This window comes from Arthrobacter sp. J156 (assembly GCF_056172865.1).
Genome location: NZ_CM149650.1, coordinates 279632 through 394974 on the forward strand (window position 1 = coordinate 279632; position 115343 = coordinate 394974).

Genomic DNA, 115343 nt, shown 5'->3' on the forward strand with positions numbered 1-115343 from the left:
CCCGCGCGAGCGAACCCGTGCCCGGGGCCGGGACAGGCGACCGGCCGAGGGACGCGCAGACCGTTGCGACGCCGCCCGGGAGGATCGACGCCGAACGGGACGACGCGGTGCTGGACCGCGCCGCCAGGCGTGGGCCCGCGCCTGAGCCCGTGACCGAGGCGACCTCCGTCCAGCCGGCCGCCACCGCAGACCAGCGGCACGCGGCTGCTGAGGAGGCACCCCACCCGGCGTCGACCGCCGTTCAGCCGGCGGTCCCGGTGGCCGCGGCCCCGGCGGCCGGTTCCCCCGGGGCGGGTCGGGCGGCGGCCGCTGCCGCGGCCAAGCGCAAGGATCCGCTGCCCGCCGAGCTGGCGGCCCTGCGGGACCCGGACGCCCGCCGTCGCCAGGCCGCGCGCGACGCCGCGCTGACCGCCAAGCCCCGCCTGCCGCGCGTGCTCCAAGTGGTCCTGGCCTTGGCCTTCCCGCTCCTGCTGCTCATCGGGGCGGTCCGCGCCGTCGCCACGCCGTGGTTCCTCTGGCTCGCCTACAACCGCCCCGGATTCCCGGCCGATGCCTACGGGTTCACCGGCGCCGAACGGCTGAACTACGGCTCCTACGGCGTCGACTACCTGACCAACGCCGCGGGGTCCGACTACCTCGGCGGCCTCGTCGACGGGCGGGGCGACCCGCTGTTCCTCGCCACCGAGGTGGCGCACATGGCCGACGTGAAGATGGTCCTCGGCACGGCGTTCTGGGGCGGGCTCGGGCTCGCCGTCCTGGCGCTGGGCATCATGTGGTACCTCGCCGTGCGCTACGCGGGGGGGATCCGCCGCGGGTTGTTCGCCGGGGCGCTCGTCTCGCTCGGACTCATCGCGGGCCTCGCCGCCGCGGCGATCGTGGGCTGGCAGTCGTTCTTCACCGCCGTGCACCAGGTCTTCTTCGCCGACGGGACCTGGACGTTCCGCCTCGACGACACCCTGATCCGGCTCTACCCGCCGCAGTTCTGGGTCGACGCGGGGATCGCCGTCGGGGCCCTGGCCCTGCTCGGCATCGTCGTCGTGCTCATCGCCACGTGGCCCACCGCCAAGCGGCGCGAGCGTTCCCGCCTGCGCCAGGAGGCCCGGGACTTCGGCCTGGTGCGCCAGCCGTAGGCGGCCGGCCCCGGAGCCGCGGTGCGCGGCCGCCGGGGGGAACGGCGAAGGCCCGGGGGAGCACCCCCGGGCCTTCGCCGTCCGCGGCCGGGTCAGCCCGCGTAGAGCTTCTCGATGGCCCCGGCGCTGGACTCCATGACGGCGAGCCGCTTGAGCTTGAGCGACGGCGTCAGGTGGCCGGACTCCTCCGTGAACTCCTCGTCCAGGACCACGAAGCGGCGGATGCCCTCGGCGCGCGAGACCGTGGCGTTGGCCTCGTCGACGGCCGCCTGGATCTCCGCGAGGACCTCCGGATGCCGGACGGCCTCGGAGGGGTCGAGGGCGCCGAGTCCCTTCCCGGCCGCCCAGGGGCCGAGCTCGTCCCGGTCCAGGGTGACCAGCGCGCCGATGAAGGGGCGGTTCTCGCCCACGAGGACCACCTGCCCCACGATCCGGCAGGCGCGGACGATCTCTTCGAGCGGCCCCGGTGCCACGTTCTTGCCGCCGGCCGTGACCAGGAGGTCCTTCTTGCGCCCCGTGATGGTGAGGAAGCCGCCGTCGTCCAGGGTCCCGAGGTCTCCCGTGCGGAAGAATCCGTCCGCGTCGAACGCCTCCGCCGAGGCCTCCGGGTTGTCGTGGTAGCCGGCGAAGACGCCGATGCCCTTGATGAGGACCTCGCCGTCGTCCGCGATCCGGACCGTGGTGCCCGGGATCGGCCGGCCGACGCTGCCCACCCGCGTGTCGCCCGCCATGTTCACGGTGGCCGGGGCGGTGGTCTCCGTGAGGCCGTAGCCCTCGAGGAGGCCGATCCCGGCGCCGCGGAAGAAGTGGGCGAGCCCCGTGTTGAGCTCGCTGGCCCCGGAGATCGCGTACTCCGCCTGGCCTCCGAGGACGGCGCGCAGCTTCGGGTACAGGGCCTTGTCGAAAAAGAGGTGGCGCGCCCGCGTCGCGAGCGGCAGCCGGGCGGCCCCGCCGCGGGCCTTCGCGTCGCGCCACCGGGAGACGTCGACGGCCGCCTCCTCGGCCTGCAGGAAGAGTCCGGCCTTCCCGCCGGCCTCCGCCTTGGCGAGGGCCCCCGAGCGGATCTTCTCGAAGATCCGGGGGACGGCGAGCAGGAACGTGGGCCTGAAGGTCTTGAGGTCCTCCATGAGGTCCGCTGCGCCGGGCGTGTGGGCCACGGTGGTTCCTGCGTGGAGGCAGCATTGCTGGACGGCCCGGGCCAGCACGTGGGCGAGCGGGAGGAACATGAGGGTGCGCGAGCCCTCGGAGACGACCTCGCGCATGTGCGGGACGAGGTTCACGGCGATGGCCGCGAAGTTCCCGTGGGTCATCATGCAGCCCTTGGGGCGGCCCGTGGTGCCGGAGGTGTAGACCAGGGTCGCGACGTCGTCGTACCCGCGCGAGGTGCGCGCCGCCTCCAGCTCCGCCTCGGACACCGGGCTGGTGCGGCCGGCGCCGATCAGGCGGGCGAGGTCGCTCCCCGTCCCGATGCCGGTGGGGGCGGTGCCGGGGCCCGGCTGGTGGGCCGTTCCTCCGGTGACGGGTGGCGGCGTCGCGACGCCCGAAGCCGCCGGGGCGGACGCCTCGTCCGTGCCGGGGGCCGATCCCGTGAAGCACCAGAGCGTGACGGCTTCGCCGAGGGACTCGGCGGCCGCGGCGATCACCGCGGCGCGCTGCGGATCCTCGGCGAACGCGTGCCGGGCGCCGGAATCCCGCAGGATCCACTCGACCTGGAACGGCGAGCTGGTCTCGTAGACCGGGACGGAGACGCCTCCCGCGAACCAGACGGCCTGTTCCGCGACGGCCCACTCGTAGCGGGTGCGGGACATGATGGCCACGGCGTCGCCCGGACGGACCCCGGCTTCGACCAGCGAACGCCCCGCTGACCGGACGACCGCGACGAACTCCGCCGTCGGGATGCCGTGCCACGCGCCGTCGACCTTGACGGCATAGGCGTCGGCGCCCCCGCCGCGGGCCAGCCGGTCGATGAGCAGCTGGCTGGCACCGTAGCCGGCCGGCAGCTCGTGGAGCAAGGGGGTGGTGGCTTCGCGCATCGGCCTCTCCTGGGTGGATTGCATGGTCCGGGTCACAGTCTAAGTTACTTGCTGGTAATAAAGGGTCAGGCCCAGCTCGGCATCCAGATCCGCAGCCGCCATTGCTCGTAGGGGATCGTCTCACCGGTCCAGACGGGCCAGAAGAAGGCCGAGAGCGCCACCACGGTGAACAGGAAGACCGCGACGGCCACGACGCCGGCCCGGCGCCGCTCGGGCGGGGCGTCCCGCCGGCCCAGGACGAGGCCCAGCGCGTAGGTGAGGGCCAGGACCATAAAGGGGTGGAACGAGATCGTGTAGAAGAAGAACATCGTGCGTTCCGGGTAGAGGAACCACGGAACGAATCCGGCCAGCAGCCCGGAGAGGATGGCCCCCGCCCGCCAATCGCGGCGGCCGGCCCAGAAGAGCAGCACCACGCACGCGCTCAGGGAGGCCGCCCACCAGAGGACGGGATTGGGCAGGTCCGTAATGACCGCGCTGCAGCTTGCCGCCGCGCACCCCGGCTCCCCGGACTCGACGCCCTCGTAGTAGAAGAGCACGGGCCGGCCGGCGAAGAGCCAGGTCCACGGCCCCGACTCCCACGAGTGGTCCGAGGACAGCCCCTGGTGGAAGGAATAGGCGCTGCGGTGGTAGTCGATGAGGGACCGCAGGGGCCCGGGAACGAGCGGCCACGCCTGCTCGGGGTGCTGCGACGCCCAGTCGCGGTGATAGCCGCCGGAGGTGGCGAGCCACCCGGACCACGTCGCCACGTAGACCGCCACGGCGGCGGGGATCATCGTCAGGAAGGCGGGCACGCCGTCGCGCAGGATGCCCGCGGTGAACCAGCGGCGGATGCCGGCGGCGCGCCGGGCCGAGACGTCCCAGAGGACGGTCATGAGCCCGAAGACGGCGATGAAGGACAGCGAGGACCACTTCACGCCGGCAGCGGCGCCGAGGAGGATCCCGGCCGCGAGCCGCCACGGGCGCCACGCGAGCCACGGCCCGTAGAGGAGGGCGTCGCGGGTCCGCGGGGCATCGGGTGCGCCGCCCCCGACGGCGGCCGCGAGCCGTTGCGCGAGCCTGCGCCGTCCGTCGTCGCGGTCCACGAGCAGCAGGTAGAACGCGGCCAGGAGGAAGAACATCTGGAAGATGTCCAGCAAGGCGGTGCGGGACATGACCAGATGGTGGCCGTCGACGGCCGAGAGGAGCCCGGCGAGACCGCCGAGGACGGGGGATCGGAACAGCCGCTGGGCCGCAAGCGCCAGGAGGAGCACGGACAAGGTGCCGGCCAGGGCGCCGGCCGATCGCCACCCGAGCCCGTTGTCCCAGCCGAAGACCAGCATGCCGAGCCCGATCAGCCACTTGCCCAGCGGGGGGTGCACCACGTAGGCCGCGTCGTCGTTCGGCGCCGGGCTGCCCGCGATGAAGGCGTCGTTCGCCTCGTCCGGCCAGCTGCGCTCGTAGCCGGACTCCAGGAGCGTGTAGGCGTCCTTGATGTAGTAGGTCTCGTCGAAGGTGAACGCGTGGGGGTGGGAGAGGTTCCAGAAGCGCAGCAGCGCGGCGAGCGCGGTGACGGCGAGCGGGACGATCCAGGCCAGGCGCGTAGCCGCTACCGCGGGTCCGAGCAGGCGGCCGCGGAGCGACGTTTCACCTAACGCATCGGCGGGGTCGCGGACCCAGCGCGGGCTGGTGGTTCCGGTCGATGCGCTCACCCGGCCCACTCTACCGGCGGAGTCCGGCACGGCGCCGGAGGCGGACGCGTGGACGGTAGGCTGGCGGGGTGAACACGACCCCCGGCCCCGGACGGATCGTCCTGGCGGCCACGCCGATCGGAAACCTGGGTGATGCCTCGCCCCGCCTCGTCGAGTGGCTGACGACGGCCCCGCTCGTCGCCGCGGAGGACACGCGTCGGCTCCTCCACCTGGCCAATGCGCTCGGCCTCCGGGTCGCCGGCCGACTCATCAGCTTCCACGAGCACAACGAGGGCGCGCGGATCGAGGAGCTGCTCGGGCTCGTCCGCGACGGCAACGACCTCCTCGTGGTCAGCGACGCCGGAATGCCCGCCGTCTCCGACCCAGGCTTCCGGCTCGTCGAGGCGGCCGTCGCGGCCGGGCTCGACGTCACCGCGGTCCCCGGCCCCTCCGCCGTGCCCACGGCGCTCGCGCTGTCCGGCCTGCCGACGGACCGCTTCACGTTCGAGGGCTTCCTGCCCCGCAAGCCGGGCGACCGTGCCGGCCGCCTCGCCGAACTCGCCGACGAGCGGCGCACGATGGTGTTCTTCGAGGCGCCGCACCGGCTCGAACCCATGCTGCGCGCGCTCGCCGAGGCGTTCGGTCCCCTGCGCCGGGCCGCCGTCGCCCGCGAGCTCACGAAGCTCCACGAGGAAGTGCGGCGCGGCACCCTCGACGAACTGGCCACGTGGTCGTCCGACGGGGTGAAGGGGGAGATCGCCGTCGTCGTCGCCGGGGCCGGGGAGGCGGCGCCGGCCGAGGCGGCCGACCACGTCGCGGCCGTGCAGGCCCTCGTCGACGGGGGGCTGCGGCTCAAGGACGCCGTCGGCGCCGTGGCCGAGCGCGAGCGCGTCTCCAAGCGGGAGCTCTACGCGGCCGTCCTCGACGCGCGGGCCTGAGCTCCGCGGAGGCCGGGGTCCGGCACGGGGACAAGTGCACAACGGGGAGCCCGCGTCATGGTGCAGGGCGGCATTTACACCGGGGAAGCCACGTCGATACGGTGGCAGGGACACACCAGCCCACCACTTGCGGGAGATCACTCAATGACGACCATCACCCCGGAGCGCGAAGCCGAACTGCTCGCCTCCGTCCCCACCGGCCTGCTCATCGACGGCGAGTGGCGGGACGCGTCGGACGGCGGGACCTTCGACGTGCACGATCCCTCCACGGGCCGCGTCCTGGCCACCCTCGCCTCGGCCACGAGCGAGGACGCCGTGGCCGCCCTCGACGCCGCCGACGCGGCGCAGGCCGCCTGGGCCCGGACGGCCCCGCGCGAGCGGGCCGAGATCCTGCGGCGCGCCTTTGACCTGGTCACGGCGCGGTCCGAGGACTTCGCACTCCTGATGACCCTCGAAATGGGCAAGCCGCTCGCCGAGGCCCGTGGCGAAGTCGTCTACGGCGCCGAGTTCCTGCGCTGGTTCTCCGAGGAGGCCGTCCGCGACTACGGGCGCTACGTGACGACGCCCGAGGGCAAGAACAAGATCCTCGTCCAGCGCAAGCCGCTCGGCCCGTGCCTGCTCATCACCCCCTGGAACTTCCCGCTCGCGATGGCCACCCGCAAGGTCGGCCCCGCCGTGGCGGCCGGCTGCACCATGGTGCTCAAGCCGGCCAAGCTGACGCCCCTGACGAGCCAGCTCTTCGCGGCCGTCCTGCTGGAGGCCGGCCTGCCCGCCGGCGTCCTGAACGTCGTCTCCTCGAAGTCCGCCTCCGGCATCTCCGGCCCGCTCATGCAGGACCCGCGTCTGCGCAAGGTCTCCTTCACCGGCTCCACCCCGGTGGGCCGGCAGCTGCTCAAGGACGCGGCGGACAACGTCCTGCGGACCTCGATGGAGCTCGGCGGCAACGCCCCGTTCATCGTCTTCGAGGACGCCGACCTCGACCGGGCCGTCGAGGGCGCCATGGCCGCGAAGATGCGCAACATGGGCGAGGCCTGCACGGCGGCGAACCGCTTCCTCGTCCAGACGTCGGTGGCGGAGGAGTTCACGCGCCGCTTCGCCGAGGCCATGGAGCGACTGGTGCCGGGCCGCGGTACCGAGGCGTCCACGACCGTGGGCCCGCTCATCGACGGCGGCGCGCGAGACGATGTCCACGCCCTCGTCACGGCGGCCGTCGAGGCCGGTGCCGAGGCGGTCACGGGCGGTGCGCCGATCGACGGCGACGGCTTCTTCTACCAGCCCACCGTGCTCGCGGGCGTGCCGAACGACGCCGAGATCCTGCGTCAGGAGATCTTCGGCCCCGTGGCTCCCGTGACGACGTTCGAGACGGAGGAGGAAGCCGTCAAGCTCGCCAACGCGAGCGAGTACGGTCTCGCGTCCTATCTCTACACCGCGGACTACAACCGCATGTTCCGCGTCGCCGAGCAGATCGAGTTCGGCATGGTGGGCTTCAACGCGGGCGTGATCTCCAACGCCGCCGCGCCGTTCGGCGGCGTCAAGCAGTCCGGCCTGGGCCGCGAGGGCGGCGCCGAGGGCATCGCGGAGTACACGACGACCCAGTACATCGGCATCGCCGACCCCTACGCGGTCTGACGGGCCGCGGTGCGCCGGGGTCAGCGGACGAACAACGACGGCGGCAGGCCGCGGGCCCGGGCCTGCGCGGCGGCGCCGGCCGCGGCCGAGAGCTCCAGCTCCACCTCGCGCAGCGCGGCGGCGAGCTCGGCGCCGCCGGGCGGTGCCGTCGGCACCGGACGGACGCCGGCGAGGCGCGTGGCGAGCGATCCTCCGTCGGGCCGGGGTTCGGGCACGTGCCGGTGGGTCCCCTCGGGGATCCGTCCGTGTCCCGGCGGGGCGTAGCGCACGCGTTCGAACGCCTCCCGGAGGACGGCCAGGGAGCCGGCCGCGTCCGGGAGGGTGCCCGTCAGCCGGTTGGCGTAGTCGGTCGCCGTTTCCGCGGCGCGCATGCGGTGCCCGTAGTCCAGGCCCAGGGCCACGAGCTCGTCCCACGCGGCGGCGGGGCCGTCACTCCGGGCCTCGGGGCCGGCTCCGGGGGCGTCCATCGCCCGCACGCGGCGGAGGCGGCGGGCGCCGGCGAGGCGCCGCAACAAGTGGGGCGAGGCGAGCAGGAGCAGCAGGAGCACGGCTCCGCCGATGGTCGGCGCCGTGCCGGGCCCGTCGCCGCTGCCCCTGCCGCCGCCGGGCGTGGCGGCCGGGCTGCTGGCCTCGCTCGTCGGCTCGGCGCCGGGGTCGGCCGTGTTCTGCCCGGGCGCCGGGAGCAGCGGGTCCTCGACGGGGCCCTCCGCGGGGCCCGGGGCGTCGGGTGCGTAGCCGGGCGTGGTGCCGCGGCCCGGCGTCGGCTCGAACGGGACCCAGCCGATCCCCTCGAAGTACAGTTCCGGCCAGGCATGGGCGTTGCGGGAGGTGATCGAGTACCCCTGCAGCTGTGTTCCGTCCGGGCCGTCGACCGTGCCGCCGGCCTCGCGTCCCGGCGCGTAGCCGATCGCGATGCGGCTCGGGATCCCGAGCGAGCGGGCCATGAGCGCCATGGCCGAGGAGTAGTGGATGCAGTAGCCGCTCCTGACCTCGAGGAAGGCCTCGACGACGGCCAGGCCATTGCCGTCGTAGCCCTGTTCCAGGGGGGTCTCCTCCGAGTAGCGGTAGTCGACCCCGCGCAAGTGGTTCTGCAGGGCCAGGGCGCGTTCGTAGTCGTTGCCGGCCGAGGCCTCCGCGACCACGCGCTCCGCGGTCTCGACGACGATCCCGGGCAGCTCGTCCGGCACGGAGGAGTAGACCTCCGGCACGGGAGGGCCGCCCTCGGCGGGCCGGCCGGAGCCGGCGAGCAGCTCGGCGGTGATGACCGGGCGGCGGGAGACCACGCGGTAGTCCTGGTCCGGGCTCGCTGCGCCGGCCCCGGCCAACGCCGTGGCGGTCTCCGGGAACCAGCCCCACGTGCCGCGCAGCCCGTCGACGGCGCCCGCGCCGGTCGGCAGGGGCAGCCACGGGCTCGCGTAGTTGCCCGTCGCGATGCGCGTGTTCACGATCGTCGTCTCGCCCTCGAACGCCGCCCAGGGCCCCTGGTCGAGCGAGCCGTCCATGGGCTGCCGGGACACGTCGGCGTCCCCAGGGGCCCAGCGAGCCGCATCGAGGTCGCCCACGACGGCGGTCCGCAGGTAGAGGGGCTCCTCGGAATCGGTCCAGTACCGCACCGTCGTGAGCCCGACGGGGGAGCGGAGGTTGTTGCCGAGGTTCAGGACGGGATTGATGCCCGTCGGCTGGCCCCACAGGTAGAGCTTGCGCCCCTCGGGGAGCAGCCCCGTGGTGAATCCGGGCAGGGCGAGCGGGACGACGAGCATCGCGATCACGGCGCCGGCGGCGATGAGCACGGATTGCCGCAGCAGGCCGCTGTGGACCGCGGCGGCGGGATCGATCGTCGAGTCGGCGAGCCGGGCGGCACCGAGGATCAGGAGGAATCCGACGGCGGTCGCGGCCACGTGCCCGAGCCCCGCCCCCTGCGGCTTGATGAGCGAGGCGGCGGCGAGGACGATGCCGAGGGGCACCGCGGCGAAGGCGGGGAAGCGCAGGCCGAAGGCGATGAGGTCCGTCGTCGCGGCGACGAGCCCGACGGCGAGGCAGGTCAGGAACACGAGCGGCGCGCCGGGCAGCACGGGCGGGGCCTCGGAGAGGATCGCCTGGTTCGCGGCCGGGAAGACCTCGAGGAGACGCCGCACCGTCTCGGGGCCGGGGAGGAAGCCCAGGAACGCGGACTCGGAGAAGAACTGCAGGGTCAGTGTGCAGACGAGGGCCGTGAGCGCGGCGAGCGTGGGCCACGGGCTCCGCGCCCCGAGGGCGCGCACGCCGGCCGCGGCCGCGCAGACGGCGACGACGGTGACGGTCGCGTGCTCGAGCCAGCGCCAGCCCTCGAAGACCCCGTTGAGGCTCCCGGAGGCCATGAGGACGGCGGCGGCGACGGCGGCTCCCGAGAGCCAGGCGGCCCCGGCCCGGCGCCCCGGGGCACGCTGCCGGCCGCCGTCCGGGCGCTCGTCGGCGGTGCCGGCGGCCCGAGTTCCGGGAGTGTCGAGGAGGGTCATCGCGATCTCCTGGTGCCGTCGATCCGCTCGACGGTGCCGAGCCGGGTCCAGGCGGCGGCGACCGGTTGGTCCGGTGTGGCGCCGATGGGGTGCCAGCCGGCCTGGCGGAAGACGGAGGCGGCCCCGAGCGAGGCCGACGGGGTGCTCGTGGCGAGGAAGACCGCGGTGTTCCGGCCGCTGCCGACGGCCTCGACCCATTCCGTCGCCTCGGCTTCGGTGAGCCGGCCCGTCAGCAGAACGAGTGGATTGCGCGCGTTGCGGATGACGGCCGAGAGCCGGCGGACCACGCCGTTGTCCCCGGGGCCGCCGGGCGGGGAGGCCTGGCGGAGTCCGTCGGGATCGTGTCCCGACCGGCGGCGCGGCGCCGCGGGGTCCTCGAGTCCGACGCCGGCCAGGGCGAGCTGCAGGTCCGTCGCGGCATCGGGGCCGGAGAACAGATCGCGGTGCCCGTCCGGCGCCGAGGTCGAGTGCCCGGCGAGGGGCCGGCCGTCCTGGTCGAGCAGGTCGACGGCGTAGCCGAGCTCGGCGAGGTGGGCGGCGATCCCGAGGGCCGCGGAGAGGACCCAGTCGAAGCAGGGGGTCGTGGTGCCCGGGGAGCCGGTGAAGTTCGCGACCTCGAGCGGCTCGTCGAAGCCGAGGTAGCTGCCGTTGTAGGGCTCGCGGCGGCGGTCGACGAGGAGGGTCGCGCGCGGCGTGGACCGGTACTCCTCCTGCCTCACCATGAGCGAGCCGTGCCGCGCCGTCGCAGGCCAGTGCACACGCCGCATCGGGTCGCCGTCGCGGTACTCGCGCGTCATGACGTCGTCGCTGTCCGGGGTGGCCTGCCGGTTGGCGCGGGCCTCGCCGTGGCTGCCCGCATCGCCGAGGACCCCGTTCGGCTCGAGGCGGGGGACGGGCTGCACGACCGTCAGCGGGGCCGGGCGGTCGACGGCGCCGGGCCGCGAGGCGAGGCCGAAGGGGTCGGTGAAGAGCGCGGTCAGCGGGCCGATCGAGTAGACGCCGCGGCGGGCCGGCTTCAGCCGGTAGCGGTAGCGGCCGCCGGAGCGCGGGTCGTCGAAGCGCGGGGAGGCGCCGAAGCGCGGCGGCAGGGCCTCGGTCAGCGAGACGGACCCGGGCAGCTGTCCGCGGTGGCTGACCTCGAGACGTACGTGGGCGGTCTCGCCCGCGATGACGGGGTCGGGGTCGAAGCCGCGGCGGACGTGCAGGCGGCTGCCGCCGATCCGGACGACGGCGGCGGACAGGAGCGGGACGACGGCGAGGAAGACGGCGATGTTGACGAGCTCGCGGCGGCCCATGAGCCAGGCGAGCACGAGCGTCGCCGCCCCGGCCAAGAACAGGCCCCAGCCCCTCGGAGTCAGGAACGCCAGGCGCAGGCGCTCCTGCAGGGACCGCTTGCGGTCGGGGTCCGGGCGCCCGGGTGCGGCCCCGTCGTCGTACCCCGTTGGCCCGGCCATGGCGCCCGGAATCAGCCGCGCGCCCCGGCGCGGACCGGGACCCGGGCCAGCAGGGCGTCGACGACGTCGGCCGCGGTGGTCCCGGCCACCTCGGCCCGCCGCTGCAGCATGAGCCGGTGGGACAGCACCGCGGAGGCGACCGCGGCGACGTCGTCGGGCAGGACGAAGTCGCGCGCGTTGAGCGCGGCCTCCGCCTTCGCCGCACGCAGCAACTGGAGGAGGGACCGCGGGCTCGCGCCGAGGCGCACGTCGGGGTGCTCGCGCGTGGCCTGGCCGAGCGCGACGACGTACTCCTTCACGGGATCCGAGGCGTAGACGTCCTTGACCGTGGTGATCAGCCCCACGAGTCCCGCGGTGTCGACGACGGGCCGGACGGCGTCGAGCGGGGACCTGGACTGGTGCGTCTCGAGCATCGCGAGCTCAGCGGCCGTGTCGGGGTAGCCCATCGAGACGCGGGCCATAAAGCGGTCCCGCTGGGCCTCGGGCAGGGGGAACGTCCCCTCGAGCTCGATCGGGTTCTGGGTCGCGACCACCATGAAGGGCTCCGCGAGCGGGTACGTGCCGCCGTCGACCGTGACCTGGTGTTCCTCCATGCACTCGAGCAGCGCCGACTGCGTCTTGGCCGAGGCGCGGTTGATCTCGTCGCCGATGACGATGTTCGCGAAGACCGGGCCGCGGCGGAACTCGAACGCGTGCGTGTCCTGGTTGTAGATCGACACGCCCGTGACGTCCGAGGGCAGCAGGTCCGGCGTGAACTGGATGCGGTTCACCGTGCAGTCGACCGTCTTCGCGAGCGTCTTGGCGAGCATCGTCTTGCCGACGCCCGGCACGTCCTCGAGCAGGAGGTGGCCCTGGGCCAGGAGGACCGTGAGCGCCGTGCGCGCGACGGACTCCTTGCCGTCGATGACGGTCCCGATGGCCTCGAGGATGCGTGAACAGCCGCGGCCGAACTCCTCCGAGGACAACACCTCCGGCTGCGTGGCTGGCTCCATGGGATCTCCCTGTCATGACGGCCGGGCCGGACCGTCCCCGGTGGGGAGGCGGGCGGCATTGACAACTCGTCCACCCAGCCTACTCAGGATTCGTGTGTCGCGGGACACACCGGAGTCCGGGCGTTCGACGGCGCTAGGCTGGAGCGTGCGGCCGCTCCGGGCCGCCGGGGGAACGAGGCATGGAAGGCGGTCCGGATGGGCGGCAACCAGACGGCAGGGGGCTCGGTCGCGGCGGGGGTCGCGGTCGTGCCGGGATCGACTCCGCACGCCTACGTGCGTCCGCCCGGCTCCGGCGCCGGCGGGGAGGACTTGGAGCCGGGCGGCGCGGCGCGGCGGGACCGCGACGACTCCGGACGCAGGCGCCGGCTCGAGTACCCGGCCGCCCCCGAACCGCTCCCGTACCCGGTCCCGGACAACCACACCCACCTCGACTTCCGCGACGGGCTCGTCGCGGTCTCCGTCGCCGACGCCCTCGACGCCGCCAACGCGGTCGGCGTCCCCGGCGTCGTCCAGGTGGGCTGCGACGTCGAGTCCTCCCGTTTCGCCGTCAAGGCCGCCGCAGCCGATCCGCGCGTCCTGGCCGCCGTCGCCATCCACCCCAACGACGCGCCGCGCTACGCCGCCCGGGGCGCCCTCGAGGACGCGCTCGCCGAGATCGACCGGCTCGCGGCACACCCCCGCGTCCGCGCGGTGGGGGAGACGGGGCTCGACTACTTCCGCACCGGCGAGGAGGGCCGGCCCGTGCAGCGCGAGTCGTTCCGCCGCCACATCGACATCGCCGTCCGCCGGGGCAGGGCCCTGCAGATCCACGACCGCGACGCCCACGCCGACATCGTCGAGGTGCTGCGCTCCGAGAGGCTCCCCGAAAAGGTCGTCTTCCACTGCTTTTCCGGCGACGCGGAGCTCGCCCGGATCTGCAACGAGCACGGCTGGTACCTGTCCTTCTCGGGCACCGTCACGTTCAAGAACGCCACCTCGCTGCGGGAGGCGCTCGAGGTCGCGGACCCCGAGCTCGTCCTCGTGGAGACGGATGCGCCGTTCCTCACGCCGGAGCCGTTCCGGGGCCGTCCCAACGCGAGCTACCTCATCCCGCACACGGTCCGTTCGATGGCCGCGCATCTGGGGCGTGACGTGGAGGAATGGTGCCGCCAACTGGCCGCCAATACCGAGGCGGTCTACGGAACGTTCTGAGCCGGCGGGCCCGGGGACCACGATGCGAAGGGACTCCTTGGTTGTCAATTGATAACGGAACGGTTACGGTTAAGCCTCAGTAGCCGGGATCGGGGAAGGTTTCCGGGTATCAAGCCGCCTGCGGCACACGCTGGGACGTTCCGTTCGTACGCCCCATCGCCTGCCGCGCTACAGGCCTGTGCCAGCAGTGACGCCAGCACGGGAGGAACCCGCGTGAGACTCGACGGGGCCCCTCCTCCCTTGCCGATTCCCCGTGCCCGGACGACACCGACGTTTGGAATTCCGTGCAGCACGCCCTGAAAAACCGCTGGGTCCAGGTCGGCGCCCAGGCCGCAGTCCTCTCCGCCCTGATCCTCGGTCTGGTCTCCTTCGTGGGGGCCAACAAGACCGTCGCCCTCGTCGTCGACGGCGAGACGCAGAGCGTCTCCACCTTCGGCACCACCGTCGCCGACGTCCTCGAGGCCTCCGAGATCGAGCTCGCGGCCCGCGACGAGGTCTCCCCGGCGCTCGACGCCGCGATCGAGAACGGCGCGACGATCGAGGTCAACCGCTCCAAGGCCATCGACGTCTCCATCGACGGCGTCGACCGCGTCGTCCACACCACCGGCCTCACGGTCGCCGACGTCCTGGACCAGCTCAAGGTCGCCGACAGCTCGGACATCTCCGCCGGCATCGAGCTCGAGCTCGCCTCGCTCAGCACCCCGATCGAGATCACGACCCCCAAGGCCGTCGCCCTGGCCGTCGACGGCAAGACCGTGGACCTGAGCACGACGGCCGCCACGGTCGCCGACGTCCTGGCCGAGGCCGACGTGACGCTCGGCAAGGACGACGAGCTGACGCCGGCAGCCGGCACCGAGGTCGCCGACGGGCTCGACGTCAAGGTCGTCCGCGTCGCCACCGAGCAGCGCACCTCCACCGAGGCCGTCGCCCACGGCACTGCCCGGGTCAAGGACGGCACCCTCGAGGAGGGCAAGACCAAGGTCGTCGCCGCCGGCAAGGACGGCGTCCGGACCCTCGTCCACGAGGTCGTGCTCAAGGACGGCAAGGAGGCCTCGAGCGAACTCGTCTCCTCCACGGTCACCACCGCCGCGGTCGACGAAAAGATCGCCGTCGGGACCAAGAAGAAGCCGGCCCCGAAGCCCGCCCAGGCCTCGTCGTCGTCCTCCGCGGGCGCCTCCTCCGGAGGCACGACCGCCTCCGCGGCCGGCGTGTCCTCGACCTGGGCCGCCCTGGCCAAGTGCGAGTCCGGCGGCAACTGGTCCATCAACACGGGCAACGGCTACTACGGCGGACTCCAGTTCAACCTCCGCAGCTGGCAGGGCGCGGGCGGCACTCAGTACGCCGCCTACCCGCACCAGGCCACTCCCGCCCAGCAGATCGCGACCGCCGAGCGCCTGCGCGCGAACGGCGGCTGGGGCCACTGGCCCTCCTGCGCCCGGAAGCTCGGCCTCCTCTAGGAACGCCGGCACCGCGGCCCGCGGCCGCTGCACGCACGCGCCAGGGCCCCGCCTCGACGGTTCACCGAACCGGTTCCGAGGCGGGGCCCTGCGCGTGTTCCATGCCCGCACGAGGGGCCGGAGGGCGCGGATCGACGAACTAGGATGGAACCCGTGACTGACGATCCCGCGACCCAGCCCCCGACCGCCGGCGGGCGGCCCCTGCTCGGGGCGGCCGACATCCGCCGCCTCGCCGCTGAGCTGGACGTGCGTCCCACCAAGACGCTCGGCCAGAACTTCGTGATCGACGGCAACACGATCCGCCGGATCGTCGCGGCCGCCAAGCTCGACCCGCAGGACACGGTCCTCGAGGTCGGCCCGGGCCTGGGCTCGCTCACGCTGGGACTCCTGGACGCGGCCCGCCACGTCGTGGCCGTCGAGATCGATCCCGTCCTCGCCGGACGGCTTCCCCGCACCATCGAGGAATTCCGGCCGGGGCACGGCGGCCGGCTCGACGTCGTGCTCTCCGACGCGCTCAAGGTGACCTCGCTCCCGGCGGAGCCCACCGCCCTCGTGGCCAACCTTCCCTACAACGTCGCCGTGCCCGTCGTCCTGCACCTGCTCGAGAACTTCCCGAGCCTGCGGACCGGGCTCGTCATGGTCCAGGACGAGGTCGCGGACCGCCTCGCCGCCGGGCCGGGCTCGAAGACGTACGGCGTCCCGAGCGTCAAGGCCGCCTGGTACGGGCAGCTGCGCAAGGCCGGGGTGATCGGCATGAACGTGTTCTGGCCGGCCCCGAAGATCCACTCCGGCCTCGTCGGATTCGAGCGGCGCGAGCCGCCGGCGACGACGGCGAAGCGCGAGGACGTCTTCGCCGTCGTCGACGCGGCCTTCGCGCAGCGCCGCAAGACCCTGCGGGCCGCCCTCGCCGGATGGGCCGGCGGCGCCGCACGTGCGGAGGAGGCGCTCCGGGCCGCCGGGATCGACCCGCAGGCGCGCGGCGAGAAGCTCGCGATCGAGGACTTCGCCCGGATCGCCGAGGCGGGGCGGGGAGCCGCATGACGCGGACCATCACCGCCCGGGCGCCGGGCAAGATCAACGTGCACTTCCGCGTCGGTCCTCCGCGCGAGGACGGATACCACGACGTCGCGAGCCTGTACCTGGCGATCTCCCTGTTCGAGGACGTCGTCGCCACCGCGCGGATCGACGGCGAGCACTCCCTCTCCCTCGGGGCCGGATCGACGGCCGTGACGGACCCGGAGGACTTCCCCCTCGGCCCCTCGAACCTGGCACTGCGCGCCGCCCGCGCCCTGGCCGACGCCACGGGCCACGCCGGCGGAGTGCACCTCGAGGTCGTCAAGCGCGTGCCCATCGCCGGCGGCATGGGCGGCGGCTCGGCCGACGCCGCGGCGGCGCTCGTGGCGTGCAACGCGCTCTGGGGGACCGGACTGACGCGCGAGGAGCTCGGGAGGATCGGCGCCGGGCTCGGCGCCGACGTGCCGTTCGCGCTCTCCGGCGGCGCCGCCGTCGGACTCGGGATCGGGGACGAGCTCTCGCCCCTGCTCCTGCGCAGCCGCACCGACTGGGTGATCCTGCCGGCGAGCTACGGGCTGTCCACGCCGGCGGTCTACGCGCGCCTCGACGAGCTGCGCGCGGGGCGGGACGTCGAAACGCCTCGCGAGGTCGACCCGGGCGTCGTCCAGGCCCTCGTCGCCGGCGACCACGCCCTCTTGCAGGGGCTCGTCTTCAACGACCTCACCCCGGCCGCTATGGACCTGGCCCCGGAGCTCGCGGCCGTCCTGGAGATGGGCGACGCCGCGGGCGCGCTGGCCTCGCTCGTCTCCGGTTCCGGGCCCACGGTCGCCCTGCTGGCCGCCGGCCCGCGCCACGCCGCCGAGATCGCCAACCAGCTCGAGGACGAGTCGGGCCTGGCGGCCCGTGCCGTGCACGGGCCCGTGCACGGCGCCTCGATCGTCTGACGGTGCCCCGCACGGCCGCACCGAACCACCATCACCAAGCGTAAGGACAACCGCACCGTGGCACATCTGCTGGGAGCCGAGAACGTCTCCGTCACCTTCGTGACCCGTACCGTCCTGGACGGCGTCACGCTGGGCCTCGAGGACGGGGACCGGATCGGGATGGTGGGCCGCAACGGCGACGGCAAGTCCACGCTCATGCGGCTGCTCGCGCAGCGCCAGCGGGCCGATTCGGGGCGCGTGACCAAGCGCGGAGACGTCCGTGTGGGCTTCCTGGACCAGCAGGACGTCCTCGACGGCGACCTCGAGGTCGGGCACGCGATCGTCGGCGACGCCGCGGACCACGAGTGGGCGTCCAATCCTCGGGTCCGCGAGGTCATGGGCGGGCTCGTCGGCGAGGTCGACTGGCACGCCAAGGTCTCCTCCCTCTCCGGCGGGCAGAAGCGCCGTGTCGCGCTCGCCAAGCTCCTGATCGGGGACCACGAGGTGGTCATGCTCGACGAGCCGACCAACCACCTCGACGTCGAGGGCGTCGCGTGGCTCGCGCGGCACCTCAAGCAGCGGTGGAGGGCCAATGCCGGCGCGCTCCTCGTCGTGACCCACGACCGCTGGTTCCTCGACGAGGTCTGCACGCGGACGTGGGAGGTGCACGACGGCATCGTCGACCATTTCGACGGCGGCTACGCGGCCTACGTCCTGGCCCGCGCAGAGCGGGACCGGATGGCGGCCGTTGTGGAGAACAAGCGCCAGCAGCTCGTGAAGAAGGAGCTCGCCTGGCTCCGCCGCGGAGCGCCCGCGCGCACGTCCAAGCCCAAGTTCCGCATCGAGGCGGCGAATGAGCTGATCTCCGACGTCCCGGCCCCGCGGGACTCGGTCGCGCTGTCGAAGATGGCCACGGCGCGGCTCGGCAAGGACGTCCTGGACCTGGAGGACGTCTCCCTGGCGTACGACGGCGGGGCCCCCTTGTTCGACAAGGTCACCCTGCGTCTGGCCCCGGGGGAGAGGATCGGCGTCGTCGGCGTCAACGGGGCCGGGAAGTCGACCCTGCTCAAGCTCCTCAACGGGGAGGTCGAGCCCACCGGTGGCCGGCTCAAGCGCGGCAAGACGGTCAAGACGGCGATCCTGACGCAGGAGGTGCGCGAGCTCGACGCCGTCGCCGAGGAGCGCGTCATCGAGGTCGTGCAGGCCGAGCGCAACGTCTTCCAGGTCGGGGGCCGCGAGCTCTCCGCGGGGCAACTCGTCGAGCAGCTGGGCTTCGGGACGGAGAAGCAGTGGACTCCGGTCAAGGAGCTCTCCGGCGGAGAGCGCCGGCGGCTGCAGCTGCTCCGCCTGCTCGTGGGCGAGCCGAACGTGCTGATGCTCGACGAGCCGACCAACGACCTCGACACGGACACGCTCGCCGCGGTCGAGGACCTGCTCGACGGCTGGCCCGGCACCCTCGTCGTCGTCAGCCACGACCGCTACTTGCTTGAGCGCGTGACCGACCACCAGATCGCGCTCCTGGGCGACGGGAAGATCCGCGGCCTGCCCGGGGGAGTGGAGCAGTACCTGCAACTGCGCGCCGAGGCCACGGCCCCGGCGTCGTCCTCGTCCCCTGCCGCTCCGGGTGGAGGGGGAGCCGCGGCCGAAGCCGGTCCCAGCGAGGCCGAGAAGCGCGAGGCGCGCAAGGAGGTGAACCGGATCGACCGGCAGCTCGGCAAGATCGCGGAACAGGTGGCGAAGCTCGAGGCGACGATGGCCGCGGCCGCCGAGGCGCAGGAGTTCGACGAGCTCAAGGACCTCACGGCCCGTCTGCAGACGCTCCAGGCGGAACAGGAGGGCCTCGAATCGGCGTGGCTCGAAGCCGCGGAGGTCGTCGGCGGCTAACCGTGCCGCCACGCCCGTCCCAGTGCGGCCCGGCTCGCCTGAAGCCCCGCGGAGTCCTGCGACCCGGGCGCTGTTTTCCGTTCCCCGGTCATCCGGTTCATGGCACGGCGGGGATTCGTGGCAGAATACCTAACCGTGCCGGACCGCCGCGCGGCGGCACGTTCCGCCCTGGTGTAATGGCAGCACGCCGGCCTTTGGAGCCGTGCAGTCTAGGTTCGAATCCTAGGGGCGGAACCAGCGCAGGGACGGTCCGCGGCAAGCGGTAGACTGGGCTGGCCCGGGCTGGCCCGGGCCCGTGAACGCCAACACCGCAGGGAGTGCACAACTTGAGCGTGGAAGCCACCGCACCGGCCGCCGTCATCGTCCTCGCAGCCGGAGCCGGCACCCGGATGAAATCGTCCAAACCCAAGATCCTCCACGAAATCGGCGGCCGCTCCATGGTCGGGCACGCCTTGGCCGCGGCCAAGGGGCTCGACCCGAAGCAGCTTGTCGCCGTCGTCCGGCACGAGCGCGACCTCGTCGTCGGACACCTCCTCGAGATCGAGCCCGGCATCACCATCGCCGACCAGGACGGGATCCCCGGCACCGGCCGCGCCGTCCAGCTCGGACTGGCCGCGCTGCCCCCGCACCTCGACGGCACCATCGTCGTCACCTATGGCGACGTGCCGCTGCTCACCACCGGACTCCTGCAGGAGCTCGTCGCTGCCCACGACGCCGCCGGCAACGCCGCGACCGTCCTGACCGCCGTGCTGGACGACGCCACGGGCTACGGCCGGATCCTGCGCGGCACCGACGGGACCGTCACCGGGATCGTCGAGCACAAGGACGCGAGCGACGAGCAGCGCGCCATCCGCGAGGTCAACTCCGGCATCTACGCGTTCGACGCGGCCGTCCTGCGCGACGCGCTCGGCCAGGTCACGACGGACAACACGCAAGGCGAGATGTACCTCACGGACGTCCTGGCCATCGCCCGCGAGGCCGGCGGCCGCGTCGCCGCCGTCGTCACCGACGACCCCTGGCAGGTCGAGGGCGCCAACGACCGCGTCCAGCTCGCCGCGCTCGGCAAGGAGCTGAACCGCCGGATCGTCGAGGGCTGGATGCGCGCCGGCGTGACCGTCGTCGACCCCGCCACCACGTGGATCGACTCCAGCGTCGCCCTCTCCCCGGACGTGACCATCAAGCCCGGCACGCAGCTCCACGGCGCCACGGCCATCGGCACGGGCGCCGTGATCGGCCCCGACACGACCCTGACCGACACCCAGGTGGGTATCAACGCGGTCGTCAAGCGCAGCGACGTCACCGCCTCCGCAATCGGCGCCGGCGCCACGGTGGGCCCGTTCGCCTACCTGCGCCCCCAGACCGAGCTCGGCGAGGCCGGCAAGATCGGCGCGTTCTACGAGACCAAGAACGTCACCGTGGGCCGCGGCTCGAAGCTCTCCCACCTGGGCTACGCGGGCGACGCCGAGATCGGCGAGTACACCAACATCGGCTGCGGCAACATCACGGCCAACTACGACGGCGTCAACAAGCACCGCACCGTCATCGGCTCCCACGTCCGCACGAGCTCGAACACCGTGTTCGTCGCCCCCGTGACCATCGGCGACGGCGCCTACACCGGCGCCGGCGCCGTGGTGCGCAAGGACGTCCCCGCCGGCGCCCTCGCGCTCTCGGTCGCCCCGCAGCGCAACACCGAGGGATGGACGGCAGCCAAGCGCCCCGGCACCCCCTCCGCCGAGGCGGCCGGCCAGTCCGGCCCCGCGTCCTGAACCCCTCTCCACCGATCCCCATCAGGCACCAGAAAGTGAACCCATGAGCGAACTGAGCCACAACGTCGACAAGAAGCTGGTGCTCGCCAGCGGCCGCGCGCACCCCGAGCTCGCCGAGGAGATCGCCTCCGTGCTCGAGACCGAACTGCTGCCGATGTCGGCCTACGACTTCGCCAACGGGGAGATCTACGTCCGTTCGGGCGAGAGCGTGCGCGGCAAGGACGTCTTCATCATCCAGGCGCACCCGGCGCCGCTGAACAACTGGCTCATGGAACAGCTCATCATGATCGACTCGATGAAGCGCGCCTCGGCCCGCCGCATCACCGTCGTCTCGCCCTTCTACCCCTACGCACGCCAGGACAAGAAGGGCCGCGGCCGCGAGCCCATCTCCGCCCGCCTCGTCGCCGACCTCTACAAGACGGCGGGCGCCGACCGCATCATGAGCGTGGACCTGCACACCGCGCAGATCCAGGGCTTCTTCGACGGACCCGTGGACCACCTCTTCGCGATCCCGCTGCTCGCCGACTACATCCGCACGCGCGTCGAGGCCGACAACGTCACGGTCGTCTCCCCGGACACCGGCCGCGTCCGCGTGGCCGAGCAGTGGGCCGACCGGCTCGGCGGCGCCCCGCTCGCGTTCGTGCACAAGTCCCGCGACCTCACCGTGCCGAACCAGGCCGTGTCCAAGACCGTCGTCGGCCAGATCGAGGGCCGCACGTGCGTGCTCATCGACGACATGATCGACACCGGCGGCACGATCTCCGGGGCCGTCCGCGTGCTCAAGGACGCCGGCGCCAAGGACGTCATCATCGCCGCCACGCACGCCGTGTTCTCCGACCCGGCCGCCCAGCGCCTCTCCGAATCGGGCGCCCGCGAAGTCGTCGTGACCAACACCCTGCCGATCCCCTCCTCGAAGCGCTTCAAGCAGCTGACCGTCCTCTCGATCGCGCCGCTCATCGCGCGCGCCGTCAAGGAGGTCTTCGAGGACGGCTCCGTGACGAGTCTCTTCGACGGCAACGCCTGATCTCTCTCCGCGCCACCGCACGACGGCCCCGGCACCCGCCGGGGCCGTCGTGCGTTTCCTGGTTCTGCTGGTAGACTGGCCGGCAGTGCCCAGGCGAGGGAGGGCGTCCACCGAAGGACGCGGCTCCGTGATCGACGAGGCTGGACCCGGAAGGAACGCGGCGATGCCGCGGACCGGTGACGGTGTCCAGGTTCATCCGATGCCTGGGCAGACCGAAACACCGACGAGTACGGGAGAATCCCATGACCGACCAGACCAAGATCGCCGCCGAGCTCCGCACCGACTTCGGCAAGGGCGCAGCCCGCCAGGCCCGCCGCGCCCACCAGGTCCCCGCCGTGATCTACGGCCACGGTGCAGAGCCGATCCACATCCTGCTCCCGCAGCAGCAGACCACCCTGGCCGTCCGCCACTCCAACGCCCTCCTGGTCCTGGACATCGACGGCGAAGAGCACCTGGCCCTCGTCAAGGACATCCAGCGCCACGCCCTGCGCCAGACCGTTGACCACCTGGACCTCCTCACCGTCAAGAAGGGCGAGAAGGTCACCGTGGACGTCAACGTGCACCTCGAGGGCGAGGTCGCCGCGGGCGCCGTCGTCGACCTGGAGCTCTTCACTGTCTCCGTCGAGGCCGAGGCCACCCACCTGCCCGAGACCGTCACCGTGAGCGTCGAGGGCCGCCAGGCCGGCGACAACGTGCTCGCCTCCGAGCTCGTGCTCCCGAAGGGCACCTCGCTGCTGACCGACCCGGAGAGCGTCGTCGCGACCATCTACGTCCCGGCCGCCGCCGACCTGGGCGAGGACGCGGCGTCCGCCGAGGGCGCCTCCGAGGAGGCCCCGGCCGCCGAGTCCGCCGAGTAGCGGACCGCCCCGCCTCATATGGCAAGCGATACCTGGCTCGTAGCCGGGCTCGGAAACCCCGGGCCCGGCTACGCCCATCATCGGCACAATGTCGGGCAGATGGTCCTCGACGAGCTCGCCGGCCGCGTGGGCGGCTCCTTCAAGGCCCACAAGTCCCGGGCGCAGCTCCTCGAGGGCCGTCTTGGCCTGGGCGGTCCCCGGGTCGTCCTGGCCAAACCCTCGACCTACATGAACCTCAGCGGCGGGCCCGTGTCCTCACTCGCGGCGTTCTTCTCGATCCCGGCGGACCACGTCATCGCCGTCCACGACGAGATCGACATCGACTTCGCCACCGTCCGGCTCAAGCTCGGCGGTGGCGAGGGCGGGCACAACGGCCTGCGGGACATCACCAAGGCGCTTGGCACACGGGACTACCACCGGGTCCGGGTCGGCGTGGGCAGGCCGCCGGGACGCATGGATACCGCCGACTTCGTCCTGCGCGACTTCGGCACGGCGGAGAAGAAGGAGCTGCCCTTCCTGATCGACGATGCGGCGGACGCCGTCGAGGTGTTGATCCGCGAGGGACTCACGACCGCACAGCAGCGCTTCCACGGCTCCTGAAGTCGACCGGAGGGAACCGGGGCCACTTGCTTGGCATGCCGGCCTCAAGATGACGAAATGTGACGCAGGATGACATTTGACAAACTTTTCACATATGCTGGTGCGCAGCCTTGATGGCTCCCTGAACGGGGGCCGGCAGCGGGCGGCCTCTGAGACTGGGCCACCCCCATCCCGCTGCCGGCCCCTTTTTCATGCCTTCGTCCCCTGTGGCCGACCCGTGGGTCCCGGATCCCGGTCCCCGACGACGCCGTGGTCCGCGCGGGGAACGGTTAGGTTCGGCTCACGTGTGCTCCGGGCGCATGGGTGGGAAGATTAGGGCATCATTCCGTAGCGGAATCCGCGCGCAGGCCGCCTCGACGGCCGGCGCGGGAGCAGACCACCCGGCAGAAGGGCTTACCACCGTGCAACCAGGCACCGTCGAGGCGACCGCGCAACTGTCGCTGGACCCGGCCGAGGTCAGCCGCCTCCGCAACGACTTCCCGCTCTTGGAACGCGAGGTCAACGGCCACGGGCTCGTCTACCTCGACTCCGGTGCCACCTCGCAGAACCCCCATTGCGTCATGGACGCCGAGCAGCACTTCTACGAGCGGTTCAACGCAGCCGTCCACCGCGGCGCGCACACCTTGGCCGTCGAGGCCACCGAGCTCTATGAGGACGCCCGTGCGGCCGTCGCTTCCTTCATCGGGGCACGGACCGACGAACTCGTCTGGACCTCCAACGCCACCGAGGCGCTGAACCTGCTGTGCTATGCCTTGTCCAACGCCTCGGTCGGCCGCGGAGGCGAGGCGGCCGGGCGCTTCCGGCTGGGACCGGGCGACGAGATCGTGGTGACCGAGCAGGAGCACCATGCCAACCTCATCCCCTGGCAGGAGCTGGCCTTCCGGACGGGCGCGAGCCTCGCCTACGTCCCAGTCGGCCCCGACGGCGCACTGCTCCTGGACCGCGCCGCCGACGTGATCGGCCCGCGCACCCGCATCGTGGCCTTCACCCACGTCTCCAACGTCCTCGGCACCGTCACGGATGTCGCCGCGTTCGTTGCGCTCGCGCGCGCCCACGGCGCGCTCACCGTCCTGGACGGATGCCAGTCCGTCCCGCACCTACCCGTCGACGTCAAGGCGCTCGACGTGGACTTCATGGCGTTCTCCGGCCACAAGATGCTCGGGCCGACGGGCATCGGCGCCCTCTACGGCCGCTCCGAGCTGCTCAACGCCCTGCCGCCATTCCTCACGGGCGGCTCGATGATCACCACGGTGACGATGGAGCGCGCCGAGTTCCTGCCCGCGCCGAACCGCTTCGAGGCAGGCACCCAGCGGATCTCACAGGCGCTGGGCCTGGCCACCGCGGCGCGCTACCTCGAGGAGGTCGGCATGGACCGCATCGCCGGTTGGGAGGCCCGGATCGGATCCCTCATGGCCGAGGGCCTCGCCGCCCTTCCGGGCGTCCGCCTGCTCGGTCCAGAGGGCGGCGAGCGGATCGGCACGGCCGTCTTCGAGGTCGAGGGCGTGCACCCGCACGACGTCGGCCAGTACCTCGACAGCCGCGGCGTCGCCGTGCGCGTGGGACACCACTGTGCCCAGCCGCTGCACCGGGCGCTCGGAGTCGCCGCGACGACCCGGGCCAGCAGCTACCTCTACACGACCGAGGACGACGTCGCCGCGCTCGTCGACGCCGTCGCCGGGGTCCGTGGCTTCTTTGGGGCGGCCTCGTGAGCGGCCTCGAGCAGCTGTACCAGCAGATCATCCTCGACCACGCCAAGCGCCGCGTCGGCGACGGCCTGCTCGAGCCCGAGGCCGGCCACCCGTGGGGCGAGTCCCACCAGCACAACCCCGTCTGCGGCGACCAGATCCGCCTGCGCGTGGAGTTCGCCGGCGACGCGGTCGAGCGCGTGAGCTGGGAAGGCAGCGGTTGCTCGATCTCCATGGCGTCCGCTTCCGTCCTCGCCGAGGCCGCTCCCGGCCTTCCCGCGGGCGAGCTGGCGGAGCTCATCGAGGAGTTCCGGCTCGTCATGCGCTCGCGCGGCACAAGGGAGGCCGACGAAGAGGTGCTCGGAGACGCCGCGGCCTTCGCCGGCGTCTCGCGCTTCCCCGCGCGCGTCAAGTGCGCAATGCTCGCCTGGGTTGCCGCCGAGCAGTCCCTGCCGGCTGCCAGCCCCGCCTAGCGCCCCCCGGGGCTTCTTCCTGTATCGGGGCGCGGTGCGGGTCACTGGAAGACGTCGGGTATGCCGTCGTCGTCCGCGTCGAGGCGTTCCTTCTCCGCGAGCTCGCGGTAGCGCTTGTCCCTCGGGCGCAGCCAGGCGGCGCCGAGGAGGGCGGCGAGCAGCGAACCACAGAGGATCGCGACCTTGGCGTGCTCGTAGTGCGGCGAGTCCAGGCCGAAGCTGAGCTCGGAGACGAGCAGCGAGACCGTGAAGCCGATGCCGCCGAGGAGCGTGACGCCGAACAGATCGCTCCACCGCGTGTCCGGATCCAGGCTGGCATGCCGCGTCTTGGTCACGAGCCACGTGGCCCCCATGATGCCGATGGGCTTGCCGGCCACGAGCCCCACGACGATGCCCCAGACCACCGGATCGCCCAGGGCCGCGGAGATCCCGTCGGCGCCGCCGATCGCCACGCCGGCGGAGAAGAACGCGAACAAGGGCACGCATACGCCCGTGGAAAGCGGCCGGAAGCGGTGCTCGAAGACCTCGGCGAGCCCGGGTGGGGCGTCCGCGCCGTCGGGAACCGCTCCCGGGGCGTTGGCGCGGTCCCGGCGCAGCACGGGCACGCAGAAGCCGAGGACGACGCCGGCGATCGTCGCGTGGATGCCGGACTCGTGCACGAGCGCCCAGGTGAGGATGCCGAGCGGCAGGAGGACGGCCCACGCCGCCCACGGGCGCGTGCCGAAGAAGCGCCGCTGCCGCTGCGCCAGGAAGGTGTAGAGCAGGACCGGAAGGACGGCGAGGCCCAGGTAGAGCGGCTTGAGCTCCGAGGTGTAGACGAACGCGATGATCACGATCGCGATGAGGTCGTCGACGACGGCGAGCGTCAGCAGGAAGATCCGCAGGGCGGACGGGAGGTGGGAACCGATGACGGCCAGGACCGCGACGGCGAACGCGATGTCCGTGGCGGTCGGGATGGCCCAGCCGCGCAGCGTCTCCCCGCCCGTGGAGAGGTTGAAGGCCACGAAGATCAACGCCGGGACCAGCACGCCGCCGAAAGCCGCCGTCACGGGGACCACGGCGCGGCCGAAGTTGTTCAGGTCGCCGACGACGAACTCCTTCTTCAGCTCGAGGCCGACGAGGAAGAAGAAGACCGCCAGCAGGCCGTCGGAGGCCCAGTGCCCCAGACTCAGGTCGAGGTCCAGGAAGGGAGCCGGGACGGCGACGTGGAAGTCGCGGAGGGCGAAGTACGCCGGGGCGGCGGGGGAGTTCGCCCAGATGATCGCGGCCGCGGCCGCGACGATCAGGACGAGACCGCCGATGGTCTCCTTGCGCAGGATCTCGGTGATGCGCAGGAACTCCGGGTAGCTCGAGCGGCCGAGGACCGTTCGCGGAGACGGCGGGCGCGCCGGCGTGTCGTTCATGTCCCTCCCAGGAATCGGCGCCGTGCGGCCCGAGCGGCGGGACCGCTGCGGGCCGCCGTCGGAGATCGGGCGGACGCCTGGGCGGACGCCGCCTCCGGGCCGGCGGTCGGCACCACTCTAGCCCGCGTCGCGGCGCCCGGCCGAGCCGATGACGTCGTCATCGCCGCAGCGTTGTCCCTGCCGCGCGATCAGGGCACGGCGCCGCCCGCGGCGATCTCCCCGTGGACTTCGGCCGGGCCGGAACGATTAGGAGCGGGCCTGCAGCCAGGCGGAGGCCTCGTTCGACTGCAGCTTGAGGGCCTTGCCCACGAACGGCTCCGCGGCCGAGGCGATCTTGTTCCCCAGGAACGGAATACCGGAGCTGACCGTCCCCTCGAGCTCGACGGTCGTGTGCCCATCCTGCGCGAGCAGCCGCTGGACGGCCTTGACCTCGACCGGGACGCCGGCAACGTCGACGCGGATGTCGACAGTGCGCGATCCATCGGCCCCCGGGGCGGACCACGACTCGTGCTGAGTGACCTTCAGGGATGCGCCGACGAACTTCCGGATCGCGTCCGGTAGGCGGTCGGTCGGGATCGAACGCTCGATGACGGAGGTGAAGGCGCCCGTCGTCGGACCGCTCACGTCCAGGCCGGTCAGGGTGCCGCCGGCACGGGAGCTGACGTGTTCCAGGAAGGCGCGGTCGGCGAACAGCGCCGTGAGTTCCTGGGCGGAGTGGTTCAGGGTGGTGCTGGCGGTCAAGGCCACGGGTGCTCCTCGGGGACGATGAGATGGAGGCTGGCCCCTGACGGGGTGCGTCTCCATCGTATGCCGGGAACGCCGTCGGTGCGGCGCGGGCAGCGCCGCGGTAGGCTGGGCCTGCAACCCGGCGTCCGCGTGGATCCCGGGTGTTTGTGCTGTCCGCCGCCCCCGAGCGCGGGCAGTGCGCACCGAGTTCCGCCCGCACCCGAGACGTAAGGACCCCATGGGACTGACCGGCCTCCGCTCCGCCCTCTCCGCCGATCCGAGCTACGCCCGACTCAGGGGCTCGGCGGCGCGCCCGTTCGGCGACCGCAGCGAGGCGCTCGAGGTCGCGGCGCCCGCCGGGCTGCGCGCTCCGCTCGTCGCCGAGGCCGTCGACGGGTTGACGGCGGGAGGAGGCCCGGGCGTCGTCCTGGCCGTGACCGCCACCGGACGCGAGGCCGAGGACCTCGCCGCGTCTCTGCGCGCCTACCTGCCGACCGACGCCGTCGCGGAGTTCCCCAGCTGGGAGACCCTGCCGCACGAGCGGCTCTCGCCGCGCTCGGACACCGTGGGCCGGCGCCTGACCGTCTTGCGCCGCCTAGCGCAGGACGACGCGACCCTCCGGGTCGTCGTGGCGCCCATCCGGGCCGTCGTCCAGCCGCTCGTCGAAGGGCTCGGGGCGCTGGAGCCCGTGGGCCTGGCCGTGGGGGAGGACCGCCCGTTCGGCGATGTCGTCCGGGCGCTGGCCGACGCCGCCTACGCCCGCGTGGACATGGTCACCCACCGCGGGGAGTTCGCCGTCCGCGGCGGCATCCTCGACGTCTTCCCGCCCACCGAGGACCATCCCGTGCGGATCGAGTTCTTCGGCGACGAGGTGGAGCAGTTGCGCTACTTCTCCGTCGCCGACCAGCGTTCCCTGACCGGCGAGGGATCCTCTCTCGAGGCGCTCTACGCCCCGCCGTGCCGCGAGCTGCTCATCACTCCGGCGGTGATGTCCCGTGCGGCCCGGCTCAAGGAATCGATGCCCGCCGCGGCCGACCTGCTCGAGAAGATCGCCGGGGGGATCGCGGTCGAGGGCATGGAGTCGCTTGCGCCCCTCCTCGTGGACCGGATGGTCCCGTTCACCTCCCAGCTGCCGTCCGGCTCCATCGCCCTCGTCATGGAGCCCGAGCGGGTCAGGGCACGCGCCCACGACCTGGCAGCCACGAACGAGGAGTTCCTCGCCGCGGCCTGGTCCACGGCCTCCGACGGCGGGGCCGCCCCCGTCGACCTCCTGCAGGCCGGCGAGGCGGCCGCCCTCGATGCGGGCAGCTTCGCCTCCCTCGCCGACACCCGGGCGGACGCGATCGCGCGGGGCGTCAGCTGGTGGTCCCTGACCTCCCTCGCGCGGGACGAGGAGCTGCTGCCCGACGCCGATTCCCTCACCGTCGCGGCCCGCGAGCCCCGCGGCTACCAGGGTGACGTCGCCGAGATGATGGAGTTCATCGGCTCCCGCGTGCGCGACGACTGGCGCGTCGTCGTCGTCACCGACGGCCCGGGCCCCGCCCAGCGTCTCGCCGAGCTCTTCCACGACGCCGGGATCCCGTGCCACCGCGTGGAGTCGCTCGACGCCGAGCCGCAGGAAGGGCTGATCGAGATCACGACCGCCGTCGCGGGGCGTGGATTCGTGTTCGACGGGCTCAAGCTCGGGCTGCTGACGGAAGCCGACCTGTTGGGCCGATCGAGCGCCTACGCCGCCAAGTCCGGCCGCCGGCTCGCCGCGAAACGGCGCAACGCCGTCGATCCGCTGCAGCTCGCCGAGGGCGACTACGTGGTCCATGAACAGCACGGGATCGCCCGCTTCGTCGAGCTCATGCAGCGCAGGGTCGGTGCCGGGGCCGACGCGCCGATGCGGGAGTACATGGTGCTCGAGTACGCCCCGGCCAAGCGAGGCGCGCCGGGAGACCGGCTCTTCGTCCCGACGGACCAGTTGGACCAGGTCACCCGCTACGTCGGCGGCGAGACCCCCGCGCTGTCCAAGATGGGCGGGGCCGATTGGTCCAACACCAAGTCCAAGGCGCGCCGCGCGGTCAAGGAGATCGCCGGCGAACTGATCCGCCTCTACTCGGCGCGCATGGCCTCCCGTGGCCACGCCTTCGCCCGGGACACGCCGTGGCAGAACGAGCTCGAGGAGGCCTTCCCGTTCACCGAGACCCCCGATCAGCTCACGACCATCAACGAGGTCAAGGCGGACATGGAGCGCGAGGTGCCCATGGACCGGCTCGTCTCGGGCGACGTCGGCTTCGGCAAGACGGAGATCGCCGTGCGTGCCGCCTTCAAGGCAGTGCAGGACGGGAAGCAGGTCGCCGTGCTCGTACCCACCACGCTCCTGGCGCGGCAGCACCACGAGACGTTCTCCGAGCGCTTCTCCGGGTTCCCGGTCCGCGTGAAGTCCCTGTCCCGCTTCCAGACGGCCAAGGAGGCGAAGGAGGTCATCGAGGGGCTCAAGAACGGCTCGGTCGACGTCGTCGTCGGAACGCACCGGTTGCTCTCGGCCGAGGTGGGCTTCAAGGACCTGGGGCTCGTGGTCGTCGACGAAGAGCAGCGCTTCGGCGTCGAGCACAAGGAGGCGCTCAAGAAGATGCGCACCAACGTCGACGTCCTCGCGATGTCCGCCACCCCGATTCCGCGCACCCTCGAGATGAGCCTGACCGGAATCCGCGAGACCTCCACCCTGGCGACGCCGCCCGAAGAGCGCCACCCCGTCCTGACCTACGTCGGCGCCTACACCGACAAGCAGGTCACGGCCGCCGTCCGACGCGAGCTCATGCGCGAGGGCCAGGTGTTCTTCGTCCACAACCGCGTCTCCTCGATCGACTCGGTCGCCGCCAAGCTGCGCGAGCTCGTGCCGGAGGCCCGCGTCGAGGTCGCGCACGGCAAGATGAGCGAGGCCCGGCTGGAGCAGATCATCGTGGACTTCTGGGAACGCAAGTTCGATGTCCTCGTCTCCACGACGATCATCGAGACCGGCCTGGACATCTCCAACGCGAACACGCTCATCGTCGACCGGGCCGACGCCTACGGGCTGTCCCAGCTGCACCAGTTGCGCGGCCGTGTGGGCCGCGGTCGCGAGCGGGCCTACGCCTACTTCCTGTGGAACGCGGAGAAGCCCCTCGGCGAGGTGGCGCTCGAGCGGCTCAAGGCCGTCGCCGCGCACAACGAGCTCGGATCCGGATTCCAGCTGGCCATGAAGGACCTCGAGATCCGCGGCGCCGGCAACCTCCTCGGCGGCGAGCAGTCGGGCCACATCGCGGGCGTCGGATTCGACCTCTACATCCGGCTCGTCGGGGAGGCGGTCGCCGATTTCAAGGGGGAGGCCGAGGACAAGGTCGCCGACATGAAGATCGAGCTGCCCGTCAACGCGCACTTGCCGCACGACTACGTGCCGGGGGAGCGCCTGCGGCTCGAGGCCTACCGGAAGCTGGCGGCCGCCGCCGACCACGAGGGCATCGACGAGGTGATCGAGGAGCTCGTGGACCGCTACGGCGAGCTGCCCCCGCCCGTGGCGAACCTCGTCTCCGTGGCCCGGTTCCGCGTCCGGGCCCGGGCCGCCGGCCTCACGGACGTCGCACTGCAGGGGAACTTCATCAAGTTCGCCCCCGCCGCGAAGCTGCCCGAGTCGCGGCAGCTCCGGCTCGCGCGCATGTACAAGGGGGCCCAGTTCAAGCCGGCCCTCAATGCCGTGCTGATCCCCAAGCCCAAGACCTCGCCCGTCGGCGGCCGGGACCTCGCGGACGCCGCCGTGCTCGAATGGGCCGAAGGCGTCGTCGGCGCCATCTTCGAAGAGGCCCCGGCGGCCGCGGCGCGGTAGGCCGGACCGGCCCTGGCTGCGGCGGACCGCAACGGGCCGCTTCATTCCCGAACGGACTGCGACACGTCGACGGACCGCCGTCCAAGGGACGACGATCCGTCGACGTGTCGCGGTTTCGGCTGGTGGGGCGGATCCCAGGGCGGACCGGCCGGTCGATCCGCCCGTTGCCTGCTAGTGGCCGGTCGCCGGGCCGGACGGGGTGGCCCCGCCCTCGGCGGCCCAGTCGCTGCCCACGGAATCGTCGCGGGCCGGATCCGAGACGTGGTCCGGCGCGTGCTCCGGAGCAGCCGAGCCGGTGGCCTGCGCGGCCGTTTCCTTGACCTTGGAAGCCACGGTGCTCGCGGCCGCCCCGACCGCGGCCCCGACCTCCGGCGCCTTCTCCTTGATGACCGAACCCACTTCGCCGATCTTCTCCTGGGTCCGTGGGTCCTCCCACAGCTCCAGGGCCTTGGCCTTCATCTTCTCGTAGGACTCACGGCCCGACCGCGTCCCCAGGATGTATCCCGCCGCGGCTCCGGCGAGGAACGTCAGAATGCGCATGCTGTCCTCCTTGGTCTTGAAGCGGGCACCGGAATGTGCCCCGGCCACTACAGTAACCACACCCCCGTGCCGGCCGCCACGTGGGGCATTCGCCGGGGATGCAGACAGGGAGCCCCCGACGGGGGCTCCCTGTCTTGCGATCCGATGGCCGGTGGAGTCCGGCGGCGCGGCTAGTGGTGCTCGACGGCCTTCTGCGCCTCGGCCGCGCGGTGGTGGCTGTCCGAGCGGCCCAGGACGTGCTGCGGCACGGCGAACGCGAGGCCGGCGAGGCCGAGGCAGACCAGGCCCGGCCACCATGCGGTCTCCAGCGTCCAGAAGGAGAGGACGAACAACGCGCCGATGAAGACGAGGAACATCGCGAGGAAGGCGATGAAGTTCCCGACGAAGTTGCCCTGGCCCGAATAGGCCTTGTTCTTGCCGTCTGAATACACAGCGAATCTCCTTGGTTCATGCATTGCCGGACGGCAACGGGTGGCCGGGCCGGCGAAGCTGTGGCTCAGTAGCCTTCCGCGCCCTGTTCTCCCTCAACAATAGCAACTCCGGAGCTGGCTCCCAGCCGTGTGGCGCCCGCGTCGATCATGGCCCGCGCGTCCGCGAGCGAGCGGACTCCGCCCGAGGCCTTGACGCCGAGGACGGGGCCCACGGTGGCCCGCATCAGGGCCACGTCCTCCACGGTCGCGCCGCCACCGGCGAAGCCCGTCGAGGTCTTGACGAAGTCCGCCCCGGCCTCCACGGATGCCTCGCAGGCCAGGACCTTCTGGGCGTCGTCCAGGAGGGAGGTCTCGATGATGACCTTCAGGATCGCGCCGCCCGCGTGGGCCGCCTCGGCCACTTCGCGGATGTCCGCGACGAGGGCCTCCCGGTCGCCGCGGCGGGCCGCCGCGATGTCGATGACCATGTCGATCTCCGCGGCGCCGTCGGCGACGGCCCGCGTGGTCTCGAAGGCCTTGGCCGCACTCGTGGTCGCGCCGAACGGGAAGCCGACGACGGAGCAGGTCAGCACGCCCGTCCCCTCGAGGGCGCCGGCGACGGTCGAGACCCACAACGGGTTCACGCAGACGGACTTGAAGCGGTAGCGGGCCGCCTCCTCGGCGATCCGCAGGACGTCATCGCGCGAGGCGTCCGGCTTGAGCAGGGTGTGGTCGATGTAGCTCGCGATGTCGGTGGTCATGGGTCCTCCTGGAAACGGGTGTGGTGGGGTCGTGCGCGCTACAGGCCGAGCGCTTCGTTGACGTCGGCCAGCACGGCGTCGAGCCGGGCCCTGGCCGTGGCCCGTGCGTCCTCCAGGGAATCGGCGGCGTAGACCGGCGCGACGACCTCCAGGTAGCACTTGAGCTTGGGTTCGGTGCCGCTGGGCCGGATGATGACGCGCGTGTCGTCGGCGGTCAGGTAGAGCAGGCCGTCGGTGGGCGGAAGCATGGTCCCCTCGGCCAGGTCCAGGGCCTCGACCACGTCCGAACCGCCGAAGGACTCCGGCGGCTGGGCCCGCAGCCGGCCCATCATGGCCCCGAGCAGGTCGAGCGAATGGACGCGCACCGAGAGCTGGTCCGTCGCGAAGAGCCCGTGCACGAGGGCCAGCTGGTCGAGCGCGTCGGGGATGCCGCGGCCCTCGGCCTTGAGGTTCGCCGCGAGGTCGGCGAGCAGGAGCGCGGCGGAGATGCCGTCCTTGTCCCGCACGAGCTCCGGCGCGACGCAGTAGCCCAGGGCCTCTTCGTAGCCGTAGACGAGGTCCGGGACCCGGGCGATCCACTTGAAACCCGTCAAGGTCGTGGTGTGCTCGATCCCGTGGGAGGCGGCGATCCGCGAGAGCAGGCGCGAGGACACCACCGAGTTGGCGAACACGGGCCGCGGACCCTGCTCCGGCGTCGTACCCCCTCCGTCCCCGGCGGCGGGAGCGAACCGCGCCGCCAGATACGCGCCGAGCAGGGCGCCCGTCTCGTCGCCGCGCAGCATCCGCGGCCCGTCCGCGAACTCCACCGCCAGCGCGCAGCGGTCGGCATCCGGGTCGTTGGCGACCACGAGGTCGGCGTCGAGCTCGCCCGCGCGCGCCAGGGCGAGGTCCAGGGCTCCGGCCTCCTCCGGGTTGGGGAACGAGACCGTCGGGAAATCCGGATCCGGGGCGGCCTGCTGCTCGACGAGGTGGACCTGGGTGAAGCCCGCGCGCTCGAACACGCGGACCATCGTGTCCCCGCCGACCCCGTGCAGCGGGGTCAGCACGATCCGCAGCCCGGCGCGGGCCCTGGCGGTCTCGGCGTCGGGGGCGGGCAGGAGGGCGGAGACGGCCTCGATGTAGCGGGCCTGGACATCGCCGTCCGCCCCGGCCCCCGGCAGCACGGTCCAGCCGGAGTCCGCGAGGGCGATGTCCTCGAGCGGGCCGTCGTAGGAGATGTGCGAGGCGATCTCCGCGTCCAGGGGAGCGACGATCTGCGCGCCCTGGCCCGATCCGCCGACGGCCCGGCCGCCGAGGTAGACCTTGTACCCGTTGTCCTGGGGCGGGTTGTGGCTGGCGGTCACCATGACGCCGGCCTCGCAGCCGTGCTCGCGCACGGCCCAGGCGAGCACCGGGGTCGGCAGCGGCCCGGGCATCAGGAAGGCCTCGATGCCGGCGGCCGTGAGCACGGCGGCGGTGTCGAGGGCGAACACGTCGGAGTTGTGCCGGGCATCGAATCCGACGACGACGCTCGGCACGTACGCGCCGGCCGCGGTCTCCAGGAGGAACCGGGCCAGTCCGGCGGCCGTGCGGCGGACGACGACGCGGTTCATCCGGTTCGGTCCCGCGCCGAGGGCGGCGCGCAGGCCGGCCGTGCCGAACTCCAGCGTTCCGGCGAAACGGTCGGAGAGCTCGGCGCGGGCGATCTCCCCGGCCTCGCCGTCGAGGTCCTGCTCCGCGGCGAGGGCACGCAGCTCCGCGGCGGTCGCGGGATCGGGATCGGTGGCCGCCCAGGCCTCGGCGACCGCGGCGAGGCGGCCTGGCTCGGGCGGGAAGGGGGACGCGGACTGCTTGCTGTTCATGGGGCTCTTCTGGAGTCGGGGACCGGAACTGTCCGGGCGTGGGGCGGCGGACAATGCCGGGGGGCTAGATGCGGTCGACGATGTCGGCGAGCAGCCGGGAGATGCGCGGGCCGGCGGCCTGTCCCGCCTCGATGACCTCTTCGTGGCTGAGCGGGACGGGGCTGATGCCGGCGGCCAGGTTGGTCACGAGGGAGATGCCGAAGACCTCGAGGCCCGCATGCCGCGCCGCGATGGCCTCGAGCGCGGTGGACATGCCCACGAGGTCGGCTCCGATCCGGCGGGCATACTGCACCTCCGCGGGCGTCTCGTAGTGGGGCCCCGTGAACTGCGCGTAGACGCCTTCGTCGAGCGTCGGGTCCACCTCGCGGGCGATCCCGCGCAGGCGGGAGGAATAGAGGTCCGTCAGGTCGACGAAGGTCGCGCCCTCGAGCGGCGACGTGGCCGTGAGATTGATGTGGTCGCTGATCAGCACGGGCGTTCCGGGCGTCCAGTCCGGATTCAATCCGCCGCAGCCGTTGGTCAGCACGAGGGTTGAGCACCCGGCGGCCGCCGCCGTGCGCACGCCGTGGACGACGGCGCGCACGCCGCGGCCCTCGTAGTAGTGGGTGCGGGCGCCCACGACGAGGATCCGGCGGCCCGACGGGGTCAGGATGGAGCGGATGGTCCCCGTGTGGCCCACGACGGCGGGGGCGTGGAATCCGGGCAGCTCGGCGGCGGGCAGGGCGTGGGTCGTCTCGCCCAGGAGCCCGGCGGCCTCGCCCCAGCCGGAGCCGAGGACCAGCGCGGTGTCGTGGCGTTCCACCCCCGTCTGCTCGGCGATGGCGGCGGCGGCCTGCGCGGCCAGGGCAAACGGATCGTTCAGTTCATCGGTCACGCCACTAAGCTACCGGTTCGCGGCGCCGTTTGGCAGGAGCGGTGCGCCGGTGGTGGTGTGCATGTTTCCGCCCGGTAGGGAACAATGGGGGCTTGTGACGTCACCACATGATTTGAGCTCCCACCGCCTCGTCGTCCTCGGGGGAGGCCCCGGCGGATACGAGGCGGCGATGGTCGGCGCGTCGCTCGGCGCGCAGGTCACGATCGTCGAGCGGCAGGGGATGGGCGGGTCCGCGGTGCTGACCGACGTCGTCCCGTCCAAGACGCTCATCGCGACGGCGGACGCGATGCGCCGCGTGGCGGGGGCCCGCAAGTTCGGCGTCGAGACCGGGACGGAGGACGCGGCCGCCGACCTCGGCGTCGTCAACCAGCGACTCCTGGCCCTCGCCCGGGACCAGTCCTCCGACATCCACGCCGGCCTCGAGAAGGCGGGCGTGCGCATCATCATCGGCGAGGGACGCCTGTTGGATCACCGCCGCGTCCACGTGGACCGCCGCGACGGCGGCAGCGAGGTCCTCGAGGCCGACGCCCTGCTCATCGCGACCGGGGCGCACGCCCGCGAGCTTCCGACGGCGAAGCCCGACGGGGAGCGGATCTTCACCTGGACGCAGGTCTACAAGCTCCAGGAGATCCCGGAGCACCTGATCGTCATCGGCTCCGGCGTCACGGGAGCCGAGTTCGCCTCCGCCTACAACCTGCTCGGCACCAAGGTCACGCTCGTCTCCTCGCGGGACCGGGTCCTGCCCGGCGAGGACGCGGACGCCGCACAGGTCCTGGAGAAGGTGTTCGAGTCCAACGGCGTCAACGTCATGTCCCGCTCCCGCGCCGAGTCCGTGGAACGCCACGGCGATACCGTGCGCGTGACCCTCTCGAGCGGCGAGGTCGTCGAGGGCAGCCACTGCCTCGTGGCCGTCGGCGGCATCCCGAACACCGCCGGGATCGGCCTCGAGGAGGCCGGCGTCAAGCTCACCGAGTCCGGCCACATCAAGGTCGACGGCGTCTCCCGCACCACGGCCCCGAACGTCTACGCGGCGGGCGACTGCACGGGCGTCTTCGCCCTCGCCTCCGTCGCCGCGATGCAGGGCCGGATCGCCATGGCCCATTTGCTCGGCGACAGCGTCCGTCCGCTCAAGCTCCACGAGGTCTCCTCGAACATCTTCACGAGCCCCGAGATCGCGACGGTCGGCGTCACCGAGCAGCAGGTCGCCGAGGGCAAGTACCAGGCGGACATCATCAAGCTGGATCTGGCCACCAACGCCCGGGCCAAGATGATGAACGTCACGGAGGGCTTCGTCAAGATCATCTCGCGCCGGGGCTCGGGGTCCGTGATCGGCGGCGTGATCGTGGCACCGCGCGCCTCGGAGCTGATCTTCCCGATCGCGCTGGCCGTCCACAAGCGCCTCCACGTGGACGACATCGCCGAGACCTTTACGGTCTACCCGTCCCTCGCCGGCTCCGTCTCCGAGGCCGCGCGCCGGCTGCACGTGCACCTCTAGCGGCCGGCCGGCCCGGCCGGCGGTCAAGGGGTGTCCACATCGTGGACGCGCTGTCCACATGGCGGTCCGATGGATCTAGTATGGCCGGGCAACCATACGGACCAACGACCCCAAGGATCCCACCCGTGTCCAACAAGACCACCGTGGCGGCGCCGAAGCAGAACACGCGAGGGCGCGTGATCTTCGCCAGCCTCATCGGAACCACGATCGAGTTCTACGACTTCTACGCGTACGCGACGGCGTCCGTCCTCGTCTTCCCGGCCCTGTTCTTCCCGAACGCCACGAACATCAACGCGATCCTGAGCTCGTTCGCGATCTTCGGCGTGGCCTTCATCGCCCGCCCGCTCGGATCGATCGTGTTCGGCCACTTCGGCGACAAGTTCGGCCGCAAGGGGACCCTCGTGGCATCGCTGCTGACGATGGGCATCGCGACCTTCCTCATCGGCTTCCTCCCCGCGGCCACGGGATCGTTCGTGGTCCTGGCCCCGCTCATGCTCGTCATCCTGCGCTTCTTCCAGGGGCTCGCGCTCGGCGGCGAATGGTCCGGAGCCGCGCTCCTGGCGACGGAGAACGCCCCGAAGAACAAGCGCGCCATCTACGGCACCTTCCCGCAGCTGGGCGCACCGATCGGCTTCATCCTGGCCAACCTGATCTTCGTCGTGCTGCAGCTGAGCCTGACCACCGAGCAGTTCATGGACTGGGGCTGGCGCGTGCCGTTCCTGCTCTCCGCCGTCCTCGTGATCGTCGGCCTCTACATCCGCCTCAAGCTCGTGGAGTCGACCTCGTTCCAGAACGTGGTCAAGGAGAACAAGGTCGCCAAGTCCCCGCTCGCCGACACCTTCAAGTTCCACTGGCGCCCCGTCGTCGCGGGCACGTTCATCATGTTCGCCACGTACGTCCTCTTCTACCTGATGACCTCCTTCACGCTGACGTACGGCACCTCGCCGGACACCGTCGAGAAGGCCAGGGCCGCGGCCGAGGCCTCCGGCAAGGAGTGGACGGCTGCCGCCGAGGCCGCGTTCGTCCCCGGCCTGGGTGTGCCGCGCGCCGAGTTCCTGTGGATGCTCATCCTCGGCGTCGTCTTCTTCGGCATCTTCACGGTGGTCTCCGGACCCCTCGCCGAGAAGTTCGGCCGCCGCCGCTTCCTCCTTGCGGTCAGCGCCGGGATCCTCGTCTTCGGCGCGTCCTGGACGCTGATGTTCGGACCGGGACAGGGCCCGGCCATGGTGGGCCTGATCATCGGCTTCACGCTCATGGGCCTGACCTTCGGCCCGATGGCGGCCATCCTTCCGGAGCTCTTTCCCGCCAACGTGCGCTACACGGGATCCGCGATCGCCTACAACCTGTCCTCGGTCATCGGTGCGGCGCCAGCGTCCTTCGTGGCCATCGCCTTGTGGCAGGCGGGCGGCGGAAACACGATGTGGGTCGGCATCTACCTCGCCGCGGCCGCCGTCCTGACCATGGTGGCGCTGTGGATGACGGCGGAGACCAAGGACACCGACTACGAGAACAACATCGCCTGATCCGCTCCGGACTGCTGCTGTCGAAGGCCGCCGACCCGAACGGGTCGGCGGCCTTCGCGCCATCCCCGGCCACGGATCACGGTTGGGCGGCATCTTGCCGGCCGGTCTAGGCGCGGGGCCGGCGCGGGCGGATGATCAGGGCATGAACGCACGCCTTGCGTGGATCGCCGCCCCGGCGGCGGGGCTGACACTGGTCCTCGCGGCCTGCGGGGGCCCGGCGGGGGAGCCGCAGGTGCCGCCGGGCCCGGTGGGTACGACGGCGGGGCCCGCCTCGTCCGCGACGGCGCCGGGCGCGGCAGCGTCCCCGGCCGGGGCGACGAGGCCCGCGTCCACAGCCCCTCTCGGCACGGCGGCGTCCGCGCCCGACGCGGCGGCCGTCGTCGTGCTGGCCTTGACGGGGGCCGACGGTGCCGGGATGTCCCGTTGCCTGGCCTCGGCCAACCGGCTGCTGCCCGCCTACTCGGGCGGTTCGATGCTCGGAGCGGCCCGCGCGCTCGGTGAGGTCGATGCCTCCCGGGGCGAGGTCGAGCTCCGCCTGGAGGCGGGGACCCACCGGGTCTCGATCACGTGCGACGACGGCTGGTCCGGAGCGCTGGACCAGGTGGTCGCCCTCGAGGGCCGGACGATCCCGTACGTCTTCGAACTCGTCCAGCAGGACTAGTCCGGGCGGGTCGTCCGCGCCGCCGGCCTGCGCGGACGCGGTGAGGCCGTCCCCCGCAGGGGACGGCCTCACGCTGGTGTCGCTGGTGGTGCCGGGTGGTGGCCGCCGCTCGCGGCGGCCACCACCCGGGTCAGAAGTCCGCTCCGGCTCCCAGCGTCGGAGGCGTCGAGTCCAGTTCACTGGTCTCGCCGCTGCTCGCGTCCGAGACCCCCTGTTGGGGGCCGTCGTCCGTGGCCACGACCGCCACGACCTGGACCTGCTGCCCGTCCTCCGTCGCGCCGATCTCGAACTCGCCCGAGTCGTTGCTCTGGGTCGTGATCGCGACCTCGTTGCCGGCTCCGTCCAGGGCGATGACCTGGAGTTCGAAGACCGCCGGGCCGTCGACGTCGACCGTGGCCGTGAGGGTGTCGCCCTCGGCCGGCGTGCCGATGTCGTTGGTGGTGACGGTCAGCGGCGTGAGGTCGGTCACCTCGAGCGTTGCCGTGTCGATCGGCGGCTCATCCGCGAACTGGATGAACTCGACGTTGCGGAGGTAGTGCGTGTTCTCCTCCGGATTGTCGATGCTTGCCACGACGACGACTCCATCTACGTTGCGCGTGATGGTGAAGTCTGCGCGCGGTGCGTCGATGAGGACGGTGTCGGTGCCATTGAGCGCGGCGTCGACGTTCTGCAGCTGGCGGACGATCTCCAGATCAGCCGGGCTGATCTGGCCCGAGAAGATCAGGTTCTGGAAGTCGCCCACGTTGTTCGTCACGAGCGTCCCGTTGTTTCCGTCGGGGCCGCTCACCGCGACGTCGAGCCAGGCGTCGCCGTCGATGAAGTTGGTCCCGGATCGCGGTTCGATCAGGTCGTTGCCGGGTCCGCCGAGGAGGATGTTGTTGTTCATGTCCTCGTCGGTGAACGGAGCGCCGACCATAAACCGCTCCGAGTAGTCCTGGGCACCTCCGGTGAGCAGGTCCCGCAGCCCACCGATGCGGTTCAGGTGCTCTTCCGTGAGCCGGTGCCCGTAACCGAGCTGGTTGATCTCGGGATCGACGAACGCGTCCACGTTGTTGTTGCCGCGGACGACGTCGTTGCCGAAGCCGCCCGACCAGCCCTCGACCTGCAGGTAGCGGGACATGATCGCCGACTCCGGACCGGGCACGATCATGATCGTGTCCATGTCCGCCACGACGGGACGCGTGCTGCCGTCGAACGTCACCCAGTCGAAGCCGAGCATGCCGCCGAAGCGGTCGGTGCCCGGGCCGCCGACCATGATGTCGTCGCCGCCTTCGGCGTCGTGGTCGTTGTTGCCGGTCCGGCCCACGAGGACGTCGTGTCCGCCGTGGTAGAGGCCCGGATCGTTCTGCATCGTGTTGCTGAGGTCGCCCACGAGCAGGTCGGCGTTGTTGCCGCCGTCGATCCAGTCGTCGCCCTCGTCGCCCCGGAGGTTGTCGCGTCCGGAGGAGCCGAGGATGAAGTCGTCGTCCAGGCCGCCGAACACCGTGGAGGCGTCATGGCCGCCCAGGATGTAGTCGGTGCCCGATCCGCCGAAGAGCAGGTCGTCGATGCCGGGACCGCCGTTGATGGCGTCGTTGCCGGCCTCGCCCTGGATCCTGTCGTCGCCGTGGAGGTCGGTCAGGATGTCGTCGCCGTCGCCGCCCATGATGGCGTCGTTGCCGTCGTCGCCCTCGATCCGGTCGTTCCCCGCGAGGCCCCAGATGGAGTCGTCGCCGAGGCCACCGCGGATGATGTCGTGGCCCACGGTGCCGTCGCTTCCGTCGGTGCCCTGGATGGTGACGTGGTCGCCTTCCGTGAAGCGCCAGCCGTCGACTGCGTTGCCGGTCAGGCCCGCCGCGTTGAGCTCGGCCTGCGAGTCGCGCAGATCGAAGGTGATCTGCGGGGCCGCGAACACGTCGTGCGGCACGCGGTCCGCATCGGTGTTGCGGAGCACGATCTGGGACAGGGAATTCGCCTCCAGCGTGTGGAAGAGCGAGTTGCCCAGATTACGCGTCAGGTAGTAGAACCGGTCGCCGTTCTGCAGGTCCTCGAGCTGCTTCTCGAAGACGTAGTTGAACGTCGAGCCGAGCATGCCGCCGAAGACGAACGGCTTCTCGGCGAGGCCGCCCATCCACAGGTCCACGCCGCTGAGCCCTGTTTCCGCGGCCGGGGCGTTCATAAACGCCTCGTCGAGGGAGAGGGCCGTGCCGGCCGCCCGCCGCTCGGCGAGCGTCGCGGTCTCCGGCAGCGTCGGATGGACGCCGTAGGCCGCGATGAAGTTGGCGATCGACTCGGGGTTCTTCATCGAGAGGCGGAAGTCCTCCCAGCTCTCGTAGGGCTCGAGCTGCGGATCCCGGGTCTCGGCGAAGATCGTCGCGCGTGCCGCCTGCAGTCCGGGCGTTCCCGTCTCCCGGGCGCGCACCATGTTGATGGTCGCCAGGTCGAGCGGGAGGCCGAGCAGCTGGTTGCGCAGCACGTGGGTCACGAACTCGTCGACACCGTTGGCGGTCTGGTTGGCCAGGCCCTTGATGATGCCGCCGGCGGACTCGTTCGCCGTCAGGATCGTTCCCGATCCGTCCGGTGCGGTGTTGAACGCCGCCGGGTTGAGGAACGCGTCGAAGAGCGCCATCTCGTGGATCTCGCCGTCGTACTCCCGCGGCACCGACTCGCGGAGCATCGAGTGGCCGAAACGGTAGACCGCGTGGGCGAACTCCGCGACGATGGCGGAATCGACGTCCGGCTGGTATGAGTTCTCGTTGAGCACGGTGGTGTCGATGTTCGGCTGGATCCGGCGGGCGAATTCCTCGAAGACGAGGTGCTGGTACTGCATCTCGGTGAAGAACCGGGCCGCCTGGAAGAGCCGCTCGCCGTAGTTCCAGAAGCCGTCGGCCTCGAAGCGTTCGAGGAGCTCCTGCCCGCTCTCGTTGCCGTCGACGGCCAGTTCCGTCTCCAGGACATCCTGGATCTGGTCCATGACCCGGTTGTGCTCGGCGTGGAACACGTGGTGCACGGCGGTCAGGCCGATGTTCTCGTTGCCGCGGCCGTCGCCCGTGATGAAGTGGGCGTCGAGGGCGACGTTGTCGTAGCCCGGGATCGTCGGTCCGTCCGGATCGGCGGGGTCCGGGACGTCGGGTCCCGGCGTGGCGCCGTGGGCGATGTCGTCCAGGAAGGACGCGTTCGCCGTCAGGCCCGTCGTCTCCAGCAGGCCGTCCTCCGGGCCATTGAGGGCCAGGGGAACCCCGGCCTCCCGCAGCTCCGTGCCGCCGTTGCCGTCCTCGAAGGCCAGCTGCGCGCGGCCTTCGGGGCCGAGCAGCAGATGCCCGTAGGGGTCGGTCGCGATGAGCGGAACGTCGAGGACGTCGAAGTCCTCGAGGTCGATGCCCAGGATGTCGCGGGCCTGCTTCTTGACGTCGGCCCACGTGGGCAGGCCCTCCACGGGCGCGCCCTCGGAGTTCGTGCCGTTGAGGATCCGGCCGGTCGGGACCGGCGATCCGTTCCCGTCCAGCGTGTACTCCCGCAGGAACGCCTGGTGCGACGCGTGCGAGGTGTAGGTCTGGTTCTGGTCGACGAACGGCGTCGTGCGGTTGATGTGCTCGCGACCGCCATCGGTGTCGTCGATCGTGCCGCGGGACAGCGTCAGGAAGTTCGTTGACGCGCCGGGCCGGTACAGCGGGTCGTCCGGGTTCAGCGGGACGACGACGGTGCCGTTGCCGCCCTTGTTGATGAGGTCGAGCCCGTGGTCGAAGAACTGCCCGAAGATCACGAACAGGCTCGTCGCGGAGGCCGAGAGGCCCTCGTCCGTGGCGATGTCCGGGATCTGGATGTGGGTTCCCTCGAGCAGGTTCCGGATCTGGGTCTCGGTGGCCGTCGTCAAGACGCCCGTACCGCCCAGGTGGATGACCCGGTCGGGGTTGAGCCTCTGGAGCTCGGCGACCAGCGATGGATCCAGGGTGGCTCCGGGGCGGCTCAGCAGGACGGGGCCTTCCCGCAGTCCCGCGACCGGAGCCGCGGCAAGCGCGTCGGGGAAGTTCGTCCCGATGGCGATGTACACCGTCGTGGTCGTGTCCGGGTAGTTGGCCTGGGAGATGGCCAGCATCGTCTCGTACCGGTCGATTCCGGCGAGCCGGGTGACCGTCCCGGTCGTGAACGCGCCGAGGGCGGTCTGGACGGCCGGAGTGACGACTCCCGGTCCACCGACGATGACGATCTCCTGCGGCTGCAGGCGCTGCAGCTCGGCGATGGTCGCGGGCGGCAGGACCCCCGGCCGCGTCAGGAGGATCGGGTGTCCGTCGCGGGCGGCCGGAGCGGCCGCCGCGAGGGAGTCGGGGAAGTTCCCGCCGAAGGCGATGTAGACGCGTCCGACGCCGGGATTGAAGGCATGGGCGCTGATCGCCGCCGCGGTCTCGTAGCGGTCGGCGCCGGCGACCCGGTTGACCGCACCCTCGGTGTAGTTTCCGAGGAGGGACTCGACGGTCACCGACACGGCGCCCGTCCCACCGACGATCGTGATGCTCTGCGGTTCCAGACGGAGCAGTTCGGCCGCCGTCTCCGGCGGGATCACTCCCGGCCGGACCAGCAGCAGGGGCGCGAAGTCCGAACGCGCCGCCGGCCCGGCAGCGAGGCTGTCGGGGAAGTTCTCACCGTTGGCGATGTTGACGGTCGGTACGCCCGCATCGAAGTTGCTCTGGCTGATGACCGCCGCCGTGCCATAGCGGTTTTCGCCCGCAAGGCGCCGAATGACGGCCCCGTTCTCGACCCCTGCGCCGTCGACGCGGTCCATGACCTCGACCGCGGCCGGGTTGGCCGTGGTCTGGTCGACGATGAGGTTGGAGATGGTCCGCGGACGGGTGTCGAACACGAATCCGTCGGTCTGTTCGTAGCTCGTGATGGTGCCGGGGGTGCCGAAGGGATTCCCGGGGATGCCGAACGGCACCGGGCCGGCGGTGATGTAGTCCGGTGTCAGCAGCCGCGGGAACACCCGGTTGGCGGTTCCGTAGCCGTCCTGGCCCGGCAGCAGGTTGTTCCACCGGCCGTCCACGGTCCGCAGGCCGTACGGCATGGTCGCCGTTCCAACGCAGTAGCCGCGATCGGAGTCGTTCAGGCCGCGCTGGTCGGTGTAGGTCTGCGAATTGATGTGGAACTGGCGGGAAGCCGTGTCGCACAAGGGCGAGGCGTCCTGGTTGCGGGTCCACTGCTTGGCGTGGTCCTCGGCGATGTCGATCTGCTTGATGATGAATTCCAGGTCGCCCTGCGTGACGTTGAAGTCCTGTCCTGGAGGTGGTGCGGCGGTTGCCGCTGCGAGTGGTGCGAGTGCGCCCGTGGCTATCAATGCCGTGGCAGCCGCGAACACCCCCAGTTTTCGGGCCGGTGATACCGGTCCCCTCCCCAATTTCTTCACTTTTAACTCCCCATTGAGCGTCGGCCGAGGGCGCTTTTTCGCCCGGTGGCCGGGTGATCCCCAAGAGCTCGTCCCGTCAACGGCCCCAAGCCATGGACGGGTTTTCCCCCGAGTGGGGTTAACTATCGTTCGTCCGGGAATCTTTGTAAAGGATCGGATTTGACAATCGGGTGGGTGGTTCGCTAGACGAATCAATCCGGGTCGAGGAGGGCGCGCGAAAGGGGGAGGACGACGGCGGTGCCGGCACCGCCGTCGTCCTCCCCCCTGGCGGGGCCCCGCCAGGCGTCAGTCGCTGATCGTGGCCAGGACGGCGCCCGCGGACACGGTTTCCCCCGGTGCCGCGCTCAGCCCGGACACCGTTCCGGCCTTGTGGGCCGTGAGGGGCTGCTCCATCTTCATGGCCTCGAGGACCACGATCAGATCGCCCTCCGAGACCTGGTCCCCGTCCGCGACGGCGACTTTGACAATGGTTCCCTGCATGGGCGACTCGAGGTCGTCCCCGGACGCCCCGGCGGAGGCGCCGGAGCGCAGGCCGCGCCGCTTCTTCGGCTTGGCCGTGGCGCGTCCGTTGGACGAGCCGCCGAGCCCGGCGGGAAGGACCACCTCGAGGCGCTTGCCGCCGACCTCGACCGTGACCTTGCGGCGCTCGCCGGCGCCCTCGGCCTCGTCGGCGCCCGTCGGCGACCAGGGCTGGATCGTGTTCTCGAACGCCGTCTCGATCCAGCGGGTGTGCACGCTGAACGGGCCCTCGGACGGCACGAACGCCTCGTCCGCCATCACGGCGCGGTGGAAGGGCACGACCGTCGGCATGCCCTCGACGACGAGCTCATCCAGGGCGCGCCGGGCCCGCGCGGCGGCCTGGGCCCGGGTGGAGCCGGAGACGATGAGCTTGGCGATCATCGAGTCGAAGTTCCCGGACACGGACTCGCCCTCCTCGACGCCCGTGTCCACACGGACCCCCGGGCCGCTCGGGAAGCGAAGGGTCGCCAGCGTGCCGGGCGCCGGCATGAAGTTCCGGCCCGCGTCCTCCCCGTTGATGCGGAACTCGAAGGAGTGGCCGCGCACCTCGGGGTCGAGGTAGCCGAGCTCCTCGCCGCGGGCCAGGCGGAACTGCTCGCGGACCAGGTCGATCCCCGTGACCTCCTCGGTGACCGGGTGCTCGACCTGCAGGCGCGTGTTGACCTCGAGGAAGGAGATGACGCCGTCCTGGCCGACGAGGAACTCGCACGTGCCCGCGCCGACGTATCCGGCCTCGCGCAGGATGGCCTTGGAGGCCTCGTAGAGACGCCGGTTCTGCTCGTCGCTCAGGAACGGCGCGGGGGCCTCCTCGACGAGCTTCTGGTTGCGGCGCTGCAGGGAGCAGTCGCGCGTGGAGACGACGACGACGGTGCCGTGGGCGTCGGCGAGGCACTGGGTCTCGACGTGGCGCGGGGCATCGAGGAAGCGCTCGATGAAGCATTCGCCGCGGCCGAACGCCGCGGTGGCCTCGCGGACCGCCGACTCGTAGAGCTCGGGGATCTCCTCGCGGGAGCGGGCGACCTTGATGCCGCGTCCTCCGCCGCCGTACGCGGCCTTGATGGCCAGCGGGAGGCCGTGGTGGTCCGCGAACTCGAGCACCTCGCGGGTGCTCGTGACGGGGTCCTTGGTGCCGGGCACGAGAGGTGCACCGACGCGCTCGGCGATGTGTCGGGCCTGCACCTTGTCGCCGAGCTGGGCGATCGCGGCCGGCGGCGGGCCGATCCAGGTCAGGCCCGCGTCGATGACGGCCTGCGCGAAGTCCGCGTTCTCGGAGAGGAAGCCGTAGCCCGGGTGCACGGAGTCGGCCCCGGACTGCTCGGCGGCGGCGAGGATCTTCTCGATCACCAGGTAGGACTCGGCGGCCGTCGAGCCGCCGAGGGCGTAGGCCTCGTCGGCGAGCCGGACGTGGAGCGCCTCGCGGTCCGGCTCGGCGTAGACGGCGACCGAGGCGATGCCCTCGTCGCGGGCCGCGCGGATCACGCGGACGGCGATTTCTCCGCGGTTGGCGATCAGGACCTTGCTCAAACGGGCCATGGCGGTGTGTTCTCCTTCGCTTAACTGAAAGGAGCCTACCCGCGCTTGTGGGGTTTCAACGCAGTATCCCCGCCCAAGCCGTGCGTCGCCGGCGAATCTTTGTAGGGACCCTACAAGTCAGCGCTCTTCGGAGACCCAGAGCTCCGTGACGCCGAGGGCCGCGGAGGCCAGGAGGGAGCGGAGCGTGGAGACGGATAGCCCGACGACGGCGTGCGGGTCGCCCTCGATGCCGCGCAGGAACGCGGCGCCCCGCCCGTCGATCGTGAACGCCCCCGCGCACGGCAGCGGCTCGCCCGTGGCGACGTAGGCCTCGATCTCGGCGTCGGAGACGTCCTCGAAGTGCACGGTCGCCGAGGCGACGGCCCCGAGCGTCGCCCCCGTTCCGCCGTCGTCCTCTTCGGTGGAGCGGTTGTCGATGAGCCAGTGGCCCGTGTGCAGGACGCCGGAGCGGCCGCGCATGGCCTCCCAGCGCCGCGTCGCGACCTCGGCCGTGTACGGCTTGCCGAACGCCTCGCCGTCGAACTCGAACACGGAGTCGCAGCCCAGCACGACGGCGCCGTCGGCCGCGTCGAGCGTCGCGACGGCCTCCGCCTTGGCCCGGGCCAGCGTCAGTGCCGTGTCGTGCGGATCCAGGGGCCCGTGCAGCTGGACGGCCGCGGCGAGCGCGGCGTCCTCGTCGACGTCGGAGACGACGACGTCGAAGCCGATTCCCGCGTCGCGCAGGATGCGGGCCCGTCCGGGCGAGGCGGAGGCGAGGACGAGGAGCGCCTCGCCGGCGGTGTCGCTGTCATGGCTCATGCCTGAACCCTAGCCGTCCCGTGGGCCGGCGTCGCGGACTCCTCGTCGAAGGGGAACCAGTCGTTGCCGCCGTCGGAGTCCCCGTCCGGTCCCCCGTCCCCGCCGGGTCCGCCGTCGCCGCGCGGCCCGGACGCGGCCGGCCCCACCGCGGAGAGCTTGGCGCCCTCGACGTCGACGTCCGGCAGGATCCGGTCGAGCCACCGCGGGATGTACCAGGCCTTGGCGCCGAGGAGGTGCATCACGGCCGGGGTGATCGTCATCCGCACCACGAACGCATCCACGAGCACGCCCACGGCGAGGGCGAAGCCGATCGGGCGGATCATCGTCAGGTGGGAGAAGACGAATCCCGCGAAGACGCTCGTCATGATGAGCGCCGCGGCCGTGACGACCGGCGCCGCGTGGGAGAAGCCCGAGCGCACGGCGGCCCGCGGATCCTCGCCGTGGGCGAACGACTCGCGCATCCCGGAGACGAGGAACACCTGGTAGTCCATCGCCAGACCGAACAGGATGCCCGTGAGCAGGATCGGCAGGAAGCTCATGATCGGTCCCGGCGTGTGGACGTTGAACACCCCGCCGAGCCAGCCCCACTGGTACACCGCCACCGTGGCGCCGAAGGCCGCGGCGAGCGAGAGCAGGAACCCGGCGGTGGCCAGGAGCGGCACGACGACGGAGCGGAAGACCAGCAGGAGCAGCACGAGCGAGAGCCCGATCACGATCCCGAGGTAGGCCGGGAGCACGGAGGCCAGTTTCTCCGAGACATCGATCTGCGCCGCGACCTGTCCGGTCAGGGCGATCTGCGCGCCCGTGGACTCCTCGATGGCACCGGCGGCGTCGCGGATCGTGTGCACGAGCTGCTCGGTGGCCTCGCTCGCGGGCCCCTCCTCGGGGATCAGCTGCAGGACCGCGAGCGTGTGGTCCTCGTTGAACAGGCCGGGGACGGCGGCGACGATCCCGTCGATCTCCCGCAGCTCGTCGGCCACGTCGAGCGCCGCGTGCGTCGCGCCGTCCTCGTCGAGGCCGGCCGGGAGGTCGGCCAGGACCAGCATGGGGCCGTTGTAGCCGCCGCCGAAGGTCTCGCTGATGGTCTCGTACGCCGCGAGCGCGCTCGAGCCCTCGGCCTCCGCGCTGCCGTCCGGCAGGGCGGTCCGCAGGCCGAGCGCCGGGAGGGCGACGAGCAGCAGGAGCAGCGTGCCGGCGACGGCGGAGACCACCGGGCGGCGCGTCACCAGGGCGCCCCAGCCGCGGGCCCCGTCGTCGTTCTGGTGGCGCGAGGCGGCAGCGCCCGGCGCGGCGGCCTTCGCCCAGGCGCGCTTGCTGATCAGGCGCGTGCCGATGATGGCGAGCAGGGCCGGCGTCAACGTCGTCGCGATCGCGACCGCGACGGCCACGGTGAAGGCGGCCGAGAGGCCCAGGACCGTCAGGAACGGCAGGCCCGGCACGGCCAGCGCCGCGAGGGCGATGATCACGGTCAGGCCGGCGAAGACCACCGCGTTGCCGCTCGTGCCGTTGGCCCGGCCGATGGATTCCTGCATCTCCATGCCGTCGAGGAGCTGGCGGCGGTGGCGGTGCACGATGAACAGGGAGTAGTCGATCCCCACGGCGAGGCCCAGCATGAGGGCCAGCGCGGGGGTGATGGAGGCCATGTCGACGACGGAGGACAGGGCCAGCGTGCCGCCCGCGCCGATCGCGACGCCGAGCACGGCCATCACGAGCGGCAGGCCGGCGGCGATGAGCGTCCCCAGCATGACGAGCAGCACGACGGCGGCGATCGCGATGCCGATGATCTCCGCCACGCCGAAGACCTCGGAGATGTCCTGGACGATCTCCTTCGAGTACAGGGCCTCCACGCCGACGGCGGACGGCGCCCCGGCGACGCGCTGGATCTCCTCCCGGACGTCGGCGGTGAGGGCGTCGGCCTGGCCCGTGAACGTCACGTGGACCGCGGCCGTGGAGCCGTCCTCGGAGACGAAGCGCATGCCCTGGGTCGAGGCCGCCTGGCGTTCGCCGAGCGCCAGCTGCGCCCGACCGTCCGCGAGTTCCGCCTCGCCCTCGCCGAGCTGCCGCTCGGCGTCGGGCAGCTTGGCCTCCTCCGCGTCGAGGCGGGCCTCGCCCGCCGCGAGCTTGGCCGCGTTCTCCTCGATCTCGCGCTCGCCGGCCGCGAGCGTCTCCTCGTTCGCGGCGATCTCGGCGGCGCCGGCGTCAAGCTTGGCTTGGCCTTGGGCCAGCTCGGACCAGCCCGCGGCGAGGCGCCGCTCGTTGGCCGCGATCTCGGCCCGCCCGGCGTCGAGCTTGCGCTTCGCGGCGGCCAGCTCGGCCGCCCCGGCGTCGAGCTCCTTCTTCTTCTCGGCGAGCGTGGCGCGCCCGGCGGCCAGCTCCTTCTCCCCGGCGTCGAGCTGGCGCCCCGCGGCGGTGAGCTCTTGCTGGCCCGCGTGGGCCTGGTCGAGCGCGGCGCGTCCGGAGGCGAGCTCGGCGCGGGCGGCGGCGATCTGCTCGAGCCCGGCCTCGAGGGCCGGGGGAACGGGCAGGCCGGCGTCCTCGAGCGCGGCCTTCTGCTCCTCGAGCGCCGCCTGCTCCGCGTCGAGCGCGGCCTCCGAGTCGTCGAGGAACTGGCGCTGCTCCTGGATGGCCCCCGGAACCTCGGTCAGGGTATCGACGCCGAGGCCCCCGGTGAGCTCCGCGACTCCGGCCTCGAACCCGGCGCGCCCCTGCTTCAGCCGGGACTCGCTCGAGGCGAGCTGGCGCTCACCGGCAGCGAGCTGGGACCGGCCGTCCGCGATCTGCCGTGCTCCGGCGTCGTACTGCCTCTGACCCTGCGCGATCTCGGCCTTGCCGGCGTCGAGCCTGGCCTGGCCGTCATTCAACTCGGCACGGGCGGAACCGAGCTCCGCCCGGCCCTGGGCGAGCTCGGCCCGGCCCGCTTCGAGCTGCGCCCGCCCGTCCTCGAGCTCCGCCCGGCCCTCGGCGAGCCGGGTGCGACCGTCTTCGATCTCCGTGCGGCCCTCGGCGAGCTGGATCCTCCCGTCCTCGAGCTGCGCGCGCCCGTCCTCGAGTTCCGCCTGGCCGTCGGCCAGCTGCTGTCGCGCCTCCTCGACGGCGGGTGCCGCCTCGTCGAGCTGGCGCTGGGCCTCGAAGGGGTCGTTGACCTGGGAGACGTCCTCGAGGCGCTCGAGCTCGGCGAGGGCATCGCTCACGGCCCGCTCCTGCTCGGCCGTGAACGCGGTGCCGTCCAGGGTGCGGTAGACGATCGAGCCCGTGCCGCCCGCGGCCTCGGGGAGCTCGTCCTTGAGCCGGTCCAGGGTGCGCTGGGTCTCCGTGCCCGGGATCGTGAACGTGTTCGAGAGCGTGCCCATGAAGGCGCCGGCGGCCGCGCCGACGCCGAGCAGGAGGGTCGCCCAGACGGCGACGAACCACCAGCGGCGCCGGTAGGCGAGGCGGCCGATGCGGTAGAGGAAGGTGGCCATGTCCTAGGACTCCTGTCCGTGTGCGGGGGCGGAGGGGCGCTGCCCCGTCAATTGCGTGAAGCCGTCGCCGACGAGTGCGAGGGCCTCGGCGAGGTAGCCCTGGAGCGAGCGGAGCGAGGCCTCGGACAGGTCCCGGCCGTGCGTGCGCTGCCAATGGGTGAAGGCCGCCTTGCCCGCCGCCATGATGGTGTGGGCGAAGACCGTGGAGCCCAGGGGGTCCGCGCTCGGGAAGCGCTCGCCGATCGCGGCGAGGAGCTGGTCGGCGCAGTCCTGCCAGGCCTCGAGCTGGAGCCGGTTCAGCTGCGTACCCTCGGCGGCGAGCGCGAAGAGCTCCGCGACGGGGGCGAGGTGTTCGAGGTCCGCGAGCCCGCGCATGGCCTCGACGCCCGCGGAGATGATGGAGAGTCCCTCGCCCTGGTCGTCGATCCGCTGCAGCGCCTGCTGGAGGAAGAGCTCTGTCGGCACGTTCAAGGCGGACTCGACGGAGTGGAAGTAGTTGAAGAAGGTGCGGCGGGAGACGCCGGCCGCCTCGGCGACGCGGTCGGCGGTCAGGCCCTCGAATCCCTCGGAGCGCAGGAGCTCGAGGGCGGCCGAGGCGATGGCGTCGCGCGTGGCGATCTTGTTCTGTTCGCGGCGCGAGGTCGCATCGACGCGTGCCGCGGAGGGGGAGGAGGTCACGAAGTTACACTACGTGCAAGTTTGCACGCCGTGCAATTCCCGGGAGCGTGGCGTGCGTCAACCCCGGCGCGGGCAGGCGCTCGCGCCGGGCCGCCGGGGACCGGGTACGACGATGGCGCCGCGCCTTCGGGGGAAGGCGCGGCGCCGCGGTGCCGGGATGGGACGACGTGGGACGGCGTCCCGGGTCAGCGGGTGGAGGCGGCTTCGGCTTCCGCGTTGGCCTCGGCTCCCGCTTCCCGCGCCGGGGCGGAGTCGTCGGAGAACGGGTCGCCGCCGCGGGGCGCGTTGTAGAGCTCCATGTCGAGGATGCCCTCGCGCTTCGCGACGATCGCCGGGACGAGGGCCTGGCCCGCGACGTTGACGGCGGTGCGACCCATGTCCAGGATCGGGTCCACGGCGAGCAGGAGGCCGACGCCGGCCAGCGGCAGGCCGAGCGTGGACAGGGTCAGCGTCAGCATGACGACGGCGCCCGTCGTCCCGGCGGTCGCCGCGGATCCCAGGACCGAGACGAGGGCGATGAGCAGATATTGGCCGAGGTCCAGCTCGATCCCGAAGAACTGGGCCACGAAGATGGCCGAGATGGCGGGGTAGATCGAGGCGCAGCCGTCCATCTTGGTCGTCGCGCCGAGCGGGACGGCGAAGGCCGCGTAGCCGGACGGCACGCCGAGGTTCCGCTCGGTCACGCGCTGCGTGAGCGGCAGCGTGCCGATCGAGGAGCGGGAGACGAAGGCGAGCTGGACGGCGGGCCAGACGCCCGTGAAGTACTGGCGCACGCCGAGCCCGTGGGCGCGGACGAGGACGGGGTAGACGACCAACAGGACCAGGGCCAGTCCCGCGTAGACGGCTGCGGTGAAGCGGCCGAGGGCGCCGATCGTGTCCCAGCCGTAGGTGGCGGTGGCGTTGCCGATGAGCCCGACCGTGCCGATCGGCGCGATCCGGATGATCCACCACAGCACCTTCTGGATCACGGCGAGGATCGAGGCGCTGAACGCGAGGAACGGCTCGGCGGCGCGCCCGACCTTGAGGGCCGCGATGCCGACGGCGACGGCGATGACGAGGACCTGCAGGACGTTGAAGCTCACCGAGGTCGTGACGGCGCCCGAGTCGGCGACGCTGGAGCTCGCGCCGAGGCCCAGGAAGTTGCCCGGCACGAGGCCCGTCAGGAAGGCCCACCAGTCGCCGGTCCGGCCCGTGTACTCGGCCGGCGCCTCCTGGCCCGTGTTGGCGCCCGGGCGGAGCACGATCCCGAGGGCGATGCCGATCACGACCGTGACGAAGGCCGTGATGGCGAACCAGAGCAGCGTCTTCCACGCCAGCCGGGCCGCGTTGGCGAGCTGCGAGAGGTTGGCGATCGAGGCGACGACGGCGAAGAAGACGAGCGGGATCACGGCCGAGCGCAGGAGGCTGACGTAGCTCGAGCCGATCACGGACAGCGTCTCGCCGAGCGCGGTCGGGGCGTCGGCGGTGTGCCCGCCCTGACGGGCCAGGAGTCCGAGGGCGACGCCGAGGACGAGGGCGGCGATGATCTGCGGGCCGAAGGAGGTCATCCAGCGGGGCAGGCGCCGGGGTGCGGTGGATTGAGTAGTCACCCGGGGACGGTAGGCGCGCACCCTACGCCCCGGCGATCCGAGATTGAGAAGTGTGACGCCGGGCCGGGTCCGGCGCGCCGGGCCGGACTGCCCGGATCCGCGGCTCCGCGCGGTTCGCGGCCCTCCGCGTGCCCAGAGGGTGTGGGCAAGCTCTCGCGGCGCCCCGCCGTCGTCCTCCGGGGGAACGACGGCGGGGCCGCGCCGGTATCAGCCGGCCGGAAGCAGGGCCCGGCGCAGGGTGTCCAGGCCGACCGATCCGAGGTTGAGCGCCTCGGTGTGGAACGCGCGCAGCTCGAACGCCTCGCCCTCGGCCTCGCGCCGGGCGTCGCGGATCTGCTCCCAGAGCCGCTGGCCGACCTTGTAGGACGGCGCCTGGCCGGGCCAGCCGAGGTACCGGGTGAACTCGAACTTCAACTGGCCCTCGGAGATGTCGAGGTGGCGGGCAAGGAAGTCGTAGCCCTTCTCGGCGGTCCAGGTCCCTTCGCCCCAGCGCGGCGGGATCTCGAGCTCGAGGTGCACGCCGATGTCGAACACGACGCGGGCCGCGCGCATCCGCTGCATGTCGAGCATGCCCAGGTGCTCTCCCGGGTCGGAGAGGTAGCCGAGCTCGAGCATGAGCCGCTCGGCGTAGAGGGCCCAGCCCTCCCCGTGGCCGGAGACCCAGCAGGCGTTGCGCCGCCAGTTGTTCAGGGTGTCCTTGCGGTACGTGGCCGTGGCGACCTGCAGGTGGTGGCCCGGGACGCCCTCGTGGTACACGGTCGTCGTCTCGGCCCACGTCGTGAACTCGTCCTCGCCGGCCGGGACGGACCACCACATGCGGCCCGGCCGCGAGAAGTCGTCGGAGGGGCCCGTGTAGTAGATGCCGCCCTCCTGGGTCGGGGCGATGAGGCACTCGAGGCGCTCCATGGCCTCGGGGATGTCGAAGTGGACGCCCTTGAGCTCGCGCACCGCGGTGTCGCTCTTGGACTGCATCCAGGCCTTGAGCGCATCGGTGCCCTTGAGCTGGCGGGCCGGATCGGCGTTGAGGACGGCCTTGGCCTCCTCGATCGAGGCGCCGGGCCTGATCTGTTCCGCGACCCGCTCCTGCTCGGCGATGATCCGGTCCAGCTCCTCGACGCCCCAGTGGTAGGTCTCCTCCAGGTCCACGGCCGCCCCGAGGAAGCGGCGGGACATGAGCGCGTAGTAGTCGCGCCCCACGGCGTCCTTCTCCCGGGCCGAGGGCAGGAGCTCCCGCTCGAGGAATCCGGCGAACGCGGAATAGGCTGCGGACGCGGCGGCGGCACCGTCGGCGAGGCGCGCTGCCGTCTCCGGCGCGACGGCTTCGCCGTCGATGTCGGCGTCGGCGGCGAGGGCGCTGAAGAAGCCGCCGTCCTTGGCGTAGTCGCGGGCCTGGCCCATGACGATCTCGACCTGGCGCCTGGCCGGGGCGTGGCCCTCGGCGAGGCTCTTGCGGTAGGACTCCGTCAGGCCCTCGAGGGCGGCCGGGACGTTGGCGAGGCGGCCCGCGATGTGTCCCCACTGCTCCTCGGTGTCGGTGGGCATGAGGTCGAAGACGGCGCGGATCTCCTGCGAGCCCGAGGCGATGTTGTTCAGCTCGGTGATGCCCGTGGCGTGGATCTCCACCTCGAGGCCGAGCCGCTCGCGCATCGCGTCCAGGGTGGTGCGGTCGATCGCGTCGACGGGCTCGAGCCCCTCGAGGGCGGCCAGCGCCTCGCGCGCGGCGGCGTCGAAGGCCGCGACGCCCTCGGGGGAGAGGTCCGAGTACTCCGTCTCCCGCCCCGGCACTCCGAGCGTCGTGGCGAAGTCGGGGGCGAGCTCCAGGAGGCGGGCGAAGTAGGCGTCGGCGACGGCGTCGATGGCGGTGGGCGTGCGGCCGCCCTCGGCTGTGATGTGGGTCATGGGAGAACCCTACCGCGATGTGAAGCCTGTGTTGAAGGCTTGTGCCGGCGGGATCCTCCGGGTCCGACCCGCGGCGCTAGAAGCGGCCGCTGCGCCACGCGCCCGGCATCGCCGGGAGCTGGCGGCCGCGCCGGACCTGGCCGCGGAGCCGCTCGCGGCGTCCCGGCGCCGGGGCGTCCCCGGGGGCGTCGTCGGCCCCGAGCCCCAGGACGACGGCGGTGAGCGCCGCGAGTTCCTCGGGCGTGGGCTCGCCCTTGACGACGCGCAGGAGCGGTTGCTCCGGCGCGTCGGTGGTGCCGTTTCCGTGCTGCACGGTCTCTCCTTTCGGGGTGGGGATGGTCAGAGCGGCATGTTGCCGTGCTTCTTGGCCGGAAGCGAGGCGTGCTTGTCGCGCAGGGCCCGCAGCCCGCGGACGACGTGCAGGCGCGTGTCCGACGGGGCGATGACGGCGTCGACGTAGCCTAGCTCGGCGGCCTGGTAGGGGTTGAGCAGCTCGGCCTCGTAGCCCTCGATGATCTCCGTGCGCCGCGCCTCGACGTCGCCGCCGGCGGCCTCGACGGCCGCGAGGTCGCGGCGGTAGAGGATGTTGACGGCGCCCTGGGCCCCCATGACGCCGATCTGCGCCGTCGGCCAGGCGAGGTTGATGTCGGCGCCGAGCTTCTTGGAGCCCATGACGATGTAGGCGCCGCCGTAGGCCTTGCGCGTGATGACGGTCAGCTTCGGGACCGTGGCCTCGGCGTAGGCGAAGAGCAGCTTGGCGCCGCGGCGGATGATGCCCTGGAACTCCTGGTCCTTGCCGGGCAGGAAGCCGGGGACGTCGACCAGCGTCAGGATCGGCAGGCCGAACGCGTCGCAATTGCGCACGAAGCGGGCGGCCTTTTCCGAGGCGGCGATGTCGAGGGTGCCGGCGAACTGCATGGGCTGGTTGGCGACGATCCCGATGCTGCGGCCCTCGACGCGGGCGTAGCCGATGATCACGTTGGGCGCGTAGAGGGACTGCATCTCGAGGAAGGCGCCGTCGTCGACGATGTGCCCGATCACGGTGCGCATGTCGTAGGGCTGGTTCGCGGAGTCGGGGATCAGCGCGTCGAGCTCGAGGTCGGCCGCCGTGAGCTCGGGCTCCTCCTCGAAGTCCTCGACCGGCGGCTCGGTGAGGTTGTTGGAGGGGAGGTGGTCCAGGAGCTCCTTGACGAACTCGATTGCGTCGGCCTCGTCGGAGGCGAGGTAGCTCGCCGTGCCCGTCGTCGAGTTGTGCTGGCGCGCCCCGCCGAGCGTCTCCATGTCCACTTCCTCGCCCGTGACGGTCTTGATGACGTCCGGGCCGGTGATGAACATGTGGCTCGTCTTGTCCACCATGACGACGTAGTCGGTCAGGGCGGGGGAGTAGGCGGCGCCGCCGGCGCACGGGCCCATGATGAGGGAGATCTGGGGGACGACGCCGGAGGCGTGGACGTTGTTGCGGAAGATGTCCGCGAACATGGCCAGCGAGGCGACGCCTTCCTGGATGCGCGCGCCGCCGCCGTCGTTGATGCCGACCACGGGGCAGCCGTTGCGCAGCGCGAACTCCTGGACCTTGACGATCTTCTCGCCGTTGACCTGGCTCAGCGATCCGCCGTAGACGGAGAAGTCCTGGGAGTAGACGGCGACCTGGCGCCCGTCGACCGTTCCGTAGCCGGAGACGACGCCGTCGCCGAGCGGCTTCTTCTTTTCCATGCCGAAGGCCGAGGTGCGGTGCACGGCGAGGGCGTCGAACTCCACGAACGAGCCCTCGTCGAGCAGCATGGCGATCCGCTCCCGGGCCGTGTTCTTGCCGCGGGCGTGGTGCTTGTCGACGGCCTCCTGGCCCGACGGCAGCAGGGACAGTGCCTCGCGCCGGCGGAACTCGGCGATCTTTCCCGCCGTGGTGCTCAGGTCGATCGCCGCGGCCTTGACCTCGGTGCCGGTTTCGCTCATGCCGGTGGCTCCCGTCTGGTGGATGTCGTAGGAATGGCACAACGCGCATGCCGTCCTCGCCAGTCTAGTGAGCCGTTTTGAGGCGCCCGCTGTAGGAACCCTACAAAATAGCCCCCGCCCCGTGGGCCCGCTGCCGCGCGGAAACCGTTATTACCCACGGGTAACATTTGCTGCGGTTCTCGCGTAGCCTAGTCCGCATGAGCGAACACCCCCACGCATCCGACGCCCCCTCCGGCCCGCTCTCGGGCCGCACCGTGCTGATGAGCGGCGGCAGCCGCGGCATCGGCCTGGCCATCGCCGTGGCCGCCGCGCGCCAGGGGGCCGACGTCGCCCTCATGGCCAAGACCGACGCGCCGCATCCCACCCTCGAGGGAACGGTCCACACCGCGGCGGCCGCGATCGAGGCGGCCGGCGGAGGCGCGCTCGCCCTCGTCGGCGACGTCCGCAGCGACGACGACGTCCAGCGTGCCGTCGACGCCACGCTCGAGCGCTTCGGCCGGATCGACGTCGTCGTGAACAACGCGTCCGCGATCGACCTCTCCTCGACGCCGGACGTGTCGATGAAGCGCTACGACCTGATGCAGGACATCAACGTCCGCGGCACGTTCCTGTTGTCCAAGCTCGCGATCCCCGCCCTGCGGGCCTCGGACAACGCCCACATCCTCACCCTCTCCCCGCCGCTGAACCTGGACCCGAAGTGGGCCGGGGCCCACCTCGCGTACACGATGGCCAAGTACGGGATGAGCCTGACCACCCTGGGCCTCGCGGAGGAGCTGCGCGCCGACGGGATCGCCGTGAACTCCCTGTGGCCCGCGACGCTCGTGGACACGGCAGCCATCCGGGCGATGCCGGGCGGCGAGCGGCTCATCCAGGCCGCCCGCACGCCTCAGATCGTCGCCGACGCCGCCGTGGCCGTCCTGGCCCGTCCCGCCTCCGGCTGCACCGGGAACTTCTTCACCGACGAGCAGGTGCTCGCGGAAGAGGGGATCACCGACCTCGAGGCCTACCGCTCCGGACCGGCCGGGGCGCCGCTCGTTCCCGACATCTTCCTCTGAGGCCCGCGCCCCGAGCGCCTAGTCTGGAGTCCATGAACGCGACCCCCCAGCGCCCGCCCCTCGACGCCGACGCCCTCCGCGGTGCCCTGCTGGCGCCCGACGGACCGTACGCCCGCATCGAGACCGTGGCCGAGACCGGATCGACCAATGCCGACCTCGCCGCCGCTGCCGGCTCGGAGCCGGGTGCGTGGCCGGACCTGTCGGTGCTCGCGAGCGACTTCCAGTCCACGGGGCGCGGCCGGCTCGAGCGCGGGTGGTCCGCGCCGCCGCGCAGCTCGCTCGCGGTCTCGGTCCTCTTCCGGCCTTCCCTCGGCGGGGCCCCGCTGCCCGCGGAGTCCTACGGCTGGCTCTCCATGCTCTGCGCGCTCGGGCTCGCCGAGGCGATCGGCGACTGCACGGGCCTCGACGCCCGCGTCAAGTGGCCCAACGACGTCCTCGTCGGCGGGCGGAAGGTCGCCGGCATCCTCGCGCAGCTCGTCCCCGCCGGACCGCTCCCGGCCGTCGTCGTCGGCGCCGGGGTCAACGTCCTGCTCACCGCCGACGAGCTGCCCGTGCCCACCGCCACGAGCCTGGCGCTCGAGGGCGCCACGGCCGGCACCACCGCGGTGCTCACCGCGTACCTGCGCACCACCGCCCGGCTCTACCGGGGATTCCTCTCCGACGGCGCGGACCCGGCGGCCGGTCTACGCGACGCCGTGGCAGCGCGGATGGCGACCCTCGGGGCGGCCGTGCGCGCCGAGCTGCCGGGCGGCGTCGTCCTCGAGGGCACGGCGGATTCCCTCGAGGACGACGGCGGACTCGGACTGGCGCTCGCGGGCGGCGGCCGCGAGGTGGTCCGGGCCGGGGACGTCGTCCACTTGCGCCGTGCCGACGGACGCTATGCCTGAGCCCGGGGCCGCCGGGCCCGCCTAGACTTGGAGCGAGAGCGGGAGGAGCCGGGACGTGCGGATCAGGTTGGCCGAGGGCGAGCGGGTGATCGCCAAGACGCGGGCGCATCCCGCGGTCCTGGCGCGCCCCGTCGTCGTCCTGCTCCTGCTGGTCCCGGCGACCACGGCGGCCCTCGGATGGCTGAGCCGCGACGGGCTTCCCGAACCGGTCTCGCAGCTGCGCGAGGTGCTGCCCGCCGCGACCGCGGTCCTCGGTGCCCTGCTGGTGCTGTGGTGGTGTGCGTGGCCGGCCTGGCGTTGGATCCGCACGTGGACGTACCTGACGAACCGGCGCGTCGTGCTCCGGCGCGGCCTCTCGTCGCGGCGGCAGTGGGAGGTCCCGCTCGTGCTCGTCCAGGCCGTCTACGTCCGCCAGTCCCTGATGAGGCGCGGCAGCGGCGCGGGAAACCTCTCGCTCGCGACGGCCCAGGGCAGCGCCGTGCTGCGCGACATGCCGGACGTGCACCGGCTGCGCGATCTCGTCTACGACGCCATCGAGGCCCTGCCCCGGACCGTCATGTTCGATGGTGTAGAACTGGAGACTGAACAACACATGGATTGGACGGGGAATGGCTGACTCACGGCACGGGGACGGGCACGAGCCGTTTCCCGCGACCGCTCCTCTTCCCGTGGTGGGAACCGAGGCCTCCGCGCTCCCGATCATCCCCGAGCCCGCTCCGGGCAGGGGCCGCCACGCCGCAGGGCAGGCCGACGATCCGGCCGCCGGGCAGCAAGCGGCCGACGGGTCCTGGGCCGCACCCGACGCCCCGGCGCAAGCCGCCGACGCCGCGGGCGGACGAACCGGAGACCACGTCGCGGAGACGCCCGGACGGCTCAGCGAGGAGGCGGGGCCGTTCACCCGGGCGCTGCCGCTCGCCCAGGGTCTGGCCCGCGAGGCCGTCAAGGAGTCCGCGAAGGACCTCGAACGCCGCCTGCTCGGCGCCGAACGCACCCTGAGGCGGCGTGACGTCGCCGCCGGGGCCGGCGTGTCGCTGCTCAGCGCGCGCAAGCTGTGGAGGGCGCTGGGCTTCCCCAACCTGGGGGACGACGACGTCGCGTTCACCGAGGGCGACCGCGAGGCGCTCCTGACGATCGTCGGCAACGTCCGCAGCGGGCTGCTCACGGAGGAGGCCGCGATCTCGATCACGCGTGCGATCGGCCAGATGACCGACCGCATGGTCGTGTGGCAGATCGAGGCCCTCGTCGAGGACATGGTGCAGAACGAGGGGCTGAGCGACCCGGAGGCCCGCCGCCGGCTCGTGAGCCTGTTGCCGGACCTCATCGGGCCCATGGAGGAGATCCTCGTCTACTCCTGGCGGCGCCAGCTCAACGCCGCCGTCCACCGGCTCGGCGTCCGGGCCGAGTCCGGGCTCGCGTCCTCGAGCGCCGGACGGGACGGCTCGGAGGACGACGCCCCCCTGCCCCTCGCCCGCGCCGTGGGCTTCGCCGACCTCGTCTCCTATACGAGCCTCTCGCGCCGGATGAACGAGCGCACCCTCGCGCAGCTCGTGCAGCGCTTCGAGAACAAGTGCGCGGAGATCATCTCCGTCGGCGGCGGCCGGCTCGTGAAGACCATCGGCGACGAGGTCCTCTTCGTCGCCGAGACCCCGCAGGCCGGGGCCCGGATCTCGCTGACCCTCTCGCAGGAGTTCGCCCGCGACGAGGTGCTGCCCAACACGCGCGTGTCGATGGTCTGGGGCCGCATTCTGTCCCGGCTCGGTGACGTCTACGGCCCCACCGTCAACCTGGCGGCGCGCCTCACGGCCCTGGCCGAGCCGGGGACCGTCCTGACGGACTCGCTGACGGCCGCGACGCTCGCCGACGACGAGCGGTTCGTCCTGCAGCCGCAGGAGACCACCCAGGTGCGCGGCTTCGGCGACATCAACCCCGTCGTGCTCGCCCCGGGCCGGGGATCCGCCCTCGATCTCGACTGAGCCGGGCCGGCTCCCGGCCGGCGCCCCGGAGCGCATGGGGAGTCCTCCCCATCGTGGCCGGTTCCTCCATCGGTTAGAATCGAACGCGTTTGACGCCGCAGCGGGTTCCGCACCGCGGTCGACGAAGACGACGTGGGGGTAATGAGCATGTCCCGATGGGGAGCGGCACCGGGCAAGTCCACCGGTTTCAAGGCCGCCGCGGTCACCGCGGCCACGGCCTTGGCGGTGACCGGGGCGATCATCTATCCCGGCTTCGAGACGGCGGACGTCGACCTGAACGACGGCGGCGTGTGGGTCGTGAACAAGACCCTGAACAAGGTCGGCCACCTCAACTACCAGTCCCAGGTGCTGGACGGCGGCGTGCTGACCCCGCTGCCGAACTACGATCTGGCGCAAGAGGCGGACCGCGTCTTCGTCCGCAACCTCGAGCAGGCCTCCCTCACGACGATCGACCCGGCCATGGTGCAGTTCACCGACGACAACGCCATGCCCGCCAACTCCACCTTCTCCTTCGGCCGGGACGTCGTCGCCGTCACCGACTCAGAGCGCGGCATCGTCTACGCGAGCCGCACCGAGGGGCTCAGCGGCTTCGCGGCGGAGGACGGGGAACCGCTCCTCGACGCCGAAGGCCGCGTGCTCGCCGAGGTCGGAACGGACGGCACCGTCTGGGTCGCCGACCTCGGGGCCGACATGTTCCGCGGCTACACCGTGGCCGAGGACGGCACCGCGAGCCCCGCGGGCGAGAAGGAGGTCGAGGGCCTGTCCACGCTCGCCGAGCCGCAGCTGACCGTCGTCGGGGACACCGCCGTCGTCTTCGACGCCGCCTCGGGCGACCTGCTGACGTCCGAGGGCCGCCGCGGCAGCGTCGTGGACCCCGCGGGCGGCCGTCTCCAGGCCCCCGGGCCGGAGTCCGACGGCGTGGCCGTCGCCCTCGGCAACAAGCTCGCCGTCGCACCGCTCGGCGGGGGAGAGGCAGCCTATCTGCCGCTTGAATCCAACGGCACGCCGATCCAGCCGGTGCGGGTCGCCGGCTGCACGTATGCCGCGTGGCAGGGCAGCGCCCAGTACGTGCGGGACTGCGACGACGACGCGCACGACGACGCCGCGCAGATCCCGGGCCTCGACGGCTCGGCGGAGCTCCAGTTCCGCGTCAACCGCGACGTCGTGGTGCTCAACGACGTCTCGAGCGGGCAGGTCTGGCTCGTCAACGAGGGCATGCAGGTCGTGAACAACTGGTCCGACCTCGAGCCGCCCAAGGGCAAGGGCGAGTCGACGAAGGAGGACTCGAAGGAGATCACCGACGCGATCGAGCTGCCCAATCGGACCGAGGAGAACAAGAAGCCCATCACCAAGCCGGACAACTTCGGCGTCCGGGCCGGCCGCACGACGGCGCTCCCGGTCCTCTTCAACGACGTCGACCCCGACGGCGACCTGCTCGTGGCCAAGCTCGAGGGGAAGCAGCCGTCCATCGGCACCCTCCAGGGCATCTACAACGGCACGGGCTTCCAGCTCGTCGTCCCCGAGGACGCGAGCGGTTCGACGTCGTTCACCTACATGGCCTCCGACGGCCGCGGCGGGGACACGCCCGGGCAGGTGACGGTGCGCGTCGTCCCCGAGGACCAGAACAGCGCTCCCGTCCAGGAGCGCGTGACGACCCTGCGCGTGCAGCAGGGCGGGTCCGTGACGCAGAACGTGCTCACCGACTGGTCTGACCCCGACGGCGACGACCTCCAGCTCCTCGGCGGGGCGAGCCCCGACAACGACACGATCCGGGTCCGCCCCGACGGCTCGCTGACCTATCAGGACAGCGGCAAGACGGTCGGCCAGAAGGACGTCACGATCCAGGTCTCCGACGGGCGCGAGGGCACCCAGGGGCGCATCGTCGTCGAGGTCCTCGCCAAGTCCTCCATCCCGCCCGTGCCGTCGACGGACCACGTCGTCGCCAACGTCGGCGAGGAGATCACCTTCTCGCCGCTCGACAACGACTCCGACCCCTCCGGTTCCGGACTGCGCCTGGCCAGCATCGACTCCGTCGACGGCGTCGACCTGGCCGCCAACACGGAGACCGGGACGGTCACCCTGCGCGGGACGCGGACCGGGACGTTCTACGCCAAGTACGTGGCCACCAACGGCCCCTCCAGCGCCCCCGGGCTCGTGCGGATCGACATCCGCGACCCCGAGAGCAACACCGGCAACCCCGTGGCCGTGCGCGACGTCGCGCTGCTGCCGGCTGGCGGCGACGTCCTCGTCAACGTCCTCGGCAACGACACCGATCCGGCGGGCGGCGTCCTGGTCCTGACCGGTACGGACGTGCCCGAGGGGGCGCCGTACGGCGTCTCCGTGGAGCGGAACAGCTTCGTGCGGATCAGCGACGTGCGCGGCCTCACGGACACCTCGACCGTCCACTACTCGGTCTCCAATGGCACCGGCGTCTCGACGGGCGAGATCACGGTCATCCCCGTCCCGGCCCCGCCCCGGCTGGACCCGCCGCGCCCCAACCCGGACACCGTCGTCGTCCGCGCCGGCGACGTGGCCACCGTCAACGTGCTGGACAACGACATCCACCCCAACGGCGCGGAGCTCACGCTGCGCCCGCAGCTGAAGGAGGCCGACGACATCGGCGAGGGCTCGCTCGTCTCCGTCGCCGACGAGACCGTGCGCTTCCGCGCCGGGGAGTTCGACGGCAAGCCACGCCAGGTCTCGGTCGTCTACACCGTCGCGGGCCCCGACGGCCAGGAGGCCAACGCCCGCGTCACGTTCCAGGTCCAGCCGCAGGACCTGGAGAAGAACGCCCCGCCCAACCCCGTCCAGGTGGAGGGCCGGGTCTTCGCCGGCGGCACGACCGTCATTGACGTCCCGCTCGGCGGGATCGACCCGGACGGCGACTCCGTCTCCCTCGTCCAGCTCGGCACGGCACCGCGGCTCGGCAACGCCGTGGTCCGCGGCGGTGCGATCGAGTACACCGCCGGACAGGAGTCCAGCGGCACAGATGCGTTCAGCTACGTCGTCGAGGACCGGCACGGCGCCCGGGCCACCGGCACCGCGATGGTCGGCATCGCCCCGCTGTCCACGACCAACAACCCGCCCGTCGCCGCCAACGACTCGATCACGGTCCGTCCGGACCGCCCCGTCGCCGTCGACGTCCTGGCCAACGACTCCGATCCCGACGGCGACCGCGTGACGCTCGTCGACGACCTCTCGACCTCCGACGGCGTCGACGCCGAGGTCTCCGAGGGGCGCATCGTCGTGACCTCACCGCCGGAGAAGGGCTCCCTCTCCGTCCGCTACAAGATCACCGACGGCCGCGGGGGAACGGCCTCGGCGACCCTGACGGTCCAGTCCGATCCCGAGGCCGAGCTGCTCGCCCCGATCGCCCGCGACGACCGCGCGTCCCTCCAGGAGACCGTCGGCAAGGAGGAGGTCACGCTCGCGATCCTCGAGAACGACGAGGACCCCGACGGCCGGATCTCCGACCTCGAGATCACCCTCCCGGACAACCCGGCGACGACGCGGATCGTCGACCGCAAGCTCGCCGTGCAGGTCCAGGCGAACGCCCAGGTCGTCGCCTACACCATCACCGACGTCGACGGCGGCTCGTCTACCGCGTTCGTCCACGTGCCGGGATCAGGCGAGGCCCGGCCCGTGCTCAAGAGCGACACGCCGCTCGAGGTCATGGCCGGAGAGGTCCTGCCGCTGAAGCTGCCCGAGCTCGTCCAGGTCCGCGACGGGCGCAGCGCGCGCGTCACCGCCGAGGACAAGGTCCGTGCCGTCCCCGAGAACCAGGGACCGCTCGTCCTCTCCGCCACGGAGCTCGCCTTCAAGTCGGCCGACGACTACGCCGGGCCGGCCTCCGTCACGGTCGAGGTCACCGACGGCACGGGCCCCGACGATTCCGACGGGCTCACGGCCGTGCTCTCCATCCCCGTCAAGGTGCTTCCGCGCCCCGAGGAGAACCGGCCGCCGACGCTGCAGTCCAACTCGATGCAGATCGCCCAGGGCGAGGACGCCGAGCGGCTCGACCTCCTCGCCTCGGCCAGCGACCCCGACGAAGGAGACCTCGAGAAGCTCGTCTTCAAGCTCCTCGACTCCGAGCTGCCCGGCATCGACGTCGCCCTCGTCGACGGGCGCTACCTGACGGCCTCGGCCCCGGCGCAGACCCCCAAGGGAACCACGGGGACCGTCACCGTCAGCGTCGAGGACGAGGACAACCCGCCGGTCACCGCCACGGTCGCGATCACGGTCCTGGCCTCCAACCGCGAACTCCCGGTCGCCGTCGACGACGTCGTGGCCGACGCCCACCAGGGCCGGACCGAGATCGTGGACGTGCTGCGCAACGACCACAACCCCTACGCCGGCGAGGGCGATCTGACGATCGTCGACGCCTACAATGGCGGAGGTGGCACGGGAGGCGACGGCGGCGTCGAGATCCGTGGGCGGCAGCTCGCGATCACGCCGGGAGAGGCGTTCGTGGGCACCATGACGGTGCAGTACACGATCGGCGACATCACCGAGGACCCGGACCGCTACGTCACGGGCAACGTCACGCTCAACGTCAAGGGGCGGCCCGAGGCGCCGGGGCTGCCGCGCGTCGAATCGACGGGAGACCGGCAGGCCGTGCTGAGCTGGGACGCCCCGGCGAACAACGGGTCCCCGATCGAGTACTACACGGTGCGCGGCTCCGGATTCGAGCAGCGCTGCGAGTCGACGAGCTGCACGCTGGCCGGCCTGGAGAACGACAAGACGTACAACTTCACGGTCACGGCGACCAACGCCGTCAACGAGTCCGATCCCTCGGCGGCCTCCGCCGATGCGCGGCCGGACGTCGAGCCGGAGCAGCCGGCCGCTCCGACCACGACGTACGGGGACCAGCAGGTCGCCGTGCAGTGGACGACCCCGGTCAGCCGCGGCTCCGCCGTGAGCGGATACACCCTGGAGATCTCCCCGTCACCCGCCAACGGCGTCGCCCAGGTCACGGGGATCACCGGGACCTCCTACACCTGGGAGGGGCTCACCAACGGCGTCTCCTACCAGTTCCGCGTCCAGGCCGTGAACAAGGCCGACAAGCCGTCGCTGTGGAGCAGCTATTCGGCCACGGTGATCCCCGCGGGCAGGCCGTTCCAGCCCACCGCGCCGACGGCGGTGCGGCAGGAGTCGGCCGTCGACGGCGGTGTGGTGAACGTGAACTGGAGCGCGCCGGATGACAACGGGGCGCCGTTGCAGGGCTACACGCTCGCGGTCTACGAGGGCTCGAGCCTCGTGCGGACCATCGACGGCATCGGCGCTAGCACGCGCTCCCAGACCGTGACGGGGCTGAAGACCACGGGCTCCTACAGCTTCACCGTCACGGCCCGCAACAAGGTCGGCGCCTCGCCCGAGGGGCCGCGCTCGACGGCTGTGACGCCGTACGGGCGCCCGCTCGCCTCGAGTCGGCCGACCGCCGTGGCCACGGGCCGGAACAACGAGGTCCGGCTGAACTTCACGGCCCCGGGATCCAACGGTTCTCCCATCACGGGCTACCAGTACTCGACCGACGGCGGTGCCTGGCAGTCCATTTCGGGCCCCGGTGCCGTGGTCTCGACCAACGCCAACGGCGCGGCGCACACCTGGCGGGTCCGCGCGGTCAATGCCGCCGGCGGCGGCGATCCGAGTCCGGGCTCGAACAGCACGAGCTCGTACGGCGCCCCGCGCGATGGTGGCGGACGCAGCGGTAGCAACGGCGCCCGCGGGGAAAGATCCGTGACGTTCAACTGGAACAAGAACGCGAGTGCCTATGACAACGGCCGCGCCACGGAGCTTTCGGTCTCCGTGAACCGAGGCACGCTCAACGCCTCGACGGGGCGGGTCACCGGCTTGGACTATGACCAGCAGGTCACGCTCACCGTGCGCGCCACGACCCGGCTCAACAGCGGCGACGCGGCGAGCCAGACCCAGACGTGGACGGTGAGCGCCCGGGCGGGCGCCGCCCCGCCGCCGCCCAATCCGCCGCAGCGGGAAGTCATTCTTCGCAAGGGACCCGAGTACAACGGCTACGCGGGCTGCAATCGCTACTGTCACAAGTTCGATGTCGAAGTGAAGAACTTCTCGTCGGGCCGGTATCAGGTCCAGTGCCATAACAGCAATGGCCGCTTCGACGGAGGTGGCAACTACATCCAGGTCGGATCGTCGGGCGATGCCCGGGCCGTCATGGAGTGCGTCAACGGGCGCGGCCACGCATTGCCCGTCTTTGCCGTCGTGGACGGCGTTCAATCGAACAGAGTCAGCAATTGGTGACCGGTACGCCGGCCCGGGAGGAGTACCCCACGATGACCATGACCCAGGAGCAGGCCGAATGGTTTGCCGGGACCTTTGAGAAGCTCGTCGGCAACGTCGGCAAGGCGGTGCTGGGCAAGGAGGACGTCGTCCGCCTGGTCCTGACCGCGATGCTCGCCGAGGGCCACGTCCTGCTCGAGGACGCCCCCGGCACGGGCAAGACGATGCTCGCCCGCTCGCTCTCTGCGACCGTCCAGGGCACGCACTCGCGCATCCAGTTCACGCCGGACCTGCTGCCCTCCGACGTCACCGGCATCACGATCTACGACCAGAAGACCCAGAAGTTCGAGTTCCACCGCGGACCGATCTTCGCCAACCTGGTCCTCGCGGACGAGATCAACCGGGCCTCGCCCAAGACGCAGTCGGCACTCCTCGAGGTCATGGAGGAGGGGCGGGTCACCGTGGACGGGACCACGTACCCGCAAGGCCGTCCGTTCATGGTGATCGCGACCCAGAACCCCATCGAGCAGGCCGGCACGTACCGCCTCCCCGAGGCGCAGCTCGACCGCTTCCTCATCAAGACCTCGATCGGCTATCCCGACCGCGCCTCGACCGTGCGGCTCCTCTCCGGCGCGACGACCAAGGACCGCTCCGCCGGGCTGCAGGCGATCATCACGACCCAGGCCGTCGCCGACATGGCGGACCTCGCGACCACGACGCACGTCGACGACGCCGTCCTCGACTACGTCGCGCAGTTGTGCGAGGCGACGCGCGAGGCCGCTGAGACGCGCCTCGGCGTCTCGGTCCGCGGGGCGCTCGCCATGGTCCGCGCCGCCAAGGTCTGGGCCGCGTCCGCGGGACGGAACTACGTGCTGCCCGACGACGTCAAGGAGCTCGCGCCCTTCGTCTGGACGCACCGCTTCGTCATGGATCCGGAGGCCGAGTTCGCCGGCGCCACGGCCGAGGGCGTCCTCACCCGTGTCCTGGCGGACACGCCCGCACCGCAACAGCGCGCCGAAGCCAACGCCTAGCCCCCGCGTGCCGCCCGCCCCGGGCGGCCCACGGATCCGAAGGAACCGCAGAGCATGAGCACATCCACGCAGGCCACGGGCCGGCGCGCCGCCCGGCAGCAGGACGCGGCGGCCGCGGCCGACCCCGCGGCAGCGCCCGGCCGCTCCCGCCGCGGGGCGGGACGCGGCGCCCCCTCCGGGCGCGGCGCCCGACGCCTTCCCTGGGGCCGCCCGGCGCGTCGGGCCGACGGCCCCGCCCGCCGCCCCCGGGGCAGGCTCCACCCGACGTCGCTGACGCGCGAGGCCGTGCGGCTCGCCCAGGTCACGCTCGGTCCGGCCCTGCCGCCGGCGCGCCGCTGGCTCGACCGCCACGTGGTCCCCGTCGCCTCCGTCGTCTCGCCGCTCGGCTGGCTCCTGGCCGGCCTCGTCGCCGGGCTCTCCGTGCTCGGCTCGGTGTTCGGCTGGCAGGAGGCCCGCATCGCGGCCCTCATGGGGGCGCTCCTCCTGCTGATCGCCATCGGCTTCATCCTGGGCCGCTCCGTCTACGAGGTCACCCTGGACCTGAACCGCACGCGCGTCGCCGTCGGCGACCGTGCGGTCGGCGCCATGGACGTCCGCAACGCCTCCCCGAAGCCGCTCCTGCCCTCCTCGATGGAGCTGCCCGTGGGCTCCTCCACCGCGTCCTTCCACATCCCGCGGCTCGCGGCCGGCGCCGTCCACGAGGACCTCTTCACGATCCCCACGCACCGCCGGGCCGTCATCCAGGTCGGCCCCGTCCGCTCCGTGCGTCAGGATCCCTTCTCCCTCCTGCGCCGCTACGTGAAGTGGACCGACGCCCAGGACCTGTTCGTCCACCCGCGCACCACGTCGCTGGACGGGTCGAGCTCGGGGTTCATCCGCGACCTCGAGGGCCTGCCGACGCGCGAGCTGTCCTCCTCCGACGTCTCCTTCCACGCCTTGCGGGACTACGTCGTCGGGGACGACCGCCGGCACATCCACTGGAAGTCCACCGCCCGGACCGGCGAGCTCATGGTCCGCCAGTTCGAGGAGACCCGGCGCTCCCACCTCGCGATCGCGCTCTCGACGAACACGCACGAGTACCCCCAGGAGAACGACTTCGAGCTCGCCGTCTCGGTCGCGGCGTCGATCGGGCTCCAGGCCGTGCGCGAGCAGCGCAACCTCAGCGTCATGACGCAGGCGGGACCGGCCCGCACGGAAACGGGCCGGAACCTGCTCGACGACATGACGCGGATCGAGGGCCGGCCCCGCCGGGCGACCGTCGTCGACCTGGTCCGCGGCACCGCGGACGCCGTGCCGAACGCCTCCGTGTTCTTCATGGTCACGGGCTCGCTCACGACCCCGTCCCAGTTGCGGGCCGCGGGCGTCCACGTCCCGGTCGGCGTGCGCGCCTTCGCGCTGCGCTGCGGGCACGGGCTCGAGGCCGGACGCGCGACGATCGGCGAGCTCACCGTTCTGACCATCGGCGACCTGTCCGACCTCGGCCTCGTCCTGCGCAAGGCGGCCTCGTGAGCGCCCCCACGCGGCCCCTGCGCCGCCAGCTGGTCGACGCCGCGTGCCTCTTCGCCGCGCTCGCCCTCGGGATCCTCGGCCTGCACGAGGCCTTCGGAGGCAACCCCTACTACCTCGCCGCGGGCCTCGGCGGCGCCCTCGCGGGCCTCGGGATCGCGCTCGCCAACGTGCGCCTGCGGCTGGGGATCCTGACGACGGCGGGGCTCGCCCTCGCCGCGTACCTCCTGCTCGGCACCCCGCTGGCCGCTCCCCGCGAGGCCATCGCCGGCTTCGTGCCGTCCCTCGACGCGCTCCGCACCCTGCTGGCCGGGATCGTGCTGTCGTGGAAGGACGTCCTCACCGTCTCGCCGCCCGTCGGCATCCAGGGCGGCATGCTCGTGGTCCCCTTCCTCACCGCGCTCGTGACGGGGCTCGCGGCCGGACTGACGGCCTGGCGCCTGCGCTCGGCGTTCTGGGTCGTGATCCCCGTCTCCGTGGCGTTCGTCGTCGGGATCGCGTTCGGCACCCACGCGGTGCCGCTGCCGCTGGTCCGCGGCATCCTCATGACGGTGCTCATGGTCAGCTGGCTCGCCTGGCGCCGCCACGTGGACCGCTCGGCGGGCCCCGCCCTGCGCTCGCTCAACCACGGCGAGGAGGACGTCCACGGGGCGCGCGACGGCATGCTGCGGCGGATCGCGTTCGGCGCCGTCGTGCTCGTCGTGGCCGCCGGAACGACCGCGGTCGCGGCGCCCCTGCTCGACGACCGGGACGACCGCCGCGTGCTGCGCGACATCGTGGTCCCGCCCGTGGACCTCTACGACTACCCGAGCCCGCTCATGAAGTTCCGCAGCTACGTCAAGGACAACGCGGAGCAGACCCTGCTCACGGTGACGGGGCTGCCCGACGGCGAGAGGATCCGGCTCGCCGCCCTGGACTCCTACGACGGCATGGTGCTCAACGTCGATCCCCGTTCGGGCGGCAACTTCAGCCCCGTCGGCGACGCGACGAGCGTCGCCTCGACGGCCGCCGTCGACGACGGCCGGGCGACGGGCACGCTGGGCATCGAGATCGGCGCCTACTCCGGTGTCTGGGTTCCGGGAGGAGGCCGCCTCGACGGCCTCGAGCTCGAGGGGGAACGCACGGACCAGCTGGCCCGTTCCCTCTACTACAACGCCGAGGCGGAGACGGCCCTCTCGACCATTCCACTGCAGGACGGCGACCGCTACACGGCCCACGTCGCGTTCCCGGCCCGGCCGGGGGACGACGAGCTCGCGGAGCGGGGCTTCGCCCCGTTGCGGATGCCCCGGCTGGCCAACGTGCCGCCCGCCGCGGGCGGCAAGGGCGCCGAGTTCGCGGCGTCCGGGACGAATCCGCTCGAGCGGGCCCGCGCCATCGAGGCCGTGCTGGCCAACAGCGGCTACTTCTCCAACGGCAAGGAGAACGAGGTGCCGAGCCTCTCCGGCCACGGCGCCGCCCGCATCGCCGCCCTCCTCGACGCGGAGGACATGATCGGCGACGACGAGCAGTACGCCGTCGCCATGGCGCTCATGGCCCGCGAGCAGGGCATGCCCGCCCGCGTGGTCATGGGCTTCTACCCCGAGCGCTACAACCCCGGCGGCGAGGTGGCGCTCACGGGGGCCGATGCCCACGCCTGGGTGGAGATCGCGTTCGAGGGATCGGGCTGGGTCGCCTTCGATCCGACGCCGGACAAGGACAAGGAGCCCACGCCGCCGCAGCAGGAGCCCCAGTCGGTCCCGCAGCCGCAAGTGCTGCAGCCGCCGCCCCCGCCCCAGGATCCGGCGCGGCTGCCACCGGAGACCGCCCCCGATCCGCAGGACGCCGAGGAGGAGGAGCGCGGTTTCTGGGACGTCTGGGGTCCGCTCATCACCCTGATCGGCGTCGCGCTCGTCCCGCTGGTCGCCCTGCTGATCCCGCTGCTGTTCATCGCCTGGCTCAAGCTGCGCCGGCGACGCGGCCGCTTCTCCCAGGCCGCGCCGGGCGTGCGCGTCGGGGGAGGCTGGAGCGAGGTCCTGAGCCTCGCGACGGACCTCGGCGCGCGGCCCGACGCCCGCGGCACGCGCCGGGAGAACGCGCGGGCGCTCGGAGCGGACTTCCCGCAGACCTCGGGCACCGTCCTGCTCCTGGCGGGGCGGGCCGACGGGGCCGTCTTCGGCACCACGGAGCCCTCCGAGGCGCAGGTCGCCGACTACTGGAACCTGGTCGACGAACAACTCGACGGGATGCGTTCATCGGTAGGCTTCTGGAAGAGGCAGCGGGCCAGGTTCTCGCCGCGGTCGCTCTTCCAGGACGCCGCGGCCGGTATCGTGGCACGTCGGAAGGCCCGCGGCGGCAACGCCGCAGGCCCCGCAGACGCACCAAGCGTGAAGGAGTAGCCAGTGGCTGCAGCATTGAACCTGGTCAACGCATCGGCCGGCAAGCGCCTCGCCGCGTGGCTGCTCGACGCCGTCCCGCCGTTCGTGGCGCTCATGGTGTTCGGCGGAGTGAACGCCTCCCGGATCGCCGACGCGGCCGTCTCGCCGGAGGTCCTCTCCCAGCTGGCCGCCTCCTACCTGGTCCTGGGCGCCTTCCTCCTCGCCTACGGGATCGCCCTGTGGGGGTGGGAGGCACAGACGGGCAAGACCCTTGGCAACCTGGCGCTCGGCCTCCGCACCTCCGACGAGGACGGCTTCGCCCCCGGATGGCTCAAGGTCTTCCTGCGCCGCCTCATCGTCGGCCTGTCCTCGATCGTGCCCGTTGCCGGCCCCGTCGTCGTCCTGGTCTCCAACCTCTGGGACGCCAACCACCAGCGCCAGGGCTGGCACGACAAGGTGGCCAAGACCCTCGTCGTGGACGTGAACCAGGGCCGCAACCCCATCACCACCGGCGGGCTCTTCGGCCCCTCGACCTTCGCCCCCGGCGGTGCCACCCTGCCGGGGCAGCTGGGGCACCCGGACTTCACCTCGCCCTCGGGGGAACGCTGGCCTGCGCTCGCGCCGGACGTCGAGGCGTCCGGTCCGATCACCGCGGTCCCCACGCCCGGCACCGCGCCCGCGCCGGGGTCCGGCCATCTCGCCACCGCTGCTCCGGGGAACGCCACCCCGTCCCGCGGGGCAGCGGCAGCCCAGACGCCCGCACCGGCGTCGTACGGCACCGTCCCCGCCGCCCCGGCACCCGCGTCCGCTGCCCCGGGATCCGCCCCGACCGCCACGGGAAGCGCCCACCCGGACGACGAGTTCGCCCGCACGCAACTGCGCGCGCCGGCGCCCGCCGGAGCCCGGCTCGTCTTCGACGACGGTCAGGTGCTCGCCGTCAAGGCCGCGGCCCTCATCGGCCGCAACCCCGCTCCGCAGGAAGGGGAGTCCGTGGACGAGCTGTTCAACTTCGCCGACATGGGCCGCTCCGTCTCCAAGACGCACCTCCACGTCACCGCCGATTCCTCCGGGGTCTGGGTCACGGACCGGAACTCCACCAACGGATCCGCCGTGACGGGAACCGACGGCGTGCGGCGCCAGCTTCCGGCCGGGCAGGCCCAGCGGGCCGCGTTCGGCGACACGGTGCACTTCGGCGACCGCTCGTTCAAGGTCGAGCGCGCGTGAACCCGTCGACGTCCTCCCCAGGTGCGGAGCCGTTCCGCCTCGACTACGGCTACGCCACCGACCGCGGCCTGCGGCGCGAACTGAACGAGGATGCCTTCCTCGCCGACCGCTTCCTCTTCGCCGTCGCCGACGGCATGGGCGGGCACGAGGCCGGGGAGGTCGCGAGCAGCATCTGCGTGCGGACCCTCGCCGAGGGCCAGGACCGGACGGACGGGCCGCTGACCGCGGAGGGGCTCCAGGCCCTCATGCAGCAGGCCGACCGCGCGATCCGCGAGGCCGCGGGCTCCCGCGCCGGGACCACGCTCAGCGGCGCCGCGGTGGTCTACGAGGGCGGCGCCCCCTACTGGCTCGTGTTCAACGTCGGGGATTCCCGGACGTATCTCATGACCCGAGGTCGGCTGGCCCAGGTCAGCGTCGACCATTCCGAGGTCCAGGAGCTCGTGGACGGCGGGCACATCAGTGCCGAGGAGGCGCTCGTGCATCCCCGCCGCCACGTCATCACGCGGGCCCTCGGGACGGGCGACGACAGCGAGGCGGATTTCTGGATGCTGCCGGTGCGCGAGGGCGACCGGCTCCTGATCTGCTCCGACGGGCTGACCGGGGAGGTCGGCGACGAGGACATCGCGGAGGTCGTCGGGCGCCAGGCCGCGCCGCAGGACGCCGTCGGCGAGCTCGTCCAGGCGGCCTTGCGTGCGGGCGGGCGGGACAACATCACCGTGATCGTCGTCGACGTGGTCCACGAGCACGACGACGACGCGCTGTCCGACACGGCCCCGCGGCCCGTGCACGAGGACAGCCAGACCAAGCCGCGCAGGGAAGGCGAGGGCGCATGAGCCTGTCGATCCGCTACGAACCGGGCGAGTGGATCGCCCTCGTCCGCTCCCGCCTGGCCGTCCTGCTGCCGCCCGCGACGTCCGCCGAGGAGGTGGAGCGGCTCTGGGCCGCCCTGGACGGCGGGAGCAGCGTGGAGTCGATGCTCTCCACCGTGCTCTCGGGCAACGGGCTGAGCCTGACCGGGATGCCGCCCTTCGGGCTCCTGGACTTCAGCGAGGACGTACACGTGATCCTCCGCGGCCCGCTGTCCCTGACGGCGTCGGGGCCGGAACTGAGCACCCACGTGAACGGGCTCGGCGTCACGACGTGGATGGAACGGCGGATCAAGGGCCAGGAGCGCCTCGGGCTGGCGGTGGACGACGGCGGACGGGTCGTCTCCACCGAGGCCTCCGGCCTGCGGCTCGTCGAGGGCGTCGTGCGGTTCGGGCGCCTGAGCGCCGAGCTGCCCGTGGCGTGCGAGGAGGCCGTGATCGAGCCCCTCGCCCGGGAGCCCGGGGCCGGTGTCGCCGCGGCGTCCGACGCCGGGGCCGCGGACGAGGGCGAGGCGGACGGCGGGGAGGCGGCGGTTGCGCGGCCGGTCGCCGAGCCGGTCGACGCCGGAGAGCCGAAATTCGACGCCGACGAGGCGTCCGGACTGGAGGGGCCGGGCGCGGATGCCCAGGACCCGGAGGCCCCGGCGGCTGAAGAGCCGGAGGAGCCCGCCCCGGACGTCCGGGATCCGGAGGCCATGGGTGCCCTGGCCCTGGAGGTGCCGGCTGAACCCGCGCCGGACGCCCGGGACCCGGAAGCAACGGAGGAGCCGGCTGAACCCGCGCCTGACGCCCGGGAGCAGGAGGCTCCCGAGGTCTTGGCGCCGGGGAAGCCGGCGGCCGCGGCGGCCGCGGAATCAGGGGAACCCGAGGAGACGGAGCCCGACGCGGCCGGCACCGGCACCGGCGAGGCGGGGACGTCCGAGGACACCACGGCGTTCCCCGGCCACGACGACGACCTGGCCGCCCTCGGCGACACGATCATCACGGCCGAGGACGCCGAAGAGGAACACACGATCTACTCGCCCTCGGCCGCTGTCGCCGCCTTGGCGTCCGCGCACGCGGTCCCGGAACCGACTGGAGGCGCGGGCGAGCCGCCCGCCGCGGAACCCGCGGCGACGCCCGAGCCGCTGCCCACCGTCGACGACCTCATCGACTCCGTCCCGTGGCTCGCTGCGGCGCGGGACGCGGGCCGCCTCATCGAGCACGGTGCCACCGGCGCGGCAGGAGGCGCTCCGGACGACCCGGCCGCCACCGGTGAGCCGGCGCCGCCGGCACCCTCCGGGGCCGGCCAGGCCAGCTCCGGCGTCCCGGCCGCCACCGACGGCCTCGGCGACCACGACGGCCAGACCCTCATGCGCAGCGATCTGCCCCCCGCGCCCGCTGCGCAGGTCGGCGGCGTGCCCGGCCTCCCGGCCGCCGCCCCGGCCGCTCCACCGGCCACGGGGACCGGGCCGCAGGTGCTGGCCCGGCTGTGCCCGGCGGGCCACGCGAACCCGCCCACGGCCACGGCCTGCACGCGCTGCGGGGAGGACCTGCCGGGCGAGGCGGTCCCCGCGCCGCGGCCGTCCCTGGGCCGGATGGTCCTCTCCACGGGTGAATCCGTGCAGCTGGACCGCTCCGCCGTCGTCGGCCGCCAGCCATCCATCACCCGGTCGGCGAGCGGTACGATGCCGCGCGTCGTCCAGGTCAAGAGCCCGGGCGGCGACATCTCGCGATCCCATCTGGAGGTCCGCCTCGAGGGCTGGCACGTGATGCTCGTGGACCTCGAGGCGACCAACGGAACCGTCCTCGTGCGCCCCGGCCAGGCGCCCCAGCGCCTCGGCAAGGGGGAGTCCGTGATGCTGCTCGACGGCGACGTGGCCGACCTCGGCGACGGCGTCTCCCTGCGCTTCGAGGGACTGTTGTGAGCGGCAAGCGGCCCCCGGCCCCGCCGCCGGTGATCGGCGGCTACGAGTACCTGGACCTGCTCGGTTCGGGCGGCTTCTCCGACGTGTACCTGTACCAGCAGGACCGCCCCCGCCGGAAGGTCGCCGTCAAGGTCCTGCTCTCCGACCTGAAGACGGAAAGCGCCCGCCGCCGCTTCGAGTCCGAGGCCAACCTCATGGCCCAGCTCTCCTCCCACCCGTACATCGTCACGATCTTCGAGGCCGACATCACGGACGAGGGGCACTCGTACCTGGCCATGGAGTACTGCTCGCGGCCGAGCCTCGACGTGCGCTACCGGCGCGCCCGGCTCGGGGTCGACGAGGTCCTCACGGTCGGGATCCAGGTGGCCTCCGCCGTGGAGACGGCCCACCGCGCGGGGATCGTGCACCGGGACATCAAGCCGGCCAACATCCTCGTCACGGACTACAACCGGCCCGCGCTGACGGACTTCGGCATTTCCGGAACCACGGACGCGCTCGACGACGAGGCCGGGCTCTCGATCCCGTGGTCGCCGCCGGAGGCCTTCGCGGGCGGCTCGCCCGACGGCGTGCGGATGGACGTCTGGTCCCTCGGGGCCACGCTCTACACCCTGCTCGCGGGGCGCTCGCCGTTCGTGCGTTCCGGGGCGGACAACTCCCAGCGGGAGCTGATCGGCCGCATCACGAGCGCGCCCCTGCCGCCGTTGCACCGCGCCGACGTGCCGCAGGCGCTCGAGCAGGCCCTCGCCACGGCGATGGCCAAGAACCCGGCGGCCCGCTACGGCTCGGCGCAGGAGCTCGCGCTCGCGCTCCAGCGCGTGCAGTCCGAGCTCGGCCTGTCCGTCACCCCCTTCGAGGTGCTCGAGGAGGCGCCCGCCGCCGAGGACGGGGAGCCGGCGGACGACGGCGGGGAGGCCACGCGCGTCCGCCAGGTCGTCTCCATCGATCCCGACGCGGCCACGGGGACCTCGACCGGGCGCCCGGGACCGGGCGGCTGGCCCACGACGCCCGCTGGGCCCACCGCGCCGACGGCGCCCGCGGCGGATCCCGCCGACGGCTGGGATGCCACGGTCCTGCGCCCCGCTCCGGCCGCCGAGCCCGACGACGGGGCCACGATCATGCGCCCGCGGCTGCCCGACGGCGGCACGCGCGGCTCCCGCACGACCCCCGCCGCGGGCGGCCCGGCGGCGGGCGGAGCGGCCGGCGGCCAGGCCGCATCCCCGGCGTCCGACGCCGAACGCCCGGGCTGGGTGCCGTCCGTCCCCCCGGGGGCGCCCGCGCCCGACAACGCGAAGCAGCGCTTCCCGACGGGCCTCGTGGCCGGCCTGGGCGCGGCGGCCGCCGTCGTCCTGGCCGGGGTCTTCGTCGCCAACGCGGTCCTCGGCGGCACGGACCGCGACGACGGAGACGCCGACGGCGGAGGCCCGGTCCAGGACGGGCCCGCGGACGCGCTCGCCGGCCGCGGGGGGATCGTCCCGCCCGTGGAGGGCTTCTCCGCCGAGGACTCGGGCGCCGACGTCGTCTTCTCCTGGACCAACCCGGACCCGCAGGACGGCGACGCCTACTACTGGGCGCCCGTCACGGCGACCGAGCAGGGGGCGAACACGCTCGCGCAGGAGCCGACGGCGACGACGCCGGCGGCCGAGGGGCAGCCCACGTGCATCCAGGTGGTACTCGTCCGCGAGAGCGGCCGGGCCTCCGACCCGGCGCGCTACTGCGCGCCGGACTGACGCGCGCGGGGGATCGGCAACAGTCGTGCAACACAGTCTCAGGGGGTAAACATGGCGGACGTGACCATCGATTTCTGCGGGGAGTGGTTCCCCGTCGCCGCGGACCAGGTCTTCACGATCGGGCGCGAGGGGGACCTCGAAGTGGACGACAACCCGTACCTGCACCGGCGCTTCCTGACCGTCGCGCGGTACGACGGCATCTGGTGGCTCTCCAACGTCGGATCGCGGATCTCGGCGACCATTGCCGACGCGAGCGGCGGGCTGCAGGCCTGGGTGGCGCCCGGCGCGAGGATCCCGCTCGTCTTCAGCCAGACCAACGTCGTCTTCACGGCCGGACCGACGACCTACGAGTTCGCGGTGCACGTCGCGGCGCCGGCCTTCCGGCAGGAGTGGAACGCCGGCGACGGCGACGGCCAGACCACGATCGGCCCCGTGCTGCTCACCGAGTCCCAGCGCGCCCTCGTCGTCGCGCTCGCCGAGCCGATGCTGCGGCGGGACGGGACCGGACTGAGTTCCATCCCCTCCTCCTCGAAGGCGGCCACGCGCCTGGGCTGGCCCCTGACCAAGTTCAACCGCAAGCTGGACAACGTGTGCGACAAGCTGGACAAGGCGGGCGTGGTCGGCCTGCGCGGGGGCGCCGGGAAGCTCGCCACCAACCGCCGGGCGCGCCTCGTGGAGCACGCCGTCACCTCCCACCTCGTGACGGCGGCCGACCTGCCGCTGCTGGATGCCGCGCCCGCCGCGGACGACTGACGGGAGCGGGACCGGGATGACGGCGGGGCCCGGCCGGGCGCGCGGCTCCGATTCCCCGCGGTGCGGGATCCGGCGGCGGGGACGATAGGGCAGGATAGATCCGTGACCGAGAACCACTCCACAGGCAGCAGCACGACCCACGTGACGGACAGCGGAGAGGTGGTGCCCGCCGACGCGGTCCGCGAGGAGTACGACCAGCTCGTCGAGGACGTGCGCCGGCACCGCTTCGCCTACTACAACGAGGACTCCCCGCTCGTCTCCGACGCCGAGTTCGACGCGCTCTACCGCCGCCTCGAGGAGCTCGAGCAGCTGCACCCGGAGATCGTCGCCAACGACTCGCCGACGCAGGAGGTCGGCGGCACGCCGTCGGCGGCCTTCGCCGCCGTGGAGCACGTGAGCCGGATGTACTCGCTCGAGGACGTCTTCTCCCTTGAGGAGCTGCGCGCCTGGCTCGAACGCGCCGCCGCGAACGCGGCCACCAGGGCGCCGGGCCACGCCCTGCGCTGGCTGTGCGAGGTCAAGATCGACGGGCTCGCCATCAACCTGCTCTACCGCGACGGCCGGCTCGTCCGCGCTGCCACGCGCGGCGACGGCACGACGGGCGAGGACGTGACCCACAACGTGCTCACCATCAAGGACATCCCCACGCAGCTCGCCGGCGACGGCTGGCCCGCGGAGGTCGAGATCCGCGGCGAGGTCTTCTTCCCCTCGCAGGCGTTCCGCGACTTCAACGCGGCCCTGCTCGAGGCCGGCAAGCCGGAATTGGCCAACCCGCGCAACGCCGCGGCCGGCTCGCTGCGGCAGAAGGACCCGGCCGAGACGGCCAAGCGGCCGCTGAGCATGTTCGTCCACGGGATCGGGGCGCGCGAGGGCCTCGAGGCGGCATCGCAGGCCGAGGGCTACGAGCTCCTGCGCCGCTGGGGGCTGCCCGTTTCCCCGTACGCCCAGGTCGTCGACTCCCTCGACGAGGTCCTGGACTACATCGACCGCTACGGCCGGGACCGCCACGGCCTGGTGCACGAGATCGACGGGATCGTGGTCAAGGCCGACGCCTTCGCGATCCAGCGCGCCCTCGGCTACACCTCCCGCGTTCCGCGCTGGTCGGTCGCCTACAAGTACCCGCCCGAGGAGGTCCACACGCGCCTGCTTGACATCCGGGTCAACGTCGGCCGGACGGGCCGGGTCACCCCGTACGGCGTCATGGAGCCGGTCAAGGTCGCGGGCTCGACGGTGGAGATGGCCACCCTGCACAACCAGGACGTCGTCAAGGCCAAGGGCGTCCTCATCGGCGACACCGTGATCCTGCGCAAGGCCGGTGACGTCATCCCGGAGATCGTCGGCCCCGTCCTGCCGCTGCGCGAGGGGCGCGAGGACGAGTTGCGCGAGTTCGTCATGCCCACGCACTGCCCGTCCTGCGGGGAGCCGCTGGCCCCGGCCAAGGAAGGCGACATCGACATCCGCTGCCTCAACGCGCGGTCCTGCCCGGCGCAGCTCACCGAGCGCGTCGCGCACCTCGCCGGCCGCGGGGCGTTCGACGTCGAGGCGCTCGGCGACGAGGCCGCGCTCGCGCTGACGGTGGGCCCGGGGCCCGACCCTGCGGAGAACGGAGGCATCCCGCGCCCCTCGGGCCCGGGCCCCCTCACGAACGAGGCGCAGGTCTTCGACCTCGCCTCCGGGCAGGCCGACGATTCCCTCCGGGCGCGGCTCGCGGACGTCAGGGTCTGGCGCGAGAAGCGCGCTAAGGGCGCGGGGACCGGCGAGTTCGAGCTCGTCCCGTACTTCTGGACCAAGGAGACGCCCAGGAAGCCCTCGGCTCCGTCCGCGAACACCAGGAAGCTCTTCGACGAACTGGAGAAGGCGAAGGCACAGCCGCTCTGGCGCGTGCTCGTGGCCCTGTCCATCCGCCACGTGGGTCCGACGGCCTCGCGCGCCCTCGCCACCCATTACGGATCCCTCGACGCGATCCGCACGGCGGTGGCGGCCGAGGACGCGCGGGAGAAGCTCGCCGACGTCGACGGGGTCGGCCCGATCATCGCGGACGCGCTCATCGAGTGGTTCGGCGTCGACTGGCACCTCGGCATCGTCGATGCCTGGGCCGCTGCGGGCGTGAGGATGGAGGACGAGTCCCACGGAGCCATCGAGCGGACGCTCGAGGGCCTGACCGTCGTCGTGACCGGATCCCTCGAGGGCTTCAGCCGCGACGAGGCCAAGGAGGCCATCATCACGCGCGGCGGCAAGGCCTCGGGTTCCGTCTCCAAGAAGACCTCCTACGTCGTGGCCGGCGAATCGGCGGGCTCCAAGTACGACAAGGCGGTCTCGCTCGGCGTCCCCGTCCTCGACGAGGAGGGCTTCCGTGCCCTCCTCGACGGCGGCCCGGACGCCGTCGCCGTCCCGGAGGCGGCCGCCGCGGGACCGGACGGGGCAGCGGCGCCCGACGCGCCGGCGTCGGGCCCTGCCCCCGCGGACGGGGGCAACCCGTCCGATGCCGCGGTGGAATCCGCGGCGGGGGAGGCCCCGTGAGCGCGGAACCGACGCCCGCGGGCCTGCTGGCCGTGGCCCGCGAGGCGGCCGCCGCGGGGGCGGCGGTCCTGGCAGGCCGCCCGTCCGGCGCCATCCGCGTGGACACGAAGTCCGCCGCGGGGGACTGGGTCACCGACTTCGACCGCCGGGCCGAGGACGCGGTCCGGGCGGTCCTCCGCGCGGCCCGGCCCGACGACGAGATCACGGGCGAGGAGTACGGCACGACCGTCCCGGAGCGCCCCAGCGGCTACCGCTGGTCGATCGACCCCCTCGACGGCACCACGAACTTCGTCCGCGGCATCGTCTACTACGCCACCTCCGTCGCGGTCTCCGGCCCCACGCCGGACGGGCGCCGGTGGCTCGCCGGGGCCGTCCACGCCCCCGCGCTGGGCCAGGAGTTCTACGCGGGCCGCGGGCTCGGCGCATGGGTGCGCGAGGACGCCGGCGAACGGCGGCTGACGGGCCCGGATCCGGACTCGGACGCCCCGCTGCTCGGCACGGGTTTCGGGTACGACGCCGGACGCCGCGCCTTCCAGCTCGAGGCGCTCGGCGCGCTGCTGCCCGGATACGCCAACGTGCGCCGCATCGGCTCCGCGGCGCTCGACCTGTGCCTCGTCGCCGACGGCGTGCTCGACGCCTACGCCGAGTACGGCACGCACGTGCACGACTGGTCGGCCGGAGCGCTCATCGCCGAGGAGGCGGGCGCCGCCGTCGTCCGCCCCGCCACGACGCCCGGCTGGTCGGTGGCCGGGCGCGTCGACCCGGCCGCGCTGCCGGAGCCCGATGGCCGCTGAGCGGGGGACTAGACTGTCCGGAATGAGTTCCCCGCCTTCCCGGGTCCAGGTCCGCGACGCCGTGCCCGCCGACTACGACGACATCGCCCGCATCACCGTCTCCTCCTACGTCGCCGCGGGCCACATGGACTCCCCGGACCACCCTTACCTGCGCCAGATCGCGCAGGTCGCCCGGCGCCACGAGGCCACCCCGGTCTGGGTCGCCGAACGCGAAGGGCGCGTCGTCGGATCCGTCACGCTGGCCCGCCACGGCAATCCGTACGCCGACATCGCGCGCGGCAACGAGCTCGAGTTCCGCATGCTCGTCGTCGATCCGGGCCTCCAGCGCAGCGGGGCCGGGCGGGCGCTCGTCGAGGCGGTGATCGGCCACGCGCGCGCCCTCGAGGGCGTCGACACCGTGTGCCTGACCACCGGCACCACGTGGGAGGCCGCCCAGTCCCTCTACCGGGCCCTCGGCTTCCAACGGGCGCCCGAGCGGGACTGGTACGTCCCCGGCACCGACATCCTGCTCTTCGTGTTCGAGCTGCCGCTCGAGGAGGATCCCCGGGGCGGTGACGCGGGACCGGGCGCGGGGACGAACTAGACTGGATCCGACTACAACCGCCACCCACACCACGGGAGATACATGTCTGCCATCAGCCGTGAGGACGTCGCGCATCTGGCCCGTCTCGCGCACCTCGAGATGACCGATGCCGAGCTGGAGAAGATGACCGGCGAGCTCGGCATCATCGTCGACGCCATCGCCTCCGTCAGCGAGGCCGCCGGGGACGACGTCCCCGCCACGAGCCACCCGATCCCGCTGCGCAACGTGCTGCGCGAGGACGTCGTCGGCGAGACGCTCACGGCCGAGCAGGCCCTGCTGAACGCGCCGGACGCGGACGGCGGCCGTTTCAAGGTCCCGGCGATCCTGGATGGTGAGTAGGACCATGGGAGCGATCATCAAGCTGTCCGCGGCCGAGCTGGCCGAGAAGCTGCGCAGCGGCGAACTCACCTCCGTCGAGGCCGTGCGGGCGCACCTGGACCGCATCGCCGAGGTCGACGGCGGCGAGCGCGGCATCAACGCGTTCCTGCACGTCAATGCCGAGGAGGCGCTGGCCACGGCGGCCGAGGTGGACGCGATCCGCGCCGCCGGTGGTGCCGAGGCCGAGGCCCTGCACCCGCTCGCGGGCGTGCCGATCGCGGTCAAGGACCTGATCGTCACCGTGGGCCAGCCCACGACGGCCGGCTCGCGCATGCTCGAGGGGTGGATGAGCCCCTACGACGCCACCGTGGTCGCCAAGGTCCGCGCAGCCAAGCTGCCGATCCTGGGCAAGACCAACCTCGACGAGTTCGCCATGGGCTCCTCCACGGAGCACTCGGCCTACGGCCCCACGCGCAACCCGTGGGACCTGGACCGCATCCCGGGCGGCTCCGGCGGCGGCTCGGCGGCGGCCGTGGCCGCCTTCGAGGCCCCGCTCGCGCTCGGCACCGACACGGGCGGTTCCATCCGCCAGCCCGGGGCCGTCACCGGCACCGTCGGCGTCAAGCCGACCTACGGCGGCGTGTCCCGCTACGGCGCGATCGCCATGGCCTCCTCGCTGGACCAGATCGGCCCCGTGACGCGGACGGTCCTGGACTCGGCCTACCTGCACGAGCTCATCGGTGGACACGACCCGGCGGATTCCACGTCCCTCGACGAACCGGTTCCCGCGCTCGTGGAAGCCGCCCGGCAGGGTCTCACCGGGGACCTGGGCGGGCTGCGCGTCGGCGTCGTGCGCGAGCTGCAGGGCGAGGGCTACGAGCCCGGCGTCCAGGCGCGCTTCGACGAGTCCCTCGAGCTGCTGCGCGGCGCGGGGGCCGAGATCGTCGAGGTGTCCTGCCCGAACTTCAAGTACGCGCTCGGCGCCTACTACCTGATCATGCCCTCGGAGGTCTCCTCCAACCTCGCCAAGTTCGACGGCGTCCGCTACGGCAAGCGCGTCCTGCCCGCCGACGGTCCCGTGACGATCGAACGGGTCATGGGCGCCACGCGCGCGGCCGGGTTCGGCGACGAGGTCAAGCGCCGCATCATCCTCGGCACCTACGCCCTCTCGGCCGGCTACTACGACGCCTACTACGGCTCGGCGCAGAAGGTCCGCACGCTCATCCAGCGGGACTTCGAGGCCGCGTTCGCGCAGGCCGACGTGCTCGTGTCCCCGACGGCCCCGACCGTGGCCTTCCCGCTAGGGGCCAAGCTCGACGACCCGCTCGCGATGTACCTCAACGACGTCGCCACGATTCCGGCCAACATGGCCGGCGTCCCCGGCATCTCCGTCCCCGGCGGCCTCTCGGAGGGCCTGCCCGTGGGCATCCAGTTCCTGGCCCCGGCCCGCGAGGACGCGCGGCTCTACCGCGCCGGTGCGGCGCTGGAGAAGCTGTTGGAGGACTCCTGGGGCGGACCCTTGATCAACCAGGCGCCCGAACTGGCCGCCGCGAGCGAAGGAGGTGCCGCCTGACATGGCCGCAACGCATGAACTGGTCGACTTCGACGAGGCGCTGGACCGCTACGACCCCGTCCTGGGCTTTGAGGTGCACGTCGAGCTGAACACCAGGACCAAGATGTTCTCCTCGGCGCCGAACGCCTTCGGCGACGAGCCGAACACCAACATCACGCCCGTGGATCTGGGCCTGCCCGGCGTCCTGCCCGTCGTGAACAAGGCGGCCGTCGAGTACTCGATCATGATCGGCCTGGCCCTGAACTGCCAGATCGCCGAGTACTGCCGCTTCGCCCGGAAGAACTACTTCTACCCGGACACCCCGAAGAACTTCCAGACCTCGCAGTACGACGAGCCCATCGCGCACGACGGGTGGATCGACATCGAGCTCGAGGACGGCGAGGTCTTCCGCGTGGAGATCGAGCGCGCCCACATGGAGGAGGACGCAGGCAAGCTGACGCACCTCGGTGGATCCGCAGGCCGCATCCAGGGCGCCGACTACTCGCTCGTGGACTACAACCGCGCCGGGGTTCCCCTCGTGGAGATCGTCACCAAGCCGATCACGGGCGCCGGAAAGCGGGCCCCCGAGCTGGCCAAGGCCTACGTCGCGGCGATCCGCGAGATCGTGAAGAACCTCGGGGTCTCGGACGCCCGCATGGAACGCGGCAACGTGCGCTGCGACGCGAACGTCTCGCTCATGCCGAAGGGCGCCACGGTGTTCGGCACCCGCTCGGAGACCAAGAACGTCAACTCCCTGCGCGCCGTCGAGCACGCCGTCCGGCACGAGATCGAGCGTCACGCCGGCGTCCTCGACGCGGGCGACGCCGTCGTCCAGGAGACCCGCCACTGGCACGAGGACACCCGCTCCACGACGGCCGGGCGGCCCAAGTCGGACGCGGACGACTACCGCTACTTCCCGGAGCCCGACCTCGTGCCGATCGTCACGAGCCCGGCCTGGATCGAGGAGCTGCGCTCGCGGCTGCCCGAGCCCCCGGCCGAGCGGCGCAAGCGGCTGCAGGCCGAGTGGGGCTACGCGGACAAGGAGTTCCGCGACGTCGTCAACGCGGGCCTGCTCGACGCCGTCGAGGAGACCATCACCGCCGGCGCGAGCCCGGCGGTGGCGCGCAAGTGGTGGATGGGCGAGATCTCCCGTCTGGCCAAGAACGCCGACCTCGAGCCGACGGCGCTCGGCGTCGAGGCCTCCACGATCATCGAGCTCAACTCGCTGATCGAGGCCAAGAAGATCAATGACAAGATCGCCAAGCAGGTCCTCGAGTTCGTCGTCGCGGGCGAGGGCACACCGGGCGAGGTCGTCGAGAAGCGCGGACTCGCGGTCGTCAGCGACGACTCGGCGCTCGGTGCCGCGATCGACGAGGCCATGGCGGCCATGCCGGACGTCGTGGCCAAGGTCAGGGACGGCAAGCTGCAGGCCGTCGGCGCGCTCATCGGACCCGTCATGAAGGCCACGCGTGGCCAGGCCGACGCGGCCCGCGTGCGCGAGCTGGTCCTGGAGAAGCTCGGCATCCAGGGCTGATCTGGCCCGCCTCGGAAGGCCTGGTCCCGACGTCGTCCGACGACGGGGCCGGGCCTTCGCCCGTGGAGCGGCCGGGCGGTAGCGTGGTCGCCATGGGGACGCCGGAAGCCGATGTCGAGATCACCGAGTCGCTCGTGGGCGCGTTGCTGCGCGCCCAGCATCCCGATCTGGCCGCGCTGCCGCTCGGTCCGGCGGCGAGCGGTTGGGACAACGCCGTCTACCGCCTCGGCGATGCGCTCGCGGTGAGGCTGCCGCGCCGCGCCTCCGCCCACCGCCTGCTGTTGAACGAGGTGCGCTGGCTGCCCTTCCTGGCGCCGCGGCTTCCGCTGCCGGTGCCGGCGGCGGTGCGGCGCGGTCGGCCGGGGGAGGGCTATCCCTACCACTGGGCGGTCGTGCCCTGGTTCGCCGGGTGCGCCGCCGGCCTCGTCCCGCCGCACCGGCGCGACGCCTACGCCGAGGACCTCGCCGGGTTCTTCCGCTGCCTGCAGGTGCCCGCGCCGGCCGACGCCCCGCGCAACCCCGTGCGCGCCGTGCCCCTGGCCGACCGCGACGACGCCTTCCGGGAACGGCTCCGGCGGGCGGCCCCGGGCGTGGACCGGCAGCGGTGCGGGCGGCTGTGGGAGGACGGACTCGACGCCCCGCCGCACACCGGGCCGGCGGTGTGGGTCCATGGAGATCCGCATCCGATGAACGTCGTGCTCGGGGCGGGGGAACGGCTCGCCGCCGTCGCCGACTTCGGCGACCTCTCGGCGGGGGACCCCGCGTGCGACCTCGCGGCGGGATGGCTGCACTTCACCTCCGCGGGCCGGGAACGCTTCCTGTCGGCGCTCGCGGACGACGACGGGGCCCGGCAGCGGGCGCGGGCGTGGGCCGTGATGATGGGGCTCGTGCTCGCCTCGACCGGCCCGGGGGAGGCGCTGCACGGCGTGGGGATGCACGCGCTCCGGGAGCTCGGCGCCGCCTGAGCGGCATCGGCCCGCGTGGTCCAAACCTGTCGCGTTGATGATGGAATGTGATCTTTTCAAAAGTAATCCATCAAACAATTGCGAATGAGACGCGCGTCACCTACGCCGGGTGAATCGATTAAGTGAATCGGTTCACATCCACGGCCGATGGCGGCGAATCAACGAAGGAGCGCGTAGGGATGTCCTTGACGACCAATTCCCCGGCGGACACCGCGGCCGGCCACCCGGCCCCGCAGCGAGTGGGCCGGAAGCGTCCCGAGCCCGCCGGCCGTGCGGGGCGGGCCGGGCGCCCGGGGCGCCCCGTGGACCGGAAGCCGTTCCGCGTCCGCCTGCTCCACGACTGGCAGATGCTCGCCATGATGGTGCCCGGCGTGGCCTTCCTGCTGCTCTTCTTCTACATCCCGACCTGGGCAACGTCATCGCCTTCCAGGACTACCAGCCGTACCTCGGCATCGGGGACTCCGAGTGGGTGGGCTTCAGCAACTTCACGGGGCTGTTCGACAACCCGGACTTCCTGAACGCCTTCGGCAACACCCTCTACCTCGCCGCCTGGCAGCTGCTCTTCTTCTTCCCGATCCCGCTGCTGCTCGCGGTCGCGGTCGACTCCCTCGTCAGCCAGCGGGCGCGGCGGTGGTTCCAGAGCATCGTCTACCTGCCGCACTTCCTCTCATGGGTCCTCGTGATCGCGCTCTTCCAGCAGGTCCTCCGCGGGGCCGGGCTCGTGAACAACGCCCTGCGCCACCTGGGCATGGATGCGATCCCGTTCATGACCAACCCGGACACCTTCCCCGTCCTCGTGGTGGTGCAGCTGGTCTGGAAGGACGCCGGCTGGGCCATGATCATCTTCCTGGCCGCGCTGGCCAGCGTGGACACCTCCCTCTACGAGGCGGCGGCCGCCGACGGTGCCGGACGCTGGCGCCGGCTGTGGCACATCACGCTGCCGGCCCTGCGCCCCGTGATCATCCTCCTGCTCATCCTGCGCATCGGCGACATCCTCTCCGTCGGCTTCGAGCAGTTCATCCTGCAGCGCGACGCCGTCGGTGCCGGCGCGGCGGAAGTGCTCGACACCTTCACCTACTACGCGGGCGTCGTCGGCGGGGGATGGAGCGTCGGCGCGGCCGCCGGACTCTTCAAGGGCGTCATCAGCCTGATCCTCATCGTCGGAGCCAACAAGCTCGCCCACAAGTTCGGCGAAGCAGGCATCTACCAGAAGAGCAGCCACTAGGGTGCCCGCCTGGCAAGGAGAAAACCATGACCGTTCCCACCGCCACCAGCCTCGAGAAGAAGCCCGGCAAGGCCGACTCGATCCGTCCCGTGTGGAAGGAGAAGCCCTCCGCTCCGCTCAAGCTCGCCAAGTTCGCGCTGCTCATGGGCTTCGCCGTCGCGATCGTCATCCCCATCCTCGTCGCGGTCTCGACCTCGCTCGCGGACAACGAGTAGCTCTTCGCGCCCGGCCTGATCCCGTCGTTCCTCATGGTCCGCCAGCTCGGCCTGCTGGACACGATCTGGTCGCTCATCCTGCCGGGAACGTTCGCCGCGATCAACGTCGTCGTCGTGCGGGCGTTCTTCATGAACATCCCCCGCGAGCTCATGGAGAGCGCGCGGATCGACGGGGCCTCCGACTGGCAGATCCTGTGGCGGATCGTGCTTCCCCTGTCCAAGGCGGTCGTCGCCGTCGTCGGGCTCTTCTACGCGGTCGGCTTCTGGAACGCGTTCTTCAACGCGATGCTCTACATCAACAACCAGGACCTCTGGCCCGTGCGGCTGATCCTGCGCAACTACGTCATCCAGGGTTCCCAGCTCGCCGCGGACCAGCTCGGCGTCGACGTCGTCGCCGCCCCGCAGGGCATGAAGATGGCCGTCGTCGTGATCGCGCTGATCCCGATCTGCGCCCTCTACCCCTTCCTCCAGCGCCACGTCACCAAGGGCGTCATCACCGGTGCCATCAAGGGCTGAGGCCCCGGCGACCGGGGCGCCCCGTTCCCTTGAGGCTCCGCTCCCTCAGACACCGTCACCCAACCATCAGAGAGGCAACACCATGACCACTTCACCGGCCATCACCCGGGGATTCAACCGCAAGACCTTCCTCGGCGCGTTCGGCGCCGCGGCGGCGGGCGTAGCCCTGGCCGGCTGCGGGAACGGCGGCGGGGGCGGCGGGGGCGGCACCGCCGCCGACTCCGCGACGCTGCAGCTGCCCACGTACAAGGAGCTCAGCGGCATGAACCCGGACTTCCCGGGCAACGCCGACGGCCTCCAGGCCGTGTACCGGAACATGCCCGCCCCGACCGCCTCGACGCAGGGGGCGCCGCTCAAGGGCAACGTGACGGGCCTGACCCAGACCTTCGACACCGTGGCGCCCGGCATGAAGGACAACCCCTTCTGGCAGCGCCTGAACTCCTCGCTCGGCGACGGCCCGGGCGAGGAGATCCACGTCTGGAACCGGCGGTCCGCGGGACGCGCGGCCCCCGAGCGCGTCGTCGTCATCGAGGACGGGGACGGCGGCCACGGCGGCGCGGACCCGAAGCTCATCGCCGAGTTCCTGCGCTTCGCGCGGGACGGCGGCGCCACCCAGACCAGCCCGATGGCGGCCCGCGAGGCCGTCGCCGCGGGCGTCACGGCGGCGGCCTCGCTGCGCGGCGACGGTTCGGCCCTGCCCGTCCCGGAGCTTCCCCGGGAGCTGCTCGAGTACTTCGCCGCCGGCCAGCCGGCCCCCGTGCAGGAGCAAGCGTGTGCCTGACGCGGCTGCACCCGGGTCGACCACGACCGCGGCTTCTTCCGGCATGGCCGCCGTGGACGGGCACTGGGGCTCCCTGGCGGCGACGCCTCCGATGGGCTGGAACAGCTGGAACCAGGTCCACGAGGCCGTCACCGAGGACGTCGTCATCGCGGCGGCCGAGGCCATGGTCTCCCGTGGCCTGGTCGACGCTGGCTACGAGTACGTCGTCGTCGACGACTGCTGGCAGTCCGCGGAACGGACGCCGGAGGGGCTGCTGCTCCCGAACCCCGGGCGCTTCCCCCGGGGCATGAAGGCGGTCGCGGACCACGTGCACTCGCTCGGCCTGAAGTTCGGCATGTACTCCGCGCCCGGGGAACGCACGTGCGCGGGGCGCCTGGGCAGCTCCGGGCATGAGGAGCGGGACGCGTCGATGTTCGCGGAATGGGGCGTGGACTTCCTCAAGTACGACTGGTGCGGCGCCGGGCCGCTGACGCCGGAGTCGGTGAGGCCCGCGTTCGAGCGCATGCGGGACCCGCTCGTGGCGACGGGCCGCGACATCGTCTACTCCGTGTCCGAGTACGGCGTCGCCCGGCCGTGGGAGTGGGGCCGGGGGACGGCCCATCTGTGGCGGACGACGTTCGACATCTGGCCGCACTGGGGATCGGTGTTCGCGCTGCTCAACCAGCAGTGGGCGGCCTGTGCGGGCAGCGGTCCCGGAGGCTGGGCCGATCCCGACATGCTCCAGGTCGGCAACGGGACGCTGACACCCGAGGAGAACCGGAGCCACATGGCCCTCTGGGCGCTCCTTCCGGCCCCGTTGTTCGCCGGCAACGACCTCGCGGCCGCGAGCGACGACGTCGTGCGGCTGCTCACCCACCCGGGATTGATCGCCGTCAACCAGGATCCGCTCGGGCGCCGCGCCCGGCTCGTCGCGGTGACGCCGGAGGTGATGGTCTGGGCGCGCGAACTCGCCGGAGGCGATCTCGTCCTGGGCGTGTTGAATCATACGGAAGGCCCCGTCGAGGCGGCTGTTCCGCTCGTGCAGGCGGGCGTCGTCGGCCGCTGCACGGCCGTGGACGTGTTCTCGGGGCGGGAGCTCGGAGAACCGGGCGTGGGCTACAAGGCGGTGCTCGAGCGGCACGACACCGCCGTGCTGCGCTTCAATCGCGTTCCATCCCGGCCATGACCTCGCCGAGGGCGTCGCAGACGGTCCGCACCGAGCGCCGCTTGAGGCCCTCGGGCCGGACCAGGAGGTCGATCCTGCGGCGCGTGCTGATGCCGCGCAGCGGGCGCAGCACCACGCCCTCGCTCAGCGCGCGGGTCCCGGCGACGCCGGCCGTGTAGCGGGGCAGCAGTCCGATCACGCCGCCCGCCGCGACGAGCGAGGCGACGGTCGTGTAGTCGTTGATCCGGTGCGCGACGCGGACCGGCGTGCTCGTCACGGCCGCGACGGCGCCGAGCACGTCGGCGGGGGAGTATCCGGTCCGGCTCGTCACCCAGGTCTCGCCCGCGACGTCGTCGACCTCCAGTTCCGCCCGGGCGGCGAGCGGGTGCCCGGCGGGCAGGGCCACGTCGAGCGGCTCGTGCGCGAGCGGCAGGACCGCGACCCGGCGCTCGGGCCACGGCGGACTGTGGTCCATGCGATGGGCCAGCACGACGTCGTAGCGCGCCGTCAGGGCCGGGAAGTCCTCTTGCGCGACGTCCTCGTCGGAGAACAGGACGCGCGGCAGCCCCGGTCCGCCCAGGCGCGCCGCGAGCGGCCCGAAGAGCGACTGGCCCGCGCTGTGGAAGCCGCAGACCGTGACCTCGCCCTCGGCGGACCCGTGGTAGCTGACGAGCGCCGCCCGGGCGTCGGCGAGGGCGCTGACGACGGCGGCTCCGGCTTCGGCCAGCACCTCGCCGGCGTCGGTGAGGACCAGGGTCCTCCCGTCGCGGCGGGTCAGGGGCACGCCCGCGCTGCGCTGCAGGAGCGCGAGCTGCTGGGAGACGGCCGAGGGCGTGACGCGGAGCATGTCGGCGACGGCCTTGACGGATCCGAGCTCGCCGAGCTCCCGCAGGATCCTGAGTTGGTTGACCTCCATGCACCGAGTCTAAACATAAGTAAAACCTAAATCGACGATTGAGAAAGTTCTCGTTGTGCTAAGTCGTTGCGGCGGGTCTAATGGGTGGTGCGGTGCGCACTGGCGCCGACGAGGAACGAGGGGAACACCATGAAGGCGCTCTACAAGTCCGGACCGCACGCCGGCCTGGAACTGGTCGACCGGCCCGAGCCCGAGACCGGTGCGCACGACGTGAAGATCCGCGTCATGACGACCGGCATCTGCGGCACCGACCTCCACATCCTGGCCTACGACGAGGCCGCGCGGGCCATGATCAACGCCCCGATGATCCCGGGCCACGAGTTCTACGGCGAGGTCGTCGAGGTGGGCTCGCTGACGGGCCACGTCCAGGTCGGCGACCGCGTCTCCGGCGAGGGCCACGTGGTCTGCGGCATGTGCCGCAATTGCCGTGCCGGGCGCCGCCAGATGTGCATCAACACCGTCTCGGTCGGCGTGCAGCGCGACGGCGCCTTCGCCGAATACGTCGTGATCCCCGAGGCCAACGTCTGGGTGCACCGCTCCGACGCCGTGACCCCGGAGCTCGGCGCCGTCTTCGACCCCTTCGGCAACGCCGTGCACACGGCCCTGTCCTTCCCGCTCGTCGGCGAGGACGTCCTCATCACGGGCGCCGGCCCGATCGGGCTCATGGCCATCGAGGTGGCCCGCCACGCCGGGGCGCGCAAGATCGTCGTCACCGACGTCTCCGCGCCGCGGCTCGAGCTGGCCCGGTCCCTCGGGGTCGACCTCGCCGTCGACGTCTCGGCCACGAGGATCGCCGACGCGCAGCGGGAGCTCGGGATGCTCGAGGGCTTCGACATCGGGCTCGAGATGTCCGGGCACCCGTCCGCCCTGCCCGAGATGATCGACAACATGAACCACGGCGGCAAGATCGCCATGCTCGGACTGCCCAGCGCCCCGATCGACATCAACTGGGGCAAGGTCGTCACCCACATGCTCACGCTCAAGGGCATCTACGGGCGCGAGATGTTCGAGACATGGTACGCCATGAGCGCCATGCTCTCCTCCAACGCGCAGCTGCGTGAGAGGATCGCCTCGATCGTCACCGACCGGCTCCCGGCCACGGAATGGGAGGCCGGCTTCGCGGCGGCCGCCGCCGGCCACGGCGGCAAGGTCGTGCTCGACTGGACCGTCTTCTAGGAAGGGAAAACCCATGTACACGACCCTCAAGGAGCAGCTCGGCGCCGAACTGGCGCAGATCGAGGCCGACGGCCTGTTCAAGCGCGAGCGCCACATCGACTCCGCCCAGTCCAACCGCATCGCCGCGGGCCCCCTCGGCGGCCCGTCGCGGCCCGTGCTGAACTTCTGCGCCAACAACTACCTGGGCCTCGCCGACGACCCCCGGCTCATCGCCTCCGCCAAGGCGGCCCTCGACGAGCGCGGCTTCGGCATGGCCTCGGTGCGCTTCATCTGCGGCACGCAGGATGCGCACCTCGAGCTCGAGGGCCGCCTCTCCGGCTTCCTCGGCACCGAGGACACGATCCTCTTCTCCAGCTGCTTCGACGCCAACGGAGGCGTCTTCGAATCGCTCTTCGGCCCCGAGGACGCCATCATCTCCGACGCGCTCAACCACGCGTCCATCATCGACGGCATCCGCCTGAGCAAGGCGGCGCGCTTCCGCTACGCCAACCAGGACATGGCCGACCTCGAGGAACAGCTGAACGCCGCGGCCCGGATGAACGACGGCGCCGGCCCCCGACGGAGCGTCATCGTCACCGACGGGGTGTTCTCCATGGACGGCTACCTCGCGCCGCTGCGCGAGATCTGCGACCTCGCCGAGCGCTTCGGCGCGCTCGTCATGGTGGACGACTCCCACGCCGTCGGCTTCATGGGCCCCACGGGCGCCGGCACCCCGGAACACGCCGGCGTCTCGGACCGCGTCGACCTCTACACCGGGACCTTCGGCAAGGCCCTCGGCGGGGCCTCCGGCGGCTACGTCTCCGGCCGCGCCGAGATCATCGCCCTGCTGCGGCAGAAGGCGCGCCCCTACCTCTTCTCCAACTCGCTCGCCCCCGCGATCGTCGCGGCGACCCTCACGGCGCTCGAGCTCGTCGAGGGCTCGGGCGAGCTGCGCGCCCGGCTCTTCGAGAACGCCGCGCACTTCCGCCGGCGGATGGAGGAGGAGGGCTTCGAACTCCTTCCCGGCGAGCACGCGATCGTCCCCGTCATGTTCGGCGACGCCGTCAAGGCCGCCGAGGTCGCCGACCGCATGCTCGGGCACGGCGTGTTCGTCACGGCCTTCAGCTTCCCGGTGGTGCCGCGCGGCGCCGCGCGCATCCGCGTGCAGCTCTCCGCCGCGCACACCCCGGAGGACATCGAGGCCTGCGTCGCCGCCTTCGTCGCGGCACGCTGACGCCCGGGCAGCCCTCCGATGACGGGACGTGGCAGGCTGGGACCATGAGCGGGACCATGAGCGGGACCACGGCAGGGGCCGGCGGAGCGGACGGCGTCCTCGAGTGCGGCGTCGTCGTCATCGGGGGAGGGATCGCCGGGCTCTCGCTCGCCGCGGTCCTGGCGCCCCGCACCGGCGTCGTCCTCCTCGAGGCGGAGGAGGAGCTCGCCCACCACACCTCCTCCCGCTCGGCCCAGCAGCTCATCCCCAGCTACGGGCCCGAGCCGGTGCGCGCCCTGACCCGGCGCACCCTCGAGGCCCTCGCCGCGCTGCCGCCCGGGCCCCGCGGACCGCTGGCCTGGCCGAGCTCCTTCCTCATGGTCGGCACGCGGCGGGACGTGGACGCGCACGGCTCCGACGCCATGGCCGGGATCGGCCGCGCCGAGGCGCTGCGGCTGTCCCCGGTGCTGCGCCCGGAGGCGTTCGAGGCCGCCGGCCTGGACGCGACGAGCGTCAGGACCGACGCCGCCGGGCTCATCGAGCACCATCGCCGACTCGCCCGTGGGCACGGGGCGGCGGTCCTGACAGGGCAGCGCGTCGTCGGCGCCGAGCGCGTCGACGGGTCGTGGACGGTGCGGACCGCGGCCGGGGCCGTGGTCCGCGCCCCGTGGCTCGTCGACGCCGCCGGCGCGTGGGCCGACGGGGTCGCACGGGCCGCCGGCGCCGCACCGCTCGGCCTGGTCCCCCTGCGCCGCACCGCCGCGTACGTCCGCGTCGCCGAGCCGCTTCCCGAGGGGACCCCGATGACGGCCGCGGCCGACGACTCCTGGTACTTCCGCCGCGAGGGGGAGCTCGTGCTCGTCTCGCCGGCAGAATCGGAGCCCGCCGAGCCGGGTGACGCGCAGCCACGGGCGGCCGACGTCGCCGACGTCGTCCGCCGGATCGAGGCCGCGACGACGCTTCAGGTGACGGGCGTGGAGCGGGCGTGGACCGGGCTGCGCACCGAGGCGCCCGACGGCGTGCCCGTCCTGGGGCCCGACCCGGACGTGCCCGGCTTCTTCTGGCTCGCCGGGCAGGGCGGCTACGGCTTCCAGACCTCGACGGGCATGGCGGAGCTCGCCGCCGCGCTGCTCCTGGGCGATCAGCCGCCCTTCGGCCCGGACGTCGTCGCCGCCCTGTCGCCGGGACGCTTCCGGCGCCGCGCCACCGAGTGATTTCAGTTTTCCCAATCGCTCTGCGATGCTCATGACGTGAGCACCGACACGCCTGCCCTCGGGGCGGGATTCAGCTGGCTGTGGACCTCCTCCGCGCTGTCCAACCTCGCGGACGGCGTCCTGAAGATCGCCCTGCCCCTCATCGCCCTGCGCTTCACCGATTCTCCCGCCCTGATCGCCGGGCTCGGCGTCGCCCTGAGCCTGCCGTGGCTGCTCTTCGCCCTGCCCGCGGGAGCGCTCGCCGACCGTTGGGACCGGCGGCGCTCGATGCTCGGCGCGAACGCCGTCCGCTGCCTCGTGCTGCTCCTGCTGTGCGCGGCCTTTCTCGGCGGCTTCGCCCAGTTGTGGGTCCTCTACGTCGCGGCGTTCGTGATCGGCTGCACCGAGACGCTCTACGACACCTCGGCCCAGTCGATCCTGCCCCAGCTCGTGCCCGCGGCCCGCCTGGACGCCGCGAACGGGCGGCTGCAGGCCGCCGAGCTCACGACCAACCAGTTCATCGGCCCGCCGCTCGGCGGCGTCCTCGCCGCGGGAGGGGCCGCGCTCGCCTTCGCCACGCCCGCCGGGCTCTGGCTCGTCGCCGTCGGCGCGCTGTGGATGGTGCGCGGATCGTTCCGCATCCAGCGCACGGGCACGGCGACGACCCTGCGCGCGGACATCGGCGAGGGCCTGCGCTTCCTGTGGTCCAACATCGTCCTGCGCGTCCTGGCCCTCATGGTCGGCGGATTCAACCTCGCCACGAGCGCCATGTTCGCCGTGTTCGTGCTCTACGCCGTCGGGCCCGCCTCGCCCATGGGGCTCAGCGAGCCCGCGTTCGGCCTGCTGCTCACCGCGACGGCCGCGGGGGCCGTGGCGGGCTCGCTCCTCGCCGGCCAGGCCGCCGCGCTCCTGGGCCGGTCCCGCTCGCTGCTCATCGCCATCGTCACGGGCGCCGTGCTCGTGGGCCTGCCGGCCCTGACGGCGAACCCCTGGGCGATCGGGGCGTCCTTCCTCGTTGGCGGGCTCGGGATCGCGCTGTGGAACGTCATCACCGTGACCCTGCGGCAGCGGATCGTCCCCGCCGCGCTCATGGGCCGGGTCAACAGCGGCTACCGGCTCCTCGCCTGGGGCACGATGCCGCTCGGCGCGGCGGCCGGCGGCCTGCTCGCCGAGTGGATCGGCCTGCGGCCCGTGTTCGCCGTCTTCGGCCTGCTGACGCTCGCCTTGCTCGTGGGGATGGTGTGGGTCACCGACGCCCGGATCGCGCAGGCGGAGGACGACGCCGCCCGCGCCTGAGGGCGCGCCCCCGGGTCACGGGGCCCCGGGTCCTCCGGGGGCGTCGAGGGAGACCACGGCGAGGAAGCCGCGGCCCGTGACAGTGGGCGCGTCGCCGCCGTAGCCTCCCGCGCCGGGCACGAGGTCGTAGCGCTCGAGCGCTGCGTGCTTCGATCCTGCCCCGGAGGCCTCCGCCGCCGGGAGCACGGCCTCCGCCGCGCCGTCCAGGAACACGGCGTACTGGCCCGCGAAGACGGGGTGCGGCCGTTTCCGGGACAGCTCGACGATGGCCACATGGGCCTTCCATCCGCCGGCCGTGATGACGTTGAGGTTGCGCACGGAACCCGTCGGCAGGGTGGCCGAGGCCGGTGCCCCGCCGTCGAAGCGGAAGGGGCGGTGGCGCTCGAGGCCCTGCTCGCGCCCCTGGACCGTGAGCAGGAGCAGCTCGCCCTCGACGACGGTCAGGACGCGTTCGCAGCCGTCGAACGCGGAGAACGGGCCGGCGCGGTCCACGTCCGCGAGGCTGATGCGCCAGGGACGGGCGCCGGCGTCGTCCGCCTCGGCGGCGAGCAGGACGCGCGTGGTTCCGCCGCCGTTGCGCCAGCGCTCGGGACGGGCCGAGGAGAAGCGGACGACGCCGGGGCCGCACCCCGTGCGCGGGACGTCGTCGCGTGCGCCACCCGGACGCGGGGCCTCCACGCCGTCCGGGGAGCCGCCCCGAGGGGTCCCCATGCCGGCCTAGGCCAGCTCCGGCGCGCCCGCGCCGCGTGCGGCGGCGTTGGCGGCCTCGAGGAGCGAGCCGTCCCGCACGAGGGCGAGCACGGCCTGGATCTCAGGCGCGAGGTAGCGGTCCGTGCCCGGGCCCTCCACAACGGAGCGGATGGCCGTGCGGACGGCCGTCACGACGGGGGACGACTTCGAGGAGCCAAGGCCACCGTCGCGCAGGTCGAGCGCCCGGGCCGAGGTGAGCAGTTCGACGGCCAGCACCTGCTCGAGGCCGTCGATTCCCCGGCGCAGCTTCAGGCCCGCGGCCCAGCCCATGGAGACGTGGTCCTCCTGCATCGCGGAGCTCGGGATCGAGTCCACCGAGGCCGGGACGGCGAGCCGCTTGAGCTCGGAGACGATGCCGGCCTGGGTGTACTGGGCGATCATGTGGCCCGAGTCGACGCCCGGATCGTCCGCGAGGAACGCGTTGAGGCCGTGGTTGCGGGCCTTGTCCAGGAAGCGGTCGGTGCGCCGCTCGGAGATGGAAGCGAGGTCGGCGACCGCGATCGCCAGGAAGTCCAGGGCGTAGCCAACGGGGGCGCCGTGGAAGTTCCCGTTGGACTCGACCCGGCCGTCCGGCGTCACGACGGGGTTGTCGATCGCCGAGGCGAGTTCGAAGCCCGCCACGGATTCCGCGTGGTCCAGCGTCGCCCGCACGGCGCCGTGCACTTGCGGGGCGCAGCGCAGCGAATAGGCGTCCTGGACGCGCGTGAAGCGGTGCTCGCCGTGCTTCTGCTCCTCGATGAGCACCGAGCCCGCGAGGACGGTGCGCAGGTTCGCGGCGGAGGCCAGCTGGCCGGGGTGCGGGCGCAGGGCGTGCAGGTCCTCGGCGAAGACGGCGTCCGTGCCGAGCAGGCCCTCGACGCTCATCGCCGCGGCGAGGTCGGCCGTGGTGACGAGGCGGCGCAGGTCGGCCGCGGCCATGAGCAGCATCCCGAGCATGCCGTCGGTCCCGTTGATGAGGGCCAGGCCCTCCTTCTCCACGAGCTCGACCGGCTCCAGCCCGGCCTCGGCGAGCGCGTCGGCCGCGTCGACGAGCCGGCCGTCGCGCGTGCGGGCCCGTCCCTCGCCCATGACGGCGAGGGCGCAGTGGGACAGCGGCGCGAGGTCGCCCGAACAGCCCAGGGAGCCGTACTCGCCGACGACGGGCGTGATGCCGTGGTTCAACAGCGCCGCGTAGGCGCGGGCCACGAGCGGCCTCACGCCCGTGCGGCCCGTGGCCATGGTGTGCAGGCGGTTGAGCATGAGCCCGCGGACGACCTCGCGGTCCACCTCGGCGCCGGAGGAGGCCGCGTGGGAGCGGATGAGGGAGCGCTGCAGCTGGGCGCGCAGCTCGACGGGGATCTGCTTGGTGGCGAGGGCCCCGAACCCGGTGGAGACGCCGTAGTGCGGGCGTTCGTCGTGGACGAGCCCGTCGATGACGGCCCGGGAGGACTCCATGGCGGCGAGCGCCTCGGGGGAGAGGACGACCTCAGCGCCGCCGCGGGCCACGGCCACGACCTCGGCGGGGCTGAGCGGCGTGGGGGCGAGGGTCACGGTGCCTGCGGACATCGGCGTCCTTTCGGGAAATGGAACGGGGGTTCTGAACCATGAAACACGGCGGGCACCCTTGGCGTCAATGTACCGACTGATGAAAATCTCTTGCCATCTGCTGCAACGATGTGCTGTCATGGATGTGAGCCAGGCAATATCAGCCCGGCCACCCAGCAGCCCGACGACGCCGAGGAGCACCCCATGGCCGAGAACGCCGACGCCACCACCCGGACGGCGGACCGCGTCCTGGCCCTGTTGCGCGCCGTGTGCGAGGCCGACGGGGTCAAGCTCTCCGACGCGGCCAAGGAGGTCGGACTCTCGCCGTCGACGGCGCTGCGTCTGCTGCGCACGCTCGAGGCCAACGGCTTCGCCCGCAAGGACGATTCCGGGGCCTACCGGCCCGGCTTCCGCATGATCCAGCTCGGCGTCGAGGCGCTCGGGCACGAGTCGCTCATCGAGGCGGCCCGCCCCGCCCTGCGCCGGCTCGTCGACGCCACGGGCGAGTCCGCCTACCTCTCCGTAGCCACGGGCAACGGCCACGGGCTCTACCTCGCCATCGAGGAGGGCACGCACACCGTCCGCCACGTCAACTGGGTCGGCCGGACCTTCCCCCTTCAGAACAGCGCCTCCGGCGCCGTGCTCCGGGGCGCGGTCGCCCCGGGAGGCTACCTCGTGGTCCCCGACGGCGTCGAGGTCGACGTCACGGCCGTGGCCGCGCCGGTCATGGTCGGCGGCAAGGTCGCCGCGGCCCTCTCCGTCGTCGCGCCGAGCTACCGCACCACGGCGGAGGCCGCCGAACGCACCGGCGCCCTCGTCGCGGGCGAGGCCGCCGAGCTCTTCACGTGAGCCCGGCCGGCACCACCCCGTCCACGCAGTCCACCCCGTCCAGCCCCCGAACCGAACCCCGCCACGACAGACAAGGAACAGCGATGACCTTCACGCAGCACGATCCCTCCCGCACCGTCCGCGCCCCGCGCGGCACCGAACTGACCGCGAAGTCGTGGCAGACCGAGGCGCCGTTGCGCATGCTCATGAACAACCTCGATCCGGAGGTCGCCGAGCGTCCCGAGGACCTCGTCGTCTACGGCGGCACGGGCCGCGCCGCCCGCTCCTGGGAGGCCTACGACGCGATCGTGAAGACCCTCGCCGACATCGAGGACGACGAGACGCTCCTGATCCAGTCCGGCAAGCCCGTCGGGGTCTTCCGCACCAACGTGTGGGCTCCCCGCGTGCTGATCGCCAACTCCAACCTTGTCGGCGACTGGGCGACGTGGCCCGAGTTCCGCAAGCTCGAGGCCGAGGGCCTGATGATGTACGGGCAGATGACCGCGGGCTCCTGGATCTACATCGGCACGCAGGGCATCCTCCAGGGCACCTACGAGACCTTCGCCGCCGTCGGACGCAAGCTCGCGGCCGAGGGCCGCCACCCCGCGCCGGCCGCCGAGGGCTCGGGGGAGGGCCCCCTGGCCGGGACGCTGACCCTGACCGGGGGGTGCGGCGGCATGGGCGGCGCGCAGCCGCTCGCCGTCACCCTCAACGACGGAGCCTGCCTCGTCGTGGACGTCTCCGAGGACCGCTTGCGCCGCCGCGTCGGCAAGCGCTACCTCGACGAGGTCGAGACCGACCTCGACGCCGCGATCGCCAAGGTCCAGGCGGCCAAGGCGGAGCGCCGCGGCTGGTCCGTCGGCTACGTCGGCAACGCCGCCGAGGTCTTCCCCGAGCTGCTGCGCCGCCACGGGGCCGGCGAAGTGGTGATCGACGTCGTCACCGACCAGACGAGCGCCCACGACCCGCTGAGCTACCTGCCGCTCGAGTACACGGTCGAGCAGTGGGCCGCCGAGGCCGCCGCCGATCCGGTGGGCTTCACCAAGAAGGCCCAGGAGTCCATGGCACGCCACGTCCAGGCGATGGTGGAGTTCCAGGATGCCGGCGCCGAGGTCTTCGACTACGGCAACTCCATCCGCGACGAGGCCCGCAAGGGCGGCTACGACCGCGCGTTCGAGTTCCCCGGCTTCGTCCCCGCCTACATCCGCCCGCTCTTCTGCGAGGGCCTCGGCCCGTTCCGCTGGGTCGCCCTGTCCGGCGACCCCGAGGACATCCGGGTGACGGACGAGGCGATCAAGGAGCTCTTCCCGGAGAACGCCCACCTGCGCAAGTGGCTCGACGCCGCGGCCGAGCGCGTCGAGTTCGAGGGCCTGCCGGCGCGCATCTGCTGGCTCGGCTACGGCGAGCGCCACCAGGCCGGCCTGCTCTTCAACCGCCTCGTCGCCGAGGGCAAGGTCAAGGCGCCGATCGTGATCGGCCGCGACCACCTCGACTCGGGCTCGGTCGCCAGCCCCTACCGGGAGACGGAGTCCATGAAGGACGGCTCCGACGCGATCGCCGACTGGCCGCTGCTCAACGCCCTGACCGCCGCGAGCTCGGGCGCGACCTGGGTCTCCCTGCACCACGGCGGCGGGGTCGGCATCGGCCGCTCCATCCACGCCGGGCAGGTCTCCGTGGCCGACGGCACGGAGCTCGCCGCAGCCAAGCTCACCGCGCTGCTGACCAACGACCCCGGCATGGGCGTCATCCGCCACGTCGACGCCGGCTACGAGCGCGCCTCCGAGGTCGCCGCCGAGCGCGGCGTCCGTATCCCGATGGCCGAGTAGAAGCAGACCATGGACAACACCCGCAATCCCGAGGTCCAGGAGACCGCGACCGCGCGGAGGCCCCGCGGGACCTGGCGCTTCTTCGTCTACAGCGTCATCGGCATCTTCATGTTCTTCGTCCCGATCACCATCGGGGAGAGGAACACCATCCCGCTGGACCACCTCGTCACGGCCGTCTCCACGCTCCTCGGCGGCGGAGCGAAGTTCGTGGCGCTCGCGCTCATCGTCGCGGGCACGATCTACCCGTTCGCGAGCGGGCGCTGGAAGGAGTCGCCGGTCAAGCGCACCTTCGCCTTCCTGAACATCCTCGGCCTCGCCACGGGCACGGCGCTCGTGTTCGGCGTCGGCCCGGCGTGGCTCTTCGACCCGGACCTGGGACCCTTCCTCTTCGACAAGCTCGTCATCCCCGTCGGCCTGATCGTCCCGATCGGCGCCGTCTTCCTGGCCATGCTCGTCGGATACGGCCTCATGGAGTTCACGGGCGTCCTGGTCCAGCCGGTCATGCGCCCCGTGTGGCGCACGCCGGGCCGCTCGGCGGTGGACGCGGTCGCCTCGTTCGTCGGCAGCTACTCCCTGGGGCTGCTGATCACCGACCGCGTGTACCGCGCCGGCCGCTACACGGCCCGCGAGGCGGCGATCATCGCCACGGGCTTCGCCACGGTCTCGGTGACGTTCATGGTGATCGTGGCCAAGACGCTGGACATCATGCACTTGTGGCTGCCGTACTTCTTCCTCACCTTCGCCGTCACCTTCCTCGTCACCGCGATCACGGTGCGGATCCCGCCGCTGAGCCGGATCAAGGAGGACTACTACCCGGGGGCGGAGCCCCAGCCCGAGGAGAAGGTCACCTCCCGCCGCCTCGCGACGGCGTGGGACGAGGCCATGCAGGTCCTCGCGAAGGCGCCGGGCCTGGGCCGGAACGTCTTGGAGAACTTCCGCGACGGGGTCCTGATGGCCATGGCGATCCTGCCCTCGATCCTCTCCGTGGGGCTGATCGGCCTGCTGTTGGCCCGCTTCACGCCCGTCTTCGACTGGCTCGGCTACGTCTTCTTCCCGATCACGTGGGCCCTGCAGCTGCCGGACCCGATGCTGGCCGCGAAGGCCTCCGCAGTGGGCATCGCCGAGATGTTCCTGCCGGCCACGGTCGTCGCGGGTCACGAGTCGGAGCTGCTGCGCCTGGTCATCGGCGTCGTCTCCGTCTCGGCGATCATCTTCTTCTCCGCGCTCGTGCCGTGCATCCTGGCCACGCGCATCCCGATCAAGGTGTGGCAGCTCGTGGTGATCTGGTTCCAGCGTGTCGCGCTGACGCTGATCCTCGCCACCCCGGTCGCGTTCCTCATCGCAGAAAGGTAGCCCATGCCCGCCACCGCCCCGTCGTCGGCCGCCGGTGCCGTCGTCCCCCTCATGTCCGCGATCGCGGACACGGGCAGGGACGCGCGCCGCGGCGGCTACACCCGCCCCGTGTTCACCTCCTCCGAGCTCGAGCTGCGCGAGTGGTTCACCGCCGAGGCCTCCTCCCGCGGGCTCGCCGTGGAGACCGACGCCAATGGGCTGATCTGGGCGTGGTGGGACCTGCCCGCGACGAAGGACGACGCCGGGGCCCGCCCGGGTGCCGGAGCCCGGGCGGGCGGGGCGCCGGCGTCGTCCCCCGATCCGCGGCGCGGAGCCCTCGTCACCGGATCCCACCTGGACTCCGTGCCCGGGGGCGGGGCGTTCGACGGCCCGCTCGGCGTCGCCTCCGCGCTCGCGGCGTTCGACGAGCTGCGCGCCCGCGAGGCCGCGGGATCGCTCGAGCGGCACCGCGCGTTCGCCATCGCCGTGTTCCCCGAGGAGGAGGGCTCCCGCTTCGGCGTCGCGTGCCTCGGCTCCCGCCTCCTGACGGGCGCGATCGACCCCGCCCGGGCGCTCGCGCTGCGCGACGCCGACGGGACCACGTTCGCCGACGCGGCCCGCGCCCACGGGCTCGACCCCGACCGGATGGGCCGGGACGAGGCCGCGCTCGCCCGCATCGGCGACTTCATCGAGCTGCACGTGGAGCAGGGCCGCGGCCTCAACACGGAGGAGTTCACGGACCACGCCGGGCGCGGCCCGGCGCTCGCCGTCGGCTCCGCGATCCTCGGCCATGGCCGCTGGCGCCTGAGCGTCTCGGGGCAGGGCAACCATGCGGGCACGACCCTCATGGAGGACCGCGCGGATCCCCTGGTCGCCGCCGCCCAGATGGTGCTCGCCGTCCGCCAGGCGGCCCGTGCGCAGGACGGCGCCCGCGCCACCGTCGGCCGGCTCGAGCCCGTCCCCGGCGGCACCAACGTCATCGCCTCCCGCGTGGACTTCTGGCTCGACGTGCGCCATCCGGACGACGCCGTCACCGCCGCGCTCGTCGAACGCATCCACGGCCAGGCGCAGAAGATCGCCGCCTTCGAGGGCTGTACCGTGGCCCTCACGGAGGAGTCCTACTCCGGCACCGTCCACTTCGATCCGGCCCTGCAGCGCTCCCTCCAGCGCTCGGTCGGCCGGGTCAGCCCCGGGGCACCGCTCTTGGACACGGGGGCGGGACACGACGCCGGCGTGCTCTCCTCCGAGGTGCCCACGGGCATGCTCTACGTGCGCAATCCGAGCGGCATCAGCCACGCGCCCGAGGAACACGTCGAGGACGCCGACGCCGTCGCCGGTGCCCTCGCGCTCGCCGACGCCCTCGAGGAGCTCCTGTGAGCGCCGCGGGCGGCGCGCCCGCGGGCCCCGGAGGCTCCACGGTCCGCGTCCCCGGCCCCGTCAACGCCCACTCGCACGCCTTCCACCGCATCCTCCGCGGGCGCACCCACCTCGGGGCGGCCGGCGGGGCCGGGGACTTCTGGACGTGGCGCGAGCAGATGTACGGCGCGGCCTCCCACCTCGGACCCCGGGAGTACGGGCGGCTCGCCACGGCCGTGTTCGCGGAGATGGCCGTGACCGGCTGGACCGCCGTGGGGGAGTTCCACTACGTCCACCACCGCGCCGACGGCACGCCCTACCCCGACCACGACATGGAGAGAGCGCTCGCCCGGGCCGCGATCGCCGCCGGGATCCGGCTCGTGCTGCTGGACACGTGCTACCTCGACGGCGGACTCGCCGCCGACGGGACCGTGCTGCCGCTGGATCCCGTCCAGCGCCGCTTCAGCGACGGATCCGCCGGCGCCTGGCTCGCCCGCCGCCGCGGACTCGCCGCCGCCCTCGCCGAGGAGGACGCCGGCCGCGGGCTCGTCACGCTCGGCGCGGCCATCCACTCCGTCCGCGCCGTCCCGCCCGCGGCGCTCGCCGAGATCGCCGCGGGACTCGCCGCCGAACCGGACGCGCCCCTGCACGTGCACCTCTCGGAACAGCCCGCGGAGAACGCCGCGTGCCGGGCCGCGTACGGCATGAGCCCCACGCGGCTGCTCGCCGAGCACGGGCTGCTCACGGGGCGGCTCTCCGCGGTCCACGCCACGCACCTCGACGACGAGGACATCGCGCTCCTCGGCGCGGCCGGAGCGTCGATCGTGATGTGCCCGACGACGGAGGCGGACCTCGCCGACGGCATCGGTCCGGCCCGGGAGCTCGCCGACGCCGGCGCGGTGATCGCGCTCGGAACGGACCAGCACGCCGTCGTCGACCCCTTCCTGGAGCAACGCGCCCTCGAGCACGGGGAGCGCCTGCGGAGCGGGATCCGCGGGCGCTTCAGCCCGTCCGGGCTCGCGGACGCCGCGCGCGCCGGCGGCCTGCGCAGCCTGGGGCTCCCGGAGAACGACGACCACCTGCTGGTCGACGCGGCCAGCACGCGCACCGCGGGCTCCCGCCCGGGGCAGCTGATGCTCTCGGCGACGTCCGCGGACGTGGCCCGCGTCGTCGTCAACGGCACCGTCGTGGCCGAACACGGGCGCCACACGCTCCTCGGCGACCCCGCCGGCCTCTACGCCTCCTTCCTCGCCGACCACCCGGAGTTCGCATGAGCACCCTCTTGATCACCCACGTGTCCGAGCTGACCACCGTCGACGCCGAGGGCACCGTCCTGCGCGACGCCGCCCTCCTCGTCGAGGACGGGCGCATCGCCTGGATCGGCGCGGCCTCGGCCGCGCCGGCCGCGGACGAGCGGTACGACGCCGGAGGCCGCGCGCTCCTGCCGGGCTGGGTCGACTCCCATACGCATCTGGTCTTCGACGGGGACCGCGGCGCCGAGTTCGAGGCGCGCATGGCCGGGCAGGCCTATGCCGCCGGCGGCATCGGGACCACCATGAAGGCGACGCGGGCCGCGGGGGACGCGCGGCTGTCCGGGCTCGTCGCGGCCCGCGTCGCCGAGGCGGTGGCCGGCGGCACGACCTACCTCGAGACCAAGACCGGCTACGGACTGGACGTGGCGCAGGAGGCCCGGCACGCGCGGATCGCGGCGGAGGCCGTGGACCAGGTGACGTTCCTCGGAGCGCACCTGGTCCCCCAGGGCCAGGACGCGGACGCCTACACCGAGCTCGTCTGCACTCAGATGCTCGAGGCGGTCGCACCGCACGTGCGCTGGATCGACGTCTTCTGCGAACGCGGCGCGTTCACCGCGGAGCAGTCCCGGCGTGTGCTCGAGGCCGGTCGCGCGGCCGGACTCGGCCTGCGCGTGCACGGCAACCAGCTCGGACCGGGCCCGGGCGTCCGGCTCGCGGTCGAGTTCGGCGCCGCGAGCGTGGACCACGTCAACCACCTGGACGCCGAAGACCTCGGGGCGCTCGCCGGCAGCTGGAGCGGTTGGGACGCGGCCGCCCGGAGCGGGGAGCGTGGCACGGTGGCCACGTGCCTCCCGGCGTGCGACCTCTCGACGCGGCAGCCGCTCGCACCGGGCCGGGAGCTCCTCGACGCCGGCGTGCAGATCGCGCTCGCCTCGAATTGCAATCCCGGGACGAGCTACACGAGCTCGATGGCCTTCTGCGTGGCCACGGCCGTGCTGCAGATGCGGCTCACCCTGGCCGAGGCGGTCGCCGCGGCCACCTACGGCGGCGCGCTCGCGCTCGGGGTCGAGGCGGAGACGGGCAGCCTCGAGGTCGGCAAGCGCGCGGACCTGCACCTGCTCGAGGCCCCCGCGGCGATCCACCTGGCCTACCGCCCCGGCATGCCGTCGACGGCCGCGGTCTGGAAGGACGGCGTGCGCCTGCGCTGAATCCTGCGCGGCACCATCGCCCCACCGTCGATTGTTTTTGACGACTAGACAAGGGAAACAATCAGAAGTAATCATTGAGTCACGATGTGATGCACGCGGCCTCAAGGCCCCGTGAAAGGGACTGCATCGTGACCACGAGCGAACGACTCGACGCAGCCACCGGGCTGGGAGCCCACATGGAGCGCGAGCTCACGAGCCAGCCGGGGCTCTGGCAGCGGGCCATCGAGCAGTCGCGTGCCGAGTCCCTGTTGCCGGCCGACGGGGCCCGCATCGCGCTCGTCGGCTGCGGCACCTCGTGGTTCAAGGCCCAGGCCTACGCCGTCGCCCGGGAAACCGCCGGCCGCGGCGTCACGGACGCCTTCGCCGCCTCCGAGGCGCTCATCGACGGGCGCGGCTACGACGCCGTCGTCGCCATCACGCGCTCCGGGACCACGACCGAGGTCCTCGAGCTGCTGCGCCGCATCGACCCGGCGATCCCCACCGTCGCGATCGTGGGCGACACGAGCTCGCCGATCACGACGCTCGCCGGCTCCGTCGTCGAACTGCCGTACGCGGACGAGCGGTCGGTCGTCCAGACGCGCTTCGCCACGACCGCCCTGGCCTACCTGCTCACGAGCGTCGGCATCGACCTGTCGGCCGCCGTCGAGGACGCCCGCGCCGCCGTGTCCGAGGAGACTCCCCGGGAGCTCCTCGACGCCGCGCCCGGCCGCGTCACGTGGGTCTTCGGCGAGGCGCCGGAAGGCCTCGACGCCGACGTCGCCGCGACCGGTGCCACCTACCGCGCCGACGGCGGGCACCCGCTCGCCACCCTGGCCCGCGTGCACAAGACGACCCTCGACCGGGCGCGCGCCCGCGGCCTGGACCCGGACGCCCCCCCGCAACGCAACCTGACGCGCTCCGTCATCCTGGAGCCCGGGCGGGCCTGAGGCCCCGTCCGCGCGACCACGCCATGACCACGACCCCGCGACCGCATCCGGCGGCACGCCACCTGCTCTTCGACGTCGGGGGCACGGACATCAAGTCCGCCCTTGCCGACGCCGACGGGCGGCTCATCGACGTCGCCCGGACGCCCACGCCCCGCGACGCCTCCGATCCCGGCGGCGCCGTCGTCGAGGCCCTCGCACGCCTCACAGCCGAGCGCGGGACCGGGGGGCTGCGCTCGGCCGGTGTCGTGCTGTGCGGGATCGTGGACGAGGCGGCGGGAACCGGTGTCTATTCCGCGAACCTCGGCTGGCGGGACTTCCCGTTCCGGTACCGCTTGGGGGCGGCGCTGGGGCTCCCGGTCGGCCTGGGGGACGACGTCGGTGCCGCCGCCGAGGCGGAGCTCGCCCTCGGCGTGGGCCGGGACGGCGCGGGGGCCGCGCCGGCCGACGCGGCCATTGCCCGGCGCTACTCCGAGGCCGCCGGGACCCCCGTCGGCGGCGCCCGGGACGTCATCGAGCGCGCGGCGGCCTCGCCGAGGCGGGCGACGCGCTGATCGCCCCGCTCCGCGACGCCGTCGGGGCCCGATTGTCCTTCCACCGCAAGCCGCGGATCGCCGCGGCGCGGTCATGATCCTCACGGTCACCGCCAACCCGGCCCTCGACGAGACCTATCAGGTGGACGGGATCGATCCGGATGGGACGCACCGCGTCGACGCCCCGGCCTCGCGGGCCGGCGGCAAGGGGCTCAACGTGGCCCGCGTCCTGCACGCGCAGGGCGTGCCCGTCACGGCGCTGGCCACGTGTGTAGGGCCCGTCGGCGCGGCCTTTGCCGCGGAACTCGAGTCGAGCGGCATCCCGCACCACCTCGTCCCGGTCGCCGGCACGACGCGGCGCAGCTTCGCGCTCGTGCAGCCGGACGGGCGGACAGCGGTCTTCAACGAGCGCGGCCCGGCGCTCGAGGCGGCCGAGTGGTCGCGACTGCGCGACGCGGCCGGGACCCTGCTGGCCGGGGCGTCCGTCGTCGTCGCTTCCGGAAGCCTGCCGCAGGACGCGCCCCGGGACTTCCACCCGTGGCTCGTCGCCGAGGCCAGGGCCGCCGGGCCCCGGTCATGGTCGACACCTCGGGACCCGCGCTCCTGGCCGCGGCGCGGGCCGGCGCCGACGTGCTCAAGCCGAACCACCACGAGCTCCTCGAGGCCACCGGGGCGCCGGACCTGCCCACGGCCGCGGCCGCGCTCCTGGAGCTCGGGGCCCGCTGCGTGTTCGCGAGCTCGGGCGAGGACGGGCTCGCCGTGTTCGACGCCGCCGCGCCCGGCCGGTGGATCTCCGCGCGGTTGCCCGCCCCGCTGAGCGGCAACCCCACGGGGGCCGGCGACGCCGCGGTCGCCGCCATCGCCGCGGGACTGCTCGAGCCGGACGCGAGTCCGGAACGGCTCCTGCGTCGCGCGGCCTCCTGGTCCGCCGCCGTCGCCGCGCGCCGCTGCCAGGGCGCGTTCAACGTGATCCACCTCGAGACGGCCGATGCGCTCGTGGCCGCCGCCGAGGAGGCCCGGCTGCCGGTCATCCTGCAGATCTCGGAGAACTGCGTGAAGTACCACGGTGCGCTCGAGCCCATCGCCGCCGCGTGCCTCGCGGCCGCCCGCGGCGCGACCGTGCCCGTCGCCGTCCACCTCGACCACGCCGAGAGCGAGGAGCTCGCGCTCGCCGCCGTCGACCTCGGCTTCGGCTCCGTGATGTACGACGGCGCCCACCTCGACTACGCCGACAACGTCGCCGCGACGCGCCGCGTCGTCGCCTACGCGCACGAGCGCGGCGTGTACGTCGAGGCCGAGCTGGGCAAGGTCGGGGGCAAGGACGGAGCCCATGCGCCGGGGGTGCGGACCGACCCGGGGGAGGCGGCGGCCTTCGCCGAGCAGACCGGAGTGGACGCGCTCGCCGTGGCCGTCGGCTCCTCCCACGCGATGCTCGAGCGCAGCGCCTCTCTGGACCTGGAGCTCATCGCCCGGCTCGACGCCGCGCTGGACGTCCCGCTCGTGCTGCACGGCTTCTCCGGCGTCCCGACGAGGTGATTTCCGCGGTCATCGCGGCGGGCATGCGCAAGATCAACGTCTCCACGCATCTGAACCGCTTCTTCACCGAGGCCGTCCGCGCGCACCTCGACGCCCACCCGGCACTCGTCGACTCGCGCAAGTACCTCGCCGAGGGCCGCCGCGCGATGTCCGCGGAGGCCGCGCGGCTCCTGACGCTCTTCGCCGGCGCGGACCGCGCCGTGCCGGCCGCCCGCTAGATATGCTGCTAGGGCGGCGCGCGGTGGGCGCGGGAGCGACAAGGAGCGGGAATGCAACGCAGTGAACGCCTGAGGGAGATCCTCAACCTCCTCGCGGAGGAGGGCCAGCTGGAAGTCGGCGACGTCGTCGATCGGCTCGGTATCTCGCCCGCGACGGCCCGGCGCGACCTCGACTCCCTCGCCGCGCAGCGCCTCCTGACCCGCACGCACGGCGGGGCGACGACGAACACCCTCTCCTTCGACCTGCCCGGGAAGTACACGCGGGACGCGGCGGCCGGACGCAAGCGGGCGATCGCGGCCTTCGCCGGCTCGCTCGTGTCACCGGGGATGAGCATCGGGCTGACCGGCGGCACGACGTGCAGCGCGATCGCGACGCACCTCGGCCTGCGGGAGGACCTCGCCGATCCCTCCGGGCAGCCCGGCATCACGGTGGTCACGAACTCGGTCAACATCGCCACGACGCTCGCGGTCCGCAGCCACGTCAAGGTCATGGCCACGGGCGGCGTGCTCAACCCCAGCTCGTACGAGCTCGTGGGCTCCTTTGCCGAGCAGTCGCTGCAGCGCGTCAGCCTGGACCTGGCCTTCATCGGCGTCGGCGGGATCGACGCGGAGGGCCCGACGGTCCACGACGAGGCCGAAGCGGCGGTCAACTCGCTCATGGCGGCCCGGGCGGCCCGCGCCTACGTCGTCGCGGATTCCTCCAAGATCGGCCGGCGCGCGTTCGTCTCGCTCGAGGGCGCGCGGTTCGGCCACGTCGTGACCGACGCCGACCTGGACGAGGCACAGCGTGCGCTGCTCGAGGGCGCCGGCTACGAGGTCGTCGTGGCCGAGGACGCGGCCGACGACGAGCGGCCGGCCGCCGACGCGGCGCAGGGCGGCGCGTAGCACGGACCGTGACGCCGGGCCGTCCGTGATAGACAGGAGTCATGGCAACCACCGCATTCAGGGGAACCCCCGTCCAGACCATCGGCGAGCTTCCGACCGCCGGCACCACCGCCCCGGGCTTCGAGCTCACCGCCGCGGACCTGTCCGCGCTGAGCAGCGAGGACCTGGCCGGGCGCCGGGTCGTCCTGAACATCTTCCCGAGCATCGACACGGGCGTCTGCGCCGCGAGCGTGCGCCGCTTCAACGAACTCGCCGCCTCGCTCGAGAACACCGCCGTCGTGTGCGTCTCCGCCGACCTGCCGTTCGCCCTGTCCCGCTTCTGCGGCGCCGAGGGCATCGAGAATGTCGTGGCCGGTTCCACCTTCCGCTCCGCGTTCGGGCAGGACTACGGCACCACGCTGATCGACGGCCCGCTGGCGGGCCTGCACGCGCGCTCCGTCGTCGTCCTGGATGCGGACCGCACCGTGCTGCACACCGAGCTCGTCCCCGAGACCGGCCAGGAACCGGACTACGACGCCGCGGTCGCGGCCCTGGCCTAGCAGGCACCACCGGCCACGGGCCACGGACAGCCCGGCGGAAGCGCGCCACCACGCGGAGCCGCCGGGCTGTTCCGTGCCCGGGGGCCACCGCTTCCGGCGCAGGGGGGAGCTCGGTGCCGCCCCGGGGCCGCAGGGGCCGTAGGCTGGGTGACCATGAAGCACCCCGAGCCGCCCGCCGTGGGCACCGAGCGGAACATGCTGCGGGCCCAGCTGCTTCTGGTCCTGGCCCTCTCGCTCGGCCAGTCCGCCGTCTACGCCGTTGTGAACCTGCTGGACAAGCTGTCCCGGGAGCCGCTCGCGCAGCAGACGACGCGCATGAACACGAGCCTGAACGACCGGCAGTACTTCGACCTGACGTACCAGCTCCTCGACATCGGCTTCTCGCTCGTACCCGTCGCGCTCGTCTTCTTCTTCCTGCACCAGGCCGGACGCAACGGCTTCCGGCTGTTCGGCTTCGATGGCCGCCGCCCGTGGCCCGACGCCGGCTGGGGCCTGCTCCTGTTCGGGGCGATCGGCGTCGGCACGCTCGGCGTCTACGCGGCGGGCCGGGCCCTGGGCATCACCACGGCGATCGTCCCCGCGGCCCTGGATCCGTTCTGGTGGACCATCCCCGTGCTCGTCCTCTCCGCGGTGCGCCACGGGATCCTCGAGGAGGTCGTCGTCGTCGGCTTCCTCTTCCACGTGTTGCGCCGGATCGGCTGGGGCCCCTGGGCCGTCATCGTCGCCAGCGCGCTGTTCCGCGGCAGCTACCACCTCTACCAGGGGTTCGGGCCGTTCATCGGCAACGCCCTCATGGGACTCGCCTTCGGCTGGTTCTACCACCGCTACGGCCGGGTCATGCCGCTCGTGATCGCCCACGCGCTCCTGGACTCGGCCGGGTTCGTCGGATACGCGCTCCTGGGGCCCGCGATCGGCATCGGTTCCTAGCGGGCCCGCCTTGCGGGCCGTGGGCTAGAGGGTGACCGGGCCGTTCGGCGTCTCGAAGGTCACGGACAGGATGCCGGGGGTGCCGTTCGGGGCCTGCCACTCGACGTCCACTCCCTCGAGCGGGTTCTTCTCCGGCGTGCCGAGCCACTCGCGGACGCGTTCGACGGAACCGGCGATCGCGATGCGGCTGATCCGGCCGGCCGGATCCAGCGCCTTGGAGGGGTGCAGCTCCTCGGTGCCGTCGTCCCAGCGCAGCATGTAGGGCACCTGCGGGTCGGCGATCAGGCCCTTGATGCCGATCTGCTGCCACGTGAGCTCGCGGCCGTCGGGGAACTTGCGATTGCCGGGGACCGAGGCGCGTCCGAGCCGCTCCTCGAAGGGGGCGAGGTCCTCCACCGCCACGCACCAGCCCATCCAGCCGCCGCCCATTTCCGAGCGGGCCCTCACGGCCTGCCCGAACGGGGCCTTGTCCGAGGCCGGATGGTTCAGGACCTCGACGACCTCGAGGTACTGCTTGTTCTCGAGCGGGAAGATCACGTTCCGCGTCCCGAACCGCGGATGGACACCGCCCTTGACCGATTCAAGCCCCAGCTGTTCTTCGATCCTGGCCGCCGTGGCCGCCAGACCGTCCTGTCCGCACGCATATGAAACATGGTCCAACCTCATCATGGGTTCATGATGGCACTTTGTGATGTGGGTCTCGACTTAGGCTCCCCTTGCTTGTGGCGGCCGCGGAGGCGCGTCCGCTTTCACGCCGCGTCATATTCGCGCGGCGCCGCTTGCGGCCCCGCCCGCTCCCGGGCCAGACTGGATCCCAGGTCATGAGTGCCAGCGCTAAACCCCGGTTTGCTGGCCGGCAACCCTCCACTCGCGGTGGGGTGCCCCGGGTGAGGACCGGGCCGAGCATCAATCCCGATGCCCGGCAAGCGCGGGTCACGACCCCGTCGGCAGGCACGGCCGCCGGACGGGGGAACGGCCCTTCGATGGAAGGGAAGCCACCATGTCCAACCACTGGAACTTCGAGACGCGCCAGATCCACGCCGGCCAGAGTCCGGACGCGGCCACGGGCGCCCGGGCCCTGCCGATCTACCAGACCACCTCGTTCGTCTTCCCGAGCGCCGAGAGCGCCGCGGCCCGCTTCGCGCTGGCCGAGCTCGAACCGATCTACACGCGCATCGGCAACCCCACGCAGGAGGCCGTGGAGAACCGCATCGCGGACCTCGAGGGCGGCGTCGGCGCGCTGCTCCTGTCCTCGGGGCAGGCCGCGACGACGTTCGCGATCCTGAACGTCGCGGGCGCCGGCGACCACATCGTGGCCAGCCCGAGCCTCTATGGCGGGACGCAGAACCTGCTCAAGCACACGCTCGCCCGCCTCGGCGTCGAAGTCACCTTCGTCGCCGACCCGGACGACCTGGGGCTGTGGCGCGACGCCGTCAAGCCCAACACCAAGGCCTTCTTCGGGGAAGTCGTCTCCAATCCGCGCCAGGACGTGCTGGACATCGAGGGCGTGAGCGCGGCGGCCCACGAGGCCGGCGTGCCGCTGCTCGTGGACAACACGCTGTCCACCCCGTACCTGGTCCGCCCGATCGAGTGGGGCGCCGACGTCGTCATCCACTCGGCGACCAAGTACCTCGGCGGCCACGGCACGGCGATCGCCGGCGTGATCGTGGACGCCGGCCGCTTCGACTACGCCGCGGATCCGGAGCGGTTCCCGGGCTTCAACACCCCGGACGAGTCCTACAACGGACTGGTCTTCGCCCGCGACCTCGGCGTGGACGGGATCCTCGGGGCCAACCTCGCCTACATCCTCAAGGCCCGCGTGCAGTTGCTGCGCGACCTCGGTTCCTCGGTGGCGCCCTTCAACGCCTTCCTGATCGCGCAGGGCCTCGAGACCCTGAGCCTGCGGGTCGAGCGCCACGTCGCCAACGCCCAGAAGGTCGCCGAGTGGCTCGAGGCGCGTTCCGACGTCGTGTCGGTCGCCTATGCGGGGCTGCCCTCGAGCCCGTGGTTCGAGCGCGGACGCAAGTACGGTCCGCGCGGCACGGGAGCCGTGATCGCGTTCGAACTGGCCGGCGGTGCCGCCGCGGGCCAGGCCTTCATCGACGGGCTGCAGCTGCACTCCCACGTCGCCAACATCGGCGACGTGCGCTCCCTGGCCATCCACCCGGCGTCGACCACGCACGCGCAGCTGACCGAGCAGGAACGCCGCTCGGCCGGCGTCACGCCCGGCCTGGTCCGGATCGCCGTGGGCATCGAGCACGTGGACGACATCATCGCGGACCTGGAGGGCGGCTTCGCGGCGGCCTCCGCCGCCGACGCTCCGGCCGCCGACCTCGAAGCGGTGAAGTGAGCATCGACGTCGACACCGCACGCGGCACGATCGGACGGGGCGGCCAGGCGGCCGCCCCGTCCGGCGTGCCCTCCGGCGACGGCATCCTGCGCGTGCTGCGCACGGGCGCCTTCGCCTTCGAGACCGGGGGGTTCCTGCCCGCCGTGGACCTCGCCTACGAGACGTGGGGGAGGCTCAACGCCGACGCATCGAACGCGGTCCTGCTGCAGCACGCCCTGACGGGGGACACCCACGTGGCGCGCGGGGACGGGGCGGAACCCGGGTGGTGGGACGGCTTCATCGGCCCGGGTCGGACCATCGACACGGAGCGGTACTTCGTCGTCGCCGCCAACATGGTCGGCGGCTGCTACGGCAGCACCGGGCCCTCGTCGCCCGATGCCGACGGCGTCCCCTGGGGCTCGCGCTTCCCGTTCACGACGATCCGGGACTCCGTACGGCTGGAGGCCCGGCTCGCCGACGAGCTCGGAATCGACCGCTGGCATGCCGTGGTCGGCGGTTCGATGGGTGGCGCGCGCGCCCTCGAGTGGGCGGCCGAGTTCCCGCACCGCGTCGGGCATTGCGTCGTGGTCGCCGCGACGGCGCAGGCGAGCGCCGAGCAGATCGCGTTCGCCCAGGCGCAGTCGGCGGCGATCCGGCTGGATCCCGGCTTCGCCGGCGGGGACTACTACGACGCCGGGGCCGACCCGGGCGGTACCGCCCAGGGGGCGCGGGGTCCGGTCGGCGGGCTCGGCATCGCCCGCCGGATCGCGCACGTCACCTACCGTTCCGAGCCCGAGCTCGAGTCGCGCTTCGGCCGCGCCGCG

Annotated in this window: 84 protein-coding genes, 1 tRNA gene, 4 pseudogenes and 1 riboswitch (2 of these 90 running past the window's edge); of the genes and pseudogenes, 64 read left to right on the forward strand and 25 right to left on the reverse strand. The window is 72.6% G+C overall.

The window, feature by feature from the left end; genetic code table 11:
- A protein-coding gene (locus tag AC0QR5_RS01400) for a DUF1461 domain-containing protein (protein WP_329859755.1) crosses the window boundary here: on the forward strand, window positions 1-1130 show its 3' portion. The gene continues 451 nt to the left of window position 1, outside the view; the window shows 1130 of its 1581 coding nt (coding positions 452-1581); its start codon lies beyond the left edge, outside the window; the stop codon is at window positions 1128-1130.
- Between the two features lie 92 nt (window positions 1131-1222).
- On the opposite strand, the gene AC0QR5_RS01405 is transcribed toward AC0QR5_RS01400, so the two are convergent.
- Together AC0QR5_RS01405 and AC0QR5_RS01410 are read right to left on the reverse strand one after the other, a co-directional pair.
- A complete protein-coding gene (locus AC0QR5_RS01405) occupies window positions 1223-3163 on the reverse strand; it encodes an AMP-dependent synthetase/ligase (protein WP_329859757.1) in 1941 nt (646 codons plus the stop codon).
- A gap of 65 nt (window positions 3164-3228) precedes the next feature.
- On the reverse strand, window positions 3229-4851 hold the full coding sequence (locus tag AC0QR5_RS01410) for a dolichyl-phosphate-mannose--protein mannosyltransferase (RefSeq protein WP_329859758.1): 1623 nt from the start codon (window positions 4849-4851) through the stop codon (window positions 3229-3231).
- Window positions 4852-4919: 68 nt separating this feature from the next.
- On the opposite strand from AC0QR5_RS01410, the gene rsmI reads away from it, so the two are divergent.
- A complete protein-coding gene (rsmI, locus tag AC0QR5_RS01415; RefSeq protein ID WP_329859759.1) occupies window positions 4920-5768 on the forward strand; it encodes a 16S rRNA (cytidine(1402)-2'-O)-methyltransferase in 849 nt (282 codons plus the stop codon).
- Window positions 5769-5912: 144 nt separating this feature from the next.
- Entirely contained in the window at window positions 5913-7397 is a 1485-nt protein-coding gene (locus tag AC0QR5_RS01420) for an NAD-dependent succinate-semialdehyde dehydrogenase (protein ID WP_329859761.1), read from the forward strand.
- Between the two features lie 20 nt (window positions 7398-7417).
- On the opposite strand, the gene AC0QR5_RS01425 is transcribed toward AC0QR5_RS01420, so the two are convergent.
- The 3 genes from AC0QR5_RS01425 to AC0QR5_RS01435 are packed head-to-tail and all read right to left on the reverse strand — an operon-like array spanning window position 7418 to window position 12338.
- The gene (locus AC0QR5_RS01425) at window positions 7418-9892 is read right to left on the reverse strand and encodes a transglutaminase TgpA family protein (RefSeq protein WP_329859762.1); all 2475 of its coding nucleotides are present in this window, start codon (window positions 9890-9892) and stop codon (window positions 7418-7420) included.
- Window positions 9889-11346, reverse strand: a complete 1458-nt coding sequence (locus AC0QR5_RS01430; protein ID WP_329859763.1) for a DUF58 domain-containing protein — start codon at window positions 11344-11346, stop codon at window positions 9889-9891. Before AC0QR5_RS01430 ends, AC0QR5_RS01425 begins: the two co-directional genes overlap by 4 nt.
- A gap of 11 nt (window positions 11347-11357) precedes the next feature.
- Complete coding sequence (locus tag AC0QR5_RS01435; RefSeq protein ID WP_329859764.1) at window positions 11358-12338, reverse strand: AAA family ATPase; 981 nt, start codon at window positions 12336-12338, stop codon at window positions 11358-11360.
- A gap of 195 nt (window positions 12339-12533) precedes the next feature.
- On the opposite strand from AC0QR5_RS01435, the gene AC0QR5_RS01440 reads away from it, so the two are divergent.
- The 12 genes from AC0QR5_RS01440 to sufU all read left to right on the forward strand — a co-directional run bounded on the left by AC0QR5_RS01440 (window position 12534) and on the right by sufU (window position 25212).
- A complete protein-coding gene (locus AC0QR5_RS01440; protein WP_329859765.1) occupies window positions 12534-13529 on the forward strand; it encodes a TatD family hydrolase in 996 nt (331 codons plus the stop codon).
- Window positions 13530-13813: 284 nt separating this feature from the next.
- Window positions 13814-14986, forward strand: coding sequence for a ubiquitin-like domain-containing protein (locus tag AC0QR5_RS01445; RefSeq protein WP_329859766.1), 1173 nt, complete (start codon window positions 13814-13816; stop codon window positions 14984-14986).
- A gap of 144 nt (window positions 14987-15130) precedes the next feature.
- Window positions 15131-16027, forward strand: coding sequence for a 16S rRNA (adenine(1518)-N(6)/adenine(1519)-N(6))-dimethyltransferase RsmA (rsmA, locus tag AC0QR5_RS01450; protein WP_329859767.1), 897 nt, complete (start codon window positions 15131-15133; stop codon window positions 16025-16027).
- Window positions 16024-16944, forward strand: coding sequence for a 4-(cytidine 5'-diphospho)-2-C-methyl-D-erythritol kinase (locus AC0QR5_RS01455; protein ID WP_329859769.1), 921 nt, complete (start codon window positions 16024-16026; stop codon window positions 16942-16944). The genes rsmA and AC0QR5_RS01455 overlap by 4 nt, the downstream gene beginning before the upstream one ends.
- A gap of 57 nt (window positions 16945-17001) precedes the next feature.
- Window positions 17002-18807 (forward strand): ABC-F family ATP-binding cassette domain-containing protein, encoded by a 1806-nt coding sequence (locus AC0QR5_RS01460; protein ID WP_329859771.1) that lies wholly within the window; start codon window positions 17002-17004, stop codon window positions 18805-18807.
- A gap of 162 nt (window positions 18808-18969) precedes the next feature.
- Window positions 18970-19044, forward strand: a tRNA-Gln gene (locus AC0QR5_RS01465).
- A gap of 152 nt (window positions 19045-19196) precedes the next feature.
- A complete protein-coding gene (gene glmU, locus AC0QR5_RS01470; RefSeq protein WP_475372545.1) occupies window positions 19197-20573 on the forward strand; it encodes a bifunctional UDP-N-acetylglucosamine diphosphorylase/glucosamine-1-phosphate N-acetyltransferase GlmU in 1377 nt (458 codons plus the stop codon).
- Window positions 20574-20616: 43 nt separating this feature from the next.
- Window positions 20617-21597, forward strand: coding sequence for a ribose-phosphate diphosphokinase (locus tag AC0QR5_RS01475; RefSeq protein WP_329859774.1), 981 nt, complete (start codon window positions 20617-20619; stop codon window positions 21595-21597).
- Window positions 21598-21839: 242 nt separating this feature from the next.
- On the forward strand, window positions 21840-22454 hold the full coding sequence (locus tag AC0QR5_RS01480) for a 50S ribosomal protein L25/general stress protein Ctc (RefSeq protein WP_329859776.1): 615 nt from the start codon (window positions 21840-21842) through the stop codon (window positions 22452-22454).
- Between the two features lie 18 nt (window positions 22455-22472).
- On the forward strand, window positions 22473-23054 hold the full coding sequence (gene pth, locus AC0QR5_RS01485) for an aminoacyl-tRNA hydrolase (RefSeq protein ID WP_329859778.1): 582 nt from the start codon (window positions 22473-22475) through the stop codon (window positions 23052-23054).
- Window positions 23055-23455: 401 nt separating this feature from the next.
- Window positions 23456-24763 carry an aminotransferase class V-fold PLP-dependent enzyme gene (locus tag AC0QR5_RS01490; protein ID WP_329859780.1) on the forward strand — a complete coding sequence of 436 codons (1308 nt, stop codon included), beginning with the start codon at window positions 23456-23458 and terminating at the stop codon, window positions 24761-24763.
- A complete protein-coding gene (gene sufU, locus AC0QR5_RS01495) occupies window positions 24760-25212 on the forward strand; it encodes a Fe-S cluster assembly sulfur transfer protein SufU (protein WP_329859782.1) in 453 nt (150 codons plus the stop codon). Before AC0QR5_RS01490 ends, sufU begins: the two co-directional genes overlap by 4 nt.
- 41 nt (window positions 25213-25253) lie before the next feature.
- On the opposite strand, the gene nhaA is transcribed toward sufU, so the two are convergent.
- Window positions 25254-26615 carry a Na+/H+ antiporter NhaA gene (nhaA, locus tag AC0QR5_RS01500; RefSeq protein WP_329859783.1) on the reverse strand — a complete coding sequence of 454 codons (1362 nt, stop codon included), beginning with the start codon at window positions 26613-26615 and terminating at the stop codon, window positions 25254-25256.
- A gap of 246 nt (window positions 26616-26861) precedes the next feature.
- Window positions 26862-27362, reverse strand: coding sequence for a DUF2505 domain-containing protein (locus AC0QR5_RS01505; RefSeq protein WP_329859785.1), 501 nt, complete (start codon window positions 27360-27362; stop codon window positions 26862-26864).
- A 217-nt stretch (window positions 27363-27579) separates the two neighbouring features.
- Here AC0QR5_RS01505 and mfd point away from each other — a divergent pair, with 217 nt between their 5' ends.
- Window positions 27580-31188, forward strand: a complete 3609-nt coding sequence (gene mfd, locus AC0QR5_RS01510) for a transcription-repair coupling factor (RefSeq protein WP_329859787.1) — start codon at window positions 27580-27582, stop codon at window positions 31186-31188.
- 171 nt (window positions 31189-31359) lie between these two features.
- On the opposite strand, the gene AC0QR5_RS01515 is transcribed toward mfd, so the two are convergent.
- The 5 genes from AC0QR5_RS01515 to AC0QR5_RS01535 all read right to left on the reverse strand — a co-directional run bounded on the left by AC0QR5_RS01515 (window position 31360) and on the right by AC0QR5_RS01535 (window position 35614).
- Window positions 31360-31728 (reverse strand): YtxH domain-containing protein, encoded by a 369-nt coding sequence (locus AC0QR5_RS01515; RefSeq protein WP_329859788.1) that lies wholly within the window; start codon window positions 31726-31728, stop codon window positions 31360-31362.
- A 170-nt stretch (window positions 31729-31898) separates the two neighbouring features.
- The gene (locus AC0QR5_RS01520) at window positions 31899-32159 is read right to left on the reverse strand and encodes a hypothetical protein (RefSeq protein WP_329859790.1); all 261 of its coding nucleotides are present in this window, start codon (window positions 32157-32159) and stop codon (window positions 31899-31901) included.
- Between the two features lie 65 nt (window positions 32160-32224).
- Window positions 32225-32899: a deoxyribose-phosphate aldolase gene (gene deoC / locus AC0QR5_RS01525; RefSeq protein WP_329859791.1), complete on the reverse strand. Its 675-nt coding sequence runs from the start codon at window positions 32897-32899 to the stop codon at window positions 32225-32227.
- A gap of 38 nt (window positions 32900-32937) precedes the next feature.
- Complete coding sequence (locus AC0QR5_RS01530) at window positions 32938-34740, reverse strand: phospho-sugar mutase (RefSeq protein WP_329859793.1); 1803 nt, start codon at window positions 34738-34740, stop codon at window positions 32938-32940.
- Between the two features lie 64 nt (window positions 34741-34804).
- Window positions 34805-35614 (reverse strand): purine-nucleoside phosphorylase, encoded by an 810-nt coding sequence (locus AC0QR5_RS01535; RefSeq protein WP_430632654.1) that lies wholly within the window; start codon window positions 35612-35614, stop codon window positions 34805-34807.
- A 94-nt stretch (window positions 35615-35708) separates the two neighbouring features.
- On the opposite strand from AC0QR5_RS01535, the gene AC0QR5_RS01540 reads away from it, so the two are divergent.
- The 3 genes from AC0QR5_RS01540 (at window position 35709) to AC0QR5_RS01550 (ending at window position 39293) form a co-directional block, all read left to right on the forward strand.
- Window positions 35709-37109: an NAD(P)H-quinone dehydrogenase gene (locus AC0QR5_RS01540; RefSeq protein WP_329859795.1), complete on the forward strand. Its 1401-nt coding sequence runs from the start codon at window positions 35709-35711 to the stop codon at window positions 37107-37109.
- 80 nt (window positions 37110-37189) lie between these two features.
- On the forward strand, window positions 37190-38632 hold the full coding sequence (locus AC0QR5_RS01545) for an MFS transporter (RefSeq protein WP_430632655.1): 1443 nt from the start codon (window positions 37190-37192) through the stop codon (window positions 38630-38632).
- A gap of 142 nt (window positions 38633-38774) precedes the next feature.
- Window positions 38775-39293, forward strand: coding sequence for a hypothetical protein (locus tag AC0QR5_RS01550; RefSeq protein WP_329859798.1), 519 nt, complete (start codon window positions 38775-38777; stop codon window positions 39291-39293).
- 130 nt (window positions 39294-39423) lie between these two features.
- Here the strand turns inward: AC0QR5_RS01550 and AC0QR5_RS01555 are convergent, their stop codons facing one another.
- The 9 genes from AC0QR5_RS01555 to AC0QR5_RS01595 form a co-directional block, all read right to left on the reverse strand.
- Entirely contained in the window at window positions 39424-44622 is a 5199-nt protein-coding gene (locus AC0QR5_RS01555) for a peroxidase family protein (protein WP_329859817.1), read from the reverse strand.
- A 333-nt stretch (window positions 44623-44955) separates the two neighbouring features.
- On the reverse strand, window positions 44956-46722 hold the full coding sequence (locus tag AC0QR5_RS01560) for an acetyl/propionyl/methylcrotonyl-CoA carboxylase subunit alpha (RefSeq protein WP_329859818.1): 1767 nt from the start codon (window positions 46720-46722) through the stop codon (window positions 44956-44958).
- Window positions 46723-46839: 117 nt separating this feature from the next.
- Window positions 46840-47520: a Maf family protein gene (locus tag AC0QR5_RS01565; protein ID WP_329859819.1), complete on the reverse strand. Its 681-nt coding sequence runs from the start codon at window positions 47518-47520 to the stop codon at window positions 46840-46842.
- Window positions 47517-50981, reverse strand: coding sequence for an MMPL family transporter (locus tag AC0QR5_RS01570; protein WP_329859820.1), 3465 nt, complete (start codon window positions 50979-50981; stop codon window positions 47517-47519). The genes AC0QR5_RS01565 and AC0QR5_RS01570 overlap by 4 nt, the downstream gene beginning before the upstream one ends.
- Before the next feature lie 3 nt (window positions 50982-50984).
- Window positions 50985-51659, reverse strand: a complete 675-nt coding sequence (locus AC0QR5_RS01575) for a TetR/AcrR family transcriptional regulator (RefSeq protein WP_329859821.1) — start codon at window positions 51657-51659, stop codon at window positions 50985-50987.
- 185 nt (window positions 51660-51844) lie between these two features.
- Window positions 51845-53206 carry a dicarboxylate/amino acid:cation symporter gene (locus AC0QR5_RS01580; protein WP_329859906.1) on the reverse strand — a complete coding sequence of 454 codons (1362 nt, stop codon included), beginning with the start codon at window positions 53204-53206 and terminating at the stop codon, window positions 51845-51847.
- Window positions 53207-53455: 249 nt separating this feature from the next.
- Window positions 53456-55147, reverse strand: coding sequence for a DUF885 domain-containing protein (locus AC0QR5_RS01585; RefSeq protein WP_329859822.1), 1692 nt, complete (start codon window positions 55145-55147; stop codon window positions 53456-53458).
- Window positions 55148-55223: 76 nt separating this feature from the next.
- On the reverse strand, window positions 55224-55460 hold the full coding sequence (locus AC0QR5_RS01590) for an acyl-CoA carboxylase subunit epsilon (RefSeq protein ID WP_329859824.1): 237 nt from the start codon (window positions 55458-55460) through the stop codon (window positions 55224-55226).
- 26 nt (window positions 55461-55486) lie between these two features.
- Window positions 55487-57100 (reverse strand): acyl-CoA carboxylase subunit beta, encoded by a 1614-nt coding sequence (locus AC0QR5_RS01595; protein ID WP_329859825.1) that lies wholly within the window; start codon window positions 57098-57100, stop codon window positions 55487-55489.
- Between the two features lie 197 nt (window positions 57101-57297).
- On the opposite strand from AC0QR5_RS01595, the gene AC0QR5_RS01600 reads away from it, so the two are divergent.
- From AC0QR5_RS01600 to AC0QR5_RS01720, 25 genes and pseudogenes are all read left to right on the forward strand, one after another.
- Entirely contained in the window at window positions 57298-58155 is an 858-nt protein-coding gene (locus AC0QR5_RS01600) for an SDR family oxidoreductase (protein WP_329859826.1), read from the forward strand.
- A gap of 32 nt (window positions 58156-58187) precedes the next feature.
- Window positions 58188-59042, forward strand: a complete 855-nt coding sequence (locus AC0QR5_RS01605) for a biotin--[acetyl-CoA-carboxylase] ligase (protein WP_329859828.1) — start codon at window positions 58188-58190, stop codon at window positions 59040-59042.
- Between the two features lie 55 nt (window positions 59043-59097).
- Window positions 59098-59658 (forward strand): PH domain-containing protein, encoded by a 561-nt coding sequence (locus AC0QR5_RS01610; protein ID WP_329859829.1) that lies wholly within the window; start codon window positions 59098-59100, stop codon window positions 59656-59658.
- Window positions 59651-61015, forward strand: coding sequence for an adenylate/guanylate cyclase domain-containing protein (locus AC0QR5_RS01615; protein WP_329859831.1), 1365 nt, complete (start codon window positions 59651-59653; stop codon window positions 61013-61015). Before AC0QR5_RS01610 ends, AC0QR5_RS01615 begins: the two co-directional genes overlap by 8 nt.
- 147 nt (window positions 61016-61162) lie before the next feature.
- Window positions 61163-67285: an Ig-like domain-containing protein gene (locus AC0QR5_RS01620; protein WP_329859833.1), complete on the forward strand. Its 6123-nt coding sequence runs from the start codon at window positions 61163-61165 to the stop codon at window positions 67283-67285.
- Between the two features lie 32 nt (window positions 67286-67317).
- Complete coding sequence (locus AC0QR5_RS01625; protein WP_329859835.1) at window positions 67318-68295, forward strand: AAA family ATPase; 978 nt, start codon at window positions 67318-67320, stop codon at window positions 68293-68295.
- A gap of 54 nt (window positions 68296-68349) precedes the next feature.
- Window positions 68350-69804, forward strand: coding sequence for a DUF58 domain-containing protein (locus AC0QR5_RS01630; protein ID WP_329859837.1), 1455 nt, complete (start codon window positions 68350-68352; stop codon window positions 69802-69804).
- Window positions 69801-72176 carry a transglutaminase-like domain-containing protein gene (locus AC0QR5_RS01635; protein ID WP_329859839.1) on the forward strand — a complete coding sequence of 792 codons (2376 nt, stop codon included), beginning with the start codon at window positions 69801-69803 and terminating at the stop codon, window positions 72174-72176. Before AC0QR5_RS01630 ends, AC0QR5_RS01635 begins: the two co-directional genes overlap by 4 nt.
- Window positions 72177-72179: 3 nt before the next feature.
- Window positions 72180-73379, forward strand: coding sequence for an RDD family protein (locus AC0QR5_RS01640; protein ID WP_329859841.1), 1200 nt, complete (start codon window positions 72180-72182; stop codon window positions 73377-73379).
- Window positions 73376-74212 (forward strand): PP2C family protein-serine/threonine phosphatase, encoded by an 837-nt coding sequence (locus AC0QR5_RS01645; protein WP_329859843.1) that lies wholly within the window; start codon window positions 73376-73378, stop codon window positions 74210-74212. The genes AC0QR5_RS01640 and AC0QR5_RS01645 overlap by 4 nt, the downstream gene beginning before the upstream one ends.
- Complete coding sequence (locus AC0QR5_RS01650) at window positions 74209-76152, forward strand: FHA domain-containing protein (protein ID WP_329859845.1); 1944 nt, start codon at window positions 74209-74211, stop codon at window positions 76150-76152. Before AC0QR5_RS01645 ends, AC0QR5_RS01650 begins: the two co-directional genes overlap by 4 nt.
- Window positions 76149-77879: a serine/threonine-protein kinase gene (locus AC0QR5_RS01655; RefSeq protein WP_329859846.1), complete on the forward strand. Its 1731-nt coding sequence runs from the start codon at window positions 76149-76151 to the stop codon at window positions 77877-77879. Before AC0QR5_RS01650 ends, AC0QR5_RS01655 begins: the two co-directional genes overlap by 4 nt.
- Before the next feature lie 51 nt (window positions 77880-77930).
- Window positions 77931-78632: an FHA domain-containing protein gene (locus AC0QR5_RS01660; RefSeq protein WP_329859847.1), complete on the forward strand. Its 702-nt coding sequence runs from the start codon at window positions 77931-77933 to the stop codon at window positions 78630-78632.
- Window positions 78633-78773: 141 nt separating this feature from the next.
- Window positions 78774-81152, forward strand: a complete 2379-nt coding sequence (gene ligA, locus AC0QR5_RS01665) for an NAD-dependent DNA ligase LigA (RefSeq protein ID WP_329859908.1) — start codon at window positions 78774-78776, stop codon at window positions 81150-81152.
- A complete protein-coding gene (locus AC0QR5_RS01670) occupies window positions 81149-81946 on the forward strand; it encodes an inositol monophosphatase family protein (RefSeq protein WP_329859849.1) in 798 nt (265 codons plus the stop codon). The genes ligA and AC0QR5_RS01670 overlap by 4 nt, the downstream gene beginning before the upstream one ends.
- 22 nt (window positions 81947-81968) lie before the next feature.
- On the forward strand, window positions 81969-82529 hold the full coding sequence (locus tag AC0QR5_RS01675; RefSeq protein ID WP_329859850.1) for a GNAT family N-acetyltransferase: 561 nt from the start codon (window positions 81969-81971) through the stop codon (window positions 82527-82529).
- Between the two features lie 42 nt (window positions 82530-82571).
- Window positions 82572-82868 (forward strand): Asp-tRNA(Asn)/Glu-tRNA(Gln) amidotransferase subunit GatC, encoded by a 297-nt coding sequence (gene gatC, locus AC0QR5_RS01680; protein ID WP_329859852.1) that lies wholly within the window; start codon window positions 82572-82574, stop codon window positions 82866-82868.
- A gap of 4 nt (window positions 82869-82872) precedes the next feature.
- Window positions 82873-84420, forward strand: a complete 1548-nt coding sequence (gene gatA, locus AC0QR5_RS01685; protein WP_329859853.1) for an Asp-tRNA(Asn)/Glu-tRNA(Gln) amidotransferase subunit GatA — start codon at window positions 82873-82875, stop codon at window positions 84418-84420.
- A gap of 1 nt (window position 84421) precedes the next feature.
- Window positions 84422-85933: an Asp-tRNA(Asn)/Glu-tRNA(Gln) amidotransferase subunit GatB gene (gene gatB / locus AC0QR5_RS01690; protein WP_329859854.1), complete on the forward strand. Its 1512-nt coding sequence runs from the start codon at window positions 84422-84424 to the stop codon at window positions 85931-85933.
- A 92-nt stretch (window positions 85934-86025) separates the two neighbouring features.
- Window positions 86026-86898 carry an aminoglycoside phosphotransferase family protein gene (locus AC0QR5_RS01695; protein WP_329859856.1) on the forward strand — a complete coding sequence of 291 codons (873 nt, stop codon included), beginning with the start codon at window positions 86026-86028 and terminating at the stop codon, window positions 86896-86898.
- Window positions 86899-87245: 347 nt separating this feature from the next.
- Window positions 87246-88123, forward strand: a pseudogene (locus tag AC0QR5_RS01700) (ABC transporter permease).
- 26 nt (window positions 88124-88149) lie between these two features.
- Window positions 88150-88338 (forward strand): hypothetical protein, encoded by a 189-nt coding sequence (locus AC0QR5_RS01705; RefSeq protein WP_329859857.1) that lies wholly within the window; start codon window positions 88150-88152, stop codon window positions 88336-88338.
- Between the two features lie 33 nt (window positions 88339-88371).
- Window positions 88372-88854: a carbohydrate ABC transporter permease gene (locus tag AC0QR5_RS01710; RefSeq protein ID WP_329859858.1), complete on the forward strand. Its 483-nt coding sequence runs from the start codon at window positions 88372-88374 to the stop codon at window positions 88852-88854.
- An 82-nt stretch (window positions 88855-88936) separates the two neighbouring features.
- Window positions 88937-89635, forward strand: a complete 699-nt coding sequence (locus AC0QR5_RS01715) for a hypothetical protein (protein WP_329859859.1) — start codon at window positions 88937-88939, stop codon at window positions 89633-89635.
- Window positions 89636-89678: 43 nt separating this feature from the next.
- A complete protein-coding gene (locus AC0QR5_RS01720) occupies window positions 89679-90800 on the forward strand; it encodes a glycoside hydrolase family 27 protein (RefSeq protein ID WP_475372491.1) in 1122 nt (373 codons plus the stop codon).
- Here the strand turns inward: AC0QR5_RS01720 and AC0QR5_RS01725 are convergent.
- Complete coding sequence (locus tag AC0QR5_RS01725; RefSeq protein ID WP_329859861.1) at window positions 90775-91695, reverse strand: LysR family transcriptional regulator; 921 nt, start codon at window positions 91693-91695, stop codon at window positions 90775-90777. The genes AC0QR5_RS01720 and AC0QR5_RS01725 overlap by 26 nt on opposite strands.
- Window positions 91696-91824: 129 nt before the next feature.
- Between AC0QR5_RS01725 and tdh the strand changes: the two genes are divergently transcribed.
- The 4 genes from tdh to AC0QR5_RS01745 are packed head-to-tail and all read left to right on the forward strand — an operon-like array spanning window position 91825 to window position 96552.
- A complete protein-coding gene (tdh, locus tag AC0QR5_RS01730) occupies window positions 91825-92871 on the forward strand; it encodes an L-threonine 3-dehydrogenase (RefSeq protein WP_329859862.1) in 1047 nt (348 codons plus the stop codon).
- Window positions 92872-92884: 13 nt separating this feature from the next.
- Window positions 92885-94084 (forward strand): glycine C-acetyltransferase, encoded by a 1200-nt coding sequence (locus AC0QR5_RS01735; protein ID WP_329859863.1) that lies wholly within the window; start codon window positions 92885-92887, stop codon window positions 94082-94084.
- Window positions 94085-94128: 44 nt separating this feature from the next.
- Complete coding sequence (locus tag AC0QR5_RS01740) at window positions 94129-95277, forward strand: NAD(P)/FAD-dependent oxidoreductase (protein WP_329859864.1); 1149 nt, start codon at window positions 94129-94131, stop codon at window positions 95275-95277.
- 36 nt (window positions 95278-95313) lie between these two features.
- Complete coding sequence (locus AC0QR5_RS01745) at window positions 95314-96552, forward strand: MFS transporter (protein ID WP_329859865.1); 1239 nt, start codon at window positions 95314-95316, stop codon at window positions 96550-96552.
- A gap of 15 nt (window positions 96553-96567) precedes the next feature.
- Here the strand turns inward: AC0QR5_RS01745 and AC0QR5_RS01750 are convergent, their stop codons facing one another.
- Window positions 96568-97263, reverse strand: coding sequence for a HutD/Ves family protein (locus AC0QR5_RS01750; protein ID WP_329859866.1), 696 nt, complete (start codon window positions 97261-97263; stop codon window positions 96568-96570).
- 6 nt (window positions 97264-97269) lie between these two features.
- The gene (gene hutH, locus AC0QR5_RS01755) at window positions 97270-98847 is read right to left on the reverse strand and encodes a histidine ammonia-lyase (RefSeq protein WP_329859867.1); all 1578 of its coding nucleotides are present in this window, start codon (window positions 98845-98847) and stop codon (window positions 97270-97272) included.
- Between the two features lie 183 nt (window positions 98848-99030).
- Between hutH and AC0QR5_RS01760 the strand changes: the two genes are divergently transcribed.
- The 14 genes and pseudogenes from AC0QR5_RS01760 (at window position 99031) to AC0QR5_RS01825 (ending at window position 112190) form a co-directional block, all read left to right on the forward strand.
- Window positions 99031-99675 (forward strand): IclR family transcriptional regulator, encoded by a 645-nt coding sequence (locus AC0QR5_RS01760; RefSeq protein WP_329859868.1) that lies wholly within the window; start codon window positions 99031-99033, stop codon window positions 99673-99675.
- A gap of 83 nt (window positions 99676-99758) precedes the next feature.
- Window positions 99759-101480 (forward strand): urocanate hydratase, encoded by a 1722-nt coding sequence (locus AC0QR5_RS01765; RefSeq protein ID WP_329859869.1) that lies wholly within the window; start codon window positions 99759-99761, stop codon window positions 101478-101480.
- A gap of 9 nt (window positions 101481-101489) precedes the next feature.
- Window positions 101490-102833 carry a YjiH family protein gene (locus AC0QR5_RS01770; protein WP_329859870.1) on the forward strand — a complete coding sequence of 448 codons (1344 nt, stop codon included), beginning with the start codon at window positions 101490-101492 and terminating at the stop codon, window positions 102831-102833.
- Window positions 102834-102836: 3 nt separating this feature from the next.
- Window positions 102837-104189, forward strand: coding sequence for an allantoate amidohydrolase (locus AC0QR5_RS01775; protein ID WP_329859872.1), 1353 nt, complete (start codon window positions 102837-102839; stop codon window positions 104187-104189).
- The gene (locus tag AC0QR5_RS01780; protein ID WP_329859873.1) at window positions 104186-105442 is read left to right on the forward strand and encodes a formimidoylglutamate deiminase; all 1257 of its coding nucleotides are present in this window, start codon (window positions 104186-104188) and stop codon (window positions 105440-105442) included. The genes AC0QR5_RS01775 and AC0QR5_RS01780 overlap by 4 nt, the downstream gene beginning before the upstream one ends.
- Window positions 105439-106629 carry an imidazolonepropionase gene (gene hutI / locus AC0QR5_RS01785; protein WP_329859875.1) on the forward strand — a complete coding sequence of 397 codons (1191 nt, stop codon included), beginning with the start codon at window positions 105439-105441 and terminating at the stop codon, window positions 106627-106629. Before AC0QR5_RS01780 ends, hutI begins: the two co-directional genes overlap by 4 nt.
- 176 nt (window positions 106630-106805) lie before the next feature.
- Window positions 106806-107555: an SIS domain-containing protein gene (locus AC0QR5_RS01790; RefSeq protein ID WP_329859910.1), complete on the forward strand. Its 750-nt coding sequence runs from the start codon at window positions 106806-106808 to the stop codon at window positions 107553-107555.
- Between the two features lie 23 nt (window positions 107556-107578).
- Window positions 107579-108106, forward strand: coding sequence for an ROK family protein (locus tag AC0QR5_RS01795; RefSeq protein ID WP_329859876.1), 528 nt, complete (start codon window positions 107579-107581; stop codon window positions 108104-108106).
- Window positions 108107-108179: 73 nt separating this feature from the next.
- Window positions 108180-108551: pseudogene (locus AC0QR5_RS01800) on the forward strand (PfkB family carbohydrate kinase); the annotation flags it as partial.
- A gap of 110 nt (window positions 108552-108661) precedes the next feature.
- Window positions 108662-108967: pseudogene (locus AC0QR5_RS01805) on the forward strand (PfkB family carbohydrate kinase); the annotation flags it as partial.
- 21 nt (window positions 108968-108988) lie between these two features.
- A pseudogene (locus AC0QR5_RS01810) lies at window positions 108989-109839 on the forward strand (class II fructose-bisphosphate aldolase).
- 51 nt (window positions 109840-109890) lie between these two features.
- Complete coding sequence (locus AC0QR5_RS01815; RefSeq protein ID WP_329859878.1) at window positions 109891-110724, forward strand: DeoR/GlpR family DNA-binding transcription regulator; 834 nt, start codon at window positions 109891-109893, stop codon at window positions 110722-110724.
- A 41-nt stretch (window positions 110725-110765) separates the two neighbouring features.
- Window positions 110766-111263, forward strand: a complete 498-nt coding sequence (tpx, locus tag AC0QR5_RS01820) for a thiol peroxidase (protein ID WP_329859879.1) — start codon at window positions 110766-110768, stop codon at window positions 111261-111263.
- Window positions 111264-111416: 153 nt separating this feature from the next.
- Complete coding sequence (locus AC0QR5_RS01825) at window positions 111417-112190, forward strand: CPBP family intramembrane glutamic endopeptidase (protein WP_329859881.1); 774 nt, start codon at window positions 111417-111419, stop codon at window positions 112188-112190.
- Window positions 112191-112214: 24 nt separating this feature from the next.
- Here the strand turns inward: AC0QR5_RS01825 and AC0QR5_RS01830 are convergent, their stop codons facing one another.
- Entirely contained in the window at window positions 112215-112859 is a 645-nt protein-coding gene (locus AC0QR5_RS01830) for a VOC family protein (RefSeq protein ID WP_329859882.1), read from the reverse strand.
- 148 nt (window positions 112860-113007) lie between these two features.
- A riboswitch (SAM riboswitch) is annotated at window positions 113008-113125 on the forward strand.
- 65 nt (window positions 113126-113190) lie between these two features.
- Between AC0QR5_RS01830 and AC0QR5_RS01835 the strand changes: the two genes are divergently transcribed.
- Together AC0QR5_RS01835 and metX are read left to right on the forward strand one after the other, a co-directional pair.
- On the forward strand, window positions 113191-114540 hold the full coding sequence (locus AC0QR5_RS01835) for a bifunctional o-acetylhomoserine/o-acetylserine sulfhydrylase (RefSeq protein ID WP_329859883.1): 1350 nt from the start codon (window positions 113191-113193) through the stop codon (window positions 114538-114540).
- 29 nt (window positions 114541-114569) lie between these two features.
- A protein-coding gene (gene metX, locus AC0QR5_RS01840; protein ID WP_430632792.1) for a homoserine O-acetyltransferase MetX crosses the window boundary here: on the forward strand, window positions 114570-115343 show its 5' portion. It continues 390 nt past the right edge of the window; 774 of the gene's 1164 nt are visible here — the first part of the coding sequence; its start codon is at window positions 114570-114572; the stop codon falls past the right edge of the window.

What these genes read in the sequence shown, in the direction of transcription:
- AC0QR5_RS01580 (WP_329859906.1), bottom strand. Translation starts at nt 53,206, where the DNA reads ATGACCTCCTTCGGCCCGCAGATCATCGCCGCCCTCGTCCTCGGCGTC.
- AC0QR5_RS01740 (WP_329859864.1), top strand. Translation starts at nt 94,129, where the DNA reads ATGAGCGGGACCATGAGCGGGACCACGGCAGGGGCCGGCGGAGCGGAC.
- AC0QR5_RS01560 (WP_329859818.1), bottom strand. Translation starts at nt 46,722, where the DNA reads ATGGCCCGTTTGAGCAAGGTCCTGATCGCCAACCGCGGAGAAATCGCC.
- AC0QR5_RS01750 (WP_329859866.1), bottom strand. Translation starts at nt 97,263, where the DNA reads ATGGGGACCCCTCGGGGCGGCTCCCCGGACGGCGTGGAGGCCCCGCGT.
- AC0QR5_RS01455 (WP_329859769.1), top strand. Translation starts at nt 16,024, where the DNA reads ATGACGCGGACCATCACCGCCCGGGCGCCGGGCAAGATCAACGTGCAC.
- mfd (WP_329859787.1), top strand. Translation starts at nt 27,580, where the DNA reads ATGGGACTGACCGGCCTCCGCTCCGCCCTCTCCGCCGATCCGAGCTAC.
- AC0QR5_RS01775 (WP_329859872.1), top strand. Translation starts at nt 102,837, where the DNA reads ATGCCCGCCACCGCCCCGTCGTCGGCCGCCGGTGCCGTCGTCCCCCTC.
- AC0QR5_RS01650 (WP_329859845.1), top strand. Translation starts at nt 74,209, where the DNA reads ATGAGCCTGTCGATCCGCTACGAACCGGGCGAGTGGATCGCCCTCGTC.
- AC0QR5_RS01790 (WP_329859910.1), top strand. Translation starts at nt 106,806, where the DNA reads ATGGAGCGCGAGCTCACGAGCCAGCCGGGGCTCTGGCAGCGGGCCATC.
- glmU (WP_475372545.1), top strand. Translation starts at nt 19,197, where the DNA reads ATGAAATCGTCCAAACCCAAGATCCTCCACGAAATCGGCGGCCGCTCC.
- AC0QR5_RS01475 (WP_329859774.1), top strand. Translation starts at nt 20,617, where the DNA reads ATGAGCGAACTGAGCCACAACGTCGACAAGAAGCTGGTGCTCGCCAGC.
- tpx (WP_329859879.1), top strand. Translation starts at nt 110,766, where the DNA reads ATGGCAACCACCGCATTCAGGGGAACCCCCGTCCAGACCATCGGCGAG.
- AC0QR5_RS01570 (WP_329859820.1), bottom strand. Translation starts at nt 50,981, where the DNA reads ATGGCCACCTTCCTCTACCGCATCGGCCGCCTCGCCTACCGGCGCCGC.
- AC0QR5_RS01835 (WP_329859883.1), top strand. Translation starts at nt 113,191, where the DNA reads ATGTCCAACCACTGGAACTTCGAGACGCGCCAGATCCACGCCGGCCAG.
- AC0QR5_RS01480 (WP_329859776.1), top strand. Translation starts at nt 21,840, where the DNA reads ATGACCGACCAGACCAAGATCGCCGCCGAGCTCCGCACCGACTTCGGC.
- AC0QR5_RS01605 (WP_329859828.1), top strand. Translation starts at nt 58,188, where the DNA reads ATGAACGCGACCCCCCAGCGCCCGCCCCTCGACGCCGACGCCCTCCGC.
- AC0QR5_RS01770 (WP_329859870.1), top strand. Translation starts at nt 101,490, where the DNA reads ATGGACAACACCCGCAATCCCGAGGTCCAGGAGACCGCGACCGCGCGG.
- AC0QR5_RS01435 (WP_329859764.1), bottom strand. Translation starts at nt 12,338, where the DNA reads ATGGAGCCAGCCACGCAGCCGGAGGTGTTGTCCTCGGAGGAGTTCGGC.
- AC0QR5_RS01595 (WP_329859825.1), bottom strand. Translation starts at nt 57,100, where the DNA reads ATGAGCGAAACCGGCACCGAGGTCAAGGCCGCGGCGATCGACCTGAGC.
- AC0QR5_RS01420 (WP_329859761.1), top strand. Translation starts at nt 5,913, where the DNA reads ATGACGACCATCACCCCGGAGCGCGAAGCCGAACTGCTCGCCTCCGTC.
- AC0QR5_RS01545 (WP_430632655.1), top strand. Translation starts at nt 37,190, where the DNA reads ATGGCCGGGCAACCATACGGACCAACGACCCCAAGGATCCCACCCGTG.
- AC0QR5_RS01600 (WP_329859826.1), top strand. Translation starts at nt 57,298, where the DNA reads ATGAGCGAACACCCCCACGCATCCGACGCCCCCTCCGGCCCGCTCTCG.
- AC0QR5_RS01615 (WP_329859831.1), top strand. Translation starts at nt 59,651, where the DNA reads ATGGCTGACTCACGGCACGGGGACGGGCACGAGCCGTTTCCCGCGACC.
- AC0QR5_RS01550 (WP_329859798.1), top strand. Translation starts at nt 38,775, where the DNA reads ATGAACGCACGCCTTGCGTGGATCGCCGCCCCGGCGGCGGGGCTGACA.
- AC0QR5_RS01830 (WP_329859882.1), bottom strand. Translation starts at nt 112,859, where the DNA reads ATGATGAGGTTGGACCATGTTTCATATGCGTGCGGACAGGACGGTCTG.
- hutH (WP_329859867.1), bottom strand. Translation starts at nt 98,847, where the DNA reads ATGTCCGCAGGCACCGTGACCCTCGCCCCCACGCCGCTCAGCCCCGCC.
- AC0QR5_RS01705 (WP_329859857.1), top strand. Translation starts at nt 88,150, where the DNA reads ATGACCGTTCCCACCGCCACCAGCCTCGAGAAGAAGCCCGGCAAGGCC.
- AC0QR5_RS01430 (WP_329859763.1), bottom strand. Translation starts at nt 11,346, where the DNA reads ATGGCCGGGCCAACGGGGTACGACGACGGGGCCGCACCCGGGCGCCCG.
- nhaA (WP_329859783.1), bottom strand. Translation starts at nt 26,615, where the DNA reads ATGAACGACACGCCGGCGCGCCCGCCGTCTCCGCGAACGGTCCTCGGC.
- tdh (WP_329859862.1), top strand. Translation starts at nt 91,825, where the DNA reads ATGAAGGCGCTCTACAAGTCCGGACCGCACGCCGGCCTGGAACTGGTC.
- AC0QR5_RS01695 (WP_329859856.1), top strand. Translation starts at nt 86,026, where the DNA reads ATGGGGACGCCGGAAGCCGATGTCGAGATCACCGAGTCGCTCGTGGGC.
- AC0QR5_RS01715 (WP_329859859.1), top strand. Translation starts at nt 88,937, where the DNA reads ATGACCACTTCACCGGCCATCACCCGGGGATTCAACCGCAAGACCTTC.
- rsmA (WP_329859767.1), top strand. Translation starts at nt 15,131, where the DNA reads ATGGAACCCGTGACTGACGATCCCGCGACCCAGCCCCCGACCGCCGGC.
- AC0QR5_RS01765 (WP_329859869.1), top strand. Translation starts at nt 99,759, where the DNA reads ATGACCTTCACGCAGCACGATCCCTCCCGCACCGTCCGCGCCCCGCGC.
- AC0QR5_RS01405 (WP_329859757.1), bottom strand. Translation starts at nt 3,163, where the DNA reads ATGCGCGAAGCCACCACCCCCTTGCTCCACGAGCTGCCGGCCGGCTAC.
- AC0QR5_RS01825 (WP_329859881.1), top strand. Translation starts at nt 111,417, where the DNA reads ATGAAGCACCCCGAGCCGCCCGCCGTGGGCACCGAGCGGAACATGCTG.
- AC0QR5_RS01625 (WP_329859835.1), top strand. Translation starts at nt 67,318, where the DNA reads ATGACCATGACCCAGGAGCAGGCCGAATGGTTTGCCGGGACCTTTGAG.
- AC0QR5_RS01760 (WP_329859868.1), top strand. Translation starts at nt 99,031, where the DNA reads ATGGCCGAGAACGCCGACGCCACCACCCGGACGGCGGACCGCGTCCTG.
- AC0QR5_RS01675 (WP_329859850.1), top strand. Translation starts at nt 81,969, where the DNA reads ATGAGTTCCCCGCCTTCCCGGGTCCAGGTCCGCGACGCCGTGCCCGCC.
- deoC (WP_329859791.1), bottom strand. Translation starts at nt 32,899, where the DNA reads ATGACCACCGACATCGCGAGCTACATCGACCACACCCTGCTCAAGCCG.
- AC0QR5_RS01630 (WP_329859837.1), top strand. Translation starts at nt 68,350, where the DNA reads ATGAGCACATCCACGCAGGCCACGGGCCGGCGCGCCGCCCGGCAGCAG.
- AC0QR5_RS01735 (WP_329859863.1), top strand. Translation starts at nt 92,885, where the DNA reads ATGTACACGACCCTCAAGGAGCAGCTCGGCGCCGAACTGGCGCAGATC.
- AC0QR5_RS01565 (WP_329859819.1), bottom strand. Translation starts at nt 47,520, where the DNA reads ATGAGCCATGACAGCGACACCGCCGGCGAGGCGCTCCTCGTCCTCGCC.
- AC0QR5_RS01660 (WP_329859847.1), top strand. Translation starts at nt 77,931, where the DNA reads ATGGCGGACGTGACCATCGATTTCTGCGGGGAGTGGTTCCCCGTCGCC.
- AC0QR5_RS01815 (WP_329859878.1), top strand. Translation starts at nt 109,891, where the DNA reads ATGCAACGCAGTGAACGCCTGAGGGAGATCCTCAACCTCCTCGCGGAG.
- AC0QR5_RS01440 (WP_329859765.1), top strand. Translation starts at nt 12,534, where the DNA reads ATGGGCGGCAACCAGACGGCAGGGGGCTCGGTCGCGGCGGGGGTCGCG.
- hutI (WP_329859875.1), top strand. Translation starts at nt 105,439, where the DNA reads ATGAGCACCCTCTTGATCACCCACGTGTCCGAGCTGACCACCGTCGAC.
- AC0QR5_RS01515 (WP_329859788.1), bottom strand. Translation starts at nt 31,728, where the DNA reads ATGCGCATTCTGACGTTCCTCGCCGGAGCCGCGGCGGGATACATCCTG.
- AC0QR5_RS01620 (WP_329859833.1), top strand. Translation starts at nt 61,163, where the DNA reads ATGTCCCGATGGGGAGCGGCACCGGGCAAGTCCACCGGTTTCAAGGCC.
- AC0QR5_RS01720 (WP_475372491.1), top strand. Translation starts at nt 89,679, where the DNA reads ATGGCCGCCGTGGACGGGCACTGGGGCTCCCTGGCGGCGACGCCTCCG.
- AC0QR5_RS01425 (WP_329859762.1), bottom strand. Translation starts at nt 9,892, where the DNA reads ATGACCCTCCTCGACACTCCCGGAACTCGGGCCGCCGGCACCGCCGAC.
- AC0QR5_RS01530 (WP_329859793.1), bottom strand. Translation starts at nt 34,740, where the DNA reads ATGAACAGCAAGCAGTCCGCGTCCCCCTTCCCGCCCGAGCCAGGCCGC.
- gatB (WP_329859854.1), top strand. Translation starts at nt 84,422, where the DNA reads ATGGCCGCAACGCATGAACTGGTCGACTTCGACGAGGCGCTGGACCGC.
- AC0QR5_RS01585 (WP_329859822.1), bottom strand. Translation starts at nt 55,147, where the DNA reads ATGACCCACATCACAGCCGAGGGCGGCCGCACGCCCACCGCCATCGAC.
- gatA (WP_329859853.1), top strand. Translation starts at nt 82,873, where the DNA reads ATGGGAGCGATCATCAAGCTGTCCGCGGCCGAGCTGGCCGAGAAGCTG.
- pth (WP_329859778.1), top strand. Translation starts at nt 22,473, where the DNA reads ATGGCAAGCGATACCTGGCTCGTAGCCGGGCTCGGAAACCCCGGGCCC.
- AC0QR5_RS01725 (WP_329859861.1), bottom strand. Translation starts at nt 91,695, where the DNA reads ATGGAGGTCAACCAACTCAGGATCCTGCGGGAGCTCGGCGAGCTCGGA.
- gatC (WP_329859852.1), top strand. Translation starts at nt 82,572, where the DNA reads ATGTCTGCCATCAGCCGTGAGGACGTCGCGCATCTGGCCCGTCTCGCG.
- AC0QR5_RS01710 (WP_329859858.1), top strand. Translation starts at nt 88,372, where the DNA reads ATGGTCCGCCAGCTCGGCCTGCTGGACACGATCTGGTCGCTCATCCTG.
- AC0QR5_RS01795 (WP_329859876.1), top strand. Translation starts at nt 107,579, where the DNA reads ATGACCACGACCCCGCGACCGCATCCGGCGGCACGCCACCTGCTCTTC.